This is a genomic window from Gemmatimonadaceae bacterium, assembly GCA_035533755.1.
In the GTDB taxonomy this organism is placed as follows: Bacteria; Gemmatimonadota; Gemmatimonadetes; order Gemmatimonadales; family Gemmatimonadaceae; genus JAGWRI01.
In genome coordinates this window covers 1-115,077 of the sequence record DATLTC010000009.1, presented here as the reverse complement: position 1 = coordinate 115,077, position 115,077 = coordinate 1, and the positions used below count along the sequence as shown (strand labels likewise).

General features: G+C 69.9%; 108 protein-coding genes, 2 tRNA genes and 1 other RNA gene (1 of these 111 only partly in view). 19 read left to right on the top strand and 92 right to left on the bottom strand.

The window, feature by feature from the left end:
• From purL to VNE60_01100, 5 genes are all read left to right on the top strand, one after another.
• Window positions 1-1,890 carry the 3' portion of a phosphoribosylformylglycinamidine synthase subunit PurL gene (gene purL / locus VNE60_01120; protein ID HVB30106.1) on the top strand. 405 nt of this gene lie to the left of the window's left edge, so 1,890 of the gene's 2,295 nt are visible here — the last part of the coding sequence; its start codon lies off the left edge, out of view; it ends in the stop codon at window positions 1,888-1,890.
• Between the two features lie 4 nt (window positions 1,891-1,894).
• On the top strand, window positions 1,895-3,256 hold the full coding sequence (purF, locus tag VNE60_01115) for an amidophosphoribosyltransferase (protein ID HVB30105.1): 1,362 nt from the start codon (window positions 1,895-1,897) through the stop codon (window positions 3,254-3,256).
• A gap of 195 nt (window positions 3,257-3,451) precedes the next feature.
• Window positions 3,452-4,606 (top strand): glycosyltransferase family 4 protein, encoded by a 1,155-nt coding sequence (locus VNE60_01110; GenBank protein ID HVB30104.1) that lies wholly within the window; start codon window positions 3,452-3,454, stop codon window positions 4,604-4,606.
• Window positions 4,603-5,298 (top strand): polysaccharide deacetylase family protein, encoded by a 696-nt coding sequence (locus VNE60_01105; protein ID HVB30103.1) that lies wholly within the window; start codon window positions 4,603-4,605, stop codon window positions 5,296-5,298. The genes VNE60_01110 and VNE60_01105 overlap by 4 nt, the downstream gene beginning before the upstream one ends.
• Window positions 5,295-6,314, top strand: a complete 1,020-nt coding sequence (locus VNE60_01100; GenBank protein ID HVB30102.1) for a lysylphosphatidylglycerol synthase transmembrane domain-containing protein — start codon at window positions 5,295-5,297, stop codon at window positions 6,312-6,314. Before VNE60_01105 ends, VNE60_01100 begins: the two co-directional genes overlap by 4 nt.
• Before the next feature lie 55 nt (window positions 6,315-6,369).
• On the opposite strand, the gene ssrA is transcribed toward VNE60_01100, so the two are convergent.
• From ssrA to dusB, 4 genes are all read right to left on the bottom strand, one after another.
• Window positions 6,370-6,725, bottom strand: a transfer-messenger RNA (tmRNA) gene (gene ssrA / locus VNE60_01095).
• A gap of 84 nt (window positions 6,726-6,809) precedes the next feature.
• A complete protein-coding gene (locus VNE60_01090; GenBank protein HVB30101.1) occupies window positions 6,810-8,489 on the bottom strand; it encodes a sensor domain-containing diguanylate cyclase in 1,680 nt (559 codons plus the stop codon).
• Window positions 8,490-8,517: 28 nt separating this feature from the next.
• A complete protein-coding gene (gene larB / locus VNE60_01085) occupies window positions 8,518-9,267 on the bottom strand; it encodes a nickel pincer cofactor biosynthesis protein LarB (protein ID HVB30100.1) in 750 nt (249 codons plus the stop codon).
• Window positions 9,264-10,295, bottom strand: a complete 1,032-nt coding sequence (dusB, locus tag VNE60_01080) for a tRNA dihydrouridine synthase DusB (protein ID HVB30099.1) — start codon at window positions 10,293-10,295, stop codon at window positions 9,264-9,266. The genes larB and dusB overlap by 4 nt, the downstream gene beginning before the upstream one ends.
• 150 nt (window positions 10,296-10,445) lie before the next feature.
• Between dusB and VNE60_01075 the strand changes: the two genes are divergently transcribed.
• Window positions 10,446-10,898 carry a PTS sugar transporter subunit IIA gene (locus VNE60_01075; GenBank protein HVB30098.1) on the top strand — a complete coding sequence of 151 codons (453 nt, stop codon included), beginning with the start codon at window positions 10,446-10,448 and terminating at the stop codon, window positions 10,896-10,898.
• 24 nt (window positions 10,899-10,922) lie between these two features.
• Here VNE60_01075 and VNE60_01070 read toward each other — a convergent pair whose 3' ends face one another.
• The 28 genes from VNE60_01070 to VNE60_00935 form a co-directional block, all read right to left on the bottom strand.
• The gene (locus VNE60_01070; protein ID HVB30097.1) at window positions 10,923-11,666 is read right to left on the bottom strand and encodes a hypothetical protein; all 744 of its coding nucleotides are present in this window, start codon (window positions 11,664-11,666) and stop codon (window positions 10,923-10,925) included.
• A 13-nt stretch (window positions 11,667-11,679) separates the two neighbouring features.
• Window positions 11,680-13,224, bottom strand: a complete 1,545-nt coding sequence (guaA, locus tag VNE60_01065; protein HVB30096.1) for a glutamine-hydrolyzing GMP synthase — start codon at window positions 13,222-13,224, stop codon at window positions 11,680-11,682.
• Between the two features lie 37 nt (window positions 13,225-13,261).
• Window positions 13,262-13,771 carry a metallophosphoesterase gene (locus tag VNE60_01060; GenBank protein ID HVB30095.1) on the bottom strand — a complete coding sequence of 170 codons (510 nt, stop codon included), beginning with the start codon at window positions 13,769-13,771 and terminating at the stop codon, window positions 13,262-13,264.
• Entirely contained in the window at window positions 13,771-15,051 is a 1,281-nt protein-coding gene (lysA, locus tag VNE60_01055; protein ID HVB30094.1) for a diaminopimelate decarboxylase, read from the bottom strand. The genes VNE60_01060 and lysA overlap by 1 nt, the downstream gene beginning before the upstream one ends.
• On the bottom strand, window positions 15,033-16,502 hold the full coding sequence (proS, locus tag VNE60_01050) for a proline--tRNA ligase (protein HVB30093.1): 1,470 nt from the start codon (window positions 16,500-16,502) through the stop codon (window positions 15,033-15,035). Before proS ends, lysA begins: the two co-directional genes overlap by 19 nt.
• A 27-nt stretch (window positions 16,503-16,529) precedes the next feature.
• Window positions 16,530-17,795, bottom strand: coding sequence for a histidine--tRNA ligase (gene hisS / locus VNE60_01045; protein HVB30092.1), 1,266 nt, complete (start codon window positions 17,793-17,795; stop codon window positions 16,530-16,532).
• An 8-nt stretch (window positions 17,796-17,803) separates the two neighbouring features.
• Window positions 17,804-19,093, bottom strand: a complete 1,290-nt coding sequence (locus VNE60_01040) for a folylpolyglutamate synthase/dihydrofolate synthase family protein (protein ID HVB30091.1) — start codon at window positions 19,091-19,093, stop codon at window positions 17,804-17,806.
• Complete coding sequence (accD, locus tag VNE60_01035) at window positions 19,078-19,941, bottom strand: acetyl-CoA carboxylase, carboxyltransferase subunit beta (protein ID HVB30090.1); 864 nt, start codon at window positions 19,939-19,941, stop codon at window positions 19,078-19,080. The genes VNE60_01040 and accD overlap by 16 nt, the downstream gene beginning before the upstream one ends.
• A 45-nt stretch (window positions 19,942-19,986) precedes the next feature.
• Window positions 19,987-21,243, bottom strand: coding sequence for a rod shape-determining protein RodA (gene rodA / locus VNE60_01030; protein ID HVB30089.1), 1,257 nt, complete (start codon window positions 21,241-21,243; stop codon window positions 19,987-19,989).
• Window positions 21,240-23,024, bottom strand: a complete 1,785-nt coding sequence (gene mrdA, locus VNE60_01025; protein HVB30088.1) for a penicillin-binding protein 2 — start codon at window positions 23,022-23,024, stop codon at window positions 21,240-21,242. Before mrdA ends, rodA begins: the two co-directional genes overlap by 4 nt.
• On the bottom strand, window positions 23,021-23,509 hold the full coding sequence (gene mreD / locus VNE60_01020) for a rod shape-determining protein MreD (GenBank protein ID HVB30087.1): 489 nt from the start codon (window positions 23,507-23,509) through the stop codon (window positions 23,021-23,023). Before mreD ends, mrdA begins: the two co-directional genes overlap by 4 nt.
• A complete protein-coding gene (gene mreC, locus VNE60_01015) occupies window positions 23,506-24,498 on the bottom strand; it encodes a rod shape-determining protein MreC (GenBank protein ID HVB30086.1) in 993 nt (330 codons plus the stop codon). Before mreC ends, mreD begins: the two co-directional genes overlap by 4 nt.
• 8 nt (window positions 24,499-24,506) lie before the next feature.
• Window positions 24,507-25,544 carry a rod shape-determining protein gene (locus VNE60_01010; GenBank protein ID HVB30085.1) on the bottom strand — a complete coding sequence of 346 codons (1,038 nt, stop codon included), beginning with the start codon at window positions 25,542-25,544 and terminating at the stop codon, window positions 24,507-24,509.
• Window positions 25,545-25,769: 225 nt separating this feature from the next.
• Window positions 25,770-26,885, bottom strand: a complete 1,116-nt coding sequence (ald, locus tag VNE60_01005; protein HVB30084.1) for an alanine dehydrogenase — start codon at window positions 26,883-26,885, stop codon at window positions 25,770-25,772.
• Between the two features lie 118 nt (window positions 26,886-27,003).
• Complete coding sequence (locus tag VNE60_01000; GenBank protein HVB30083.1) at window positions 27,004-28,272, bottom strand: pitrilysin family protein; 1,269 nt, start codon at window positions 28,270-28,272, stop codon at window positions 27,004-27,006.
• Window positions 28,272-30,494: a polyribonucleotide nucleotidyltransferase gene (locus VNE60_00995; protein ID HVB30082.1), complete on the bottom strand. Its 2,223-nt coding sequence runs from the start codon at window positions 30,492-30,494 to the stop codon at window positions 28,272-28,274. Before VNE60_00995 ends, VNE60_01000 begins: the two co-directional genes overlap by 1 nt.
• A gap of 78 nt (window positions 30,495-30,572) precedes the next feature.
• Window positions 30,573-30,833 carry a 30S ribosomal protein S15 gene (gene rpsO / locus VNE60_00990; protein HVB30081.1) on the bottom strand — a complete coding sequence of 87 codons (261 nt, stop codon included), beginning with the start codon at window positions 30,831-30,833 and terminating at the stop codon, window positions 30,573-30,575.
• Window positions 30,834-30,974: 141 nt separating this feature from the next.
• Entirely contained in the window at window positions 30,975-32,381 is a 1,407-nt protein-coding gene (gene rseP, locus VNE60_00985; GenBank protein ID HVB30080.1) for an RIP metalloprotease RseP, read from the bottom strand.
• On the bottom strand, window positions 32,375-33,508 hold the full coding sequence (gene dxr / locus VNE60_00980; protein ID HVB30079.1) for a 1-deoxy-D-xylulose-5-phosphate reductoisomerase: 1,134 nt from the start codon (window positions 33,506-33,508) through the stop codon (window positions 32,375-32,377). The genes rseP and dxr overlap by 7 nt, the downstream gene beginning before the upstream one ends.
• Window positions 33,505-34,398, bottom strand: coding sequence for a phosphatidate cytidylyltransferase (locus VNE60_00975; protein ID HVB30078.1), 894 nt, complete (start codon window positions 34,396-34,398; stop codon window positions 33,505-33,507). The genes dxr and VNE60_00975 overlap by 4 nt, the downstream gene beginning before the upstream one ends.
• The gene (locus VNE60_00970) at window positions 34,398-35,150 is read right to left on the bottom strand and encodes an isoprenyl transferase (protein ID HVB30077.1); all 753 of its coding nucleotides are present in this window, start codon (window positions 35,148-35,150) and stop codon (window positions 34,398-34,400) included. The genes VNE60_00975 and VNE60_00970 overlap by 1 nt, the downstream gene beginning before the upstream one ends.
• Before the next feature lie 16 nt (window positions 35,151-35,166).
• The gene (frr, locus tag VNE60_00965; GenBank protein ID HVB30076.1) at window positions 35,167-35,721 is read right to left on the bottom strand and encodes a ribosome recycling factor; all 555 of its coding nucleotides are present in this window, start codon (window positions 35,719-35,721) and stop codon (window positions 35,167-35,169) included.
• Complete coding sequence (gene pyrH, locus VNE60_00960; GenBank protein ID HVB30075.1) at window positions 35,718-36,431, bottom strand: UMP kinase; 714 nt, start codon at window positions 36,429-36,431, stop codon at window positions 35,718-35,720. The genes frr and pyrH overlap by 4 nt, the downstream gene beginning before the upstream one ends.
• 5 nt (window positions 36,432-36,436) lie before the next feature.
• On the bottom strand, window positions 36,437-37,036 hold the full coding sequence (gene tsf / locus VNE60_00955) for a translation elongation factor Ts (protein ID HVB30074.1): 600 nt from the start codon (window positions 37,034-37,036) through the stop codon (window positions 36,437-36,439).
• Window positions 37,037-37,159: 123 nt separating this feature from the next.
• Window positions 37,160-38,095 carry a 30S ribosomal protein S2 gene (rpsB, locus tag VNE60_00950; protein HVB30073.1) on the bottom strand — a complete coding sequence of 312 codons (936 nt, stop codon included), beginning with the start codon at window positions 38,093-38,095 and terminating at the stop codon, window positions 37,160-37,162.
• Between the two features lie 166 nt (window positions 38,096-38,261).
• Entirely contained in the window at window positions 38,262-38,657 is a 396-nt protein-coding gene (gene rpsI, locus VNE60_00945; GenBank protein HVB30072.1) for a 30S ribosomal protein S9, read from the bottom strand.
• A complete protein-coding gene (rplM, locus tag VNE60_00940) occupies window positions 38,657-39,106 on the bottom strand; it encodes a 50S ribosomal protein L13 (GenBank protein ID HVB30071.1) in 450 nt (149 codons plus the stop codon). Before rplM ends, rpsI begins: the two co-directional genes overlap by 1 nt.
• Window positions 39,107-39,236: 130 nt before the next feature.
• Window positions 39,237-40,475: an MFS transporter gene (locus tag VNE60_00935; GenBank protein HVB30070.1), complete on the bottom strand. Its 1,239-nt coding sequence runs from the start codon at window positions 40,473-40,475 to the stop codon at window positions 39,237-39,239.
• 238 nt (window positions 40,476-40,713) lie between these two features.
• Here VNE60_00935 and VNE60_00930 point away from each other — a divergent pair, with 238 nt between their 5' ends.
• The 7 genes from VNE60_00930 (at window position 40,714) to phoU (ending at window position 47,167) form a co-directional block, all read left to right on the top strand.
• Window positions 40,714-41,820 carry a hypothetical protein gene (locus VNE60_00930; GenBank protein HVB30069.1) on the top strand — a complete coding sequence of 369 codons (1,107 nt, stop codon included), beginning with the start codon at window positions 40,714-40,716 and terminating at the stop codon, window positions 41,818-41,820.
• Window positions 41,821-41,851: 31 nt separating this feature from the next.
• Window positions 41,852-42,877, top strand: coding sequence for a phosphate ABC transporter substrate-binding protein PstS (pstS, locus tag VNE60_00925; protein HVB30068.1), 1,026 nt, complete (start codon window positions 41,852-41,854; stop codon window positions 42,875-42,877).
• 96 nt (window positions 42,878-42,973) lie between these two features.
• Entirely contained in the window at window positions 42,974-43,966 is a 993-nt protein-coding gene (gene pstC / locus VNE60_00920; GenBank protein HVB30067.1) for a phosphate ABC transporter permease subunit PstC, read from the top strand.
• Window positions 43,966-44,805 carry a phosphate ABC transporter permease PstA gene (gene pstA, locus VNE60_00915; GenBank protein ID HVB30066.1) on the top strand — a complete coding sequence of 280 codons (840 nt, stop codon included), beginning with the start codon at window positions 43,966-43,968 and terminating at the stop codon, window positions 44,803-44,805. The genes pstC and pstA overlap by 1 nt, the downstream gene beginning before the upstream one ends.
• 6 nt (window positions 44,806-44,811) lie before the next feature.
• Window positions 44,812-45,651: a phosphate ABC transporter ATP-binding protein PstB gene (gene pstB / locus VNE60_00910; protein HVB30065.1), complete on the top strand. Its 840-nt coding sequence runs from the start codon at window positions 44,812-44,814 to the stop codon at window positions 45,649-45,651.
• Complete coding sequence (gene pstB / locus VNE60_00905; protein ID HVB30064.1) at window positions 45,648-46,403, top strand: phosphate ABC transporter ATP-binding protein PstB; 756 nt, start codon at window positions 45,648-45,650, stop codon at window positions 46,401-46,403. The genes pstB (VNE60_00910) and pstB (VNE60_00905) overlap by 4 nt, the downstream gene beginning before the upstream one ends.
• Window positions 46,400-47,167 (top strand): phosphate signaling complex protein PhoU, encoded by a 768-nt coding sequence (phoU, locus tag VNE60_00900; GenBank protein ID HVB30063.1) that lies wholly within the window; start codon window positions 46,400-46,402, stop codon window positions 47,165-47,167. Before pstB (VNE60_00905) ends, phoU begins: the two co-directional genes overlap by 4 nt.
• A 6-nt stretch (window positions 47,168-47,173) precedes the next feature.
• Here phoU and VNE60_00895 read toward each other — a convergent pair whose 3' ends face one another.
• The 18 genes from VNE60_00895 to VNE60_00810 all read right to left on the bottom strand — a co-directional run bounded on the left by VNE60_00895 (window position 47,174) and on the right by VNE60_00810 (window position 66,038).
• A complete protein-coding gene (locus VNE60_00895; GenBank protein HVB30062.1) occupies window positions 47,174-48,073 on the bottom strand; it encodes a hypothetical protein in 900 nt (299 codons plus the stop codon).
• A 29-nt stretch (window positions 48,074-48,102) separates the two neighbouring features.
• Window positions 48,103-48,603: a biotin/lipoyl-containing protein gene (locus VNE60_00890; protein ID HVB30061.1), complete on the bottom strand. Its 501-nt coding sequence runs from the start codon at window positions 48,601-48,603 to the stop codon at window positions 48,103-48,105.
• A complete protein-coding gene (locus VNE60_00885; GenBank protein ID HVB30060.1) occupies window positions 48,600-49,841 on the bottom strand; it encodes a hypothetical protein in 1,242 nt (413 codons plus the stop codon). Before VNE60_00885 ends, VNE60_00890 begins: the two co-directional genes overlap by 4 nt.
• Complete coding sequence (locus VNE60_00880; protein HVB30059.1) at window positions 49,838-51,352, bottom strand: acetyl-CoA carboxylase biotin carboxylase subunit; 1,515 nt, start codon at window positions 51,350-51,352, stop codon at window positions 49,838-49,840. Before VNE60_00880 ends, VNE60_00885 begins: the two co-directional genes overlap by 4 nt.
• 58 nt (window positions 51,353-51,410) lie before the next feature.
• Complete coding sequence (locus tag VNE60_00875) at window positions 51,411-52,955, bottom strand: acyl-CoA carboxylase subunit beta (GenBank protein HVB30058.1); 1,545 nt, start codon at window positions 52,953-52,955, stop codon at window positions 51,411-51,413.
• Window positions 52,956-53,122: 167 nt separating this feature from the next.
• Window positions 53,123-54,919, bottom strand: a complete 1,797-nt coding sequence (locus tag VNE60_00870; GenBank protein ID HVB30057.1) for a 30S ribosomal protein S1 — start codon at window positions 54,917-54,919, stop codon at window positions 53,123-53,125.
• A gap of 195 nt (window positions 54,920-55,114) precedes the next feature.
• On the bottom strand, window positions 55,115-55,807 hold the full coding sequence (gene cmk / locus VNE60_00865; protein HVB30056.1) for a (d)CMP kinase: 693 nt from the start codon (window positions 55,805-55,807) through the stop codon (window positions 55,115-55,117).
• On the bottom strand, window positions 55,804-57,063 hold the full coding sequence (gene aroA / locus VNE60_00860) for a 3-phosphoshikimate 1-carboxyvinyltransferase (GenBank protein ID HVB30055.1): 1,260 nt from the start codon (window positions 57,061-57,063) through the stop codon (window positions 55,804-55,806). Before aroA ends, cmk begins: the two co-directional genes overlap by 4 nt.
• 16 nt (window positions 57,064-57,079) lie before the next feature.
• Window positions 57,080-57,934: a 2,3,4,5-tetrahydropyridine-2,6-dicarboxylate N-succinyltransferase gene (locus tag VNE60_00855; GenBank protein ID HVB30054.1), complete on the bottom strand. Its 855-nt coding sequence runs from the start codon at window positions 57,932-57,934 to the stop codon at window positions 57,080-57,082.
• On the bottom strand, window positions 57,931-58,821 hold the full coding sequence (gene dapA, locus VNE60_00850) for a 4-hydroxy-tetrahydrodipicolinate synthase (GenBank protein HVB30053.1): 891 nt from the start codon (window positions 58,819-58,821) through the stop codon (window positions 57,931-57,933). Before dapA ends, VNE60_00855 begins: the two co-directional genes overlap by 4 nt.
• Window positions 58,818-59,522 (bottom strand): dihydrodipicolinate reductase C-terminal domain-containing protein, encoded by a 705-nt coding sequence (locus tag VNE60_00845; GenBank protein HVB30052.1) that lies wholly within the window; start codon window positions 59,520-59,522, stop codon window positions 58,818-58,820. The genes dapA and VNE60_00845 overlap by 4 nt, the downstream gene beginning before the upstream one ends.
• Entirely contained in the window at window positions 59,519-60,883 is a 1,365-nt protein-coding gene (gene lysC / locus VNE60_00840; GenBank protein HVB30051.1) for a lysine-sensitive aspartokinase 3, read from the bottom strand. The genes VNE60_00845 and lysC overlap by 4 nt, the downstream gene beginning before the upstream one ends.
• Window positions 60,880-61,956: an aspartate-semialdehyde dehydrogenase gene (gene asd, locus VNE60_00835; GenBank protein ID HVB30050.1), complete on the bottom strand. Its 1,077-nt coding sequence runs from the start codon at window positions 61,954-61,956 to the stop codon at window positions 60,880-60,882. Before asd ends, lysC begins: the two co-directional genes overlap by 4 nt.
• A 10-nt stretch (window positions 61,957-61,966) precedes the next feature.
• The gene (locus VNE60_00830; protein HVB30049.1) at window positions 61,967-62,962 is read right to left on the bottom strand and encodes a M20/M25/M40 family metallo-hydrolase; all 996 of its coding nucleotides are present in this window, start codon (window positions 62,960-62,962) and stop codon (window positions 61,967-61,969) included.
• A gap of 93 nt (window positions 62,963-63,055) precedes the next feature.
• Complete coding sequence (locus VNE60_00825) at window positions 63,056-63,856, bottom strand: DUF481 domain-containing protein (GenBank protein HVB30048.1); 801 nt, start codon at window positions 63,854-63,856, stop codon at window positions 63,056-63,058.
• A gap of 135 nt (window positions 63,857-63,991) precedes the next feature.
• Window positions 63,992-64,075: transfer RNA gene (locus tag VNE60_00820), tRNA-Leu, on the bottom strand.
• A 59-nt stretch (window positions 64,076-64,134) separates the two neighbouring features.
• Window positions 64,135-64,207 (bottom strand) — tRNA-Gly (locus tag VNE60_00815).
• A gap of 43 nt (window positions 64,208-64,250) precedes the next feature.
• Window positions 64,251-66,038 (bottom strand): hypothetical protein, encoded by a 1,788-nt coding sequence (locus tag VNE60_00810; GenBank protein HVB30047.1) that lies wholly within the window; start codon window positions 66,036-66,038, stop codon window positions 64,251-64,253.
• Window positions 66,039-66,116: 78 nt separating this feature from the next.
• Between VNE60_00810 and VNE60_00805 the strand changes: the two genes are divergently transcribed.
• Window positions 66,117-67,778: a hypothetical protein gene (locus VNE60_00805; protein ID HVB30046.1), complete on the top strand. Its 1,662-nt coding sequence runs from the start codon at window positions 66,117-66,119 to the stop codon at window positions 67,776-67,778.
• 6 nt (window positions 67,779-67,784) lie between these two features.
• Here VNE60_00805 and recN read toward each other — a convergent pair whose 3' ends face one another.
• Genes recN through rny form a run of 8 tightly spaced genes read right to left on the bottom strand, consistent with a single transcriptional unit; the run spans window position 67,785 to window position 77,110 of the window.
• Complete coding sequence (recN, locus tag VNE60_00800) at window positions 67,785-69,491, bottom strand: DNA repair protein RecN (GenBank protein ID HVB30045.1); 1,707 nt, start codon at window positions 69,489-69,491, stop codon at window positions 67,785-67,787.
• Window positions 69,485-70,366 (bottom strand): NAD(+)/NADH kinase, encoded by an 882-nt coding sequence (locus VNE60_00795; GenBank protein ID HVB30044.1) that lies wholly within the window; start codon window positions 70,364-70,366, stop codon window positions 69,485-69,487. The genes recN and VNE60_00795 overlap by 7 nt, the downstream gene beginning before the upstream one ends.
• Window positions 70,363-72,261, bottom strand: coding sequence for a 1-deoxy-D-xylulose-5-phosphate synthase (gene dxs, locus VNE60_00790; GenBank protein ID HVB30043.1), 1,899 nt, complete (start codon window positions 72,259-72,261; stop codon window positions 70,363-70,365). Before dxs ends, VNE60_00795 begins: the two co-directional genes overlap by 4 nt.
• 37 nt (window positions 72,262-72,298) lie before the next feature.
• Window positions 72,299-73,192: a farnesyl diphosphate synthase gene (locus VNE60_00785; protein ID HVB30042.1), complete on the bottom strand. Its 894-nt coding sequence runs from the start codon at window positions 73,190-73,192 to the stop codon at window positions 72,299-72,301.
• Complete coding sequence (gene xseB, locus VNE60_00780; protein ID HVB30041.1) at window positions 73,185-73,397, bottom strand: exodeoxyribonuclease VII small subunit; 213 nt, start codon at window positions 73,395-73,397, stop codon at window positions 73,185-73,187. The genes VNE60_00785 and xseB overlap by 8 nt, the downstream gene beginning before the upstream one ends.
• Window positions 73,394-74,635, bottom strand: a complete 1,242-nt coding sequence (gene xseA, locus VNE60_00775) for an exodeoxyribonuclease VII large subunit (protein ID HVB30040.1) — start codon at window positions 74,633-74,635, stop codon at window positions 73,394-73,396. Before xseA ends, xseB begins: the two co-directional genes overlap by 4 nt.
• Window positions 74,635-75,537, bottom strand: a complete 903-nt coding sequence (gene folD, locus VNE60_00770; GenBank protein ID HVB30039.1) for a bifunctional methylenetetrahydrofolate dehydrogenase/methenyltetrahydrofolate cyclohydrolase FolD — start codon at window positions 75,535-75,537, stop codon at window positions 74,635-74,637. The genes xseA and folD overlap by 1 nt, the downstream gene beginning before the upstream one ends.
• Complete coding sequence (gene rny, locus VNE60_00765) at window positions 75,527-77,110, bottom strand: ribonuclease Y (protein HVB30038.1); 1,584 nt, start codon at window positions 77,108-77,110, stop codon at window positions 75,527-75,529. The genes folD and rny overlap by 11 nt, the downstream gene beginning before the upstream one ends.
• A gap of 284 nt (window positions 77,111-77,394) precedes the next feature.
• On the opposite strand from rny, the gene VNE60_00760 reads away from it, so the two are divergent.
• Genes VNE60_00760 through VNE60_00750 form a run of 3 tightly spaced genes read left to right on the top strand, consistent with a single transcriptional unit; the run spans window position 77,395 to window position 82,021 of the window.
• The gene (locus tag VNE60_00760; GenBank protein HVB30037.1) at window positions 77,395-79,173 is read left to right on the top strand and encodes an FAD-dependent oxidoreductase; all 1,779 of its coding nucleotides are present in this window, start codon (window positions 77,395-77,397) and stop codon (window positions 79,171-79,173) included.
• A complete protein-coding gene (locus VNE60_00755; protein HVB30036.1) occupies window positions 79,170-80,969 on the top strand; it encodes a 2-oxoacid:acceptor oxidoreductase subunit alpha in 1,800 nt (599 codons plus the stop codon). Before VNE60_00760 ends, VNE60_00755 begins: the two co-directional genes overlap by 4 nt.
• On the top strand, window positions 80,966-82,021 hold the full coding sequence (locus VNE60_00750; protein ID HVB30035.1) for a 2-oxoacid:ferredoxin oxidoreductase subunit beta: 1,056 nt from the start codon (window positions 80,966-80,968) through the stop codon (window positions 82,019-82,021). Before VNE60_00755 ends, VNE60_00750 begins: the two co-directional genes overlap by 4 nt.
• A 6-nt stretch (window positions 82,022-82,027) precedes the next feature.
• On the opposite strand, the gene VNE60_00745 is transcribed toward VNE60_00750, so the two are convergent.
• The 12 genes from VNE60_00745 to VNE60_00690 form a co-directional block, all read right to left on the bottom strand.
• Window positions 82,028-82,927, bottom strand: a complete 900-nt coding sequence (locus tag VNE60_00745; GenBank protein HVB30034.1) for a hypothetical protein — start codon at window positions 82,925-82,927, stop codon at window positions 82,028-82,030.
• Window positions 82,928-82,929: 2 nt separating this feature from the next.
• Window positions 82,930-83,706, bottom strand: a complete 777-nt coding sequence (locus VNE60_00740) for a hypothetical protein (GenBank protein HVB30033.1) — start codon at window positions 83,704-83,706, stop codon at window positions 82,930-82,932.
• A 73-nt stretch (window positions 83,707-83,779) separates the two neighbouring features.
• Complete coding sequence (locus tag VNE60_00735) at window positions 83,780-84,076, bottom strand: cell division protein ZapA (protein HVB30032.1); 297 nt, start codon at window positions 84,074-84,076, stop codon at window positions 83,780-83,782.
• Window positions 84,073-84,378, bottom strand: coding sequence for a hypothetical protein (locus VNE60_00730; GenBank protein HVB30031.1), 306 nt, complete (start codon window positions 84,376-84,378; stop codon window positions 84,073-84,075). Before VNE60_00730 ends, VNE60_00735 begins: the two co-directional genes overlap by 4 nt.
• On the bottom strand, window positions 84,356-86,791 hold the full coding sequence (gene pheT / locus VNE60_00725; GenBank protein HVB30030.1) for a phenylalanine--tRNA ligase subunit beta: 2,436 nt from the start codon (window positions 86,789-86,791) through the stop codon (window positions 84,356-84,358). The genes VNE60_00730 and pheT overlap by 23 nt, the downstream gene beginning before the upstream one ends.
• Window positions 86,788-87,783, bottom strand: coding sequence for a phenylalanine--tRNA ligase subunit alpha (gene pheS, locus VNE60_00720; GenBank protein HVB30029.1), 996 nt, complete (start codon window positions 87,781-87,783; stop codon window positions 86,788-86,790). Before pheS ends, pheT begins: the two co-directional genes overlap by 4 nt.
• A gap of 138 nt (window positions 87,784-87,921) precedes the next feature.
• Complete coding sequence (gene rplT, locus VNE60_00715; GenBank protein HVB30028.1) at window positions 87,922-88,284, bottom strand: 50S ribosomal protein L20; 363 nt, start codon at window positions 88,282-88,284, stop codon at window positions 87,922-87,924.
• A gap of 12 nt (window positions 88,285-88,296) precedes the next feature.
• Window positions 88,297-88,494, bottom strand: coding sequence for a 50S ribosomal protein L35 (gene rpmI / locus VNE60_00710; protein ID HVB30027.1), 198 nt, complete (start codon window positions 88,492-88,494; stop codon window positions 88,297-88,299).
• Between the two features lie 11 nt (window positions 88,495-88,505).
• Window positions 88,506-89,000: a translation initiation factor IF-3 gene (gene infC, locus VNE60_00705; GenBank protein HVB30026.1), complete on the bottom strand. Its 495-nt coding sequence runs from the start codon at window positions 88,998-89,000 to the stop codon at window positions 88,506-88,508.
• Window positions 89,001-89,265: 265 nt separating this feature from the next.
• On the bottom strand, window positions 89,266-90,141 hold the full coding sequence (locus VNE60_00700) for an MBL fold metallo-hydrolase (GenBank protein ID HVB30025.1): 876 nt from the start codon (window positions 90,139-90,141) through the stop codon (window positions 89,266-89,268).
• A complete protein-coding gene (locus VNE60_00695) occupies window positions 90,138-90,782 on the bottom strand; it encodes an exonuclease domain-containing protein (protein ID HVB30024.1) in 645 nt (214 codons plus the stop codon). Before VNE60_00695 ends, VNE60_00700 begins: the two co-directional genes overlap by 4 nt.
• Window positions 90,782-92,005, bottom strand: coding sequence for an arginine deiminase family protein (locus VNE60_00690; protein ID HVB30023.1), 1,224 nt, complete (start codon window positions 92,003-92,005; stop codon window positions 90,782-90,784). The genes VNE60_00695 and VNE60_00690 overlap by 1 nt, the downstream gene beginning before the upstream one ends.
• A gap of 98 nt (window positions 92,006-92,103) precedes the next feature.
• Between VNE60_00690 and VNE60_00685 the strand changes: the two genes are divergently transcribed.
• On the top strand, window positions 92,104-92,727 hold the full coding sequence (locus VNE60_00685; GenBank protein ID HVB30022.1) for a redox-sensing transcriptional repressor Rex: 624 nt from the start codon (window positions 92,104-92,106) through the stop codon (window positions 92,725-92,727).
• On the opposite strand, the gene rsmA is transcribed toward VNE60_00685, so the two are convergent.
• The 13 genes from rsmA to rpsU form a co-directional block, all read right to left on the bottom strand.
• Window positions 92,724-93,497: a 16S rRNA (adenine(1518)-N(6)/adenine(1519)-N(6))-dimethyltransferase RsmA gene (rsmA, locus tag VNE60_00680; GenBank protein HVB30021.1), complete on the bottom strand. Its 774-nt coding sequence runs from the start codon at window positions 93,495-93,497 to the stop codon at window positions 92,724-92,726. The genes VNE60_00685 and rsmA overlap by 4 nt on opposite strands.
• Before the next feature lie 53 nt (window positions 93,498-93,550).
• Complete coding sequence (locus tag VNE60_00675; protein ID HVB30020.1) at window positions 93,551-95,140, bottom strand: GAF domain-containing SpoIIE family protein phosphatase; 1,590 nt, start codon at window positions 95,138-95,140, stop codon at window positions 93,551-93,553.
• Window positions 95,140-95,520 carry an ATP-binding protein gene (locus VNE60_00670; protein ID HVB30019.1) on the bottom strand — a complete coding sequence of 127 codons (381 nt, stop codon included), beginning with the start codon at window positions 95,518-95,520 and terminating at the stop codon, window positions 95,140-95,142. The genes VNE60_00675 and VNE60_00670 overlap by 1 nt, the downstream gene beginning before the upstream one ends.
• A gap of 103 nt (window positions 95,521-95,623) precedes the next feature.
• The gene (locus tag VNE60_00665) at window positions 95,624-95,956 is read right to left on the bottom strand and encodes an STAS domain-containing protein (protein ID HVB30018.1); all 333 of its coding nucleotides are present in this window, start codon (window positions 95,954-95,956) and stop codon (window positions 95,624-95,626) included.
• Window positions 95,953-96,984, bottom strand: coding sequence for a phosphate acetyltransferase (gene pta / locus VNE60_00660; protein ID HVB30017.1), 1,032 nt, complete (start codon window positions 96,982-96,984; stop codon window positions 95,953-95,955). The genes VNE60_00665 and pta overlap by 4 nt, the downstream gene beginning before the upstream one ends.
• Window positions 96,981-97,466 carry a pantetheine-phosphate adenylyltransferase gene (gene coaD / locus VNE60_00655; protein ID HVB30016.1) on the bottom strand — a complete coding sequence of 162 codons (486 nt, stop codon included), beginning with the start codon at window positions 97,464-97,466 and terminating at the stop codon, window positions 96,981-96,983. The genes pta and coaD overlap by 4 nt, the downstream gene beginning before the upstream one ends.
• 106 nt (window positions 97,467-97,572) lie before the next feature.
• A complete protein-coding gene (gene rsmD / locus VNE60_00650; protein HVB30015.1) occupies window positions 97,573-98,091 on the bottom strand; it encodes a 16S rRNA (guanine(966)-N(2))-methyltransferase RsmD in 519 nt (172 codons plus the stop codon).
• Window positions 98,092-98,093: 2 nt separating this feature from the next.
• Window positions 98,094-99,815, bottom strand: coding sequence for a single-stranded-DNA-specific exonuclease RecJ (recJ, locus tag VNE60_00645; GenBank protein ID HVB30014.1), 1,722 nt, complete (start codon window positions 99,813-99,815; stop codon window positions 98,094-98,096).
• A 37-nt stretch (window positions 99,816-99,852) separates the two neighbouring features.
• A complete protein-coding gene (locus tag VNE60_00640; protein HVB30013.1) occupies window positions 99,853-100,557 on the bottom strand; it encodes a hypothetical protein in 705 nt (234 codons plus the stop codon).
• Window positions 100,558-100,573: 16 nt separating this feature from the next.
• Window positions 100,574-102,400, bottom strand: a complete 1,827-nt coding sequence (gene dnaG / locus VNE60_00635) for a DNA primase (protein HVB30012.1) — start codon at window positions 102,398-102,400, stop codon at window positions 100,574-100,576.
• Complete coding sequence (locus VNE60_00630) at window positions 102,397-104,793, bottom strand: Smr/MutS family protein (GenBank protein HVB30011.1); 2,397 nt, start codon at window positions 104,791-104,793, stop codon at window positions 102,397-102,399. The genes dnaG and VNE60_00630 overlap by 4 nt, the downstream gene beginning before the upstream one ends.
• 86 nt (window positions 104,794-104,879) lie before the next feature.
• The gene (locus tag VNE60_00625; GenBank protein HVB30010.1) at window positions 104,880-105,323 is read right to left on the bottom strand and encodes a GatB/YqeY domain-containing protein; all 444 of its coding nucleotides are present in this window, start codon (window positions 105,321-105,323) and stop codon (window positions 104,880-104,882) included.
• Window positions 105,323-105,511 (bottom strand): 30S ribosomal protein S21, encoded by a 189-nt coding sequence (gene rpsU, locus VNE60_00620; protein ID HVB30009.1) that lies wholly within the window; start codon window positions 105,509-105,511, stop codon window positions 105,323-105,325. The genes VNE60_00625 and rpsU overlap by 1 nt, the downstream gene beginning before the upstream one ends.
• A gap of 112 nt (window positions 105,512-105,623) precedes the next feature.
• On the opposite strand from rpsU, the gene VNE60_00615 reads away from it, so the two are divergent.
• On the top strand, window positions 105,624-107,528 hold the full coding sequence (locus VNE60_00615) for a serine/threonine-protein kinase (GenBank protein HVB30008.1): 1,905 nt from the start codon (window positions 105,624-105,626) through the stop codon (window positions 107,526-107,528).
• A gap of 4 nt (window positions 107,529-107,532) precedes the next feature.
• Here VNE60_00615 and VNE60_00610 read toward each other — a convergent pair whose 3' ends face one another.
• The 9 genes from VNE60_00610 to VNE60_00570 all read right to left on the bottom strand — a co-directional run.
• Window positions 107,533-107,874 (bottom strand): histidine triad nucleotide-binding protein, encoded by a 342-nt coding sequence (locus tag VNE60_00610; GenBank protein HVB30007.1) that lies wholly within the window; start codon window positions 107,872-107,874, stop codon window positions 107,533-107,535.
• 17 nt (window positions 107,875-107,891) lie between these two features.
• Window positions 107,892-108,623: an RsmE family RNA methyltransferase gene (locus VNE60_00605; GenBank protein HVB30006.1), complete on the bottom strand. Its 732-nt coding sequence runs from the start codon at window positions 108,621-108,623 to the stop codon at window positions 107,892-107,894.
• Window positions 108,593-109,414 (bottom strand): 50S ribosomal protein L11 methyltransferase, encoded by an 822-nt coding sequence (locus tag VNE60_00600; GenBank protein ID HVB30005.1) that lies wholly within the window; start codon window positions 109,412-109,414, stop codon window positions 108,593-108,595. Before VNE60_00600 ends, VNE60_00605 begins: the two co-directional genes overlap by 31 nt.
• Window positions 109,411-110,550, bottom strand: a complete 1,140-nt coding sequence (gene dnaJ / locus VNE60_00595; protein ID HVB30004.1) for a molecular chaperone DnaJ — start codon at window positions 110,548-110,550, stop codon at window positions 109,411-109,413. Before dnaJ ends, VNE60_00600 begins: the two co-directional genes overlap by 4 nt.
• Window positions 110,551-110,559: 9 nt before the next feature.
• On the bottom strand, window positions 110,560-111,603 hold the full coding sequence (gene hrcA / locus VNE60_00590) for a heat-inducible transcriptional repressor HrcA (GenBank protein HVB30003.1): 1,044 nt from the start codon (window positions 111,601-111,603) through the stop codon (window positions 110,560-110,562).
• A gap of 4 nt (window positions 111,604-111,607) precedes the next feature.
• On the bottom strand, window positions 111,608-112,735 hold the full coding sequence (gene hemW, locus VNE60_00585) for a radical SAM family heme chaperone HemW (GenBank protein HVB30002.1): 1,128 nt from the start codon (window positions 112,733-112,735) through the stop codon (window positions 111,608-111,610).
• A gap of 53 nt (window positions 112,736-112,788) precedes the next feature.
• A complete protein-coding gene (gene dprA / locus VNE60_00580) occupies window positions 112,789-113,853 on the bottom strand; it encodes a DNA-processing protein DprA (GenBank protein HVB30001.1) in 1,065 nt (354 codons plus the stop codon).
• The gene (gene obgE / locus VNE60_00575) at window positions 113,819-114,838 is read right to left on the bottom strand and encodes a GTPase ObgE (GenBank protein HVB30000.1); all 1,020 of its coding nucleotides are present in this window, start codon (window positions 114,836-114,838) and stop codon (window positions 113,819-113,821) included. Before obgE ends, dprA begins: the two co-directional genes overlap by 35 nt.
• Before the next feature lie 2 nt (window positions 114,839-114,840).
• A partial coding sequence (locus VNE60_00570) for a carboxymuconolactone decarboxylase family protein (GenBank protein ID HVB29999.1) occupies window positions 114,841-115,077 on the bottom strand: 237 nt, incomplete at its 5' end.

Sequence of the window (115,077 nt, the reverse complement as noted above, 5' to 3'; positions counted from 1 at the left end):
CTGCGGTTCGGCAGCCTCGACTCGGCACGCGTGCGCTACCTGTTCTCGGGCGTGGTCAAGGGCATCGGCGATTACGGCAACTGCGTGGGCGTGCCCACGGTGGCCGGCGAAGTGGTGTTCGACCCCGCCTACGACGGCAATCCGCTCGTCAACGCGATGTGCGTGGGACTGCTCAAGGAAACGGAGCTGATGCTCGCTGTGGCGCAGGGCGTGGGCAACCCGATCATCGCCGTGGGCGCGCGCACGGGCCGCGACGGCATCCACGGCGCGTCGTTCGCGTCGGAAGACCTGTCGGCGGCCACCGAAGCCAAGCGCCCGCGCGTCCAGGTGGGCGACCCGTTCACGGAGAAGCTGCTCCTCGAGGCAAGCCTCGAACTCATCCACAGCGGCCACATCGTGGCCATCCAGGACATGGGCGCGGCCGGACTCACCTCGTCATCCGCCGAGATGGCGGCGCGCGGCGACGTTGGCGTGACGATCGACGTCTCCAAAGTGCCGGTGCGCGAGCCCAACATGACTCCCTACGAGATCCTGCTCAGCGAGTCGCAGGAACGCATGCTCGTGGTGGCCATCCGCGGCCATGAGGACGCGGTGCGCGAGATCCTCGAGAAGTGGGACCTCACCGCCGCCGTCATCGGCGAGGTCATCGCCGAACCCGTGTATCGCGTGACCGAGGGCGACCGCGTGGTGGCGGAGTTCCCGGGCATCCGCCTCGTCACCGACTGCCCCACGTACACCCCCGACGCCGCGGAGAGTCCGGAGATCGTCGCCCTCCGCGCGCGCGATGTGGATGCGATTCCCGAGCGGGCCGAGGAGCGGGATCCGGCGTGGACGCTGCGCCAGTTGCTCTCCAGCCCCACCCTCGCCAGCAAGGAGTGGGTCTATCGCCAGTACGACTCCACGGTGCGCACCAACACCGTCGTCGGACCGGGCGGCGATGCGGCCGTGCTGCGCATTCGCGGCACCGACCGCGCCATCGCCGCCAAGACGGACTGCAACGGGCGGTACACCTACCTCGATCCCCGCCTCGGCGCCCGCATCGCGGTGGCCGAAGCCGCGCGCAACGTGGCCTGCACCGGCGCCCGCCCGATGGCCATCACCAACAATCTCAACTTCGGCAATCCGCGCCGCCCCGAGATCTACTTCCAGTTGCGCGAGGCCGTGGCCGGCATGGGTGAGGCGTGCCGCGCCCTGGGTACGCCGGTCACCGGCGGCAACGTGTCGCTGTACAACGAGAGCCCGCGCGGCGCCGTGTATCCCACGCCCGTCATCGGGATGATCGGCCTCATCGACGCCATGGACCACGTCACCCGGGCTTCGTTCCAGCACGCCGGCGACCACATCGTGTTGCTCGGCGAACCCACGGCCTCGATCGGCGCCAGCGAGTACCTGCAGCGGATCCACGGCGTCGTCGCCGGCGCGCCGCCGGCCTGCGACCTCGACGCCGAACGGGCGCTCGTCGCTGCGCTGCTCGACGCCATCCGCGCCGGCGCGGTGCGATCGGCCCACGATTGCAGCGACGGCGGGCTGGCCGTGGCCCTCGCCGAATGCACGATCATGGATCGCGGCCGGCCGATGGCGGCCCGGGTGGATCTCTCCCCGTGGAACGCCCTGCCCCTCCGCGCGTTGCTCTTCGGCGAGGCCCAGAGCCGCGTCGTGGTTTCCACCCCCGACGCCGAGCGCGTGCTCGCCGTTGCCCAGGCGCACGGCGTCCCCGCGCGCGACATCGGGTTCGTCCACGACGGCGTCCAACTCGAGATGATCGTCGACGACCGCGAGATCTGCATCGGCCTCGCCCAACTCGACGACGCGTACTTCGAGACCATTCCTCGCATCATGTCGCGGGCGGCCTCGGCCGTCTCCGATTCCCCGGTCACCACGGCGGTCTGATTCCATGTGCGGCATCTTCGGCATTCGCGGGCGTCCCGACGCGGCTCGACTCACCCAGCTCGGGCTCTATTCTCTCCAGCATCGCGGCCAGGAATCGGCGGGCGTGGTGGTGCTCGACGAGCACGACCACGGGCACGCCGTCCGGTCCATGGGCACGATCAACGAGGCCATGGGGAGAGAGATCGAGGCGCTGGAGGGGAACCTCGCGATCGGGCACACGCGCTACAGCACCGCCGGTTCGTCCACGATCGAGAACGCCCAGCCGATCTTCGTGCGCTCCCGGAGCGGCCACATCGCGCTCGCCCACAACGGCAACCTCGTGAACGCGGTGCAGATCCGGGCCGAGCTCGAAGCCACGGGGTCGATCTTCTCCACGAGCTCCGACTCCGAGGTGATCGTGCACCGGCTGGCCAAGTCTCGCGCCGGCTCTCCGGGTGAGCGCATGGCCGAGGCGCTCACGGGCGTGGAAGGCGCGTACAGCCTCGTGGCCGCGATCGGCGACACGCTGATCGCGGCCCGCGATCCGCGCGGCTGGCGCCCGCTCGTGATGGGGCGCCTTGACGGCGCCGTCGTGTTCGCCTCGGAGACCTGCGCGCTCGACATCGTGGGCGCGGCGGTCGAACGCGAAGTGGGCCCGGGCGAGATCATCGTCGTGAACGACGCCGGCGTGCAGTTCATCCAGGCGTTGGCTCCGCTGCCCCAGCGGCGCTGCGTGTTCGAGTACGTGTACTTCGCGCGGCCCGACAGCCGGGTGTTCGGCGGATCGGTGGACCGCGCCCGCCGCGCCCTGGGCCGGCAGCTCGCCAAGGAACATCCCGCTCCCACCGCCGATCTCGTGTTCAGCGTTCCCGATTCGTCGAACTCCGCCGCCCTCGGCTTTGCGGAAGAGAGCGGGCTGCCCTACGAACTGGCGCTCATTCGCAACCATTACGTGGGGCGCACCTTCATCCAGCCTACCCAGGCGGGCCGCGATGCCAAGGTGAAGGTCAAGTACAACCCCGTGCGCGAGGTGATCGAGGGAAAGAGCGTCGTGATGGTGGACGACTCGATCGTGAGGGGAACCACCACGCGCGGCCTCGTGGCGATGATCCGGGCCGCGGGCGCGCGCGAGGTGCATCTCCGCGTCAGCTCGGCGCCGATCACCGGCCCGTGCTACTACGGCATCGACACCCCCACGCGTAGTGAACTCATCGCCGCCAACATGTCGCAGGCCGAGATCGCCAAACACCTCGGCGTGGACTCGCTGGGCTACCTGTCGCGCGACGGGATGCTCGGCTCCGTGCCCGGGGGCCCGGACGGGTTCTGCGACGCGTGCTTCTCCGGCGACTATCCCACCGCGCCGCCGCTCGACGCCGCCCGCGACTAGGCCGGCGGGCGGGCCCCCTGAACGGGTCTGAAACGGGTCGCCCCCCCATCCGTCCTCTGACTACACGCGTGTATCCAGTTCCGCGGGCTGAACGGGCAGTTCCTACTCGCGGGTGGTCCCAAATGGTATATTCCAGGCTTCATGCCGTTCCTCACGCTTCCCGGCAGAACGCTCCGCGCCTCCCGGCATCCGTCAATGCCACAGCTGCCCGCCCTCCCCGAGCTTAGGGACGAGCGGACTTTTCGCATCGCTCTGGTCACGGAGTACTACTATCCCCACCTGGGCGGCGTCTGTGAGCACGTGCACTTCTTCGCCCGGGAAGCGCGGCGTCGAGGGCACCATGTGGACATCATCACCTCCCACATCCCCGGCGCCGAAGAGCAGCCGAATGTCATCCGCATCGGGCGCAGCCAGCCCGTGCAGGCCAACGGGTCCCAGGCCCGCATCACGCTGGGATGGGGCCTGCGCCGGCAGATGCGCCGCGTGCTCCGCGAAGGGCACTACGACATCGTCCACGTGCATTCGCCGCTCACGCCGGTGCTCCCGCTCCTCGCCATTGACGAGGCGGACTGCCCGGTGGTCGGCACGTTCCACACCTACTTCGACCGCTCCACCGGGTACGCGCTGTTCAATCGCTATTTCCAGCGGCGCCTGGACAAGCTGAGCGCCGCGATCGCCGTGTCGCATTCCACGACCGTCGCGCTCAACCGGTATTTCACCGCCAATTGGACGATCATTCCCAACGGCATCGACGTGGACGTGTTCAATCCGCACGCCCCGCGTCCGCCCGAAGTGCGCGCCGACGTGCCGTCGATCCTGTTTCTCGGTCGCTTCGACCCCCGCAACGGTCTCGACACGCTCATCGACGCCTTCCGGCGCGTGAAACGGCGCGGCTACCGTGCGCAGCTCGTCGTGGTCGGCGACGGCCCGTTGCGCGACCACTATTATGCGCTGGCCGGCGGCGACCCCGACATCACCTTCGTGGGCGCCGTCCTCGAAGGGCGCCCGAGCTACTACGCCAACTGCTCGATCTACGCCTGCCCCACCACCAAGGCGTCGTTCGGGATCACGCTGCTCGAGTCCATGGCCTGCGAGACGCCGATCGTCTGCTCCGACATCCTGGGCTTCCGCGACGTCGTGGAGAACGACCGCGAGGCGCTGATGGTCCCCTGCGGCGACCGCGATGCCCTGGCTGACGCCCTGGTGCGTCTCATCGACGACGAGACCCTCCGCGCCCGCCTCGGCAAGCGCGGACGCCAGGAAGCCCTGCAGTATGGGTGGGACCGAGTCACCGACCAGGTGCTCGACGTCTACCACGCCATTCTCGGACGCCTCGCCGTCGTCCCATGATGGTTCAGGCCGTGATCGGCGGGGCCGCGGCCGCGGCTGGAATCGCCGCTCACGGAGCGTTCTATCGCAACAGCGCCGTCTTCGGCACCGCCCTCGGCCGGCTCCCCACGCGCGAGCGCGTGGTCGCGCTGACCTTCGACGACGGCCCCAATCCCGACGCTACGCCGCCGATCCTCGACGCGCTCGCGGACGCGGGCATCCACGCCACGTTCTTCATCCTCGGCCGGCACGCCGAGCGCTGGCCCCAGCTGGTCCGACGCGTGCACGCCGAGGGCCATGCAATCGGCAACCACGGCTTCTACCATCGCAAGCTGCACTTCAAGAGTCCGGCCTACGTGCGCGATGATCTAGCGCGGGGCGCCGACGCCATCGCCCATGCCTGCGGCGCCCGGCCGGCGCTGTTCCGCGCGCCGCACGGATTCCGCAGCCCGTGGGTCAATCGCATCGCGCGTTCGATGGGCGAGCGCGTCGTCGGCTGGTCGCTCGGCGTGTGGGATTCCGATCGCCCGGGCGCGGACGTGATCGCCCGGCGCACGGTGGACGGCGCCAGGCCGGGCTCGATCCTCCTGCTGCACGACGGCGACGGCTACGACCCGTCGGGCGACCGGCGGCAGACCGCCGAGGCCGTGCCCGCCGTGCTCGCGACGCTCACCGCCCGCGGCTATCGCTTCGTCACGGTCCCCGTGGCATGAAGCGACAGTTCGTCCGCGTGATGCGCGTGTCCATGTGGGTGGCCGTGCTCGCATTCCTGATCCTGTTCGCACGGCGGGTCCAGTGGGCCGAAACCTGGCAAGCATTCCGATCGGCCTCGCCCAGCCTGCTGCTCGCGGCCGCCCTCGTCAACCTGGTGTCGCTGGCCCTCAAGGGCGTGCGCTGGTGGATCTTCCTGCGCCCCGTGGGCGCCGACTCCCTGTGGCTGGCCATGCGGGCCACGTTCGCCGGCGCCGGGCTCAACAACGTGCTGGTGGCCAATGGCGGCGAGGCCGCGCGAGTGATCTTCGTGTCGCGCGCCACGCGGGTGCCCAGCGCGAAGATCCTGGCCACGTTCGCGCTCGAGCGGCTGTTCGAGCTCAGCGGATACGTCCTCATGCTGGTGCTCGGGATCTGGCTCCTGCCGCTCCCCGATCATATCTCGGCGCTTCGCCCGTTCGCGATCACCGCGCTCGCGACGCTCGGATTCTTCGTGCTCTTCCTGCTCAGCCGCGAGAAGACCGAGGAGCCCGTGACCGATGCCACCGACTGGCACGGCAAGCTGCGGGCCTACTCCCGCCGGTTCACGCACACGCTGGCCAGCGTATCCACCGTGCCGCGGTTCACCGCTGCGATGCTGCTCTCCGTGGGCGCCTGGGGGCTGCAGATCGCCACGTATCAGATGACGGCGCGAGCGGTGCACTTCCCGATCACGTTCACCGGCACCGTGGCAGCCGTGCTCGCTGTGAACGTGGGGTTCCTGTTCCGGTTGACGCCGGGCAACGTGGGCGTGTTCCAGGTGGTGTACGCGCTGACGGCCTCAGCGCTCGGGTTCGACCCCAACGCCGCCGTGGCCGTCGCGTTCCTGATCCAGGCCCAGCAGATCCTTCCGGTCACGGCAATCGGCGTGGCCCTGGCCCCGGAGTTCATCCGGCGGCGCAAGCACCCGGCTTCCAGCGGCGGCGAAAGCTTGCCCCCCCTGGATTCCCCGCTGCCTTCCCCCGCCGACACGAAGTGACTGCGCAGTGGCCAAACGCGGACGGGCCGGCTGGAGAGCCGGCCCGTCCGTTCGAGCATGGAGGCGCGGGGAATCGAACCCCGGTCCGAGAATAGATCCACCACAGCGTCTACGTGCGTAGTCCACCGATTGATGTTTCCGACGGCTGGCCGGTGGACCGCCCACCGCCGGATGAGCCCTCTAGAATCTCGTCAGCGTGCCGAGGACGTACCCGCTGACCATCCCGGATTTGCGATACTCCGGAAGCCGCCCCGGGAGGGCTTCCTCAGGAGCACTCGGCATAACCGAAGTTACGCAGCGAGGGCCAAGTTGGTGTTGGCAGTTAAAAGTTTCCCGAGTGTTTTACCAGGAGCCCGAGGACCTGGGCACGCGGCCACAGCTTCACTTACCCCGTCGAAGCCTGTCGCCCCCCTACACCTGCAAAGCTAAGTCATGCCGCTACCGGCGAGAAGCCCGTATCTAAACCATAACTTTACGTCATACGCTCTAAATATATCACACAGTTGGCGATATGCCAACTGCCCTGACGCAGTTTCTGCCCGCCTCCTTGGCCTCGTAGAGCGACCGGTCGGCCGCCCGGAACAGCCCTTCACGCAGCGCTACGGCGTCGGGATAGGACGCCACGCCGAACGATAGCGTGACCGGGATCTCCTCCCCTTTGAACTTGATCGGCTTGGCACCCACGGCGTGCCGCAGCCTATCGGCCAGGTCTGCCGCCCCGGCCACCGAGGTCTGAGGGAGCAGGATGGCGATCTCCTCCCCGCCATACCGGGCGCAGACGTCCACGTTCCGCACCCCCTCGGTGAGCTTCCTGGCCACCCGGCGCAGGACCTCGTCTCCCGCCTCGTGCCCCCAGGTGTCGTTGATCCGCTTGAAATGATCGATATCGGCCAGGATCAGGGCCAGGGGCTGCCCGAAGCGGTCGGTCTCGTTGAGCAGCCGCTTCAGGTGTTCGTCGAATGCCCGACGGTTCACCAGACCGGTGAGGGCGTCGGTGCTGGCCCGCTTGGTCACCTCGTCGATCTCCCAGACGATCTCCAGCGAGCCCGCCGCCACGGCGCCCAGCACGCCCAGGTTGCGCACCTCGTCCTGGGTGATGCGGCCCGACTCGAGGGAGGCCACGACGATCGCCCCGATCACGCGATCGTCGCGCGACAGGGGAACGATGCCCAGCGAGCCCTTGTGCCACCCATGATCGCCGGCGGTGAACAGCGACACACCCGCATCCATCCGCTCGGTGTCTTCGACGAACAGGGTCAGCCCGTTGTGGCACGCATTGGCCACGAGCGTGCCGGGGTCGAGGGCGAACGGGGCGCTCTGCCGGAATCCCGGGGTGGTATGGCGGACGGCGCCCTTCTCCTTTTCGGGCCTCCACCGGACCAGGGCGGCCGCGCTCGCCGACGACACCTCGAGGGCGGTCTCGCAGATCGAGGCGGCCAGCGAATCGTGGGTCTTGTTGGTCTGGATCTGGCGCACGGCGGCGAGCAGGGCGCGGCTCTGGCGCATCTGGCGCGCGTACTCCCGCCGCGCCTCGCTCAGCGACAGCACCCGCACCACCTGGCTCGCGTAGCGTGGCAGCCACTGCTTCACCCGCTGCCTCGAGATGGCCATCCCGCCGGCATGGCCAACCGTGAGCACGCCTGCGAGGAGCGTGTCCTCGAGCACCGGAGCCGCCGCGAACTTCGGCGGCGTGATCTCGTCGTCCGCGCTATCCATGACCACCATGCGCCCTTCGGCCGCCCACCGCGCGAGCGGGCCCCACTCCTCCTTCAGAAAATGCTGGGGGCGGCTGCTGCCGGAGGTGGACCACGCGGCGGGCGTCAGCCGGTCCCGGGATTCATCCCATCGCCAGAGCACGGCCTCTTCGGCGCCGCAGGCATCGCGGATGTCCACCAGCTGCTCCACCAGGTGCGCGGCGTCGGCCACGAATTCCTGCTCGTCGTGGCTCGCCTCCACCCCGCTCCGGAGATCCGAGATGGGCGCGGTGGGCGACGTCTGGCGGCGGTGGCGGGCCGCCGCGTTGAGCAGCGATCCCACCTGCATGGGCGCGACCGGAGGAGCGGGCGGCTCCGACGAACTCCGCACGGACCTGCGGCGGCCGCGCGCGTACTGCGTGGCGCTCAGTGCGAGCGCCACGCCAGCCCCAGCCAGCGCGATCCATTCCGCAGTCGTCATGTCCGGACCGGACAGAAGAAGGACGAATTCAGTCGTGGGTGATCCGGCTGGCCGCCACGGCCGCGCCGAACCCGTTGTCGATGTTAACTACCGTCACGCCCGCTGCACAGCTGTTGAGCATAGTTAGAAGGGGCGCGATGCCGCCGAACGCCGCTCCGTACCCGATGCTCGTCGGGACGGCGATCACCGGACCGCTCACCATGCCGCCCACCACGGACGGCAGCGCGCCGTCCATCCCGGCGACGACGATGATGACCGCGGCCGAGAGCAGCTCGTCGCGCCGGGCAAGCAGACGGTGCAACCCCGCCACGCCCACGTCGGTGACGCGGACCACGGCGTTCCCGAGGGCCGCCGCCGTCACGGCTGCTTCTTCGGCCACCGGGAGGTCGCTCGTGCCCGCGGTCACGATGCAGACCGGGCCGCGTCCCGCGGGCGGCGGTTCGTTGCCGGCCAGGTAGGCCGTTCGCGCCACCGGGTGGCAGACGAGCGACGGGAACCGCCGGGTGAGCGCTTCGGCGGCGTCGGCGCTCACCCGCGTCACCAGCAGCCCGTCGCCGTGGCTGGCGATCCGCTCGGCGATCTCGACGATCTGTTCCGGCGTCTTGCCGGCTCCGAAGATCACCTCGGGGTAGCCCTGCCGCAGGGAGCGGTGGTGGTCGATGGTGGTGTGTCCGAGACTCTCGAACGGCTCGAACGAAAGCGCGTCGATGACCTGGTCCACATCGAGCGTGCCGTCCGCGACCCGGGCGAGCAGATCCCGGACACGCTCGCGTCTCATGCGCCGACGCTCTCCATCGACTCCGGATCCGGCGCTGAATCGACGATCAGTCCGCGTTCGCGGGCCAACAGGTACTCGGCGAAGATGCCCTCGACCTCGTGGAGCGACGTGACCGCATGGAGCGCGCGTCGCAGATCGGCCGATCCGGGCAGCCCGCGCACGTACCAGCCCAGGTGTTTGCGGAACTCGATGGCGGCGCCGCGCCGGTCGGGCTCGTAGTCCGCGGCCATGCGCGCGTGCTCCGCTGCCACGCGGAACCGGGCCTCCACCGACGGCGCCGGACGCATCGGGCGCCCGTCGAGCAGGTCGCGCGCCTGGTCGAAGATCCACGGCTGCCCGAACGAGCCGCGCGCGATCATGACGCCGGCGCATCCCGTCTGGTGGTGCATGCGCGCCGCGTCGTCGGCCGTCTTGATGTCGCCATTGCCGAGCACCGGAATGTCCAGCGCCTCGACCACCGCGGCGATCTCGTCCCAGTGCGCGGCGCCGGAGTACATCTGCGTCCGGGTGCGCGGATGGATGGCGAGCACGCGGGCCCCGGCGTCCTGGCACCGCAGCGCGATCTCCACCGGGTTGCGCATCTCCTCGTTCCAGCCGCTGCGGATCTTGCAGGTCACCGGCAGGTGCGTGCTGGCTGCCACCGCGCGGATCACCGCCTCGACCAGGCTCAGGTCCTTGAGGCACCCGGAACCGCCGTTGCGCCGCACGACCTTCTTGACCGGGCATCCGAAGTTGATGTCCACGAAGTCGGGCTGGAACACGTCGGTCACGAGCCCGGCGGCCTCGGCCATCGCGGCCGGATCGGCGCCGAAGATCTGGACGCCGATGGGGCGCTCGTCAGGGCCGAATCGCAGCTTGTTGATGGTGGCGGGGTTCTCGCGCCGGATCCCTTCGGCGGACAGGAATTCCGTGACCACGACGTCCGCGCCAAACCGCCGGCAGAGGCGCCGGAAGGGCGATTCCGAGACCCCGGCCATGGGGGCCAGGTACAGGGGAACGGAGGCGCGGAGCGGGAACGGGAAGGGCATCCGAAGCAAGCTAACGGCGGCCGGAAAAGCCTGCAACGCCACAATTTGACACGACTTGGCCGACTTCGTTAACTTCGCCAGTTCACGTCTTGCGTCAACAATCGGCGCCACCAGGCGCCGCGGCATCTACATGTTTGGGGATGGGATTCGATGGAACTGCGCGAATTTTTCAGCGAAGACGCGGTCAAGCTCGAGATCGAGGGCACGACGAAGGACGATGTCCTCAAGGAGCTGATCGGTTTGCTCAAGCTCGACGAGAAGTCCGAGGGCATGCTGTTCAAGATGCTCAAGCGGCGCGAGAACCTGGGGTCCACCGGCATCGGACGCGGGATCGCCATTCCGCACTGCCGGTCGCTGGTGGTCAGCAAGCTCCGCGTGGCGTTCGGCCGCAAGAAGGGCGGCGTCGACTTCAAGGCGATCGACGAGAAGCCGGTGAACTTCTTCTTCCTGATCGTCGCACCGCCGCTCGAGGTGTCCAATCAGTACCTGCCCGTGCTCGGCAAGATCGCGCAGTTCAGCAAGGAGCCCGACGTGCCGGGCCGCCTGCTCGAACTCACCGAGCCCAAGCAGTTCCTCGCGCTGTTGGAAGAGAAAGGCGTCTAGACTGGGCGGCGTCCCGCGGAACGCCTAGAGCAGGATCCACAGGGTCACGCCAACGGCGGCGACGAGCAGCAGCGCGTAGGCCACGCCCACCAGCGTCGTCCTCCACGTGGCGGTCCGCGAGGTCACGCGGTACGTCGTCTGCACGCCCGCGTGCAGATTCCAGGTGGTGTACACCAGTCCGCCCAGCGACGCGAAGAAGCTGAGGAACGACGAGCCCAACGCGCTCACCACCGCGAGCGCGGAGAGCACCAGGAAGAGCGCGGCGTGCGATTCCACCGCGTACGTCCAGTGACCGGCGTAGCCGGGCAGCTCGCGCCGGAAAGCGAGGTGCATGAGCCCGGCGAACGCGGGGATCAGCACCAGGAATGCGATCGGCACGGCCAGGCCGAGGGCATACGTGAACCGCTGGGGATCGCAGAGCAGCTGCTCGACGGCGTGCAGGAGCCAGAACTCGGCCGGCGAGGCGGGCGCGGCGGCCGGTTGATCCGCGGCGAGTCCGAGCAACGGGCCCAGTGCTGAGTCCAGACCGCCGTCGCCCCCGGGCGCCGTCGCGCAGGACTTGGCAGCGGCGTCGTTCGTGGGCCGATGCGACAGCACCGTGGTGAGGACGAAGAATGCGGCCGCGCACGACACCAGCAACGTGGTGAGCGGCACGTAGCGCTGGCTCCGGCCATCCAACCGGGACCGGGTGAGCGCCCCGGGATGCGCCACCAGCGCGCGCAGGGTGGCGACAAGGCGGGGCCGGCCGGCCGCCTCCGCCGCGCTCATCGCCCCCGCCCTCTCACTCCCATTCGATGGTGGCCGGCGGCTTGGAGCTGACGTCGTACGTCACGCGATTCACGCCGCGCACTTCGTTGATGATGCGGTTGGAGATGCGCCCCATCACGTCGTGCGGGAAGGGAAACCAGTCGGCGGTCATCCCGTCGGTGCTGGTTACGGCGCGCAGCGCCACCACGTTCTCGTAGGTACGGAAGTCGCCCATCACGCCCACGCTGCGAATGGGCAGCAGCACGGCGAATGCCTGCCAGATCTCGTCGTAGAGTCCCGCGGCGCGGATCTCTTCCAGGTAGATCGTATCGGCTTTGCGCAGGACCTCGAGCGCCGGGTCGGTGACGGCGCCGAGCACGCGGATGGCGAGGCCGGGCCCGGGGAACGGGTGACGCCCCACCATCTCCTCCGGCAGCCCGAGCTCGCGGCCCACATTGCGCACCTCGTCCTTGAACAGTTCGCGCAGCGGCTCGATGAGCTTGAATTTCATGTCGGGCCGGAGCCCGCCCACGTTGTGGTGGGTCTTGATCGTGACCGACGCACCGCCGGTGGGCGACGACGACTCGATGACGTCCGGGTACAGCGTGCCCTGGACCAGGAATTCGGCGCCGCGCGCGCTGGCCTCGGTGGCGTCCTCGAACACGTCGATGAACGTGTGTCCGATGATCGTCCGCTTGCGCTCGGGGTCTTCCACGTCGCGGAGGGCGTCGAGGAACCGGCGGGCCGCGTCGACGGTCACGAGCTGGATGCCGAGGTGGGCGCGGAAGGTGCGCTCCACCTGGTCGCGCTCGTGCGCGCGGAGCAGGCCGGTATCCACGAAGACGCAGGTGAGCTGGTCCCCGATGGCGCGATGCACCAGCGTCGCGGCGACGGCGGAATCGACGCCGCCCGAGAGCCCGCAGATGACGCGCTTGTCGCCCACGAGCGCCCGGATCTTCGCCACTTCCTCGTCGATGAACGCGCCCGGCGTCCACGACGGATCAGCATGGCACACCTGGAACAGGAAGTTGGCGATGATCTCGGTGCCACGGGTGGTGTGAGCCACCTCGGGGTGAAACTGGACGCCGAACAGCGGCCGCGTCTCGTGCCGATAGGCGGCGATCGGCGAGTTGGACGTGTGGGCAATGGCCCGGAACCCGACCGGCAGCGTGCGGACCTGATCGCCGTGGCTCATCCAGGCGGCGAAGGATTCGTCGGGAGCGAAACCCCGGAACAGGGTGTCGTCGGCCGACACCGACACTTCGGCCCGGCCGTACTCGCGGTGGGCGGCGCGGGAGACGTCGCCCCCCAACCGGTGGACGATCAGGTTCATGCCGTAGCAGACGCCGAGCACGGGGGCGATGTCGAGCACGGCGGGGTCCACCGTCGGCGCTCCCTCGTCGTACACCGAGTTGGGGCCGCCGCTGAGGATGATCCCCGTGGGGCGCCAGTCGCGGATCCACTGCACGCTGCGCGTGGGCGGGTGAATCTCCGAATAGACGCGGGCCTCGCGCACGCGGCGCGCGATGAGTTGCGTGTATTGCGACCCGTAATCGATGATCAGGATGCGAGAGGGCACGGCAGCGGGTGGTGAGACGATGGAGGCGGTGGCGCGGTCAGCGATTCCACTGCGCCGGATCGAGGGTGAGAAATTCTACGTTCTTGCTATCGAGGTCGAGGATCGCGGCCTGCGGCGTGCCGTGCAGCCAGCCGCACGCCTCGCCGGGGTTGAGGATCAGGGTGCTGCCCCTGGTCTTCATCTCCTGCTGGTGGGTGGCGCCATGGATCACGATCGTATGCGCCTCCAGCGACCGCTTCTGTACGTCGCCGATGTCGTGGACGATGAGGATCCGCTCGCCGCCGACGTCGAAACTGTGCGGCGACTCGAACAGTTCGAGGCCGATGCCGGCGCCGGCCCGCGTGCTCAGGCCTTCGGGGTCACCGTCGTTGCGGCCGAACACGCCGGCCAGCGTCATGTGGGCGTCCTCGAACGGCTTGAGCACGAACGGCGAGCAGAAGTCGCCGGCGTGGAAGACCATCGTCACTCCGGCCTCGGCCATCTGGCGCAGCAACTCGGCCACGGCGGGCACCCGGTCATGCGAGTCCGACATCACGCCCACGCGCATCACTGCCTCCAGTCGGGTTGGTCAACCTCGCGTCGCACCATATCGTCGTACGTCTCGCGCTCCGTCACCACCGCGTAGCGATCGCCGTCCACCAGGACCTCGGCGGCGCGGCGGCGGCTGTTGTAGTTGGACGCCATCACATAGCCGTAGGCCCCGGCGTCGAACACCGCCAGCAGGTCGCCGGCCGCCGGATCGTCCATCGCGCGATCGAGCGCCAGGAAGTCGCCCGATTCGCACACCGGCCCCACCACGTTCAGCACCGCCTGCCCTGCCGGCTGGTGCACGGCCTCGACCCGATGATATGCGTTATAATATGACGGCCGCAGCAGCTCGGTCATCCCGGCGTCGGCGATCGCGTACTCCTTGCCGCCGCTGTGCTTGCGATAGAGCACGCGGGTGAGCAGCACCCCGGCATTGCCGACGATGAACCGGCCGGGCTCGATGAGCAGATCGAGGCCGGCGGCCTGCGCCACCGGCAGCACGGCGTCGGCGAACTCGTCGAGATCGAGCGGCGTCTCGTCGGCATAGCGGACGCTCAAGCCGCCGCCCACGTCGAGGTGGCGGAGCGTGGCGATGCCGGCGGCCCGGATCTCCCCGCACAGTTGGGCCAGGCGCTCGGCGCCGCGGCGATACGGTTCCACGCGGGCCAGCATCGAGCCCAGGTGCATGTCGAGGCCGAGCAGGGTCACGCGGGGCAGTCCGGCCGCGACGCGGGCCACGTGCAGCGCGTCATCGAACGGAATGCCGAACTTGTGGCCCCGCTCCCCGGTCTTGATGTAGGCGTGGGCCGCGTCCACCGTTACCTCGGGGTTCACGCGCAGCGACACCCGCGCGTCGACCCCCAGCTGGACGGCGATGCGGCTGATCGAGCGCACCTCGGCTTCGGACTCGACGTTGAGCAGCAGCACGTCGGCGAGCAGCGCCTCGCGCAGCTCGTCGTCGGTCTTGCCCACGCCGCCGAAGATGATGTCGCGTCCCGCGAACCCGGCCAGCCGGGCGCGGTGCAGTTCGCCGCCCGAGACCACGTCCACGCCGCACCCCAACTCGCGCAGTAGCCGGAGCACGGCACGATTGGAGTTGGCCTTGAGCGTGTAGTGCACCCGGTGCGCCACCGGGGACAGCACGGCGTCGAGGGCGCGGTAGCGCTCGCGAATGAGCGCCGCGCTATAGACGAAGGCCGGGGTGCCCGCGGTCGCGGCGATCTGCGCCAGGGGTACGCCCTCGCAGTGGAGCGCCCCCTCGACGCGCGGGAAGGCCGACGTCAGTACGCCTTGGCCCATACCGCCTCGGCGCTGGCCGGACGACCGCACCGCAGACAGGCCGTCGGCGCCTCCGCCGACCGAAATTCCTCGTCGGGGAGCACGCGGATCGTGGCCTTGGTATCGGCCTTGATCGCCGCCTCGCACTCGGCGTCACCGCACCAGCCCGCGTACACGAACCCGCCCTCGCCGTCCATGACTTGCCGGAACGCGTCATATGTGAGCGGACCGCGGATGCTGTGCTGCTCGCGGCGCTCGCGGGCCGCGATCAGCATGTCGGCCTGGATGCGCGACAGCAGTTCGGCCACGTCCTCCCCGAGCGTGTCGAGCGACGCCGGCCGCTTCTCCCGCGTATCGCGGCGCACCAGCACCACCTGGTTCTTGTCGAGGTCGCGCGGGCCGACCTCCATGCGCAACGGCACGCCGCGCAACTCCCACTCGAAGTACTTGGCGCCGGGCTTGATGCCGTCGCGCGCGTCGATATGCACGCGCAGGCGTCCGGGCTCGCGACGCTCCCAGGCGCCCAGGCCCGCGACGATCCGGTCCGCGGCCTCGAGCACTCGCGCCCGCTCCTCATCGGTCTTGTAGATCGGAACGATCACGATCTCGATCGGCGCCAACAGCGGCGGCACGCGCAGGCCGACGTCGTCGCCGTGCGTCATCACGAGCCCGCCGACGAGCCGCGTGGACACGCCCCAACTGGTGTTCCACGCGTACTCCATCCCGCCCGACTCGGTCTGGAACTTGAGGTCGAACACCTTGGCGAAGTTCTGTCCCAGATTGTGCGTCGTGCCCGCCTGCAAGGCCTTGTTGTCCTGCATCATCGCTTCGCACGAGTACGTGCGCAGCGCGCCGGCGAATCGCTCGGAATCGGATTTGCGGCCCGTCACCACCGGCATCGCCATCCAGCCTTCCATGAAATCGCGATACACGCCCAGCATCTTGCGCGTCTCCACCTCGGCCTCATCATGCGTGGCGTGCGCCGTGTGGCCTTCCTGCCACAGGAACTCGAGCGTGCGCAGGAAGAGCCGCGTGCGCAGTTCCCAGCGCACCACGTTCGCCCATTGGTTGATGAGCAGGGGGAGATCGCGGTAGCTGTGCACCCACTTGGCGAACATCGCGTAGATGATCGTCTCCGACGTGGGCCGCACGACCAGGGGCTCCTCGAGCTTCTTGCCGCCGCCATGGGTCACGACCGCGGTCTCGGGGGCGAACCCTTCCACGTGCGCCGCCTCCCGCTCCAGATAGCTCTGCGGAATGAACAGCGGGAAGTACGCGTTCTGATGCCCCGTGGCCTTGAACTTGTCGTCCAGCGCCCGCTGCATCCGCTCCCAGATCCCGTAGCCGGAAGGCCGGATCACCATGCAGCCGCGCACCGGCGAGTAGTCCGCCAGTTCGGCCTTGAGCACCACCTCGTTGTACCACGCGCTGAAGTCCGCGGCGCGGGTCGTGAGCTTCTTGTCGTCAGCCATGCGTGGGGTGTCGTGGAAGGGACCGGCTCACAGGAGCCGGCCGTCCTGCAATGTAACGGTTCGTTCCTCGCCCGACGCGAGGGACTTGAGGAGCAGCGATCCATCGTCGCGAACAATCACGGCCTGCGGCGCGCCCGCCGCTGCCGCCGCCTTGAACTGGCGCCCCAACTGCTGCGCCCGCAGCGCGTATTCGACGCTCGCCCCGCCGCGGCGCAGCGCCTGCGCCACCTGCATCGCCCGCCCGAGCTGCCTCGGTTCCGCGTACGCCACCCAATAGTCCGGCGTCGTCTGTTCGGCTCGCATGAGCCCGCGGGCCCGCAGGAGTTCGCCCAGCACGACGTCGCCCATGCCGAAGCCGAGCGCCGGCAGGTCGACGCCGCCGAGCGACTGGAGCAGTGTGTCGTAACGGCCGCCGCCGCATACCGCGCGGAACTCGCCATGCGCGTCGAACAGCTCGAACACGATGCCCGTGTAGTAGGCCAGTCCGCGCACGATCTTCAGATCGAGATCCACCCATTCGCCCACCCCGAGCGCGTCGAGGTAGCCGAAGTACCGATCGAGTTCGGCCATCCGCTCGCCGAGCACGCCGCCGGTGCCGTATTCGGCGCGCAGCCCGTCGAGCGAGATCCGTCCGGTGAGCCCGACCACGCGATCCACCGCGCCGTCGCCCAACCCCAACCCCGCGAGCTTCTCCCGCGAGACGTCCATCGGTTGCCGATCGATCTTGTCGATCACCGCGAACACCCCGGGCGCCTGCTCATCCGACACGCCGAGCGTGTCGAGCAACGCGCGCAGCAGCCGCCGGTCGGACACCCGCGCCCGCACGTCGTTCTGCGTGAGGCCGAGCACGCGGACGATCTCGATGGCCACCGCGAGCAGCTCGGCATCGGCGGTCACGTCGGGTTCGCCGACGATGTCCACGTTGAGCTGGAAGTGCTCGCGGAGCCGGCCCTTCTGCTGTCGCTCGTAGCGGAACAGCTGCGGCACGGTGAACCAGCGCACTGGCTTGCGCAGCGCGTTCGCCTTGGCGGCCACCATGCGCGCGAACGTCGGCGTCATCTCGGGGCGCAGCGAAACTTCGCGTCCGCCCTTGTCGATGAAGTTGTACAGCTGCCCCACGATCTCCTCGCCGCTCTTCTTGGTGTACAGCTCCAGCGGCTCGAGCGGCGGACCGTCGTACTCGACGAACGCGAACCGGCGCGCCACGTCCCGCCACGCGCGCAGGATGTAGGCGCGCTCGGCGAACTCGTGGGGGTAGAAATCTCGGAATCCTGGGAGCGCGCCTTTGGTCATGCCTAAAGCTATTGGGGAAACGGAGATAGGTGCAAGCGCGACATGGCGTCTCCCACCGTGTGGAATGAGCCCGTCACGAGCACGGTGGCCCCCCGCTCCCCCGCCGCACGCAGCGCCGCGTCGAAGTCCGGCTCCGCCGAGCCGGGCAGCCCCCTGTCGCGCGCAAAGGCGGCCACCTCGTCCAGATCCCAGGCGCGGCTCTCCGGCGCCGTGGGCGCGTTCGTGAAGACGAACGCGGCCACGTGGGGGCGCAGGGCCAACAGCATGGCGCGCCAGTCCTTGTCGCGGAGGGCGCACACCACGGCCACGACCGGCGCCGGCGGCCTCACCCGCTGCAGCGTCTGCGCGAGCACGCGGGCGCCGTCGGGGTTGTGCGCCACGTCGAACAAATAGTGCCCCAGGCGCTGGAATCGCCCGGGCATGGAGGTCGCGGACAAGTGCGCCGCGGCCTCGGCGAGCGGAGTGGCGTACGGTGGCCCGGCCGCGTCCAGCCATTCGAGCGTGAACGCGAGGTTGGCCGCCTGGTGCGCCCCGACGAGCGGGGTCCGCAGGCGCCGCGTGTGGCCGAGCGCGGTGAGCGTGCACTCGGTGCCTCGCTCGTCCACGGTGATGTCTTCGATGCGCGTGCGCTCGGCCACCACCCGGACGTCCGAGGCGCCGGCGGCGCGCGCCTGCTCGGCCAGGAACTCGCGGATGTGCGCGTCGGGCTCGCCGATCACCGCCGGGCGGCCGGGCTTGAAGATTCCCGCCTTCTCGGACGCGATCGCCTCGAGCGTGTCGCCCAGGTACTCGGTGTGGTCGAACCCGATCGAGATCACGCCCGCCGAGACCGGGTCCACGACGTTCGTGGTATCGAGACGTCCGCCGAGGCCCGTCTCGATGAGCGCGACGTCCACGCGGCAAGCGCGGAAGTGTTCGAATGCGAGGACGGTGGTGGCCTCGAAGAACGTGGCGCCGATGCGCTCGACCAGCGGCGTCCACCGCTCCACGAACGCCACGACGTCCGCCCCGGATATCTCCTCGCCGTCGACCACGATCCGCTCGCGGAAGTCGACGAGATGCGGCGAGGTGTACTTGCCCACGCGCAGGCCTTTGCCGCGCAGCAGCGCCTCGGCCGTGGCCACCGCGCTGCCCTTGCCGTTCGTCCCGGCCACATGGAGCACGGGGATCCGGCGGTGCGGATTGCCCAGGGCCTCGAGGAGCACTTCGGTGCGTTCGAGGCCGAACTTCCATCCGCCGGTTGTGCGCGCGAAGAGATACTGCAGCGCGTCCTGGTACCGGATCAGGTCGACGTCCACCCCGAGGCCGCCGGTTTCCCGGTCATGTGACGGAGCAACTGGCTCACCGTCTGCTTGAGGTCCTTGCGGTGGACGACGGTATCCAGCATGCCGTGGTCGAGGAGAAATTCGGACGTCTGGAAGCCCTGCGGCAGGTCCTGACCGAGCGTCTGCTTGATCACGCGTGGTCCCGCGAACCCGATCACGGCCCCCGGCTCGGCGATGATCGCGTCGCCGAGCATGGCGTAGCTGGCGCTCACGCCGCCGGTGGTGGGATTGGTGAGGATCGAGACGTACGGGATGCGCCGCTCGGCGAGCTGGGCGAGCATCGCCGCCGCCTTGGCCATCTGCATGAGCGACAGGACCCCCTCCTGCATCCGCGCGCCGCCCGACGCCGAGACGATGATCAGGGGGTATTTCCGCTCGAGCGACCGCTGGCCTAGACGGGCGATCTTCTCGCCGACCACGGAACCCATGGAGCCGCCCATGAACGCGAAGTCCATCACCCCGAGATTCACCGGGGCGCCGTCGAGCATGCCGCTCGCCGCGAGGAGCGCGTCGCCCTCGCCGGCGTTGGCGGTGGCCTTCTTGATGCGCTGCGGATATTCGGGGAACCCGAGCGGGTCGGTGGACCGCATGTCGATGTCCAGTTCCTCCAGAGACCCATCATCCAGGAGGATCGCCGCGTACTCGCTGGCCCGGATGCGCCGGTGATGGTCGCAGTTGGGACACACGTTGAGGTTGCGCACGAACTTCTCGCGAATGTCCGTGTGCCCGCACGCCTCGCACTTCTCCCAGACATCGGCGGGGATCTCGAGTCTCTCGCTCCGCGGCTGGCGGAGCTTCTTTTCCTTCCGGAACCAAGCCATTCGTGAAATGTGGAGGGGGCGGCATATGGGGGGAAGAGGCGCGGCCTACAGCGCCAACCGCCCCGTCGCCCCACCCCGCCCCTCGCTGGAGATGCGCGCCAGGATGCCCACGGCCAGCCAGCTCGAGAACATCGCCGATCCGCCGTAGCTGAAGAACGGCAGGGGAATGCCCGTGATCGGGGTGAGATTCAGCGTCATCCCCACGTTCTCGAACACGTGCGTGGCCCAGTAGCCCAGCAGGCCGAACGCCACGAGGCTGCTGTACGAATCGCTGGCCCGAGCCGCCACGCGCACGACGCGGAAGAACAGGTAGCCGAACAGGGCCAACGCCACCGTGACCCCGATGAACCCGAGTTCCTCGCCGACCACCGAGAAGATGAAGTCCGTGTGCTGCTCGGGGAGGAACGCGAGCCGCTTCTGCGTGCCCATCGTGAACCCCTTGCCCAGCCAGCCGCCGGACCCGATCGCCACCTGGGACTGGATCACGTGATACCCCGTTCGCAGGGGATCGCTGGCCGGGTTGAGGAACACCCGCAACCGTGCCTGCCGGTACGGCTCCAGGTGATCCCAGAGGAGCGGAGCGACCACCCCGGAGACCAGATTGGCCGAGACGATGAACACGCCCTCCCAGAGATACGGCTTGTACCAGAGCACCAGCGCCAGCAGGAGCAGAAACCAGGCGCCCCAGATGCTGGTGTTGAACGCCAGGACGAGGCTGACTACGGGACTCGCGATCAGCACCAGCAGCCGCCACGAGATGCCGGTCCAGAACAGCATCGCGAAGAAGATGCCCACGAACACGATGCCGGTGCCGAGGTCCGGTTGGAGCATGATCAGCAGCCAGGGAATGCCCACGATCAGCGCCGGCTTCCAGAGTTCGAGGAGCGATTTGGGCGCCTCGCGATTCCCGGCCAGCACCTTGGCGAGCATCAGCACCACGGTGATCTTGGCGAGCTCCGACGGCTGGCCCAGGCGCACCCCGCCGATGGCCAGCCAGCTGCGCGAACTCGCCGCGGTGCCCGAGCCCTTCCCGACGAACAGCAGCAGCAGGAGGACGACGATCGTGCCGATGTACGCCGGCATGGTGGCCCACTCGATGAGGCGCACCGATGCCCGGCTCACGCCGTAGGCGCCGAGCAGCCCGAGGAAGAACCACAGGATCTGCTGCCGGTACAGGATCGCCACGCGCGTGGGCACGTCGGTCTGTCCGGCGGAGTACACGATCGCGATCCCGTACAACGAGAGGACGATCGCGACTCCGATCAGGGGCCAGTCCAGGGAGATGCGCCGGTCCGCGCTCATCCGCCGGTCTCGAGGAGCGCGGTGGGGGTGGTCTTGAGGTAGTGGCCGATGATTTTGGACGCGATCTGCGCCGCCCGCGGTCCGTGACCACCGAACTCGAGCATCACGACGACCACGATCTGCGGATCGTCGGCGGGCGCGAATCCGGCGAACCAGGCGTGGTTGAGCTCGACGCCGTTCCGCCGCACGCCGCTCTGGGCCGTGCCCGTCTTGCCCGCCATGACGACGCCCTTGATCTGCGCGCTGGCCGCCGTCCCGCCCGCCTGCACCACGCCCATCAGCGCCGCCCTCAGGTTGTCCGCCTGCGTGGAGTCCAGCGTGAAGATCCGCCGGCGCTCGGGCGCGCGCATCGCGATCTCGGGCGTGGCCTCCATGCCGTTCTCGGCAACCGCGGTATAGAACTTGGCCATCCCCAGCACCGTCTGCGCATTCTCTCCCTGCCCGATGGACATGTTCATCACCGTGGCGCCCTGCGTCCAGCCACGCGGCCCGTACTTCTCGTCGAAGTACTTCTGGCGGTCGGGGAATCTCGGCCGGCTGTCTTCCGGGATGTCGATGCCGGCCGGCGCCGTGAACCCCAGCTGCACGCCGCCGGCGATCAGCCGGCTGAGCCCGATGCGCAGTCCGAGCTGGTAGAAGTACACGTCGCACGACTTCTCGATGGCCTGCTGCAGCGTGAGATCGCCGTGCCCCTTGGCGTCCCAGCACGCCCAGGTTCGATCCCCGTAGCGAATGGACCCCGTGCACGGTTGCGGCATGTGATCGGACATCGTCACCAGCCCGTCTTCCAACCCGATCACGGCCGTGGCCAGCTTCCACGTGGAGCCCGGTGGGTACTCGCCCTGGGTGGCCTTGTTGTAGAGCGGGTGGCGGGGATCGTCGCGCAGCGAATCGTAGTAGGCCGTCGACACGCCGCCCACGAACCGGTTGGGATCCCAGCTCGGCGCGCTGTAGAGCGCGATCACGCCGCCGGTGCGTGGGTCGATGGCCACCGCTCCGCCGGTAAGCGAATCGCCGAACAGTTGCGCCACGTACTCCTGCAGATCGAGATCGATGTAGGTGTTGAGCGGCGCTCCCTGCTGGGGCGCGAGATCCTCGCGCGCGCCGACCTCGCGCACCACGCGGCCGCGCGCGTCCACCTCCACGAACCGGCTGCCCTCCCGTCCGCGCAGCGTGGACTCGTACTCGCGCTCCAGGCCCTGCTTGCCCACCTCCTGGCCGGGCTTGTAGCCGGCAAAGGCGGCCGAGGCGAGTTCCGAGTCGCTCACTTCGCCGATCGTCCCCACGAACGCGGCCACGGCCGCGCCGGCGGGATAGTACCGCTTGGGCGCCGACTGGATGATCAGGTTGGGCAGGTCGATGCGATGCTCTTCGAGCACCGAGATCTCGTCGAACGATGGATCCGGCAGGATGACGGTGGGCCGCACGGGATTGCGGCGGTAGCGACGGAGCGCGGCATCCATCTCGCCGCGGCTGAGCGGCACCATCTGCGCGACGCGTTGGAGCGTGGCCCGGAGGGAGTCCATCGACTGCGGAAGGATCGACACGGTGTACCCGACGACGTTCTCGGCGATGACCTTCCCGGTGCGATCGAGGATGGTGCCGCGCGGCGCCGGCAGCGGCACCTCGCGCAGCCGGTTCTCCTCGGAGCGCAGCGACCATTCCTGGTTCCGGATGACCTGCGTCCGGAAGAACGCCATGAGCAGGAACGCGAGCCCTCCGCCGACCAGCGCCAGGGCCACGCGGGCCCGCCGCGCGACTTCGTTGGGATGGAAGCTCACGCGCGGCGGGCCGCGTCCAGCGGCCGCAGAATCGCCATCAACACCACGCCCGCCACCGCGGTCACCGCGGCCGAGAGCACCGACCAGATGAACAGCTGCGCGAGCATTGCCCCCAACGACAGGTTGTGCATGGCCAACACGTACACCAGATCGAACGCCCACTTGCCGAGGAAGAGGAAGAAGGCATTGAGCGCGAGATTGTCGGCGAAGAACAACGCCTTGAGCCACGACGCCGAGAATCCGACCACCGTCAGGGCCAGCGCGCCGGCGCCGAACCCGCCGAGCGTGAGCGAATCGGTCACCAGGCCGAGCGAGAACCCGAGCACGGCCGCCGCTCCGGGGCGCATGCGCACCGCGCCGTACAGCAGCGCGATGACCATGAAGTCGGCCGACACGCGCCAGGGCATGAGCGGCTCGAGCGCGAACTGGAGCACCACCAGCGCGCCGACGACGATCGTGGTTCGCACCACGCGGGCGGCGCTCACCGGCCGCCTCGCCCGCTGTCGGGGCGCGCCGGGTGGCCCGCCGCGCTGTCGGCCGCGGCCTGGCGCCGCGCCGCTTCGAGCCGCGCCACCGCTCGGGCCAGCGAATCGGACACCGTGGTGATCCGGGCCTGCGCCGAATCGGCGCCGGCCGCGGTGGCCCACACGTTCCCCACGCCCTGCGAGGCACGCTGTGGGGTGAGCACCATCACCGAGGTCACGTCGGCGGGATTCACCGCCGGGCGCACGAGATACGTGCGCGACCAGCCCTCCGTGTTCCGGATCTCGGCGATCACGGTGCCTACCGGAATGCCCCGCGGGAACGTGCCGCCGAGTCCCGAGGTGATGATCTCCGCGCCGGGCTTGAGCAGGGTCCGGAAGACCACGTTCCGCAGTTCCAGCAGATATCCGGCCGATCCGGCGCCGATGTGCGGATACACGATGCCGAACACGCTGCCGTCGGCGGTCATGGCGCTCACCCGAAAATCGGGATGCGAGAAGAGCATGACGATGCTCGTCGCGGGGTCGGCGGTCTGCACCAGGCCGACGACGCCCTCGGGCGCCACCACGGGGCTGTACGTCGTGATGCCGGCGCGACTGCCGGCGCTCAACACGAGCGACGTGATGACGTCGCCCGGGCGCCCGTTCTCCTGCAGGGCCTCGGCCGGCACGAACCCCCACCGCAGCCTGCTCCCCATGCCCAGGAGTCCGCGCAACCGGTCGTTCTCGAGTCGCAGGGCATGGGCATCGGCGGCGTCGATGGCCAGCGAATCGCGGCCGATGGCGAGGCGCTCCGACTCCATCCATGCCACGCGCCACTGCGCCGCCCCGCGCTGCACGGTCACGAGCGGCGACATGAGGGTGCGGCGCAGCGCCGCCGCGACGGGCGCGCGCATGGGCTGCGGCAGGGCCAACGTGAGCAGCGACAGCACGACGCACACCACGAGGACGCCGACGTCGACGCGGGTGCCGGAGCGGGCAGCGCGGGCCACGACCGGCCTCAGCTACTGAGGACGGACCAGTACTTCTCTTCGTCGTCGAGGATGCGCCCCGTCCCCCGCACGACGCAGGTCAGCGGATCCTCGTCCACGTGGATCGGCAGGCTCGTCTCCTGGCTGAGCAGCAGATCGAGGCCGCGGATCAGCGCGCCGCCGCCGGTCATCACGATGCCGCGATCGACGATGTCGCTGGCCAGTTCCGGCGGCGTGATCTCGAGCGCCCGCCGCACGGCATCGACGATCTGCTGGATCGGCTCCTGGATCGCCTCGCGGATTTCACTGGAATGGACCCGCACCGTCTTCGGGATGCCCGACACGAGGTCGCGTCCCTTCACGTCCATCTCGCGCTCGTCGCCCACCGGCGCCGCCGAGCCGATCTGGATCTTCACCTGCTCGGCCGTGGGCTCGCCGATCAGCAGGTTGTAGTTCTTGCGCAGGAACTGGACGATGGCGATGTCCAGTTCGTCGCCCCCGGTGCGGATCGAGGTGTCGCTGACGATGCCGGAGAGCGCGATCACGGCGATCTCCGTGGTGCCGCCGCCGATGTCGATGACCATGTTGCCGGTGGGCGTCTCCACGGGAAGGCCGACGCCGATCGCCGCCGCCATCGGCTCGGCCACCATGAATACTTCCTTCGCGCCGGCGCCCATCGCCGAATCACGGACGGCGCGTTTTTCTACTTCTGTAATACCGGACGGCACGCACACGATCACGCGCGGCTTCACCTTGAACACGTGGTTCTCGATGATCAGCGTGAGGAAGTAGCGCAGCATCTTCTCCGTCACGTCGAAGTCGGCGATCACGCCGTCCTTCATCGGGCGCACGGCGATCACGCCGTCCGGCGTGCGGCCGAGCATGCGTTTGGCTTCGAGCCCCACACCCTTGATCTTCTTCGTCTCGCGATCGATCGCGACGACGGAAGGCTCGTTGAGTACGATGCCCTCACCCTTGACGTAGATCAGGGTATTGGCCGTGCCGAGATCGACACCGATCGCATTTGCGGGAAAGAGAGAGCCCGCTTTGAAGAAAGGCCAGCGCATCAACCTGGAATCATGACCCGTGGTGTGGGAACGGAGCGTGGCGCATCGAGGTCAGCCGGCGGCGGCCGGACGTGAACGTATCGCCGCACGGATGTGCCAGCAAGATATTGATTCGCCGTAACCTACGCCACTCCGCACACTGCCCGGTTGCCCAGAAAATCTGGGGGGTGGGGGCCGGTTCGGTCCCCACCCCCCATGTGTTTCCCACCGCACCCCGGCGGGTGCTCAGCCGAGGAACTTGGCGGCCTCGACGTATGGCAGCCCGAACGCCTCCGCCACCGCCTGGTACGTCACGTGCCCATCCGCCACGTTCAGACCCTTGAGCAGGGCGGCATTGTCCGTGAGGGCCTGTTTCCAGCCCTTGTTGGCCAGCTGCGCCGCGTAGGGCAGCGTCGCGTTGGTCAGCGCCAGGGTGGACGTGCGCGGCACGCCGCCCGGCATGTTGGCCACGCCGTAGTGGATGACCCCGTCCACCACGTAGGTGGGATTCTCGTGCGTGGTCGCATGGATCGTCTCCACGCACCCGCCCTGATCGATCGCCACATCCACGATCACGGAGCCGGGGCGCATCCGCTTCAGATCCTCGCGACGGACCAGTTTGGGCGCCTTGGCGCCCGCGATGAGCACGCCGCCCACCACGAGGTCGGCCGTCTCGATGGCTTCGAGGATGTTGTGCCGGTTGGAGTGGATGAGCTGCACGTTGGCCGGCATGACGTCGCTGAGATAGCGGAGCCGATCCAACGACAGGTCGAGGATGATCACCTTGGCGCCCATCCCGGCGGCCATCTTGGCGGCATTGGTGCCCACCACGCCACCGCCCAGGATCACGACCTTGGCCGGCGCCACGCCCGGCACGCCGCCGAGCAGCACCCCGCGCCCTCCGTAGAGCTTCTCGAGGTACTTGGCGCCCTCCTGCACCGCCATCCGGCCCGCCACCTCGGACATCGGGATGAGCAGCGGCAGGTCGTGGTTGGGCAGCTCCACGGTCTCGTAGGCCACGCACACGGCGCCACTGTCCATGTGGGCTCTGGTCAGGCGCTCGTCGGCGGCGAAGTGGAAGTACGTGAAGATGAGCTGGCCGCGCCGCATGTGCTTCCACTCCGGCTCGATCGGCTCCTTGACCTTCATGATCATGTCGCTGTCGCGCCACACCGTGGCGGCGTCGGGGGCGAGCTTCGCGCCCACCGTCGTGTACATATCGTCGGGGAACCCGCTGCCAAGCCCGGCGCCGGCCTCGACCAGCACGGAATGGCCCGCGCTCACGAGCGCTTCGGCGCCCGCCGGAACCAGCGCGATGCGGTTCTCGTTCGTTTTGATTTCCTTCGGAACGCCAATTTTCATGGCTCGAATTGGGTGCGAGATTTGGTGACCGGCCGTGACCGCCCTGATGCGAGTCCCGGCTTGGGGTCACTGGGAAACCTAAGGACCGGGAACATCCGGTGCACCCCGCCCTGCGGGCTCAATCCGCCCGCGTGGGCCCCAGCGAGAGCACCGTCTGCGCCGCCGGGTCGAAGAACTCCCGGGCCACCTGGGCCACCGTCGCCGGCTCCACCGCGTCCACCTGGGCGAGCAGCTCGTCCAGCGTGCGGTACGGCTCGTCGTAGAGCTCCACCGACGCCGCCCGGTACATCCGCGCCCCCGGGCTCTCCAGGGACAGCACCAACTGCCCCTTGAGCTGCTCCTTGCCCATGGCCAGCTCCGCCTCGGGGATGCCTTCCGCGGCCACGCGCCCGAGCTCGGCGGTTATCGCCTCCAGGGCCGGTCCGGCCGTCTCGGGCCCCGTCCCCACGTACACCCCGTGGATGCCGGCCAGCTCATGCAGCGACTGGAAGGTGTACACCGCGTAGGCGAGGCCCAGTTCCTCGCGCACTCGCTGGAACAGGCGCGAGCTCATCCCGCCACCCATCAGCATGCTCACCAGCACCAGCGCGTGACGGCGCGGGTCGTGGTGCGCCATGGCGCGGGATCCCACCACGAGGTGCGTCTGGGCGCCCTCGCGATCCACGTGGCGCGACGCCGGAGCGACGATGGACACCGGGGGCGCCACCGGACGCGGCGTGCCGCCTCTGGGCCTCGCCGTCCATCCCGTGGCATCGAGCGCCGCGAGCAGCTGGTCGTGATCCACGCTTCCGGCGGCCGATACGACGATGTGCTCCGGGTGATACGCGCGCTCGTGGAGGGCCCGGAGCTCGCGCGTGCCGAGCCCGGACACGGTCTCGCGCGTGCCGAGGATGGAATACCCGAACGGGTGCGCGCCCCAGAGGGCCTCGTTGTGCAGCTCGAACACGAGATCGTCCGGGGTGTCGTCGACCATCGCGATCTCCTCGAGCACCACCCGCCGCTCGAGCGCCAGATCTTCCTCGCGCAGCGCCGGCTGGAACATCATGTCGGCGATCACGTCGGCCGCGAGGTCCAGGTGCGCGTCGAGGACGCGGGCCTGGAACACGGTGTGTTCGCGCGACGTGTACGCATCGAGCCCGCCCCCGACGGCTTCCAGGGACAGCGCGATCTCGGCGGCGCTCCGGCGCGCCGTGCCCTTGAACACCATGTGCTCGAGGAGGTGCGACACCCCCATCTCGTCGGCCCGCTCGTGGACCGAGGCCGACCGCACCCAGGCCCCGAACGACACCGACCGTACTCCCGGCATCTGCTCCGAGAGTACGGTCAGTCCATTCGAGAGTACGGTGCGCCGGAACTGCGTGTCGCCGTGACGCTCGGGTGCAGTCACTAGCGCCGCGAACGCTCGCCGCCGCGGCGCCCGCCGTGACGTTCGCCCCCGCGATCGCCGCGATCCCCGCGCTCCGAGGATTCGGCACGCGCTTCGCCGCCCTGACCCTCGGCCGCCGGCTCGTCCGGTGTGCCTTCGGGCTTGGGCTGCAGCGCCTTCATCGACAGGCGCAGGCGTCCGCGCTCATCGCGTTCGATGAGCTTGACCTTCACGCGGTCGCCCTTCTTGACCACGTCCTCGGTCTTGTCCGTGCGGCCGTGGCGCATCTCGGAGATGTGCAGGAGGCCTTCGGTGCCCGGCATGATCTCGATGAACGCGCCGAACGCCGTCGTGGACTTGACGGGGCCCTCGTAGATCTCGCCCACCACCGGCTCGGCGGTGATCGCCTGCACCATCTGGCGCGCCCGTTCCATGGCCTCGCCGCCGACGGCGGCGATCGTGACCAGGCCGGAGTCGTCCACCGTGAGTTCGGCGCCCGTCTCGTCCTGGATGCCGCGGATGGTCTTGCCCTTGGGGCCGATGAGGTCGCCGATCTTCTCGGGGTTGATCGTCATCGTGACGATGCGGGGCGCGTACGGCGACAGGTCGGCCCGCGGGGCCGCCAGCGCCTTCTGCATCTCGCCGAGGATATGGAGGCGGCCTTCACGCGCCTGCGCGAGGGCTTCCTTCATGATCTTGAGGTCGAGGCCCTGGACCTTGATGTCCATCTGGATGGACGTGATCCCCTGGGCGGTGCCGGCCACCTTGAAGTCCATGTCGCCGAGGTGGTCCTCGGTGCCCAGGATATCGGTGAGGACGGCGTACTTCTTGCCTTCCTTGATCAGGCCCATCGCCACGCCGGCCAGCGGCGCGCCCATCGGGACGCCGGCGTCGAACAGGGCCAGCGAGCCGCCGCAGATCGACGCCATGGACGACGACCCGTTGGACTCGAGCACGTCGGACACGACGCGGATGGTATACGGGAACTCTTCAAACGGCGGGAGCATCGCCTGGAGGGCGCGCTCGGCCAGATTCCCGTGGCCGATCTCGCGGCGCGACGTGCCGCGCATGGGCCGGACCTCGCCCGTGGAGAACGGCGGGAAGTTGTAGTGGAGCATGAACGACTTGGTGGACTCGGACGGCTCGTCGATCGTGTCGAGCCGCTGCACGTCGTTGGCCGTGCCGAGCGTGACGCTCACCAGGGCCTGGGTCTGGCCGCGCGTGAACAGGGCCGAGCCGTGAGCCCGCGGCAGCACCGCGGTGTCGATCGTGATCGTCCGCACCTCGGTGGCCTTGCGGCCGTCGACGCGGAGCTTGGTGTCGAGGACCTGCGAGCGCAGCGCGTCGTACTCGACGTCGTCGAGCACGCCCTTGATGTCGCCGACGTTGTCGGGGAATTCGGGCGTGAGTTCCTCGGCCACCGCGTCCTTGACGCGTTCCACGGCCTGGACGCGGGTGTGCTTGTCCTTCTGGTTGATCGCGTCGGCGATGCGCGGCTCGGCCACCTTCTTGACGCGGGCCTCGAGGCCGGCGGGAAGTTCGGGCTTGACCCACGCCATCTTGGCCGGGCGGTCGATCTTGGCGAGCAGCTCTTCCTGGGCCGCGATCAGCTCCTTGATGCCGCCATGGGCGACCTGGAGCGCGTCGACGACGTCATCCTCGGACACCTGCAGCGCGCCGCCTTCGACCATGACGATCGAGTCGTCCGAGCCGGCGACGACGAGATCCAGGTCGCTGTACTCGAGCTGCTGGAAGGTGGGGTTGAGGATCCACTTGTCCTCCATGCGACCCACGCGGACCCCGGCGATGGGGCCCATGAACGGGATGCGGGAGGCGTTGATCGCGAACGAGGCGGCGACGAGCGCGAGCACGTCGGCGTCGTTCTCCTGGTCGGCCGACACCACGTAGATGTAGACCTGGACCTCGTTCTTGAACCCGTCCGGGAACAGCGGACGGATCGAGCGATCGATCACGCGCGCCGCGAGGATCTCGTGGTCGTGCGGGCGTCCTTCGCGCTTGATGAACCCGCCCGGGATCTTGCCCGCGGCGTAGGTCTTCTCGCGATACTCGACGAGGAGCGGGAAGAACGGGAGCGTGCTGCGCTTGTCGCTCACCGTGACGGCGGCGATGACCATGGTATCGCCGAACTGCACGACGGCCGATCCGGCCGCCTGCTTCGCCATGCGCCCCGTCTCGATGACGAGTTTGCGACCGGCGAAGATCTTTTCGATGCGTTGCATCATTGCGTTGTGGCCTCGTGGAATGCAAAAAGCGCGCGGGCCACGACGTGGCGCTCCGCGCGCGTGCTCATCACGCTCACCCTAGTACCGGAGACCGAGATCCTGAACCAGCTGGCGATAGCTCTCGACGTCGGTCCGTCGCAGGTAGCTCAGCAACCGCTTCCGCTGGCCCACCATCTTCAGCAGGCCGCGCCGGCTGTGGTGGTCCTTCTTGTGCGCGCGGAAGTGCTCGGTCAGGTAGTTGATGCGCTCCGTGAGGACGGCCACCTGCACCTTGGTGGAGCCGGTGTCGCTCTCGTGGGCTCTGTACTTCGCGATCTCGGGTGACTTCAGAAAGGACATGTCGTGATGATCCCCGCCCCAATGGCGGTATGACGATTGAACCGAATTAGTTACAGCTTATGAAGTTAACGGGGGCACCTGCGCCTGTAAAGGGAGGCACGTGGCGCGGGTTTTCCTCGCCCCTCCCCCACCGGTCCGCGCTCAGGAGAAGAACCGGCCCAGCCACGCCTTCGTATCGTTGAACATCACGATCGCGAACAGCAGCGCGATCGCCAGCAATCCTACGCGCAGAATGTTCTCCCGCGTGCGCGCGCTGAACGGGCTGCCCTTGGCCGTCTCGATCACGTTCATGACGATCTGCCCCCCATCCAGAATCGGAATGGGCAGCAGGTTCAGCACGGCGACGTTGATGCTGAGAAGCGCGATGAGATAGAACAGGCTCTCCATCCCGCTCCGCGCCGCCTGCACCGACGCCCGCGTGATGGCGATCGGCCCGCCGAGCTCCGTGACCGATACCTTGCGCGTCATCAGATCGTGGACCGTTCCCACCACGGCGCCGCCCATGGCCCAGGTGGCGCGGGTCCCGTTGCTCACGGCCTGGGCCGCGCTCAGCGGCACGCGCCGCACCAGCTCGCGCTGCGCCACGCCGATGCGCCCCACCGTATCCACCGCGCCCGTGACCGGGTCGGTGACGGGCGTAGGGCGCGGCGTGATGCGCAGGTCCAGGAGACGGCCCCCGCGACTCACCTGGACGACGAGCGGCACGTTGGCCGCCGCCGAGACCCGGGCGACCAGTTCCGCGAACCCGGGCATCGCCTCGCCGTCGATGGCGACGATGCTGTCGCCGGGTTGCATGCCCCCGCGTGCCGCCGGACCGCCCGCGATGATCGAATCCATGACCGGCGCCACGCGGTAGTCGATGGCATTGGCCACCGTCGCCGGCGTGACCTGATCGGTCAATGGAACGACCACGTCGCCGTGCTGGGTGGTGAACGTCACCTGGCGCTGGCTCTTGCCGATGTCGCCGATGATGTCGCTCCAGTCGGCGACGGTGTCTCCGTTGACCCGGAGGATGGTGTCGCCGGGGAGGAGCGCCTTGAGCGACGGCGCTTCGACCGGCACGCGCACCGCGCCGACGACGCGCGTGGGCACGACGACGCGCCCGAAATGCAGGGACAGCCCGATCGCCACGACCAGCGCCAGGATCGCGTTCATCGACACCCCGGCGAGCAGGATGAAGAGCCGGGCCGGCAGCGGCTTGGACTCGAACCACCGATGCTCGGGCACGGGGCGCGGGCCGAACGGGATCATCGCCCCGGGATCGTAGCCGGGATCTCCCGCCTTGAGGCCGCTCTGCTCCTCGCTGCCCCCCTCGAGAAACGCCGCCGTCTCGTCGTGCCGCGACGCCATCCGCACGTAACCGCCCAGCGGAAGGAGCGCGAGCACGTACTCCGTCTCGCCGCGCCGGCGGCGCCAGAGGGCCGGCCCGAACCCGATGGAGAAGCGCGGGGCATACACCCCCACGGCCTTCGCGGCCAGGAAGTGGCCCAGCTCGTGGACGAAGATCACGAGGCCGAACACGAGCAGGGGGGCAAGAATCGCTAGCATCCGAAACGGTCTCTCACGAATTGACGGGCCGCGGCGTCGGCCGCTTCGAGCGCGTCCCGGGTGTCGCCCGGCCACGCGCCCAGCGCATCGAGGGCCCCGCCGATCGCGTTCGCGATCTCGGTGAACCCGATACGTCCGTCCAGGAATATGGCGACCGCCTGCTCATTGGCGGCATTGAACACCGCCGGCGCGGCCCCGCCCGCCCGGCCCGCCGCGATGCCAAGACGCAGGGCCGGGAAATCGTCCACGCGGACGGGCTCGAAGGTGAGCGGCGACGCCGCCACGGGGTCGAATGGCGCGATGCCGACGTCGGGCACCCGCGCCGGATGGGTGAGCGCGTACAGCACCGGCAGCTCCATGCTCGGCACGCCCAGCTGCGCGAGCACGCTCCCATCCACGAACTCCACGAACGAATGGACGATGCTCTGCGGATGCACGACGACGTCGATGCGGTCGTAGGGCAGTCCGAACAGGTAGTGCGCCTCGATCACTTCGAGCGCCTTGTTGGCCAGCGTGGCGCTGTCCACCGTGATCTTGCGGCCCATCCGCCAGGTGGGATGCTGGAGCGCGTCGGCCAGCGTCGCCCGCTGGAGTTGGTCCGGCGACCACGTTCGGAACGGGCCGCCCGAGGCCGTGAGGACGACGCGGCGCACCTCGACGCCGGGCCGACCGGCGATGCACTGCAGCACGGCGCTGTGCTCGCTGTCCACGGGCACGATTTCGCCGCCGCCGCGCACGCGGGCCGCTTCCACGAGGTGCCCGCCCATGACGAGCGTCTCCTTGTTGGCCAGCGCCACCCGCTTGCCGCATTCGAGCGCCGCCAGCGTCGCGTCGAGGCCGATCGAGCCCACCACGGCGTTGAGCACGATGTCCACGTCGTCCCGCACGGCGGCCTCGGTGAGGCACGCCGGGCCGGTGCGCCAATCGTCGCCCACGGCGGCGCCAGCCCGCACGATGCCCACGAACGACGGCCGGTGCGCCGCCACCTGCTCGCGCAGCAGCGTGGCGTTCTCGAACGCCGTGAGCGCCGCCACGCGAAACCGCTCGGGTTGGCGGGACAACACCCGGAGCGCGGTCGTGCCGATCGATCCGGTCGACCCGAGAATGGCCACGCCCCTTCTGGTCATAGCGGCGCCGGGACGAGCAGCAGGCCGAGGAGCAGATACGCCACCGGCAATACGAAGAACAGGCTGTCGAGCCGATCCAGGATGCCGCCATGGCCCGGAATCAGGGTCGAGCTGTCCTTGACGCCGGCCTCGCGCTTGAGCAGCGACTCGAACAGGTCGCCCGCCTGCGCCGCGATGCTCACCACCACCGCGAACACGGCAATCCCGACGGGAGTGAGCCCGAGCTGGGCCACCGGACGGAGCACGTATTCCGCGAACGCGTAGGTGACGAGGCCGCTGGCGATGATCCCGCCGACGGCGCCGGCCACGGTCTTTCCGGGGCTCACCGAGGGCATCAGCTTGCGCTTGCCCAGGGTGCGCCCCACGGCATAGGCCCCGATGTCGGTGGCCCAGGTGACGAGGACGGGGAGCATGACGATCACTCCGCCGGCGGCGATGAGCACCTGGTGGCCGCCGATGTCCACGTCGCGTCCGCCCAGAGCGTACGGGTGATAGCGCAACGCATACGCGAACGACAGCGTGCAGCCGCTGTACAGCGCGCCGAACAGGGTCACGCCGAGCGACGCCATGGGCTGCCCGCGCGATCCCCGCATCCAGAGCGACAGGGTGCACACGGCGAGGACGACGACGATGATGTCGACCGGGCGCACGACGTAGATGCCCAGATAGCGGGCGTGCACGGCGAGCGGGGTGAGGCCGGCCAGTCCGATGCCGATGTCGTCCAGGGGTTGGTTGCCGGCGGCGCGCGCGAGGCGGAAGAACTCCCACGCCGCGAGCGCGGAGGCCACGGCGAGGAGGGCCGCCAGCGCCGCGCCGCCCCACAGGAGGATGGCGACGACGATCGGCGCGGCGACGACCGCGAACAGGACCCGGCGCGACAGCTCGCCCATCAGACGGTCACGCGGCCGAACCGGCGATCGCGCGCCTGGAAGGCGAGAATGGCTTCGTAGAATTGCGGCCGGCGGAAGTCGGGCCAGAGGACGGGTGACACGTAGAGCTCCGTGTAGGCGAGTTGCCAGAGCATGAAGTTGGAGATGCGCTGCTCGCCCGACGTGCGGATGAGCAGATCGGGATCCACCATGCCGGCGGTATACAGGCGGCCCTCGAACGCGGCCTCGTCGATCTGGCCGGGCGACAGCCGCCCCGCCGCGACGTCCTCGGCCAGGGACCGCGCGGCGCGGACGAGCTCGGCGCGCGCGCCGTAGGAGATGAACAGATTGAGCGCGAGGCGGTCGTTGGCGGCGGTCTGGGCCGTGACGCGGGCCACGGCGGCGGCGGCGGGCGGCGTCAGCCGCTCGATCTCGCCGAGCACGCGCACGCGCACGCCGTGCTCGTCCAGCGCATCGGCCTCGCGCTGGATGTACTCCTCGAGCAGCGACATGAGGGCCGAGACCTCGCGCTTGGGCCGCTGCCAGTTCTCCTTGGAGAAGGCGAACAGGGAGAGCGATTCGAGGCCGACCTCGATCGCCGCCTCGACGACCTCGCGCACCGACTGCATGCCGGCGCGGTGGCCGTACGTGCGCGGCATGACGCGGTCGCGCGCCCACCGGCCGTTGCCATCCATGATGATGGCCACGTGGCGCGGAATGCGCCCGTGCAGGCGGATGCGCCCCAGCAGCTCCTCGCCTGTCAGGTCCGGCACACCACGAGGCCTCGCGTCAGACTTCCATGATCTCGGCTTCCTTCACCTTGATCAACTCGTCGACCTTGTGAATGAAGTCGTCGTGGAGCTTCTGGATGTCCTTCTCGCCGTGCTTCACGTCATCCTCGGACACGCCCTGCAGCTTCTTGGCCGACTCGCGGGCGTGGGTGCGGGCGTGGCGAATGGCGATCTTCCCTTCCTCGGCCATCTTGTGCATGACCTTGACCAGCTCCTTTCGCCGCTCCTCGTTCATCATCGGCAGCGGCACGCGGATCACGGCGCCCTGGCTGGACGGTTCGAGCCCGAGGTTGGCGTCGCGAATCGCCTTCTCGATCACCTTGCTCTGGCTCTTGTCGAACGGGGTGACGATCAGCGTGCGCGGTTCGGGCGACGACACGGTGGCCACCTGGTTCATCCCGAGCAGCGAGCCGTACACCTCGACGCGCACGGTATCGAGCATGTTGGGCGAGGCTTTGCCCGAGCGGAGCGTGGAGAATTCGCGCTTCGTGCTCTCGAGGCCCTTCTCCATGGTGCCGCGGCATTCCTTCAGGATGTCTTGGATTGTGCTCATCGGACGAGAGTTCCTTCGCGCTCCCCGCGGACCGCGCGGGCGATGGCGCCAGGTCGATGGATGTTGAGAACGATCAAGGGCAGGTCGTTTTCCTTGCAGAGCGTGACAGCCGTCTGGTCCATCACCTTCAACTCCTCGATCATGACGTCGCGGTAGCTGATCTCCTCGTACCGCGTGGCGGTGGGGTCCTGCTTGGGATCCGCCGAATACACGCCGTCCACGCTCGTGGCCTTGATGATCACGTCGGCCTTGATCTGGATGGCGCGCAGGACCGCCGCGGTGTCGGTGGAAAAATAGGGATTGCCGGTACCGGCGGCAAAGATCACGCTCCGCCCCTTCTCGAAGTGGCGGAGGGCGCGGCGCCGGATGTAGGGCTCGGCGAGTTCCTCCATCCGGATGGCCGTCATGACGCGGGTGACGATGCCTTTGCGCTCGAGAATGTCCTGCACCGCGAGCGCATTGATGACGGTGCCGAGCATGCCCATGTAGTCGGCGGTGACGCGGTCCATCCCCATCTTCGAGAGGATGGTGCCGCGCACGATGTTGCCGCCGCCGATCACCATGCCCACCGTGGCGCCCAGGCGGACCACGGAGACCACCTCGTCGGCCAGGCGGTCGATGGTTTCGAAATCGAAGCCGAACCCCATCTTTCCGGCCAGGGCTTCACCGGAGAGCTTGATCAGCACGCGCGGATAGCGGAGCTCGGCCATGGGGCTCAGCCCTCGCCGAGCTGCAGGCGCGCGAAGCGCTTGACCTGGATGTTCTCGCCGGTCTTGGCCGAGACTTCCTTGACGAGGTCGGAGATCGTCTTCTTGGGGTCGCGCACCCAGGGCTGGCTGAGCAGCGTCACGTCCTTGAAGAACGCCTCGATCTTGCCGTCCACGATCTTCTGGAGCATGGCCTCGGGCTTGCCACTCTGGCGCGTCTGCTCCTCGGCGATCCGGCGCTCCGAATCCACCACCGCGGCGGGGATCCCGTCCTTGTCCACGGCCAGCGGCGCGGTGGCCGCGATGTGTTCGGCGATGAAGCGGGCGAGGTCCTTGAAATCATCGGTGCGGGCCACGAAGTCGGTTTCGCAGTTGATCTCGACCAGCGCCGCCACCTTGCCGTTGTGGTGGATGTAGTGTCCGATGATGCCCTCGCTGGTCGTGCGGCCGGCGCGTTTCTCGGCCTTGGCCACGCCGCGCGAGCGCAGGTTCTCCACGGCCTTGTCGATATCGCCCCCGGTCTCGTCGAGGGCCTTCTTGCAGTCCATCATGCCGGCGCCGGTACGCTGGCGCAGCTCCTGGACGTCTTTCGCGGAAAATGGTGCCATGTATTGATCCGTCCTACGGTCTGAGTCGTGGAAACGCCGCCAGCGGGAGCCGGCGGCGTCTGTCGGTGCTGCAGCGGCAGGCGCCGCGACCAGCGGCCCGCCGGGCGGGCCGTCGATCCGGAGCTATTCGGCGGGGGTCGATTCGCCGCCGTCGGCGGCACCCTCGGATTCTCCGGCGTCGCCGGCTTCAACCGCTTCGCCGGGCTCGCCGGTGGTCTTGAGGCGCGCCGCGATCGCTTCGGGCTTGGCACGGCGGCGCCGCGGACGGCGGCGACGCTTGCGTTCGGCTTCGCCCTCGGCCGGTTCGGCGCCGCGATCGGAGCTGTAGGTGTAGCTCTCGCCTTCCTCGGTCTCCTCGCGCACCGGCGCTTCGCGCCGCGCTTCGGAGATGGCAGCCGCGATCGCCTTGGTCATCAACTCCACCGAGCGGATCGCGTCGTCGTTGCCGGCGATCGGCACCGTGATGAGATCGGGATCGGCGTTGGTGTCGACCACGGCGATGATCGGGAGCTTGAGCTTGTTGGCCTCGCTGACGGCGATGCGCTCCTTCTTGGAGTCGACCACGAACAGCAGGCCCGGGAGCCGCGTCATGTTGCGGATGCCGCCCAGGTACTTGGTGAGCTTGTCCCGCTCCCGCCCCATCATCAGCTGCTCTTTCTTGGTGTAGTTCTCGAACTCGCCGCCCGACTCGGAGCCGGCTTCCAGCTCCTTCATGCGGCGCAGCTGCTTCTTGGCCGTCTGGAAGTTGGTGAGCAGGCCGCCCAGCCAGCGCTCGGTGATGAAGAGCGCGCCGCAGCTTTCGGCGGCTTCCTTGACGATGCCAGCCAACTGCGTCTTGGTGCAGACGAACAGCACGTTCTCGCCGCGCAGGATGACCTCGCGGGCCAGCTTCTGGGCGAGGTCGAGCTGCCGGATGGTTTTCTGGAGATCGATGATGTGGATCCCGTTGCGCTCGGCGAAAATGAACCGGCGCATCTTGGGATTCCAGCGCCGCGTCTGGTGCCCGAAATGGACACCGGCGGCGAGCAACTGCTCGAGCGTGAGCTGCGAATCGGACATGGTGCGAGACTACCCTCGGTTTGGTTTGATCGTCCCCCGCCGTCAGCGCCCGTCGCGAACCGATGAATCGGCACCCGCGAGGGCTCGGGAAGGGTGAGAGATGAACGGCCCGCGCCGGTGAGTGGCGGACGGGAGACCAAGCCCCCGCCCACCCCCACCCACGCGACTAGCGCTTACTGAACTGGAACCGCTTGCGGGCCTTGGGACGGCCCGGCTTCTTGCGCTCGACCGCCCTGGCGTCGCGCGTCAGGAGGCCGAGGTCACGCAGTTTGCGGCGGTGCTCCTCGTCGATCATGACGAGGGCGCGGGCCACCGCGAGGCGAAGCGCGCCGGCCTGGCCGTTCTGGCCGCCGCCTTCGCATTTCGCCTTGACATCGTAACGGCCGAGCGTGTCGGTCGCCGTGAACGGCTGCTGGATGGCCGACACCAGCGTGGGCCGCGGGAAGAAGTCGCCGAGCGTGCGCCCGTTGACGTCCCACTTGCCGGAGCCCGGCTTGATGTAGACGCGGCACACCGCCTCTTTGCGGCGGCCGATCGCGTGGATCGTGGTCGTGTCGGCCATTACTTGGTCTCGCTCTTCTTGATGGGAAGCGGCGTGGGCTGCTGTGCCGCGTGCGGATGCTCGGCGCCTGCGTACACGCGCAGCTTGCCGCGCAGGACCTGGCGGCCGAGGGCCGTCTTGGGAAGCATGCCGTGCACCGCCTTCTCGATCACGCGCTCGGGGTGCTTGGCCAGCATGGTGGCGAACGGCGTGTGCCGCTCGTGGCCCATGTACCCGGTGTACGTGAAGTAGCGCTTCTGCTCCGCCTTCCGCCCGGTGACCCTGACCTTGGCCGCATTGATCACGATGACGTTGTCACCGGTGTCCATGTGCGGGGTGAAGATGGGCTTGTGCTTGCCGCGAATGACCTTCGCGATTTCGGATGCGAGGCGGCCGAGCACCATGCCGTCTGCGTCCACGATGAACCACCGCTGCTCGATGTCGCGCGGGGTGGCGCTGAACGTCTTCATTGACTGCCCTGACGAACGATGTGGGTGCTGCGCCTCACCGGTGCTGGCTGCAACCCGGGTCTCGGCCGCCGAAGACGGCGTTTTAGACAGACCTCTAAGCTACGCAAGCACTTAGCGCCTGTCAACGCGGTCACTCTCCCGCGATATCGTCCCCCGTCCCCCCGAACGTCACGCCGCGCGCCTCGGGCCCTGCCGCCGTGAGGAAGGCGATCACGACGGCCACCAGGGCCGCGACCACCGCCAGCGCGAACCCATAGTTGCCCCCCCGCTTGTCGGCGATCCAGGCCTGGATCGTGGCGTTGGCGGAGGCGAGGAAGTTGCCGAGCTGGTAGGCGAACCCGGGAAAGGTGCCGCGCACCTCATCCGGGGAAAGCTCGTTGAGGTGGGCCGGGATCACCCCCCAGGCCCCCTGCACCGCCACCTGCATCAGGAAGGCGCCGAGCCCCAGCACCACGGCACCGGATGCCAGCGACCAGAGCGGGATCATCAGCAGCCCGAACAGCGCGGCGATCACGATCGCCGTGCGGCGTCCGATGCGCTGGGAGAGCGTGCCGAAGAAGACGCCGCCCGTGATCGCGCCGATGTTGGCGACGATCGTGATCAGGCTCACCGTACCGGTGGAGAAGTGGTGTTGCGCCTGGAGGAACGTGGGATAGAGATCCTGGGTGCCGTGACTGAAGAAGTTGAACGCGGTCATCAGCACCACGACGTACGCGAACAGCTTCCAGTGCCCGCGGATGGAGGCCAGGAAGCTGGGGCGCGGCTTTCCCCGCATTCGCTCCCACGCCGGCGACTCCTCCACCCCCTGCCGGATGTAGAGGACGAGCAGCGCCGGGACGATCCCCACCGCGAACATGCCGCGCCACCCGATGGTGTTGAACAGGAGGCCGTAGACGACGGCAGCCAGCAGGTAGCCGAAGGCATACCCCTCCTGCAGAATCCCCGATGCGAGGCCGCGCGTGCGCGCGGGGATCGATTCCATCACCAACGAGGCGCCGATTCCCCATTCGCCCCCCATCGCGAATCCGAACGCCGCGCGGAGGACGAGGAGCACGACGAGCGACGGCGCGAACGCCGAGGCGAGCTCCAGCACCGAGAACAGGAGGATGTCGATCATCAATACGGGCCGGCGCCCGTAGCGATCGGCGAGCAGGCCGAACGCCAGCGCCCCCAATGGCCGCATGGCCAGCGTGAGCGTGATGGCGAAGGCGACGGTCTTGACGTCGGTGCCGAACTCCTTGGCCACGGCCCCGAGGACGAAGACCATGAGAAAGAAGTCGAACGCATCGAGCGTCCAGCCGAGGAAGCTGGCGATGCACGCGCTGCGCTGCCGTCGATCGAGCTGCTGCCACTCGGCGAGCAAGCCCATGCGCGCCTCCCGCGGGTCTGGGGAATGGAAACCGGAACGCCACTGCGGGCGCGAGAGTAGCGCCGCGCGGGCCCGGCGTCAACGCGGACGCGCGACCGGGACGCGGCGGCCGCCTTTACCCGGCTGTTACGAACCCGGGCGAGCGTCGTGACAGGGTCCGCCTAGCCTTGAACTCGCTGGGGCGGACCCGCCGCCTACCCTCACGCCAAACCACTGCTCACCCTCTCAGCGAGCCCACATGCGATCTCTCCCTCGTCTGGCCACCGCCGCCGCGTTCGTCGCCGTCGCGGCGACCGGCGTCGCAGCGCAAACCCCGGTCGGCACTCCGCTCAAGTTCTCGGGCGTGGTGTACTTTGATTGGCAGAACGGCGGCACCAAGGCGCAGCGCGCCATCAACAAGTTCGACCTCACGCGCGCGTATCTGAACTTCATCATGCCCGCAGGGGACAACGTCACCGTGCGCGTGACCACGGACGTGTACCAGAACACGAACACGACGACCAGCGGCGCGTATTATGCGGGATGGACGTCCCGCCTGAAGTACGCGTTCATGGAGTGGTCGGCGTGGAAGGACCAGGGCAAGGATCCGGCGGCGCTCACCTTCCGGTTCGGGCTCACGCAGACGCCCGAGATCGACATGATGGAGGGCTTCTGGCAGCGCGGCATCACGAACACGCCGATCGACTACCTCTCGTTCGTGCCGTCGTCGGACCTCGGCGCGGTGGCGCTCCTGACGCTTCCCGGAAAGCAGGGCCAGTTGATGGCCGGCGTATACAACGGCAACGGCTACGGCCATTACGAGACGGACCGGTTCAAGGATGTGAGTGCCCGGCTGAGCTGGACGCCGCTGGGCAACCAGGACGGCGCGGGGATGTTCAAGACGCTGCAGATCAGCCCGTACTTCTGGAAGGGCTACAATCCGAGCAACTTCAACGTCAACGGCCCGGGACTGCAGAAGGATCGCTGGGGTCTGCACGTGGCGGTGGTCCACGATCCTCGGCTGACGGTGGTGGGCGAATACGACAGCCGGACCGACGGCAACGACTCGGCCACGAACCCGACGGTGAGCACCGTCACCGGGGCCGTGACGTCGGCGTTCACGATCGTCCGCCCGCTGGCGTTCCTCAATCACACGAAGAACGATCCGTGGTCGGTGGTGCTCCGCGCCGATCAGTACAAGCCGGACAACAGCCTGGACCCGTATCAGCGGTATCTCATCGGCGGCATCGGCTACGACATCAGCCAGAAGTCCACCGTGTACGCCGATTTCCAGGACATCGAAGGGCACAACGGCAGCACCGCGGATCTGAAGGCCTTCTACTTCCATTTCATCATCGGCTTCTAGTCTCACAACGCACACCGAGGATCATCGACACATGAAGCGTTACCTCCTGGCAGCAGCGGTTCTCCTCGTCGGCGCCACCGCCGGCGCGCAGGGCGTGGATCTCACCGGCGCCGGCTCGACGTTCGCCCAGCCGATCTATTCCAAGTGGGCGGACGCCTACGCGAAGCAGACGGGGATCAAGATCAACTATCAGTCGATCGGGTCCGGCGGCGGCATCCAGCAGCTCTCGCAGCTGACGGTCGATTTCGGCGCCACGGACGCGCCGATGACCAATGAGCAGTTGGCGGGGGCGAAGGGTGGCCCGATCTTCCACATCCCGACCGTGATCGGGGCGGTGGCGATCAGCTACAACCTTCCGACCGTGCACGTGCCCCTCAAGATGGATGGACCGCTGCTCGCCGATATCTATCTCGGCAAGATCACGAAATGGAACGACCCGCGGATCGCCAAGCTGAATCCCGGCGTGCAACTCCCGGACATCGACATCCTGGTCGTCCATCGTTCCGAGGGCAGCGGCACGACGTACATCGTGACCGACTACCTGTCGCACGTGAGCCCGGAATGGGCCAAGGGCCCGGGCAAGAGCATCTCGGTGGAGTGGCCCGTCGGCATCGGGGCCAAGGGCACCGAAGGCGTGGCCGGTCAGATCAAGCAGGTCGTGGGGGCGGTGGGCTACGTTGAACTCGCCTACGCTCTCCTCAATCACCTGCCCTATGCGCTGATGAAGAACGCCGATGGCACCGCCTACCTGGCTCCGTCGCTCGAAGGCGCCACGTTTGCCGCGGCCGGTACGGCGGCGCGGCTGCCCAAGTCCACCGACTTCCGGATCTCGATCGTGAACGCGCCCGGCGCCAAGTCGTACCCGATCTCCTCGTTCACGTGGATCGTGCTCTACAAGAACCAGGCGAACGCGGAGAAGGGCAAGAAGTTGCTGGCCTTCCTCCGGTGGGCGATCAAGGACGGCGAGGGGATGGCCGAGTCGCTGCAATACGCGCCGATGCCGAAGAACATGCAGACGATGGTGCTGGCGCGCCTGAACGAAGTGAAAGTGAAGTAAGCTGGCGTTGGATGTTACGCGGCCGTTACAAAGCGGTCAGCGTGGTGTGGTTCCGGAAGGCGATCCTTCACGTTCACTTGGATAGCTGCATCCGAGATGAACGTGGAGGATTTGCCGTTGGAAGCATCCGAAGGGCCGGAGGACGTCACGACGCCTCGCGCCGCGCCGCACATGGCCGGGGCCGCCGTCGGGGACCGCGTCTACCGGTGGCTGACGACGATCGCGGCGCTGGTCATCCCGGCGCTGCTGGCGTACGTCGGCATCGAGATCTTCGTCGCCGGCTGGCCGGCGTTCCAACGCGCGGGATTCTCGTTCTTCACGTCCAGCCGGTGGGACCCGGTGGCCAGCGTGTTCGGCGCCGCGCCGGCGATCTACGGAACCCTCGTGTCGTCGGCGATCGCGCTGGTGATCGCCACGCCGCTGGCGGTGGGCACGGCGATCTTCCTGTCCGAGTTGGCGCCGCGATGGCTGCGCCAGCCGGTGTCCTTCCTGGTGGACCTGCTGGCTGCGATTCCGAGCGTGGTGTACGGACTGTGGGGGATCTTCGTGCTCGCCCCCATGATGCGCGGCACGATCGCGCCGTTCGTCAAGCACACCCTGCACCTGGGCGGGCTGCCGATCTTCAGCGGTCCGGTGTACGGCCCCGGCATGCTGACTGCCGGGATCATCCTGTCGATCATGATCCTGCCCTACATCTCCGCCGTAACGCGGGAAGTGCTGCTGGCGGTGCCGCGTTCGCAGCGCGAAGCGGCGCTCGCCCTCGGCGCGACGCGGTGGGAGGTGATCCGGGACGCGGTGATTCCTGGGGCGCGTTCCGGCATCGTGGGCGGCATCGTGCTCGGTCTGGGCCGCGCGCTGGGCGAGACGATGGCCGTGACGATGGTGATCGGCAACACGCCGAAGATCTCGACGTCGCTGTTCGCCACCGGCTACACGATGGCGTCGATCATCGCCAATGAGTTCAGCGAGGCGGTGAGCAACGCCCACCTCTCGGCCCTCATGGCGGTGGGGGCGTCGCTGCTGGCGATCACGTTCCTGGTGAACGTCATCGCGCGGTGGCTGATCGCTCGCGTCGGGGCGCGCGTCTGATGCTGCGGCGCAAGATCGCCAACGTGGTGATGCTCGGCCTGATGTGGCTGGCGGCGGGCGTCGTGCTGCTGCCCCTGGTGCTCATCCTCTGGCGTCTGGTGTCGCAGGGCGCGTCGGCGCTGAACTGGGACTTCTTCACGAAGATGCCGGCGCCGCCCGGCGGCACCGGCGGCGGGATGGCCAACGCGATCGTGGGCACGCTCTACCTGCTGGCCATCGCCTCGGTGGTTGGGCTGCCGGTGGGGATCGGCGCCGGCATCTTCCTGGCCGAGCACCGCGGCGCACGGCTGGCCAACGCGGTGCGCTTTCTCTCCGACGTCCTGAACGGACTCCCGTCGATCGTCGTGGGGATCTTTGCCTGGCAGATCCTGGTGCGGCCGATGCACCATTTCTCGGCGTTGGCCGGCGGCATCGCGCTGGGATCGATGATGATTCCGCTCACGGCGCGCACCACCGAGGAGATGATCCGGACCGTGCCCAATTCCCTGCGGGAAGCGGCGCTGGCGCTCGGCTACCCCAACTGGCGGACGTCGTTGAGCATCGTGGCGCGCACGGCGCTTCCCGGCATCGTGACCGGCGCGCTGGTGGCGCTGGCCCGGGTGGCCGGCGAGACGGCGCCGCTCCTGTTCACGGCGTTGGGCAACAACTTCTGGTCGGTCCAGGCCACGCAGCCCATCGACGCCCTGCCGTTGCGGCTGTACCTGTACGCCACGAGCCCGTACGACGACTGGAACCGGCAGGCCTGGGCGGGCGCGCTGGTGCTGATCGGGCTCGTGCTCGTGATCAGCCTCCTCGCCCGCCACGTGACGCGGGCCAAGTTCGGCAAGGCGGTGGACTAGATGACGATGCCGCCGACGACCGCCGTGCCCGCCCGGCCGATGACGCCGGTGCCGGCCTCGCACGCCGCGGGGGAACCGGGCCAGGTGCTGCTCGACATCACGGGGCTCAACGCGTACTTCGGCGCGGCGCACGTGGTGCGCAACGTGTCGCTGGCCTTCCGCGAGCGCGAGGTGACGGCGATCATCGGCCCATCCGGATGCGGCAAATCCACGCTCCTGCGCTGCCTCAATCGCATGCATGAGACGGTGCCGCTGGCGCGCGCCACGGGCCGGATCGTCTTCGCGGGCCAGGACCTGTACGCCCCCGAGGTGAATCCGATCGAAGTCCGGCGCCACATCGGGATGGTGTTCCAGCGTCCGACCCCCTTCCCCACGCTGTCGATCCGGGACAACGTCGCGGCGGGGCTCCGCGTGCTGAAGCGCGGCCAGCGTCCGAACCGGGCGGAGGTGGACCGCATCGTCGAGACCGCGCTGCGGAACACGGCGCTCTGGGACGAGGTGAAGGACCGCCTCCACACCAGCGCCGTGGCGCTGTCGGGCGGCCAGCAGCAACGGTTGTGCATCGCCCGCGCGCTGGCCAACTCGCCCCGCGTGCTCCTGCTCGACGAGCCCACGGCGTCGCTCGATCCGCTGAGCACGCAGAAGGTGGAGGAGCTGGTCTACGACCTGCGCCAGCGATTCACGGTCGTCATCGTCACCCACAACATGCAGCAGGCGGCGCGGGTCTCCGATCGCACCGCGTTCATGCTCGATGGAGAACTCGTGGAGGTGGCGCCCACGCACAAGCTGTTCACGACGCCGTCCGATCCGCGCACCGAGGCCTACGTGACCGGGCGGTTCGGATGAGCGGGGAACTCCGGGCCGAGGACTTCTCGTTCTGGTACGGCCAGAACCAGGCGCTCAAGAACATCACGCTGACCATCCCGCCGCAGGCGATCACGGCGCTGATCGGTCCGTCGGGATGCGGCAAGTCCACCTTCCTGCGGTCGTTGAACCGGCTGCAGGACATCATTCCCGGCACGCGGCACGAAGGGAAGATCCTGCTCGACGGCACGGAGATCCACGACCGCTTCCTGGACGTCGTGTCGTTGCGGCGGCGCGTGGGCATGGTGTTCCAGCGCTGGAACCCGTTTCCCCGTTCGATCTACGCGAACGTGGCGTACGGCCCGCGCGTGAACGGCGTCCGCGGCAGCGCGCGGCTCGACGAGATCGTCGAGACGTCGCTGAAGCGGGCCGCGCTGTGGGATGAGGTGAAGGATCGCCTGCGCCAGAGCGCCCTGGGCCTGTCGGGCGGCCAACAGCAGCGGTTGTGCATCGCCCGGGCGCTGGCCAACGATCCCGAAGTCCTGCTGCTCGACGAACCGGCGAGCGCCCTCGATCCCCTCTCGACGCAAAAGATCGAAGAGCTACTATTCGAACTGCGCGGCTCGCTCACCGTGGTGATCGTCACGCACAACCTGCAGCAGGCGGCGCGCGCCTCCGATCACACGGCCTTCTTCTTCCTGGGCCAGTTGATCGAAGCCGCGCCCACGCAGACCATCTTTACGGCGCCCTCGGACGAACGCACCGAGGCGTACATCACCGGGAGGTTCGGATGAGCCCAGTCGATACGTCGGGCAAGTATCGCCACTTTCACGAACAGCTCGCCGAGCTCACGCAGCGGCTGCTGGACATGTCGGATCGCGCCACGTCGCTCATCGACCTCGCGGTGGACGGGCTGCTGTCGCGCGATCCGAACGCCGCCGAAGCCGTGCTGGCGGGCGACCGCGAACTCGACGCCATGGAGCTCGACATCGAGGACCGCGCCGTGGCCCTGCTCGCGTTGCAGCAGCCCATGGCCCGCGACCTGCGGTTCCTGATCAGCACGATCAAGGTGTCGAGCGACCTCGAGCGCGTGGGCGATCATGCGGTCAACATCGCGCAGAGCACGCTCCGCCTGGCGGCGATGCGCACGCGCATCACGCCCGACCCGGAGATCGCCGACATGGCGCGCCGGGCCCGCCGGATGCTGGGTGACGCGCTGACCGCGTTCGTGCGCGCCGACGGCGCGCTCGGCCGCGCCGTGTGCCAGGCCGACGACGCCGTGGATTCGCTGCACGACTCGATGTTCCGGATCCTGCTCACCCACATGATGGCCGATCCGCACACGATCAACGCGTCACTCGAGTTGCTGCTGGTGAGCCGGAACCTGGAACGGGTGGCGGACCTGGCCACGAATATCGGTGAGGACGCCGTGTTCCTGGCCGAGGGCAAGCAGATCAAGCACCACGCGGAACACCGTGGCGCCGCGGCGGCGTCCGCCGTCGAGACGGCCGAGGCCGCGCCGCCGGCGACGACCGGAGAGCGGCCGGCCGACGGGTGATCTCGCCTAGGGCGCGGTGGGCTCGGCCACGAACGCGAGCCACGCGCCGTCGGGACTGAGGGCCAGGCGCGACATGTCCCGGAGCCCTTCCTCCCCGAAGTCGGCGATCGGAGTCCACTTGGCCGCCGCGCCGCGCGAGACGTCCATCCGATAGAGAATCGTGCCGGCGGCGGTCAGCACCGACGTGGGCGACTCCCACACCACGTAGCCGGCCCCGGCCGGCATGCGGGCCACGCGCCGTAACGCGCCGTCGGGCACCGCGGGATCGGCGGTCTCGAGATCCCACGCCGAATCGGCGCGCAGCAGGAACGAGAACCGGGTGCCGCCCGGCACCCGCTGCAACGAGCGGCCGATGTCGTGGGCGATCGGGCGCGCGTCGCCGGTCTGGGTGTCGGCGATCTCGAGGGCATCGGGATGGCCGAGCACGAACAGGGCGAGCGTGTGGTCGTCGAGCCACACGTGATAGCCCACCGGGGCGATCTCGGGCAGCAACAGCACCGGCGCGCTTCCATTGGCGGCGAACGCCCACAGCCGCTGCGCCGAGTCGCTCTCCACGCGCACCACCGAGAATCCGGTTCCCGTGGGCAGCGGCGTGGGGGAGTATTCGCTTTCCCGCGTGTGGGTGAGCTGCGTGATGGCGCGCGTGGCGAGGTCCAGCCGATAGATATCGGCCTGGCCGTCGTCATGGATGGACGTGAACAGCAGCGCGGCGCCGTCGGGCGTGAACGCGGGCTGGTTATCGTATCCGGGGCGATGCGTGAGGTTCACCGGCGGATCGGCGACCTCGCCCCCGGCGGGCCCACGCAGTCGCACGAGATAGATGTCGGTGCCGGGCGGCGCGCTCTGCGCCGACGCCGCTCCCGCCGCGAGGACCGCCACCAGGGCCGCCACGATCGTCCGCTTCATGGTCATCCTCCAGGGCGCGAGCCCGTTGGCTATTCCATTTCCAGCAGCACCGCTCCCTTCTCGACGGCCATGCCGGGGCTGACGAGCACCGCCTTCACGGTACCGGTGGCGGTGGCGCGGAGTTCATTCTCCATCTTCATCGCCTCCATCACCACCAGACCCTGCCCGGCCTGCACCTGATCGCCGGCCCGCACGCTCACGCGCACGATCAGGCCGGGCATCGGCGCCACGAGCGGCGCCGGCCCGGCGGCGGCCGCCGCCGCGCCGGACAACTCGCGGATCGTGCGGGCGCGCTCGTCCAGGGCGTTCACCTCGTACCGGTGGCCATCGAGCGACAGCGTGTACTGTCCGCGCCGGGCCCCGGGCCGCACCAGCACGCGATGCACCGCGTCGCCGATCGTGATCAGACGGAGCGGCGTGCCTTCGACGTCGGCCACGTGCGCCGCGACATCGGCGCCGTCCACGTGGACCCCGTCGCCGTCGAGCAGCACCTCGTGGTCCTCGCCATTCACCGTCACGAAGTACTTCACGGCGTCTCCAGCTGCAGGGCGCACACCGTCTCGATGTGCGCGGTTTGCGGAAACATGTCGAAGCCGATCAACGACGCCACGCGATACGACGGCAGGCGGGCCACGTCGCGGGCCAGCGTGGCCGGATCGCAACTCACATAGATGAGCGCGGCCGGCCTGGGCGACGACGCCTCGAGCGCGCGGGTGACCTGCGCCGACAGCCCGGCCCGCGGCGGATTGAGCAGCACGAGATCGGCCGGCAGCGCGCCGGGCAGCGCCCGCTCCACGGTGTCGGCCACGGCCCGCGACCCCGACGGCAGGCGGGCCGCACAGACGCGGCTGGCACTGCGGTCCCACTCGATGGCGACCACCGCCGCGCCCGCTCTCGCGATCGGCTCCGCCGTGTCGCCGGCGCCCGCGTACGCGTCGATGACGCGCTGGGGCGCATGGGCCCGCACCAGCGACAGCACATGCGACCGCATCAGTTCCGCCACCTCGGCGTTGACCTGCGCGAACGACGCCCCGTGCTCCTGTCCCGCGCCGCGCTCGGCCACGAGCCGCCGGCGGCCGCGGGCGCTGTCGGGAATCCACCAGATTGCGGCGAGCGCGCTCACCGCGTCGAGGAGTTCCCGCGCCCGCGTCCAGGCGTGACCGCCCTCCACGACCAGCGCCGCCCCATCGCCGAGCAGGCGCACCGACGCGCGCAGGGCATCGGCATCGGGGAGCAGATCCATCCGCTCGCGCACCGCGCGCCACACGTCGAGCACCCGGCGGTCGGTGATGAAGCAGTCGTCGAGCGGGAACACCTCGTCGGCGCGGTCGTACCGGTGCAGGCCCACCGTCCAGACGCCGGCCGCGCGGCGCAAGGCGAGCGTGAGCTTGGTGCGGTAGCGCCACGCCGACTGCCCGTGCACCACGGGCGGGAGGTCCACGCGGCGCTTGGCGATGCGCTCGAACGCATCCCGGATGATGCCCGCCTTGGCGCGCCGCTGCGCGTCGTCGGAGAGGTGCTGCAACTGACAGCCCCCGCATCCGTCGCCCTCGTAGTGCGGGCATACGGGCGTGACGCGATCGCCGGAGGGTCGCAGGACGGCCACCCGTCCGGCATGGGCGAACCGCTTGCCGCGCTCGACGGTGGCACGCACGTGGTCGCCGGGCGCGGTGCGCGCGGCGAACACGACGAGGCCGTCGTCCGTGCGCCCCACGCCATCGCCGCCGGCGGCGATCGCGTGGACGTCGAACTCCACGATCTCGCTCATCGGTCGATCCCGTCGAGACGCGCAGCGCGCGTCCACGCCGGCTCGGCGCCTGGCGAGGACGACGCGACGCTCCGGTTGGGCCGCCGCGCCACCCGCTCGCGCTCGGCCAGAAGCGCGGCCGCGATGGCGGCCACCCGCATGCCTGCGGCCGGCGCCGCGGCGCCGGTGAGCGACGCGAGGCGGCGTTCGAGCCACTGGATCTCGATCGCGCCGCGGCGGAATTCGTCGTCCTCCATCACGCGCAGATGGAAGTCGCGCGACGTCTCGACGCCGTCCACGGCGAGTTCGAGCAGGGCGCGGTGCATGCGGGCCACGGCCGACTCGCGATCGGCGGCCCACACGATGAGCTTGGCGAGCATCGGGTCGTAGAACAGGCCGATCTCGCTCCCCACCTCGATGCCGCCGTCCCAGCGCACGCCCGGCCCCGTGGGCACACGGAGGTAGGAGATGCGGCCGGTGGAGGGAAGGAATCCGTTGGCCGGATCCTCGCTCGTGATGCGGCACTCGATGGCCCAGCCGCGCGGGCTGAGGTCGTCGAACGCCGCGGGGAGCGCCTCGCCGGCGGCCACGCGCAGCTGCCACTGCACGAGATCGATCCCGGTGACGTATTCGGTGACCGGGTGCTCCACCTGGAGCCGCGTGTTCATCTCCAGGAAGTAGAACGACCCGTCGCGGTCGAGGAGGAACTCGCAGGTTCCCGCATTCACGTAGCCCGCGGCCCGGGCCATGCGGACCGCGGTGTCGCCCATCGCGCGCCGCAGTGCGGGCGTGACGGCCACGCTCGGCGCCTCCTCGATCATCTTCTGGTGGCGGCGCTGGACGGAGCATTCGCGCTCGCCGAGCGAGACCATGCGGCCGTGGCTGTCGCCGAGCACCTGAATCTCCACGTGCCGCGGGCCCACGATGTACTTCTCGACGTACACGCTCTCGTCACCGAACGCATTCTTCGCCTCCCGGCGCGCCGCCTCGAGCGCGGCGCCCATGTCGGCCGGGGCGTGCACGACGCGCATCCCCTTGCCGCCCCCGCCCGCCGCCGCCTTGAGCAGCACCGGATAGCCGAACCGGTCGGCGATCGCCCGCGCCTCGCGCTCATCGGCCAGCGGCTCGGTGGTGCCGGGCACGATCGGGACGTTGGCGGCGATGGCGAGCTGGCGGGCCGCGGTCTTGCTGCCCACGGCGGCGATGGCTTCGGGGGACGGCCCGATGAAGACGAGGCCCGCGTCGCGTACCGCCCGCGCGAACCACTCGCGTTCGGACAGGAAGCCGTAGCCCGGGTGGATGGCCTGGGCGCCGGTGCGATGGGCGGCCGCGATGATGCGCTCGCCCACGAGGTAACTCTCCGACGCCGCGGCGCCGCCGATGTGGACGGCCTCGTCGGCCTCGCGCACGTGCGGGGCCCGGGCGTCGGGATCGCTGTACACGGCCACGGAGCGCACCCCCAGCTCACGGCACGCGCGAACGATGCGGACGGCGATCTCGCCGCGGTTGGCGATCAGGACTTTGGAGAACATCAGCGGGGGCGCGGGAGGATGCAGCGCGCCACGGCCGCGGCACCCACGGCGGGGCGCGTCACAGCGGGATGTTTCCGTGCTTCTTGGGCGGATTCCGATCGCGCTTGGTCTGCAGGGTCTCGAGCGCGTCGATCAGGCGACCGCGGGTGTCGCGCGGATCGATGATGTCGTCCACGTAGCCGCGCGAGGCGGCCACGTATGGGTTGGCGAACTTGTCGCCGTACTCGGACACCTTGGCGTCCATCGCCGCCGCGGGATCGGCACTCTCGCCGATCTCCTTGCGGAACAGGATCTCGACGGCGCCTTTGGGCCCCATGACGGCGATCTCGGCGGTGGGCCATGCCACATTGAAGTCGCCGCGAATGTGCTTGGAGCTCATGACGTCGTACGCCCCACCGTACGCCTTGCGCGTGATGACGGTGAGTTTGGGCACGGTGGCCTCGCAGTACGCGAACAGCAGCTTGGCCCCGTGCTTGATGATGCCGCCGTGCTCCTGCGCCAGGCCGGGGAGGAATCCCGGCACGTCCTCGAACGTCACGATCGGGATGTTGAAGGCGTCGCAGAAGCGGATGAACCGCGCCGCCTTGACCGAGGCGTTGATGTCGAGCACGCCGGCGAGGACGGCCGGCTGATTGGCCACGATGCCGACGCTGAAGCCGCCCATGTGCGCGAAGCCGCAGATGATGTTGGCCGCGAAGTCGCGCTGCACCTCGTAGAATTCGCCGTCATCGACCACGCGCCGCAGCACGTCGTGCATGTCGTACGGCTTGTTGGCGTTGTCGGGCACGATGTCGAGCAGCGCCTCGTCGCGGCGGTCGCGCGGGTCGGTGGCCGGACCGCGGGGCGGCGATTCGAGATTGTTGGACGGGACGAACCGGAACAGGTCGCGGATCGCCTGCAGGCAGGCGGGCTCGGAATCGAACGCGAAGTGGGCCACGCCCGACGTGCCGGCGTGCGTATCGGCGCCGCCCAGCTGCTCCATGGTCACGTCTTCGTGCGTCACCGTCTTCACCACGTTGGGGCCGGTGACGAACATGTACGACGTGCCGCGCACCATGTACGTGAAGTCGGTGATCGCCGGCGAGTACACGGCGCCGCCGGCGCAGGGGCCGAGGATCGCCGAGATCTGCGGCACGACGCCCGAGGCGAGCGTGTTGCGCAGGAAGATGTCGGCGTAGCCGCCGAGCGAGACGACGCCCTCCTGGATGCGGGCGCCCCCCGAATCGTTGAGCCCGATCACCGGCGCGCCGTTGCGCACGGCGAGGTCCATGATCTTGCAGATCTTCTCGGCGTGGGTCTCGGACAGCGACCCGCCGAACACGGTGAAGTCCTGCGAGAAGACGTACACGAGACGGCCGTCGATGCGCCCGTAGCCGGTGACCACGCCGTCGCCGTACACCACCTGCTGGTCGAGCCCGAAGTCGGTGGACCGGTGGGTGACGAACCGATCGAACTCCACGAACGAGCCGTCGTCGAGGAGGAGGTCGAGCCGCTCGCGGGCGGAGAGCTTGCCCTTCTCGTGCTGGGCCGCGAGGCGCTTGGCGCCGCCGCCCTGCTCCGATTCGGCCCGGCGTTTGGCCAGGAGGTCGAGTTTGTCGCGCATCGTCATAGAGGGCAGAAGCTAGCCTCCCGGCCCACCAGCTTCCAGACTGGACAACCATGCGGCCGCGGGAGGGTAGCGGCGGCGCACCCGTGCCGGCCGGCCCAAAAACGACAACCCCGGTCGGGAACGTCCCGACCGGGGTTGCCATGCGATGCAGCGACGGAGGGTCAGCCTTCGGCTGCCGGCTCCTGCTCGGCCACCGGCGCCGCCTCCTCGTCCTCGATATCGACGATCTCGGCCGGCACCACCACCTCTTCCTCGCCCTCGGTGTGCACCTTGGACGGGGTTTCCGGACGCGGCGGCTGCTCCGCCGGGATGTCGGTCACGCCGAGCACGATGCGGCGGTGGATCGGATCCACCTCGAGCACGCGCATGTCGAGATTCATCGTCTCGTAGACGATGTCGGCGGGACTGTTCACCTGCGCCTCGGTGGGCGACAGCTGGGAGATCGGGACGAAGCCTTCGATATCGTTGCCGATGTCGACGACCACGCCCTTGTCCATCAGCCGCACGACCGTGCCCCGCAGCTGCGTGCCCACGGGGTAGGTCTCGCCGATGCGGAGCCACGGATCCTCTTCGGCCTGCTTGAGGCCGAGCGAGATCCGCTTGTTCTCGCTGTCGATGTTGAGAATCACGACGTCGACCGCGTCGCCCTTCTTGACCACTTCCGACGGATGCTGGACGCGCTTGGTCCAACTCATGTCGGAGATGTGGATCAGGCCGTCGATGCCCGGCTCGATCTCGACGAACGCGCCGAAGCTGGTGAGGTTGCGGACCTTGCCGTTGATGCGCGTGCCCACGGGGTAGCGCAGCGGCAGCACCATCCACGGATCCTGCTCGGTCTGCTTCATGCCGAGCGAGATCTTCTCCTCGTTCGGATCGACCTTGAGGACCACCGCCTCGATCGTCTCGCCGATGGACACGAGCTTGGACGGATGGCGGACGTTGCGCGTCCAGCTCATCTCGCTGATGTGCACCAGGCCTTCGATGCCCGGCTCGAGTTCGATGAAGGCGCCGTAGTTGGTGATGCTGACCACCTTGCCCGTGACGCGGGTGCCCACCGGATACTTCTCGGCGACATCCTTCCACGGGTAGCTCTGGAGCTGCTTGAGGCCGAGCGAGATGCGCTCGCGCGTCCAGTCGATGTCGAGCACCTTGACCTCGAGCTCCTGCCCGATCTGCACCATCTCCGACGGATGCGAGATGCGGCCCCACGACATGTCGGTGATGTGGAGCAGGCCGTCCACGCCGCCGAGGTCGATGAAGGCCCCGAAGTCGGTGATGTTCTTGACCACGCCCTTCCGCACCTGGTCCTTCTGCAGCTCCTTCATGAGCTTCTCGCGCTTGCCGGCGCGCTCGGTTTCCAGGATCACGCGGCGCGAGACCACGATGTTGCGGCGGCGCTTGTTGAGCTTGATGATCTTGAACTCGAACTTCTGGCCGAGCAGCTCGTCGATGTTGGGCACGCGACGGAGCGCGATCTGCGATCCCGGCAGGAACGCGTCCACGCCCATGAGGTCGACGACCACGCCGCCCTTGATCTTCTTGATGAGCGTGCCTTCCACCGGCTGATCGGTCTCGTAGGCGACGCGGATGCGTTCCCACACCCGCATGAAGTCGGCCTTCTTCTTGGAGAGGACGACCGAGCCTTCCTGGTCCTCGAGGTGCTCGAGGAGGACCTCGACCTCGTCGCCGGGCTTGAGGTCGGGATAGTCCTTGAACTCCTCGAGGGGCACGCTGCCTTCGGACTTGAAGCCGATGTCGAGGACCACGAGGTTGTCGCGGATCTCGAGCACCTTGCTCTTCACGATCTCCCCTTCCTCGATCGAGGCCAGGGTGCCGTTGTACATATCCATCATCCGCTCGTAGTCGGCGGACGTATACTCGTCTTCCTCGTACAGCTCAGGGCGCCGGTTGGCAAGCGGACGCAACTGCGCCTTCTGCGCATCACGCTTCTCGCGCAAGGTTGTCGCCGTGCCGGTTGTAGTGGTTTCGAGCTCAGTCATAAGGGTCAAGAAGTCTCCTCAACGCTCCGCGGATTGATCACTCGCCGCGGCGAGGTGCAGGGTGGTGAACGGCCCGACGGCGCGGCTTCCGGAGACCCCGGAAGACACCCAGGCGGGTAGAACCTATAAAGCTAGTTTGGATAGTACGTGACGTCAACCGCCGGAAGTGACGTCGTCGCGGTGGGTTACGGCGCGGGCCAGCGCCACGATTCGCTCCACCTGCTCTTCCTGTGTGAGGTACGTGGTGTCCACCACCACCGCGTCGCGCGCCGGTACCGATTGCGTCGCATCCCGCGCGTCGCGCTGCACCAGGCGGTCGGTCTCCTCGGCGATCTCGGCCTCGGCCGGCATCCGCTGCAGCCGCTGGAGCAGCCGCCGGCGGGCTCGCTCCCAGGGATCGGCCACCAGGAACACCTTGAGCGGCGCGTCGGGGAACACGGCCGTCCCGATGTCCCGGCCATCCACCACCACGTCGTGGTCGCGGGCGGCGGCGCGCACGCGGTCGTTCACCCAGGCCCGCACGCCCGGCATGCCGGCCACGAGCGAGACGTGCCGGGTGACCTCCGGGGTCCGGATCTCCTCGCCCACCGGCGCGCCGTCGATCACCGCGTCGAACGACCGGTCCGTGGGCGCCAACGCCACGCGCCCCGCATGGCGGAGCACATCGGCCTCGGTCCACGCGTCGGGGTCGCCGGCCGCGCGCAGCGCCGCCGCGGTGAGCGCCCGATAGAGCGCGCCCGAGTCCACGTGGCGCACGCCCAGGCGTTCGGCCACCCACTGCGCCGTGGACGATTTGCCGGACGCCGCGGGCCCGTCGATCGCGATCACCACGCGGGCCGCGCTCACGCCGACGCGACCTGGCGCAGCAGGTCCCAGAACCCGGGAAACGACACGTCGACGCACGACGGGTCGTCGATCTGCACCGCCGCCCCCTCGGTGACGCCGAGCACGCCGAACGCCATCGCGATGCGATGGTCGCCGTGCGTGGTCACCGACCCGCGCAGCGGCGCCCGCGTGCCGTGCACGACGAGCCCGTCGGGCAGCTCCTCCGCCTGCACGCCCAGGGCACGCAGGTTCTCGACCACGGTGCGGATGCGGTCGCTCTCCTTCACGCGCAGTTCGCTGGCGCCGGTGATGCGCGTCACGCCGTCGGCACGCGCGCCCAGGCAGGCGACGAGCGGCAGCTCATCGATCATGCTCGGCACCTCGTCGCCACCGACGTCGGTGCCGTGCAGGACGCCCCCGGAGACGCGCAGCGTGGCCACCGATTCGCCGCCGCGGGAGACCTCCTCGAGGATCTCGACGCGCGCCCCCATCCGGCGCAGCACCTGCAGGAACCCGGTGCGCGTGGGATTCACGCAGACGTCGTCGAGCACGAGGTCGCCGGCGTCGGCGACGGCGGCGAGGCCTGCGAAGAAGGCGGCGGACGATGGGTCGGCCGGCACGTCCACCTCCGCCGCCGGCAGCGCCGATACGGGCTCGAGCGTCACCGTACCGTCGCGGGTGCGGACGTTCACGCCGCGCGCCGAGAGCATGCGCTCGGTGTGGTCGCGCGACGGGAACGGCTCGGTGACCGACACGCGGACGCCGCTCACGAGTCCGGCCAGCAGAATGGCGCTCTTCACCTGGGCGCTGGCCACCTCGCTGCGCCAGTCCACGGGCCGCAGGGCCGCGCCGTACACCACCATGGGCAGTCCGTCGCCGCGTTCGCAGTGGACGCGCGCGCCCATGGCTTCGAGCGGGCGGATGATGCGGCGCATGGGCCGGCGGCTCAGGCTCTCGTCGCCGACGAAGCGCGAGGTGAACGGCCGCGCCGCGGCCACGCCCGCGAGGAGGCGGGTGGTGGTGCCGCTGTTGCCGCAGTCGAGATCGCGCGCTGCGGCGCGCAGCCCGGCCAGGCCCACGCCGTTCACGGCCATCGTCGGGGCGAGCGCCGGCACGTCCACGCCCATGGCGCGGAGCACCGAGGCGGTGGACCGGACGTCGTGGGAATCGAGGATGCCGCGTACCAGCGACTGCCCGGATCCCAACGCCGCGAGGATGAGCGCGCGATGGGAGATGGACTTGTCGCCCGGTACGCGCACGCGGCCGCCGACCTTCATGGGCACGCCCGGCCGGTCATCGCAGCCACGCTTCGAGCGCCGTGGCGAGGTCGGTCCTGTCGTCGCGGTACTTCACGATCACCGGCGCCTGGAGCGACAACCCCTGGCCGGCACCCCATCCGCCGCTCACCGCGCGGGCGCCCGGCACGACGACGGCGCCGGCGGGGATCTCGAGCGGCGCATCGGGCGCGGCGCGGTACACGCGCTCGTGCACGAGATCGAACACCGGCGTCCCGCGCGTGAGAACGACGCCGGCGGCGAGCACGGCGCGCGCGCGCACGACCGTGCCTTCGTACACGCCGCAGTTGCCTCCCACGAGCACGTCGTCCTCGATCACCACGGGGCTGGCGTTCACGGGCTCGAGGACACCGCCGATCTGGGCCGCCGCGCTCAGGTGCACGCGCTCGCCGATCTGCGCGCACGAGCCGACCAGCGCGTGGGAGTCGATCATCGTGCCGCTGCCCACCCAGGCGCCGACGTTGACGAACATCGGGGGCATGCACACGACGCCGGGCGCGAGGTAGCTGCCGCGGCGCACGGTGGACCCGCCCGGCACCAGGCGTACGCCGTCGGCGACGTCGAAGGCGCGGGCCGGAAAGGTGTCCTTGTCCACGAAGCTGAATCGCGCACCCGGACCCGACGGGATGGACATGTCGGCCATCTTCCCGGCCCGGAAGCCGAGCAGGATGCCGCGCTTGACCCACGGCACGGCCTGCCAGCGGCCGCCGGCGTCGCGCGCGGCGGCGCGCACGGCGCCGATCTCGAGCGCGTCGAGCAGCTCGCGCACCACGGCGTCGGCGCCGGCCGCGAGCGGCAGATCGCGCGGCGTGGCGGCCAGGGCGTCGATGCGTTCGGCGAGCGTGGCCGTCACGCGAGCGCCCCGGCATGCTGGAGCGCGGCGCGCACGGTCGCGTCGTGCTTGGGATCGAGCGGCACGAGCGGCAGCCGCAGCACGTTCTGAATGCGACCCATCATCGCGAGGCCGGCCTTGGCCGCGAGGGGATTGGACTCGACGAACGCGGCGCGCATCCACGGCAGCAGCGTGAAGTGCAGCTCGCGCGCCGCGGCGAAATCGCCGGCCAGCGCGCGTTCGCAGAGCTGCGCCATGAGGCGGGGCGTGGCGTTGGAGATCACGGAGATGATGCCGTCGGCGCCGGCGACCATCATCGCCAGCGTCAACTCGTCGTCGCCCGAGAGCACGCTGAACGACCGGGCGCGGCCGGCGAGGATGTCGGTGACCTGGGCGAGGTTGCCCGACGCCTCCTTCACGGCGGCGATGTGCGGCACCCGGGACAGGGCGAGGGTGGTCCTGGCCTCGATGTTGCTGCCCGTGCGCCCCGGCACGTTGTAGACGACGATCGGCAAGTTGGTCGCGCGCGCGATCGCCTCGAAGTGGGCGATGATGCCGCGCTGCGGCGGCTTGTTGTACATCGGCGAGGCGTGCAGCAGGTGCGTGGCCCCCACCGCCTCCATCTCCCGGGATAGCGCGATGGCCTTGACGGTATCGTTGGACGCGGCGCCGGCAACGACCGGGACGCGCCCGTTGGCCTCCTGCACCACGATCTCGACCACGCGCCGGTGCTCGGCCACGGTCATCGTGGCCGCCTCGCCCGTGGATCCGCAGGGGACGAGGAAGTGGATGCCCTCGGCGATCTGCCACTCCACCAACTGGCGGAGGGCATCCTCGTCCACCGCGCCGGATGCCGTGAACGGGGTGACGAGCGCGGTGCCGCACCCGGTGAGTTTGCCTGCGGTCATGAGCGCGAATCCCCCGGGGAAGTGAGCACGTCGCGGAGCGTGAAGATGCCGCGCCGGCCCACCAGCCATTGGGCGGCGCGGAGCGCGCCGTCCGCGAACACGCGACGATCGCGCGCCGTGTGGACCAGCCGGATCTGCTCGAATGGCGCGTCGAATACGAGTTCGTGGATGCCGGGCACGGAGCCGGTGCGCACGCTGGTGATCGGCACGTCGCGTCCGAGTTGCGCGGCCGCCACGCGCGCCAGGGCGAGCGCGGTGCCGGACGGCGCATCCTTCTTCTGCGCGTGGTGGGTCTCGATGAGATGGGCGTCGAACCCCGGCGCCTGGCGCATGGCGGCGGCCGCCGCCTCGACGGTGAGCGTGAACGCGGCCACGCCGAGCGAGAAGTTGGGCGCCGCGAGGAGGGCGCCGCCCACCTCGGTCACGAACCGCTCGACGTCGGCGCGCTGCGCGTCCCACCCGGTGGTGCCGACGACGATCGGACAGCGCGCCGCCGCGGCCACGCGGATGTTGCCGGGCGCCGCCTCGGGGCTGGTGAATTCCACCGCCACTTCGGCGCCGTTGAGCGTCTCGGAGGTCACCTCGTGCGCGTCGCCGCCCACGCGGTCGATGCGGGCCACGACGTCGAATCCGTGCTCGGGCGCGAGCTGCTCCACCGCGCGTCCCATCTTGCCCATGCCGATGATCGCCAGGCGCGTCATGACGCGTGTCCTCCTTCGAAGAACTCGGCGTGCAGGCGTTGGATCACCGGATTCACCTGCTCGTCGTCGACGACGATCGTGAGGTTGATGCCGGTGGCGCTCAACGACAGCATGTGGACGCGCACGTCGCCCAGCGCCAGCAGGGCGCGCGACATCGAGACGCCGCCGTCGCTCAGGCCGGCGCCGACCACGGCGACGATGCCGCGGTTGCGCTCGATGGCCACGTCGCCCAACGATCGCAGGTCGACGATCAGCGCGTCGAGGTGCGACGCGTCGTCCACGGTGAGCGACACCGAGACCTCGGAGGTGGCGACGACGTCGACCGAGGTCTTGTGCCGTTCGAAGATGTCGAACAGGGTGCGCAGGAACCCCTCGGTGAGCAGCATGCGGGGCGAACGCACCTTGACCAGGCTCACGCCGCTCTTGCCGGCGATCGCGGTCACGGGCCGGCGCGGCGCGTCGAACGTGATCATCGTGCCCGCGGACGCCGGGTTGCGCGAGTTGAGCACGTACACGGGGATCCCGAGCCGCACGGCGGGCGCGATCGTGCTGGGGTGCAGCACCTTGGCGCCGAACGAGGCCAGCTCCGACGCTTCATCGAATCCCACGCGCTCGATGAGCCGCGCGCGGCGCACGACGCGTGGGTCGGCGGTGAGCATGCCGTCGACGTCGGTCCAGATCTCGATCGCCTCGGAGTGGAGGGCGGCCCCGAACAGCGACGCGCTGTAGTCGCCGCCGCCACGTCCCAGCGTGGTCGTCACGCCGACGTTGCGGCTGGAGCCGATGAAGCCGCCGAGCACCGGGATCTCGCCGGCGTGCACCACGGGCGCGATGTGGCGCAGCGCCGCGTTGGCGATCGCGTCGGGTTCGGGCTCGGCCTTGGTGAAGTGATCGTCGGTGATCATCACCTGGCGGGCGTCGACGTGCGTGGCGGCGAGCCCAGCGTGGCGGAAGGCCGCGGTGCACAGCAGCGACGACAGCTGCTCGCCGATCGACGCGATGGCGTCCTGACTGCGCGGCGTGAGATCGCCCAGCACCGAGAGGGCGCCGGCGAGGCTGGCCAGCTCGTCGAACATGGCGCTCATCTCGGCCATCACGTCGGCCGCTTCGCGCCCCGCCCCGAGGAGCGCCTCGGCCACATCCAGGTGGCGCTGGCGGAGCGCTTCGACGCTGCGCAGCGCGAGGATGAGTTGCCCGCGCGACGATTGCTCGGCGATCTCGAGCAGCAGATTGGTGGCGCCGGCCAGCGCCGAGACGACGACGATCGGCGCCCGGCCGCGTCGCGATTCGACGATGGCGGCCGCGCGCCGGATGGCGGCGGCGTCGGCCACGGAGGTGCCGCCGAACTTGAGGACGATCACGGGCGATCCAGCAGGCCGCGCGCGACCATCAGTTCGGCGTTGAGCACCGAGGCCCCCGCGGCCCCGCGCACGATGTTGTGCGCCATCGCCACCAGCTTGATGTGGAAGACGGGATCGGGCCGCACGCGTCCCACGACGAGGGCCATGCCGTTGCCGGCCATCCGGTCGCGGCGCGGCTGCGGGCGGTCGGGTTCGTCGCGCATGATGAGGGGACGCTCCGGCGCCGTGGGCAGGCCACGCGCCGCGTCGGCGCCGCGCCACTCGCGCAGCACGGCGGTGACCTCGTCGGCGGTGGGCTTGCGGTCGAATTCCACGGACAGGCACACCGTGTGCCCGTGTTCCACGGGCACGCGGTTGGTGTGCGCGCTGAGCCCGAACGACGCCGGGGCGATCACGCCGCCGCGGACGGTCCCGAGCATCTTGTTCACTTCCACTTCGACCTTGGGCTCCTCGTCGCGGATGAACGGGATCACGTTGCCGAGGATGTCGAGGCTGGGCACGCCGGGATAGCCCGCCCCGGACACGGCCTGCATGGTCATCAGGATCACGCGCCGCACGCCGAACGCCTCGTGTAGCGGCGCCAGCACCATCGCCGCGGGGATGGCCGAGCAGTTGCCGTTGGTCACGATGGCGCCCGTCCAGCCGCGGTTCTTGCGCTGCGCCGCGAGCACGTCGAGGTGTCCGGGGTTGACCTCAGGAATCACCAGCGGGACGTCGGGTTCCATGCGGTAGTTCTTGGCGTTGCTGAGCACGAACCGTCCGGCGCGAGCGAACGCCGGCTCCACGTCGCCGGCGGCCGCGGCGTCGAGCGCCGAGAACACGAGGTCAGCCTTGACCGCCGCGGGATCACACGCAAGCACCGGCAGCGTGGCGATGTGGGGCGGGATCGCGTCGTCGCCCACCCAGGTGGCGGCGTCGGCGTACGACTTGCCCACCGAGCGCTCGGACGCCGCGACGGCGCCGATCTCGAACCACGGGTGATCGGCGAGCAGCCGGATGAACGCCTGGCCCACGGCGCCGGTGGCACCGAGGATGGCGACGGAACGCTTGGACGAGGGGGCGGCGGGGGGCATGCGGGTGGGTTCAGGTCTCGAGCAGGGCGCGCACCATCCGCGCGTAGGTATCCACGGCGCCGCGCAGCTCGGCGACGTCGACGTATTCATCGGGGGTATGGGCCACCGTGATCGAACCGGGACCGAACAGGAGCGGCGTGCCCCAGCGATCGAGCAGTGGTATGTCGGAGGTGTACGCCACGGGCGCGGTGTCGAACCCGGGCAGCGTATGGAACCGCTGCGGCGGGATGTGGGAACCCCAGTCGAGTTCCGCCCGCCCCTTGGCCCAGCGCTCGACCGCTTTGCGTAGCGGCGCGACATCGTTCACCAGCCGGAACATCACCTCGCTCTCGCACAGGGCGGGCACGATGTTGGCTTCGGTGCCGCCGTGGATGGTGCCGATATTGAGCGTGGTGTCGCCGAGCACGGGATCGGACGGCAGCGGGATCTCGTGGATCGTGGGCAGCAGGGCCAGCATCGGCACGATGGCCGACTCGCCCAGGTGGGCGTACGCCGAGTGCGCGGCGCGACCGCGCGTGCGAATGACCACGCGCTGCGACCCCTTGGCGCCGCTGGCGAGCTTGCTCTCGGTGGGTTCGCCGTTGATCAGGAACCGGCTGGTGGCGGGCAGATGGTTGGCGGCGCGCGCGCCGTCGGAATTCTTCTCCTCGCCGACGACGAACAGCAGATCCACGCGGAGCTCGCCGTCGGCGGCCAGCTGCTCGGCGGCCACCATCATCGCCGCCGCGATCCCCTTGGCGTCGCAGGCGCCGCGTCCATAGAGGCGATTGCCTTCGAGGCGCGGCGAGACGTACGGGGGCACGGTGTCGAGGTGCGTGGACAGCGTGACGCCGTGTCCCGCGCGGCGCGCCCAGACGTTGGCGCGGCCGGGCGCCACCTCCTGCAATTCCACGTCCCACCCGCCGGCGACCAGCCAGCGGGACACGAAATCAACGGCGCTGGATTCGGCGCCGCTGGTGGATTGCAGGGCGAGCAACTCGGCGGCGAGCGCGACGACGTCTGTCATGCGCCAAAGTTATCAGGTTGGGCGCGCGGCGGGAGATGCCATCGCGTCCCGGAAACACGACGACCGCTTCGACGGCCGCCGCCCCCGCCGTGTCTACCAGCCCGCGGTCACGCCGAACAGCATCTGCCCGTCGTTGTATGACCTGGCGCCGCGCGTGAGGGCCCCGCTGTCGTAGTTGTCGGTCAAGCTCATGGACAGGCCGACCGTGCCGTTCATCTTGTAGCGGAGCTGCGTATTGGACGACACGAGGAACTGCGCCGCCCCGCTCGCGCTCGGCTGCCACGACGTGGAGTGAGAGATATCCACCCGGTCGTCGAAAGCGTGGTGCAGCTTGGCGAGCCAGGACCAGCGGGCCAGCCGCTCGTCGGGTAGGTGCACCGTGCTGTCCTGGGCCTTGGTCCGCTCCGCCGACAGCGAGAGGCTCAGGCTGGCGTCCGTGTCGTGGCGGCGCACCACGTTCCACTTGGCGCCGGCGCCAAAGCTGTACCGGGCCGCGATGCGCTTCTCGAGGCTCGATTCGAAGGTCGTAGTGACGAAGGTGGACACCGGCGCCAGCGGCTGCGCATTCGCGGTGAGCGTGCCCATCCATGTGCGCTTGGTGACGGTGCGCGGGCCGGTGCCCAGCGACGCCTCGCCGTAGAGCGTCTGGAGCTCGGCGGCCACCGCCAGGGCCGAATCCACGCGCGCCAGCTTGCCATCGGCGCCCAGCACCTGCTGCGACGTATTGCCGAAGAAGATGCTGGCGTTGGCGAGGGCGCTCCCCCGCCAGAGCTTGGGCGGGTGGGGCGGCTGCTTGGGCACAGGAGAGGCCGAGAGCGACATCGGCACGCACGTCGCGAGCAGCGCAGCCGCTGCCAGCGCGCGGGAGATGGGATGACGAAGGAGCCAAGGCATGACGAAAAATAGGAAGGGAACGCTGCGGATCCACCCGTTGTACACAATTTCTTGGCGGCGGTTCGAGCGGAGGGACCAGGCAACGTCGCGACGCGGCGGTTACCTGCCGAGCGTGGGCTCACGCGGTGCCATCAATGCCGGGGCCGGGTCTCGAACCCGGATGGGATTGCTCCCAAGGGATTTTAAGTCCCTCGCGTCTACCAGTTTCGCCACCCCGGCGGGGGAAATGAAAAGGGAGCGGCCGAAGCCGCTCCCCATTCTACATCATCCCGGTACAGAGCGGGAAACGGGACTCGAACCCGCGACCCCAACCTTGGCAAGGTTGTGCTCTACCAACTGAGCTATTCCCGCGTGCCCCCAATATAGCCGCCGCCCGTGGCGGGCGACAAGAAGATCAGGGCTGCTCGCCGAGGGCGTGCACGGCGTACCAGATGCTCCACGCCACGAGACCCGAGAGCGACGCGTCACCGCCGTTCGCCGTGGCCCGGCCGTCGTCGTCCACCAGGGCGGCGGCGAACCCGCCGTCGAGCGGCGCCCGGCGGAACCACCGCAGTGCCGCCTGCGCGTCGGGGCCGATCAGCCGCGCGCAGCGCTGCGCCAGTTCGGCGGCCGGGACGCCCATCGCCTTGGCGGTGCGCCGGTAGTCGGAGTCGTGCCGCTCCACGAATTCATACAGCGGCAGCCAGAGTGCCGACCCCGCCGGATCGTCGAGCAGAGAGGCCTCGCCGGCCATGTCGATGGACGACGCGAACACCTGCGCGCCCTCGCTCGACTTGAGAAAGTGGCGGCGCAGCGCGGCGCGCACGGCCGCGGGATCCTGCACGTCATGCGCCGTCGTTTCGTCGAGCGTACGGCGGAGGACGTCGAGCGCCATCGCGACCACCGCGTTGCCGTGGAGCGGATACGGGTAGGCGATGGGCGCGCCCGACGGCCCGACTTCGGTGGAATACAGCGGCCGGTCGTGGTCGCGCCGGCCCGCCAGTTCGTCGTGCGCGAGATAGAGCGTATCGGCGAGCACCGGCTCGTCGACGATGCGTTCGTCATTCGTGTCGCGGATGTAGCGCTCCACGGCGAGCGGGTACGACGCCGCCCCTTCGAGCGAGAAGCCGGGTTCGAACAGCGTCCCGTCCAGATAGTGCACGCCGCGGCCGGGCGCATACCCGTGCAGCTCGCACATGCGGAGGATGAGCTCGCGGGCCAGGGTGGGATCGGCGAGCTGGACGGCGGGGATCGTCCAGGTGAGCGCCTCCCAGTCGCGCACCGTCACCCCTGCCCCGTGCCACGGGGCGCGCGTTCGCATCAAATAGTAGTGCGCGTCGTCGAGGGCCCGGCCCACGCCGTAGAAGTACGCGAACAGCAGGTTCCGGTTGATCAGGCGGTCCGTGGCCTCGCTGCCGGTGGACTGTTCGAGCGACTGGATGGCGTCGCGCGTCTCGGCCAGGAGGGCGCGCCAGCCGCGGCGCCTGAGGACGGACACCGAGGCCTGGGCGCCGTCGCGCTCCGGACCGGCCGCGAGGTAGAACGCGACCTGCTCCTGGCCCCCCGGCGCGAGCTCCAGGGTGCGGACGAGCGAGAACCGGGGGTGGTCGCCCTCCTGCACCTCCAGGGCGGCGTCCCCGTCGGCGCCCACCGCCATCGCCACGAGCCCGGGCTCGGCGCGGCCATCGAGCAGTACGACGTCCCCGGCGATCGTGGCGCGATGCCCGTCGGCGAACGGACGCGGCGTGCGCACGCGCAACTGGCGGTGACCCAGCACCCCATCGAGTCCGATGCGCACGCTGCACGCGCGATCGGAGCGATTCTCCAGCGACACCGCGTACACGGCGCCGGCCACGTCGGCGTCGCGCCCGAACGGCGCGAACGCCGTGCCGCGCAGGAGCAGCGGCCCCGCCTGGCAGGTGAACGTGGGCAGCCAGCCCAGGGCGCGTTCCCACGCGATCGGCGCCGCCGACAGGTCCTGCGCCACGCCATCGATCACCAACGTCGGCCGGAGCAGCGGCGGGCCGTCGCCGTCCACGAAGCCGGCGTCCCCCGCGAACTCGACGGCCGCGCGAGCACCGCGGTGCAGGACGCCCACGGCATGGATGGCTCCGGTGGCCGGATGGATGCACGGCAAGGCGAGCCAATGGTTGCCGGTGATCTGCCACGGCACGCGCGGAATGGGGAGCGAAGACAGGGGCACGGTGTAGAGGTTAGCTTTGATGGGTTGTCCGGTAGGATAATAAGCTCGCGCCTTCACCCCAGCGACTCGCCTCACCGCATGCATCGCACGCGCGCCGTTTCCGCCTGCTTCCTGTTCGTGCTCCTGGCCGCCGCCCCGAGCCCCGCCCGAGCCCAGGCCGGGCTCGGGCACCTCGACGACGCGACGGTCGTTCCCAAGGGCGTCTTCCGGTTCCGCGCCATCACCGCGTGGACACGCTTCGACTCCCGGTTCGCCCCCGCGGGCAGCGCCAAGCCCACGATCCCGCTGGGCGCCGAGTTCAGCTTCGATTCCCTTGGCGTGGCCCAACTGCCCGCGCTGACCGGTGCCCAGAATGCCATCCAGTCGCTCACCGGCGCCCCGTTCCGGCTGTCGCTGGGCCTGACCCGGGGCGTGGCCGACGCGCGCATCGTGGTCACGCCGATCCAGGTGGAATACGGCCTCACGCACCGCATCACGCTCGGCGTCATGCTGCCGCTGGTCCGCACGCGCACGGATTTCCTGCTGCGCGTGAACCCGTTGGGCACCGAGGGCAACGTGGGGCTGAATCCGGCCGCGGTGAACCTCGGCGCCCTGGCCAGGGACAGCGCCGTCGTGGCGCAGCTGCTCACCGCCGCGACCAGTCTCGAGGCCACCCTCCAGAGCTGCCAGGCCAATCCCGCCGCCAATCCGAACTGCGGGGTGATCCTCTCCCGTTCGCAGGACGTGACGACGCTGCTCCAGAGCGCGACGCAGTTCGGGTCCACCTTCGGCGCGGTGTACGGCGCCAGCACGCAGCAGCGCGGCGCGGCGGTGGTGCCGGTGACGGGCAGCACCGCGGACCTGGCCATCCGCACGCGCCTCACGCAACTCGATTCCTCGTTCCGCGCCTTCCTCGGCGCGGGGCCGCTGATCACCTCCACGCCGGCCGCCGCCGGCGCCGTGGTGGGCTCCGGCGACCTGCAATCCCTGCTGCACCAGCCGGGCGTGGCCGGCATCGACTCGCTCAGCAGCGTGATTCGCATCGGGATGGGCGATCTGGAATTGAGCTCCACGGTGATGCTGCTGGACGGATTCGCGGACTCGAGCGCGGCCGCGCGGGCCAGGACATGGCACGCGCGGGCCACGATCACCGGCACCTACCGCCTGCCCACGGGCCAACTGGCGAGCGCGAGCAACCCGCTCGACATCGCCACCGGGCGCGGCACGTCGGCGGTCGCGGCGCGGCTGGCCACCTACGTGCAGCACGGGCCGCGCCTCGGGCTCGCGGTGAACGCCGAGTTCACGCAGCCGCTCGGCCAGACCAAGACCGGCGCATTCCCGCTGGCGTACGGGGCGCCGTTCCCCCCGTCCACCTCGGACGCCTATCCGTACAAGCCCGGCGCGGTGCTGGCCGTCGAAGTGGCACCGCGGTGGCAGGTGACCGACCTGTTCGGTGTGTACGGCACGTACGACTATCGCCACGTGGCGGCCAACGACTACGGCAGCCTGTTGGCGGGGGCGGCAGGCGACGCGGCCACGCCGGTCGCGGTGTTCGATGGCGTCACGAGCGCCCCGGGGACGATGCACGCTGCCGGGTTCGGCGTCACCTTCTCCACGGTCACGGAGTATGAGCGCGGAAAGTCCAAGCTGCCGATCGACATCTCGTTCACACACGTGGAAGCGTTGGGCGGCGCCCAGCGCATGCCCAAGACGTTCCGCGATCAGATCCAGATCCGCCTGTACTACCGGCGCGGCGAGTAGCCGCGCTCAGGAGCGGCGCGTCGTCCGCTTGCGATCGGCCAGCGGCGGCGCGGCGGCCGCCGCATCGAGCAACTCGGCGGCATGGGCGCGGCTCACCGCGCTCTCGGGATCGCCGCCGAGCATGCGCGCGATCTCGGCCACGCGCGCTTCGCCGTCCAGCACCGCGATGCCGGCCGTGGTCACGCCCCCTCTGGCGTCCTTGCTGACGCGGATGTGGTGGTGGGCCCGCGCGGCGATCTGGGGCAGGTGCGTGATCGCGAACACCTGATGGGTGCCGGCCACGCGGCGCATCGTGTCGCCCACCTGGAGGCCGACGCGGCCTCCGATGCCCGCGTCCACTTCGTCGAACACGAGCGTGGGCACGTGATCGAGGCCGGCGAGGATGGTCTTGAGCGCCAGCATCACGCGACTCAATTCGCCGCCCGACGCCACGCGTGACAGCGGCCGCGCCTCGTGGCCCACGTTCAGCGACACGCGGAACTCCACGTCCTCCGCTCCCTCGGCGCCCACGGCGGCGCGCGGGGCGAGGCGCACTTCCAGGTGGCCGTCGGCCATGCCGAGCGCGGGGAGCACCGCGTCCACGGCGGTCGCCAGACGCGACGCCGCCGCGGCGCGCTTCCGGGACAGCGCGCCGGCGGCCTGGTCGAGGCGCTTCACGGCGGCGCCCTCGCGCTCCCGCAGGGCGCGCAGGTCGATGCCCGACGAATCGACGAGATCCAATTCGCGACGCGCGTCACGTCCCTGCCGCACGGCGTCGGCGAGCGTGGGGCCGTACTTCTTGACCAGGCGGAACAGCAGATCCCGGCGGCGGCGCACCTCGTCGAGGCGCTGCGGGTCGAGGTCCACCGCCTCCTGGTACTGCTCGAGCTCGCGCGCCACCGCCTCGAGCGCGTAATACGCACTATCGTATGATTCCTGCAGGCGGCCGAGCGACGGATCCACACGCTGCAGTTGGTGCAGCACGCGTTCGAGCGCGCCGAGTTGGCCGAGCAGGCCCTGCTCATCGCCGGTGAGCGCCCCGAGTGCCGACGCGCCGAGGGCCCGCAGTTCGTCGGCGTTCTCCAGCCGGTTGGCCTCCTCCTCCAGCCGCGCGTCCTCGCCGTCGACGAGCCGGGCGTCGTCGATCTCCTGGGCCACGTGCCGCAGATAGTCGGCACGCTTCTGCGCCGCCGCCGTCCGCTGTTCGAGGTCGGCGATTTCGTGGCGCACGTCACGCACCGCGGCGAACGCATCACGCGCGGCCGCCGCGTCGCCGGCGGCTCCCCCGAACGCGTCGAGGATGGCGCGCTGCGCTTCGGCGTCGAGTAGCGCCTGCGCCTCGTGCTGCCCGTGGAGGTTCACGAGCAGCCGGCCGATCTCGGCCAATACCCCCGTCGTGACGGTGGAGCCGTTCACCCAGGCGCGGGCCCGGCCCGCCGCCACCTCGCGCTTGAGCACGACCAGGGTATCGTCCATCTCGATGCCGTGGGCGTCGAGCAGCGCGCGGATGCCGGGTTGGTCGGCCACGTCGAACACCCCCTCCACCGTCGCGCGCTCGGCGCCCGTGCGAATGAGATCGGCGCTGGCGCGCTCCCCGAGCAACAGCCCCAGCGCGCCGACGATGATCGACTTGCCGGCGCCCGTCTCGCCGGACAACACGTTGAACCCGGGCGACAGCGGCAGCGACAGCGACTCGATGATGGCGAAGTTGCGGATGCGCAGTTCGATCAGCATGCCGGCGACTGATCCCGCTCGGGAAGCCCGCCCCAGCCCAGCTTCTGCCGAAGCGTGGAGAAGAAGCTGCTCCCGGGGAACCGCACGATCCCGATGCCGTGCGCCGCGCGGCGCACGCGCAACGTCTCGCCCGGAGCGAACGACGTGCCCGCCTGGCCGTCCACCGTGACCAGCAACTCCTCGGGACCACCTTCCGACTGCACCGTGACCACGGAGTCGGCGGGCAGCACCACCGGCCGGATGGCCAGCGCGTGCGCCGACACCGGCGTGACGAGCAGCGTCTCGAGCGTCGGGAAGAGAATCGGGCCGCCCGCCGACAGCGAATACGCCGTGGAACCGGTGGGCGTGCAGATCACGACGCCGTCGGCGGCGTAGCTGGCCACGGTCTCTTCGTTGGCCGACACGCGCAGCGTGACGACGCGCGCGAACCCGCCCTTGTGGAGCACGATGTCGTTGAGCGCGAACCACTCCTGCCGCGACCGGCCGAACGTGTCGAGCACCGCGCCGTGCAGGGCGATGCGCGTCTCCACGGTGTAGTCGCCGCGCGCGAATCGCATGAGCGCGGTCTCGAACTGGTCGGACGGGCACCCGGTGAGGAACCCGAGCCGCCCCAGGTTCACCCCGAGGATCGGGACCTGGTGGCCCTCGAGCAGCCGGGCGCCGCGGAGCAGCGTGCCGTCGCCGCCCAGCGTCACCAGCGCATCGAGCTGCGACGGATCCTCGAGCACGGCGCCCAACGCGCCGTCGTCGCGCAGATCGGATTCGACATACAGGTCGAGCCCCAAGCCCGGCGCGATCTGGCCCAGCGTGCGCAGGACCGCGCCGAGGCCCGCCTCGGCGTACCCGCGATGCCCGATCACGCCGAGGCGAATCACCGGGCCATCGCCTCGCTCCCGTGCAGGGCCCGCACGCGTTCGGCGATGCCCTCCGGCGTCAGCCCGCAGATCTCGAGTTGCTTGTTCCGCGGCGCCGCGTAGATGATGCGGTCCGGCACGCCCAGCGTGTCCACCCGCACCGCCGGATCGTGCCGCTCGATGATCGCGGTCATGTAGGCGCCGAATCCGTTGACCACCGTGCCCTCCTCCACCACGAGCACCTGCTTGTGGTCGGCGAGCACCGCGGCCAGCGTCACTTCATCGTACGGCTTGAGGAAGCGGCAGTTGACGACCGTCACGTGGAGCCCTTCGGCGGCCAGCACGTCGGCCGCGTCGAGCGACGACTGCACCATGGTGCCGACGGCGAGGATCGCCACGTCGGCGCCGTGCCGCCGCACTTCCCAGGTGCCATAGGGCACGGACGCGATGTCCTGCACGGGCGGCGTGTCGTCGGGCACGGCGGCGCGCGGGTACCGCAAACAGAACGGCCCCCCATCGTGCTCCAACCCGGCGCGGAGCAGGCCGAGCATCTCGCGCCCGTCCTGCGGCGCGGTGACGGTCATGTTCGGCACGGTGAGCATATACGCGATGTCGTACAGGCCCATGTGCGTCTCGCCGTCCTCGCCGACCAGGCCGGCGCGGTCCATGCAGAAGACCACGGGGAGCGACTGGATGGCCACGTCGTGGATGATGTTGTCGAATCCGCGCTGCAGGAACGTGGAGTAGATCGCCACCACCGGGCGCAGGCCGCGCGTGGCGAGCCCCGCCGCGAACGTCACGGCGTGGCCCTCGGCGATGCCGACATCGAAGAACCGGCTGGGCACGGCGCTGGCCACGAACGACGTCCCGGTGCCGCTCGGCATCGCCGCCGTGATCGTCACCACGCGCGGATCCGCTTCGGCGATCGCGGCCAACCCCTTGCCGAACACCGTGGTGTACGCCGGATTGCCGGTGGATGCCTTGAGCGGCTTGCCCGTGGACGGATCGTGCCCGGGCGGAAGCGCGTGCCACTTCTCGCCCGCCGAGTGCTCGCCGGCCGGGTAGCCTTTGCCCTTCTGCGTGATCACGTGGACGAGCCGCGGACCGGACATGTTGCGGACCGCCGTGAACGTGTCGAGCAGGGTTCCGATGTCGTGTCCGTCGATGGGGCCGAAGTAGCGGAACCCCAACTCCTCGAACAGCACGCCGGGCGTGAGGAACGACTTGACGCTCTCCTCCCACTTCTTGACCCACGCGCCCATGCCGGCCAGCGGTCCCGGCGCCTTGTCCACGATGTCGCCGATCGCCGTGCGTAGCCGGTTGTACAGCGGATTGCGCTGCACCGAATTCAGGTATTTGGACATCGCGCCCACGTTGGGGGCGATGGACATCTCGTTGGCGTTGAGCACGACCACGATGTCGCGGTCGGAATGGCCGGCATTGTTCAGCCCTTCGTAGGCCAGGCCGCTCGTGAGCGCGCCGTCGCCGAGGACCGCGACGACCTTGTAGTCGTCCCCACGGATGTCGCGGCCCGCGGCCACGCCGAGCGCGGCGGAGATGGCCGTGGCCGCATGCCCCGCGCCGAACACATCGTACTCGCTCTCGCTGCGCTTGAGGAATCCCGAGATCCCGCCTTCCTTGCGCAGGGTCTCCATCCGATCGTTGCGCCCGGTGAGCAGCTTGTGCGGATACCCCTGGTGGCCCACGTCCCACACGAGCTGGTCGCGCGGCGTCTCGAACACCGCGTGCAGCGCGATCGTGAGTTCCACCACGCCGAGGCCGGCGCCGATGTGGCCTCCCGTGCGGGAGCACACGTCGATGAGGCGGGCGCGCATCTCGTCGGCCAGCGTATTCAGGTCGGCACGACTGAGGGCGCGGACGTCGGCGGGCGATTGGATGCGATCGAGAATGGTCATGAGGCTCGGATTCTGGCCTGGCTATTGTACAAAGGTACTACGATCGGCGGGCGATGATGAACCGCGCCAGGCCGTCCAGTTCCGCCGTGAGCAGACCGGCCCGGGCCAGCGCCGCGCACCCCTCGCCGACCAGCGCGTCCGCTCTGGCCACCGCTCCCTCCACGCCCAGCAGCGCCGGGTAGGTGCTCTTGCCGAACGCCACGTCCTTGCCCGCCGTCTTGCCCAGTTCGTCGGTGGTCGCCGTCACGTCGAGCACGTCGTCGGCGATCTGGAACGCCAGCCCCACGCTCGAGCCGAACCGATCGAGGGCCGCCATGGCGTCTGGCGCGGCGCCCGCGGCCAGCCCGCCGAGCTTGACCGACGCCGCGATCAGCGCGCCCGTCTTGGCCCGGTGGATGCGCTCCAGATCGGCCACGGTCAGGGAGCGCCCCTCCCCTTCGAGATCGAGCAACTGCCCGCCAATCATCCCCCCCGCCCCGGACGCGCGCATGAGTTCCTGGACGATGCGTTGCCCCAGGGCCGGAGCGAGCCCCATGTCGCGAGCCGCCTGGGCCGCAGCCCGGGCCGCGAGCGGCACCATGGCCACGCCCGCTGCCGTTGCCGCGGCCACGCCGAAGACGCGATGCACCGTGGGCCGGCCGCGCCGCATGTCGTCGTCGTCCATGCACGGGAGGTCGTCGTGCACGAGCGAGTACGCATGCACCACTTCGATGGCCGCCGCGAGGCCGGCGGCGTCCCCGCGTCCGCCCGCCGCCCGGTAGCCGGCCAGGAACAGCACCCCGCGCAGCCGCTTCCCGCCCCCTTCGAGGCTGTAGCGAATGGCGTCGCCCACCGGGCCGGCCAGCGGACGGGTCTCGCGGTCGGTGAGCACCCCGAGCGCCGCATCCACCGCCGCTCGATCAGCGGCGAATTCCGGCCGGGTGTCAGTCACGCAGGTCGGTGACCTCGAACGTGCCGTCGGCGCGCTCGACCAGCCGCTGGACCTGGGCTTCGGCCTTGCTGAGCTCGGCCGTGGCGTCGCGCAGACAGGCGATGCCTTCCTCGAACAGGGCGAGGGCGCGCGCGAGGTCGAGCGTATCGCCCTCCAGTTCGGCCACGATGTCCTCCAGCCGTTGCAGCCGCGTCTCGAAACTCATGCGCGCTCCTGGATGTCGATCGCGCGGGCGCCGACCCGGCCGTCGCGCAACGTGAGATCGAACGTCGATCCCGGGGTGAACTGCGCCGCCGACGACAGCACGCGCCCCGACGGGTCGCGGGCCACGGCATAGCCGCGCTCCAGCGTGGCCAGTGGGCTCAGCGCATCGAGCCGGCCGGCCAGGGCCTGCATCCGGGCGCGCCGACGCTCGACGGCGCGCGACGCGCGCCCGTGCATCGCGCGCCCCGCGCGCTGCAGCCGGAGCGCCGACACATCCAGTCGCGACCCCACGGCGCGCCGGAGGCGCGCGCCGAGCAGCCGCACCTCCGTGGCCAACTCGCTCACCGCGCGCACGGCGGCCTCGGCCGCCGCGCTCGGCGTGGGCGCGCGCAGATCGGCCACGAGGTCGCAGATCGTCACGTCCACCTCGTGGCCCACCGCCGAGATCGTGGGCAGCGGACAGGCGGCCAGGGCGCGGGCCACGGCCTCGTCGTTGAACGCCCAGAGGTCCTCGCGCGCGCCGCCGCCGCGTCCGATGATCAGCAGGTCGGCGTCGCCCCACCGCGCCAGCCGGTCGAGCGCGGCGCACAATTCGGCGGGCGCCGTCTCGCCCTGCACGGCGGCGGGGATGACGACCACCTCCACGCCCGGGGCGCGCCGCCGGATCACGGCCGTGATGTCGTGCAGCGCGGCGCCGGTGGGACTCGTGATCACGGCGATACGGCGCGGATAGCGCGGGATGGGGCGCTTGCGTTCCGGGGCCAGCAGTCCGTCGGCTTCGAGCCGGGCGCGCGTCTGCTCGAACGCCTTGCGCCAGAGCCCGTCGCCCGCCGCTTCGAGGCGGCGGATCCCGAACTGCATCTCGCCGCGCGCAGCGTACACCGTGAGCTGGCCCAGCGCCGAGACCAGCATCCCGTCGTCCGGGGCCGCCGGAATGCCGCGCTGGTCGCGCGCCCAGACCACGCAGCGGATCTGCGCCGACGCGTCGCGCAGCGAGAAGTACCAGTGGCCGTTGCGGTGCGCCTTGAAATCGCTGACCTCGCCGCGCACCCAGAGCGGCGAGAAGGCTCCGTCGATCACGGCCTTGGCCGTCTGGGTGAGGAGGGCGACCGGGATCGCCGTCTCGGCGCGCTCACCCGGCGCCGCATCGGGCGCGATCATCCCCGCGGCGTCGGCCGGCGCCTCGAACAGGTCAAAGCCGCCCGCGCCCGATCCGCGCGGCTCGCGCCCGCGGGGCATCAGCCGAGCGCGCGGAACGCGGCTCGCACCGTGTTCTGGAGCAACATCGCGATCGTCATCGGCCCCACACCGCCCGGCACCGGAGTGATCAACGCCGCCACCTGCTTCACGCCCTCGAAATCCACGTCCCCCACCAGGCGGTAGCCCTTGGGCGCCGTCTCATCGGCCAGGCGATTCATGCCGACGTCGATCACCACGGCGCCCGGCTTCACCATGTCGGCGGTGATGAGGTGGGCGCGTCCGACGGCGGCGATGATGATGTCGGCCCGGCGGGTGTGCTCGGCCAGATCGCGCGTGCGTGAATGGCACACCGTGACCGTCGCGTCGGCGTCGGCGCCCGCCTGGACGAGGAGCGCCGCCATCGGCTTGCCCACGATGTTGCTGCGGCCCACGACCACCACGTTGGCGCCCCGCGTCTCCACGCCGTAGGCGCGCAGCATGGCCATCACGCCGGCCGGCGTGCAGGGAGCGTAGCCCTCCTTGGAGCCGGTGAGCAGCAGTCCCACGTTGTACGGGTGGAACCCGTCCACGTCCTTCTCGGGGTCAATGCGGCGGATCACGACGTCGGGGTCGATGTGCTTGGGCAGCGGCATCTGCACGAGGATGCCGTGCACGGTGCGATCGGCGTTCAGCCGGTCCACGAGCGCGAGCAGATCGCGTTCCGAGGTCGTGGCCGGCAGCCGGATGGTGTCGGACGCGATGCCCGCCTCCTCCGACGCGCGTCCCTTGGAACGCACGTACACGGCGCTCGCCGGATCGTCGCCCACGAGCACCACCGTCAGGCCCGGCGTGAGGCCGCGGGCCGTCAGCGCGGCCGCTTCCTCGGCCACGCGTTCCCGGATCTTCTTGGCGAGGGCGACGCCGTCGATCAGCACGCCCCGCGCCAGCGTGTTATCTGGCAAAGTCCACCGCCCTCGTCTCGCGAATGAGCACGACCTTGATCTGCCCGGGGTACTGCAACTCGGCCTCGATCCGGCGCGCGATCTCCTCCGACAACGTGGCCATGCGCGGATCGTCCACCTGGTCGGGGGCCACGATGACGCGCACCTCCCGCCCGGCCTGGATGGCGAACACGCGCTCCACGCCCTTGTAGCTGGACGCGATCCGCTCCAGCCCCTCCAGCCGCTTCACGTAGGTCTCGAACGCCTCGCGCCGGGCCCCCGGCCGCGATCCCGAGATCGCGTCGGCGGCCTGCACGAGCACCGAGATCTCGGTCTCGTGCGGCACGTCGTCGTGGTGGGCGGCAATGCAGTTCACGACCAGCGGATTCTCACCGTACTTCGTGGCCACCTCCACGCCCAGCTGCACGTGCGTGCCCTCGTGCTCGTGCGTGAGCACCTTGCCGATGTCGTGGAGCAGCGCGCCGCGCTTGGCCATTGCCACGTCCAGCCCCAACTCGGCGGCCATGATGCCGGCCAGCCACGCCACTTCCTTGGAATGCTGCAGGATGTTCTGCCCATAGCTGGTGCGCCAGTGCATGCGGCCCACGAGTTTGATCAGCTCCGGGTGCAGTCCGTGGACCCCCGCCTCGTACGCGCCCTCCTCGCCGAACTCGATGATCTGCGTGTCCACTTCCTTGCGCGACTTGTTGACCACTTCCTCGATGCGCCCGGGGTGGATGCGCCCGTCGGCGACGAGCTTCTCGAGCGCGAGCCGCGCGATCTCGCGGCGGATCGGGTCGAAGCACGAGACGACCACCGTGTCGGGCGTGTCGTCGATGATCACGTCCACGCCCGTGGCCAGCTCGAAGGCGCGGATGTTGCGCCCTTCGCGCCCGATGATGCGGCCCTTCATCTCGTCGTTGGGCAACGCCACCGCCGACACCGTGCTCTCGGCCGTGTGATCGGCGGCGATGCGCTGGATGGCGAGGGCCACGATCTTCTTGGCTTCGCGCTCGGCGTTGCGCCGCGCCGTCTCGCGAATCTCGCGGATGCGGTTGGCGGCGTCGGCGTGGGCCTCCTCTTCCATGCGGCGGATGAGTTCGCCCTTGGCGTCCTGCGCCGACATGCCGGCCAACTGCTCGAGCCGGCGGCGTTCCTCGCCGATCAGCTTCTCGAGGTCCTGCTCGCGCTGGATCACGCCCTTCTCGCGGCGGCCGAATTCACTCAGCCGCCGACTCAGATCCTTGTCGCGCTGATCGAGGGCGTCGAACTTGCGATCGAGCACGGCCTCCCGCTCCTCGATGCGCCGTTCCTCGCGCTCCACTTCCTCGCGGCGCCCGCGCGCTTCCAGTTCGAAGGTCTCGCGCAGCTTGATCATCTCTTCCTTGCCGGAGACGATCGCGCTCTTGCGGAGATTTTCGGCTTCGCGCTCGGCGTCGTCCACCACGCGCTTGGCCAACTCCTGGGCGGTGGCCTTGGCCTCCGCCTGGCGCCGCAGCTCCGCCGCACGCCCCTGCCGCCGACCTACAATGAAAAACGCCGGCGACGCAAGCAACAATGCGCCAAGCGCGGCGAGGATCGCGGGAACGTTCATCTGGAATCTATGCTCCACCGCGGACAGGGGGCCCGCGGAACCAGGGACGACCAGGACTCGCAGGGTGCGCTCGCCGCTGCAGTTCCGGCGACACGCCGACGAAGGGCATGACGCGGGGCGAGCTAACTCCTAAGCGCACTTGGACCTACGGGTCGGATGACTACTGAACGGTAAGCTACGGCCGCGCGAAGGAAAAGGCAATGTGACTTCCGCACGCACCGGCTTGCAATCACCTTCCTGTGCCGCGAAACTCCAGCCAACCTGTGTGCGAGGAAAAGAGCTGCATGCACCCGACGGACGTCGCCAACCCGCGTTACTACCATAAAGTCGTCGACTGTCAGTGGGGCTGCCCCGCCCACACGAACGTACCCGAATACATCCGATTGATCGCGCAGGGCCGGTACACGGACTCGTACATGCTCAACCGCGAGTCGAACGTGTTTCCCGGCATCCTCGGTCGCACCTGCGACCGGCCCTGCGAACCCGCGTGCCGCCGCGGCCGCGTGGACGGCAAGCCGGTGGCCATCTGCCGCCTCAAACGCGTGGCCGCTGATCTCCGCGACGACATCCACGACCGTCTGCCGGCAATCCCCGAACAGAAGAACGGCAAGCGCGTGGCGCTCGTGGGTGCCGGTCCGGCGTCGCTCACCGTGGCCAACGATCTCATGCCGCTGGGCTACGAGTGCGTGATCTACGAGAAGCTCACGCAGGCCGGCGGGTTGATGCGTTTCAACATTCCGGCGTTCCGGCTGCCCGCCCACGTGCTCGACGACGAGGTGGGCAACATCCTGGACATGGGCGTGGACATCCGGTACGGCACGCCGGTCGAGAGCATGAAGGCGCTCCTCGACGAACGCTACGACGCCGTGTTCGTAGGCAGCGGCGCGCCCAGAGGCAAGGAACTGGACATCCCGGGACGCTGGGACACCGGCAGCGTGCACATCGGCATCGAGTGGCTGGGGTCCGTGCACTTCGGTCACATCGAGAAGATCGAACCCCGCGTGCTCATCATCGGCGTCGGCAACACGGCGATGGACTGTTGCCGCACGTCCCGGCGACTGGGCGGCACGGACATCAAGGTCGTGGCCCGCCGCTCCCGCCGTTATTTCAAAGCGTCGCCCTGGGAACTCGAGGATGCCGAAGAGGAAGGCATCGAGATCATCGAGAACCATGCCCCCAAGCGCTTCGTGGTCGAGCAGGGCCGGCTCGTGGGGATGGAGTTCGAGCGCCTGCAGTGGACCGAAGAGAACGGCCGTCAGACGAGCACGCTGCTCGACACCGTGATCATCCCCTGCGACGCCGTGATTCTCGCCATCGGCCAGGACAATGCGTTTCCCTGGATCGAACGCGACCTCGGCATCGACTTCGATGCCAAGTGGGACATGCCGATCGTGGACCGGAAGACCTTCCAGTCCACGCGCGCCGGCGTGTTCTTTGGCGGCGACGCGGCGTGGGGCCCCGAGAACATCATCTGGGCCGTGGAGCATGGCCACCAGGCGGCGATCTCGATCCACAACCACTGCCAGAGCGTGCCGGTTGCCGAGCGGCCGGCCGACGGCATGAACCTCGTCAGCTCCAAGATGGGGATGCACGCCTGGAGCTACCACAACGATTACAATCCGTCGCCGCGCGCCGCCATGCAGCACGAGGAGCTCGTGAAGCGCTTTGCCGACGTGTCGGTGGAGGTCGAGCTCGGGTTCACGCCGGAGCAGACGGCGCGCGAGGTGCAACGCTGTCTCAACTGCGACATCGAGACGCAGTTCTCCGCCGCGCTGTGCATCGAGTGCGACGCCTGCGTTGACGTGTGCCCCGTGAACTGTCTCACGATCACCCCCGACGGCGGCACCGAGGCGGATCTGCGCACCCGCCTCTCGGCGCCGGCCGTCAACCTGCAGCAGGACCTGTACGTCTCTGCCCCGCTGCCACAGACCAGCCGTCTCATGGTGAAGGACGAGGACGTGTGCCTGCACTGCGGCCTGTGCGCCGAACGCTGCCCCACGGCGGCCTGGGACATGCAGCGGTTCGACCTCATCACGGCGTACGCCGGCCGGAGCGCGTCATGAGCGGCGTCAACGATTTCGCCTTCAAGATGGCCACCGTCAACGGCACGGGCTCGGCGAGCGCCAACAGCCTCCTCATGCAGGCCATCTTCCGGATGGGGATCCCGGTCACCGGCAAGAACATCTTCCCGTCCAACATCCAGGGACTTCCCACCTGGTACGAAATCCGGGTGAGCAAGGACGGCTACACCGCGCGCCCCGAGCAGATCGACCTGATGGTGGCGCTCAACACGTCCACCTACGCCCGGGACGTGGCGTCGGTGCGGCCGGGCGGATACCTGGTGTACGACGCCACCTGGCCGCTGGACCCCGAGTTGCGGCGCGACGACATCACCATCCTCGGCGTGCCGTTCGGCGAGCTGTGCGTGCAGAACTTCGAAGGCGACCGCAACCGCACGCTACTGCGGAACATCGCATACGCCGGCACGCTCGCCGCGCTGCTCGACATCGACATGGACGTGATCGGCGAGATGCTGCGCGAGAAGTTCTCCAAGAAGCGCTCGCTGCTCGACGCGAACTTCCGGGCCATCGCGCTCGGCCACGACTACGCCACCGCGCATTTTGCGCACCCGCTTCCGTTCCGGCTCGAGCGGATGCACGAAACCGCCGGCGCGATCGTCATCGACGGCAATACGGCCGCCGCGCTCGGCTGCGTCTACGCCGGCGCCACGGTCGGGGCCTGGTATCCGATCACCCCGTCCACGTCGCTCATGGAAGGCTTCAAGGGGTTCTGCGAGCAGTACCGCGTGGACGCGGCCACCGGCGAACGTCGATACGCCATGATCCAGGCCGAGGACGAGTTGGCCGCCGCCGGCATGGTGATCGGCGCCGGCTGGGCGGGCGCCCGCGCCTTCACCTCCACCTCCGGCCCGGGCATCTCGCTGATGGAGGAGTTCATCGGGCTGGCGTACTACGCCGAGGTCCCGTCGGTCTTCTTCGACATCCAGCGCACGGGGCCGTCCACCGGCATGCCCACGCGCACGCAGCAGGGCGATCTGATGGCCATCGCCTACGCTTCGCACGGCGACACCAAGCACATCGCGCTCTACCCGTCCGATCCGGCGGAGTGCTTCTACATGGCGCGCGATGCCTTCGACCTCGCCGAGCGCTATCAGACGCCGGTGTTCGTGGTCTCCGACCTCGACATCGGGATGAACGACTGGATGGTGCCGCGCCTCACGTGGGACGATGCCTATGTGCCCGACCGCGGCAAGGTGCTGTCGGCCGACGACCTGGAACGGATCACCAAGTTCTCCCGCTATGTCGACGTGGACGGCGACGGGATCACCGCCCGGACGCTGCCCGGCGTGCACCCGAAGGGCGCGTACTTCACCCGCGGATCGGGACACGACAAGCACGGCGTGTACACCGAGGATTCCGCCGAGTACCTGGAGGTGGTGGACCGGCTGGCGCGCAAGATCAACGGGGCCGCCAGCGCCGTGCCGGCGCCGGAATTCCGGCGCCAGGCCAACGCCGAGATCGGCATCGTCTCGATCGGCGGCTGCCACGCCGCCGTGCTCGAAGCCGTGGACCGCCTCCGGGCCCAGGGCATCGCGACCGACTACATGCGCATCCGCGGGTTCCCGTTCGATGCACCGGTCGCGGAGTTCCTCAATGCGCACGAACTCGTGTTCGTGGTGGAGCAGAACCGCGATGCGCAGCTCCGCTCGCTGCTCACCCTCGAGACCGGCGTGCCGCGCGACCACATGATTCCCATTCTCGATTACGGCGGGCTGCCGCTCACCGCGCGGACAGTGGTGAACGGCGTGACGCAACACCTGCAGGGAGCCGCGGTATGACGTCGATCACCAAACCTCCGGTCACCCATCCCTCGCTGCCCAAGAACGCGCTGGGTCTCACGCGGCGCGACTACGAGGGATCGATGTCCACGCTGTGCGCCGGATGCGGGCACGATTCGGTGACCGCCGCGCTCATCCAGGCGTTCTGGGAGCTGGATGTTCCGCCCCATCGCGCCGCCAAGATGAGCGGCATCGGGTGTTCATCCAAGACGACCGCGTACATGATGCGCCAGTCGCACGGCTTCAACGGCGTGCACGGCCGCATGCCCGCGTTGGCCACGGGCGCCAACGCGGCCAACCGCGGCCTCACGTACATCGGCATCTCGGGCGACGGCGACTCGCTGTCGATCGGCCTGGGCCAGTTGAGCCACGCCATCCGCCGCAACGTCAATCTGCTCTACGTGCTGGAGAACAACGGCGTGTATGGGCTCACCAAGGGGCAGTTCTCGGCGTCGGCCGACGTCGGCTCCACGTCCAAGAAGGGCGAATCCAACGACCAGCGGCCCATCGATCCGGTGCTCCTGGCGCTCAGTCTCGGCGCCACCTTCGTGGCCCGGGGATTCTCGGGCGACAAGGCCCACCTGGTGCCGATGCTCAAGGCGGGCCTGCGGCACAATGGATTCGCCCTCATCGACGTCATCTCGCCGTGCGTGAGCTTCAACGATCATGTGGGCTCCACCAAGAGCTACCGGTACACGCGCGAGCACTACGAGGATCTGGCCCCCGTGGACTTCGTGCCGATGCGCAAGGAGATCAGGACGCCGGACGGCGCCGGCGCCGCGATGTCGGTGACGATGCACGACGGCAGCGTGGTGCGGTTCCGGAAAACCGACGAGGCGTACGATCCCACGAACCGCGATGCCGCGTACGCGCACGTGCGCGCGCATCAGGAACGCGGCGAAGTGGTCACCGGGCTGCTCTACCTGGACGAGGGCGCCAAGGACATGCACGCGCTGAGCCGCACCGTGCAGCAACCGCTGGTGGAACTGCCCTACTCGACGCTCTGCCCCGGCAACGCCGCGCTCCAGGAACTGCAGAACGAGTATCGGTAGCCGCCCTCAGCCGCCGGCCGCCAACGGCCGCGCCGCGATCGCGCGACTGGGCGTGCCGCGAATGGGAATCGCGGTCACCTCCGGCAGCCCATGCGCCGGCAGGCCCCGCGCAGCGACGGATGCCGCGACGGGAATCCAGAAGAAGGCAGCCGCGGCGGCCGCGGACTCGATGCCCGCCCAGTAGTCGCTGTGCGCGTACAGGTTCCCGCCGTGCGCCATCTGCTGCGTGACCATCCAGGTGGCCCCAGGGCCGCCGTGACGCCCCACCGCGGTCGGGAAGAACCCATCGCCGCCCACCGTCTCGCCGATCGGGAATGCGAGGCGCAGCACCGGGTCACCCTCGGAATACAGGGCGCAGATCCCGCCGGCCCAATCGACGCCCCCGCGCAGTTCCTGGCCGCGATCCACGCGGTCGGTGGGCACCGCTGCCGCCATGAACACCACGCGATCCACGACCACGGAATGCGCCGGGGGCTGCGCGAGACATTCGAGCAGCTCCGCGGCCAGGCGGCAACCCAGCGAGTGCGCAACGACGGACAGCGTGAGCGGTGCGCCGCCCGGTCCGGCCATCGCGCGCAGGTAGACGTCCATCCGCCGCGCGGCGTCGCGTGACACGCCGATCTTGAGCGGATATGACGCCTGGTTGAGCCCGGCGATCGGCTCGTCGCCCGGCCACTGCACGCCCGTGGGATTGCGCGGCATCCAGCCGCCGATCTGGACGGCCGCGATGCCGTCCAGAAACGCGCGCCACGAGTCGCGGGCCGCGGCGGCCGAGTTGGCGTACCCGTGCACGAGCAGCAACACGGCGCCGCCGGCGGGCGGCAGCGTGCCGTGCACGTCCACCACCGGCCCGCCCGAGTCGCACGCGGGCTGGCGCACGCTCAGTTCCGGCAGCGCGGCCGTCACGGCTACTTCCGCAGCCCCTGCACGGCCGCCGTCAGATCCCTGGCCACGGGCGCCAGGAATCCCGCCAGCACCGCGCCGATCACCACCGCCCCCACGCCGCCCACGTAACTCGTGCCTACGTGGAAGCGCAGTAGCAACGCCGCGTAGGTGAGCAGGCCGCACAGCACCAACGAGGCGATCTGCAACGACATCTTCCACCGGTAGCTCACGGCGATCTGGAACGCGTCGATGGCCCGCTGGAACTGGTGCATCACGCGGGCCTTGGCGGCGCTCACCTCCGGCGTGCGCGCGGTCGCGGAATTCATGGCCCCGTTGGCCACGCCGATCAGCATCGCCAGATCGGCGGCGCTGGCGCGCGAACCGACGATCGCCACGAGATTCGGATCGTCCGCGGGATACTCCAGCACCACCTGGAGCGCGGCATTGATCTGGCCGCACATCTGCTCGATGGGCAGATCGTACAGGGCGTGGGCGTCGCCGTCGGTGGCCAGCGACACGAGCCGCGCTTCGGCGGCCGCGGCATCAGGCTGTTGGCGACCGGCGGGCTGCCCGAACAGGACCGCCGACCGATCGGGCACGGCCGCTTCGCGCACCCCGTCCGCCAGCCAGGCGCGGAACCGCCGGCGCTGGTACCAGCGGCGAATGGGGAGCATGTCCTTGGCCGTCTGGATGAGCGCCATCGTGATCACGCCGATGGCGCTGATGGTCGTCAGGTAATCGACGAAGCCAAACGACAGGGACGACGTCCCTGCCTGCAGAACCGCATACACCGGATCCATGCACGACCTCCGGGGGGAACGGTGGAGGTATCGCGATTTGACGCCGGACGGCCGCGGGGCAACTCGGCTTGGATCAGGCCCCGCGCTTGGCCGGCGGCAACCACCGGCGGACGTCGGCGCTGAGAGCCGTCATCGACTCTGCGAGGTCCTGCGCGCTCTGGCGCGCCTCGAACAATTCGTTGGTGATCTGCAGCGCGGCGAGAATCGCCCCGCGTTGCGCGTCGAGCACCTTGCCGCTGTGCATCACGTCGCGAATCGCCGTGTCGAGATGCTTGGCGATCGCCCGCGTCGTCTCGGGCGACACGTCGCTGCGGATCGTGTACTCCTCGCCCACGATCGTCACCTTGACCGACTGCTTGGCGCCGCTCATCGCTCACCCCGCGTCTGCGCCTGCTGGCGCAGGAAGTGCACCCGGTCGAGCATCACCTTGGACCGTTCCTTGGCCTGGTCGAGACGCTCGCGCAACCGGGCGTTCTCGCGCTCGAGCGTGGCGATGCGGTCGGCCAGCCGCGGCTGCACCGGGCCGTCACTCGCCGTCGACTCCAATTCCTTGAGCCGCGCTTCGGCGAGCAGCGCGCGGCGGCGCATCGACGCCAGTTCGTCGCCCAGGCTGCGCACCAGCGCGTCGAGCTCCTGGAAGGCGGCGGTGTCAGGACGTTCGCGGTCGGACATTGAGTTCGCTCTCGAGTGCGCTGAGGATCTTGGCGCGACGGCCTTCGATTTCCTTATCGCGTAGGGTGCGCTCCGGATGGCGGAACGTCAAGCGCCAGGCCAGACTGCGCGTGCCGTCGGGCAGCCCCGTGCCCATGTATTCGTCGAACAGGTGCAGCCGCTCCAACAGCTCGCCGGCGGTCCCCCGGATCACCTGCTCGATCTGCGCCGCCGACACGCCGGCCGGCACGACCAGCGCCAGATCGAATTCGGCAGCCGGCGTGGTGGGCAGCGGCTCGTACCTTGGCCACCGGCGCACCTCGGCGCCGGGCGCCTCGCCGTGGGCGTTGCGCCCCTCCGGCGCCACCGGCGCGTTGGGCATCTCGGCGAGCGCGATCTCCACGCCGAACGCGGGCGCGGCCCACACCGGCGCGTCCAGTGCCACGCGGCGCACGCCGCCCACGTCCGCCCCATCGGCCGTCACCCGCCAGAGCCATTCACCCTCGGCGGGCACCATCGCCACCGGCACACCGGGGTACGCGTCGCGCGCCAGTTGCTCGGCGAGGCCCTTGGCATCCCACTCGTCGAATCGCTGCGCGCGCGGCGCATCGAAGTGGGCGGGATGGCGGTCGCCCATCACCAACGCGCCGGCACGGACGATCTCGCGCGGCAGCGCCCCGCCGGACGGCTCGAACACCGAGCCGATCTCGAACAGGCGGACGTTGCCCTGCATGTGCGCCAGGTTCGACTCGGCGCGCCGCGCCAGCGAATCCAGCACGTCGCGGCGCAGGTAGGGCTCATCCTCGGCCAACGGATTCTGCACGCGCACGAATCCCTCGGACGCGCCCTTGGTGAACGGCATCGGCCGCGCCTCGAGCAGTCCGCGCGCCACGAGCCCCTGCCGCACGCGGCCCGCCTGCACCCAGACCGGATCATCCGGCGACGTGCCCGGCCGGAACGGCCGGATCTCCGCCGGGAACCAGTCATAGCCGCGCAGCCGCGCCACCTCTTCGATGAGGTCGATCTCGGCCACGAGGTCCCGCCGCCACGACGGCGGCACGACGTGCAGTTCCCCGCCGCCGGCGTCGAGTTCCACCGTGCACCCGATGCCCGACAGCAGGCCGCCAGCCTCGCTGCCCGGCACGCGCGCGCCGAGCACCTTGGCCAGGCGCGACGAGCGCAGCGTGATCGCCCGGGGCTGCGGAACGGCATCGAGCACGTCCACCGGCGGACCGGCCACCTGCCCGCCCGCCACGGCCAGAATGATCTGCGCCAGGCGCTCGATTGCCATCGGCGGCAGCGCGGAGTCCACTCCGCGCTCGAACCGATAGCTGGCATCGGTGCTGAGGCCGAGCGCGCGCCGCGTGCGGCGGGTGCCGGCCGGATCGAACACCGCCACCTCGAGGAACAGGTCCGTGGTGCTGTCGGTGACCTCGCTGTCGCGGCCCCCCATCACACCGGCCACGGCCTGCGCCCGCTCGGCGTCGGCGATCACGGTCATCGTCCCGTCGAGCGTGCGGGTCACGCCGTCGAGCGTCACGAGCGTCTCTCCGGGGCGTGCCGCGCGCACGATCACGGTGCCGCCGGCGAGCTTGGCGAGATCGAACGCGTGCGTGGGCTGCCCCAACTCGTGCAGGATGTAGTTGCTGGCGTCCACCACATTGTTGATCGACCGGCTGCCCACGCTCGCCAGGCGCTCCACCAACCACGCGGGACTCGGCCCCACGGTCACGCCGCGGATGACCAACCCCATGTAGCGCGGCGCCAGCGCGGGGTCCTGCACGCGGACGGCCACGTGGCCCGTCACGCCCTCATGGGCCACGCGCGGCACGGCGTCCCACACCGGCGCCGCGCCGCCGACGGCGGGCAACGACAGCGCGCGCGCGGTGACCGCCGCCACCTCTCGCGCCACGCCCAGATGCGAGAGCAGATCGGGCCGGTTGGGCAGCACGTCGATCACCAGTTGGGTGTCGCCCAGCGGGAGCGCCTGCAGGAGCGGGGTGCCCGGCGGTACGTCGAGATCCAGTTCCATGATGCCGTCGTGATCGTCCCCGAGCTTCAATTCGCGGGCCGAGCAGAGCATGCCATCCGACACGGCGCCGCGGATCTTGCGCTTCTCGAGCTTGAGCCCGGTGGGGATCACGGTGCCCGTGCGCGCGAACGGGTACAGCTTGCCCGCGGTCACGTTGGCGGCGCCGCAGACCACATCGAGCAGCACGCCGCTTCCGTCGTCCACCCGCGTGACGTGCAGGTGGTCGGAATCGGGATGCGGCGCCTCTTCGACCACGCGCGCCACGACGATCGCCGCGAGATCCTGGCGCAGGGGCACCAGTTCGTCCACCGTGGCCACGTGCGCCGTGATCAGATCCCGGAGCTGCGCCGGCGTCTGATCGAAGGGGACGAAGGCCCGCAGCCATGCGTACGAGACGTTCATTCGGCGATCTGCTCCAGAAAGCGGACGTCGGAATCGTAGAAGACGCGGATGTCGCCCACGCCGTAGCGCTGCTGGGCGATACGCGCCGGCCCCATGCCGAACGCCCACCCGGTGTACTTCTCGCTGTCGATCCCCGCGCCCTCGAGCACCGCGGGGTGCACCATGCCCGAGCCGAGGATCTCCATCCATCCGGTGCCCTTGCAGGCGGCGCAGCCGGCGCCGCGGCAGAGCTGGCACTCGATGTCCATCTCGGCCGAGGGCTCGGTGAACGGGAAGAAGCTGGGCCGGAAGCGCACGTTGGCGGCGCCGAAGAAGCGGCGCGCGAAATGCCCGAGCGTGGCCTTGAGATCCACGAAGCTGATCCCCTCGTCCACGCACAGGCCTTCGATCTGCGCGAACATCGGCGCATGGGAGGCGTCGAAGAAGTCGCGACGATACACGTTGCCGGGCGCGAGGATGCGGATGGGCGGCGCGTAGCGCTGGAGGGTGCGGACCTGCACCGGCGACGTGTGCGTGCGCAGCAGCACGTCGCCCTCCACGTACAGCGTGTCGTGCATGTCCATTGCCGGGTGGTCGGGCGGGAAGTTGAGCGCGCCGAAGTTGTACCACTCCGATTCGACCTCGGGCCCGAGGGCGATGGTGAAGCCGAGCTCGCGGAAGATGCCGGCGATCTCGTCGATGACGCGCGTGACCGGATGGGCGGCGCCGCGCCACTCGTGGCGGGCGGGCATGGTGAGGTCGCGCGGCCGCTGGTAAGCGGCGGACGCCAGGGAGAGTTCGGTCCGCCGTTCGTCCAGCGCCTGCTCGAGCTGGCGCTTGACGGTGTTGAACAGCTTGCCCGCCTCGGGCTTCTCGTCCCGCGGCAGCGCCCCGAGGGCGCGCTGGAATTCGAGGATCTCGCCGCGGCGGTCGCCGAGGACCTGCACGCGCGCGGCCTCGAGCGCGTCGAGGTCGGCCGCGTCGCCGATGGCGGCGAGGCCGGCGGACGCCATCCGGCCGATCTGGTCGGCGTAGTCGCGGAGGGTGGGCGGATCGGGAAGAGGCATCGGGAGCGCGGGATGGGGCCAAAGCGGACGGCGGCAGCGGCGACCGAGGTCGCGCTGCCGCCGTGGAGTCGCAGGACTACAAACCTACGCTGCGTTCAACGCGGAGCGCGCCTTGTCGGCCAGCGCCGCGAACGCCGCGGGGTCGTGCACGGCGAGATCGGCGAGGATCTTCCGGTTGACTTCGATGCCGGCCTTCTTGAGGCCGTTGATGAACGTGGCGTACGTCAGCTCGTGCTGATGCGCGCCGGCGTTGATGCGCGTGATCCACAGGCGCCGGAAGTCGCGCTTCTTGTTCTTGCGATCCCGGTACGCATACTTCCAGCCGCGCTCGACATTTTCCTTGGCGGCCTTCCACAGCTTGCTGCGGGCGCCAAAGCCGCCGCGGGCGGCCTTCATGATCTGCTTCTTGCGCTTGAGGCGCGGTACGTTCGATACGGCGCGAGGCATGGGTCTCTCTCCTTACGCCTGCAGCAGGCGCTTGATGTTCTTCACCTCGCCATTCGTGGCAATGAGCCCCGACTGGCGCAGGCGGCGCTTCCGCTTGGACGTCTTCTTCGTGAGAATGTGGCTCTTGTTGGCCTTGTTGCGCTTCACCTTGCCGGTTCCGGTGAGGCTGAAGCGCTTCGCGGCACCCTTGTGGGTCTTCATCTTTGGCATGGACTGCTGACCTATTTCGGTGTGAGGATCATCGTCATCGACTTCCCTTCCAGTCGCCCCGCGCTCTCGATCTTGCCGATGTCGGCGAGGGACGTCGCCACGCGTTCCAGCACGGCCTGGCCGAGCTCGGGATGCGTGACCTGGCGACCACGGAACATCATGGTCACCTTGACCTTGTTCTTCTCTTCCAGGAACCGGCGCGCGTGTCGCGTCTTGGTGTCGAAATCGTGATCGTCGATGCCCGGGCGGTACTTGACCTCCTTGAGCTCGATCACGTGCTGCTTCTTCTTCGCCACCCGCGCCTGCTTGGCCATCTCGAACTTGTACTTCCCGTAGTCCATGATCCGGACCACCGGGGGCCGCGCCGTCGGGGCGACTTCGACCAGATCCAACCCCAACTCTTCGGCCATGCGGAGCGCGGCGTCCACTTCGAGGATCCCGAGTTGTGAACCGTCGGCGCCGATGACGCGTAGCGGGCTGATGCGGATCTGGCGGTTGACCCGCACGCGCTTCGTCGTGTCCTGGATGGCAAAGCCCTCGTTCTGAAGAAAAAAAATGCGGACCCACCGAGAGTCCGCACGACGGCGCCCGCACTCGATACTCGAGTGACGCGGCAAACCGGCCTGGACTCCTGTAGCGCACCAACGCCGAGGCGAAGGGCCAGAGGGTGGAAACGACAGCCCGTCGTTTCACTTACCAAGTTGTAATGCCTGAAGTTAGGCCTCGCCACCTCAGGCGTCAAGTGCGCCGCGGGTCACACGCCGCCCGTCGCTACGGGGCCTCGAAGGCGTAGCCCTTCCCGTCGTGGACCACCCGGCCCCACGCGTTGACGGCGTCGTGCACGAACACCAGCAGCCACCGCTGCTCGGCGGCCGTCTTGAGCAGCCGCCGCTTGGTTTCCAACGTCACCAACGGCTCCACGTCATAGCCCATGATCCAGGGCAGCGGCAGGTGCGCCGCCGTCGGCACCAGATCCGACAGGAAGATCGCCGTCTCGCCGCCCGACGCGAGCCGCACGGCCTGGTGCCCCGGCGTATGGCCCGGCGTGGGCATCAGGTGCACGCCGGGGATGATCTCGACCTCCCCCTGCACCAACTCCAGGCGGCCGGCCTCCATCACCGGCGCGAAGTTGTGCGCGAAGTAGCTGGCCGCCGTGCGCTCGTTGGTGTGCGTGGCCCACTGGTACTCGGCACGCTGCACCACGTAGCGCGCCCGCGGAAAGCTCAGCCGCACCTGCCCTTCGGCGTCCACGTACGTGTTGCCGCCGGCATGATCGAAGTGCAGGTGCGAGTCGATCATCATCGTGATGTCCGACGGCGCCACCTTCAGCTGCGCCAGCGCGTCGTCCAGCCAGGTGCGCCCTCCGGCGCCGGCGTTCTCCACGCCGTAGATCTCGTGGAACTTGGCCGACTCCTTGTTGCCCAGCCCGTTGTCGATCAGCACCAACCCGCGCTCGTGCTCCACGAGCAGGCACCGCATGCCGAGTTGGATGCGGTTGCGCTCGTCGGCCGGAATCCGGCGTTCCCAGAGCGGTTTGGGCACGACGCCGAACATCGCGCCGCCGTCCAGCCGCTGTCCGCCCGCCTGGATGGCGTGGACCTTCCATTTGCCCACGGTGCGGGTCTCGATCCGCGGTTCCACGGTCATGCCGAACGGTCGTCGTTGGCGGAGCGCGGAAACGCCGACCACCGGCGCCCGGTCCTCGTGGCGGGGTGCAGCAGCCCCTCGAGGTCATCCCACGTGTCGCATCCGCGGGCGAACGCGTCGTCGAGCAGCCGGATGAGCACGTGCGCCGTGGCGACGGCGTCCCCCAACGCGCGGTGGCGGTCGTCGATCGCGATGCCGTAGTGCGCCGTGACGTGATCCAGCGACCGCCGCGGCAGGTGCGCGAGCAGGCGCCGCGCCAGACGGACCGTGCACAGCTGCGCGTTGTCGAGCGGCGCCTCGCCGGCGCGCTCCATCTCCATGCCCACGAATCCCCAGTCGAACGGCGCGTTGTGGGCCACGAATACGTGATCGGCCATGAACGCCCGCACCTCGGCGCTCACGTCGCGAAACCGCGGCGCGTCCTTGACCATGCCCCACGAGATGCCGGTGAGGCGGGTGATGTACTGGGGGATGGAGCGCTCCGGGTTGAGCAGCGTCTGGAACGTCTCCTGCACCTGCCCGTCGCGCACGACGACGGCGGCGAATTCGGTGACCCGATCGTCGGCGCGCGGCGAGGTGCCCGTGGTCTCCACGTCCACGACCACGTACGACAGCCGCGCCAACCGGCTCGTGCCGCGCATCACGCCCACGGGTCGTCCCGGAGCACCGGGCAGGTCATGCACCGGGCCCCGCCGCCGGCCCGCACCAGCTCCGAACCCTCGAAGGTGATCACGGCGCGTCGTCCGTCGGTGAGCGGCGACTGCCCGGTGAGAAACGACACGCCGGGGATGATCTCGAACCCCATGCGCTCCATCTCGCGCAGCGTGGCGTCGTTGCGCTGGTACGACAGCACCACGCCCGGGCTCACCGCCACGAAGTTGCACCCCGAGGCCCACTGCTCCCGTTCCTGCGACGTGCGCCGGTCGCCGCCGCAGAAGATCGGCTCCATGGGCATCTCGCACGCCTCGAGCGCGGCGAACATGTTCGGCATCTCGCGCAGGTGGCTGTGGCCCTTGTGCCAGTGCAACACGCTCAGCCGCTCCGATCCGATGAACTGCGGCGGAAACACCGCGCACAGTTCGCGGTCCACCTGGGTGAAGATCATGTCGAGGTGGATGGCGGTGTCCTGCTTGGGCATCACGACCACGATGATGTCCGTGACCGGCGTCTGCGCGAAGAACAGCGACGCCAGTTGATCGATCGCCGCCGGACTCGACCGCTCGCTGAACCCGATCACCACGAGATCGCGGCGCAGCGGATGGACGTCGCCGCCCTCGAGGGTGTGGTTGGTGCGGCGCTCGGCGGCGCCGTCGAACAGGATCCCCGCGTTGGCCAGCGCGGGATGATGCGTGAACAGCGACTTCATGATCAGCTCTTCGGGCCACCGGATGCCGTAGCGCATCGAGCCCACGAGCGCGTGGTCGCCCACCACCATCGCGCTGTCGCGCGTGAAGAACAGGTTGGGCAGCGGCGGCAGGGTGTAGCCGGGCTCGTTGAGCGCCTTGGCCAGCGGCCCCGGTTCGTCCTCGCGCCCTTCCACCAGCATGCGCGTGAGCGCGTCCGGCGCGAGGGCGGTGATGTCGCGGGCCAGCGGCTCCGACGGCACGACGTCCATGGCGGCGCGCATGAGCAGGTCGCGCGACGCGGCGTTGCCGAGCACGTCCTGCAGCAGGTCGCGCACCTGATAGACGGGGGTGAACCGTTCCAGGAGGGCGATGAACCGGCGGTGCTCGCGCTGGGCGGCCTCGGCGTCGATGATGTCGTCGTAGAGGTAGTCTTCGCGCGTACTGGGGGTGACGGCGAGCAATTCACGGCCCGGCGTATGGACCAGAACGCCGCGCAACCGACCGATTTCGGAGGACACGTGGACGGGCATGCCCTAACCTAACCAGCGCCCCGATGGCTGGTGCAGCCGTGGGCCGGCGCTTATCTTGTGAATGAATTCACAAGCGCCCCAGCACAGTGAAACGCATTGCCGATTCTACGGTTCGGCGGCTGTCCGCCTATCTCAGGTTCCTCGAAGACTTCGAGGCGCGGGGCTTGTTGACGATCTCCAGTCAGGAGCTGGCCAAACGCGGGGGGACCACCTCCGCCCAGGTCCGCAAAGACCTGTCGTTCTTCGGCTCGTTCGGCAAGCGCGGCCTGGGCTATTCGGTTCCGGAGCTGGCCGGACGCCTGCGCCAGATTCTCGGCCTCCTGCGCGAATGGCGCGTGATCATCGTCGGCGCCGGCAAGATCGGCGCCGCCCTGGCCCGGCATCACGGGTTCCGGCAGCGGGGGTTCGTGATCATCGCCGCCTACGACAACGACCCCGGCATCGTCGGCACAGATCTCGAGGGCGTGGTGGTGCGCGACATCGCGCATCTGGAGCGCGACGTGCATCGCGACCACCCCGACATCGCCGTGCTCGCCGTGCCCGAGGAGCATGCGCAGCGGGTGGCCGACCGGGTGGTCCGCACCGGGATCAAGGCGATCCTCAACTTCGCGCCCACCCAGATCCAGGTGCCGGCCGACATCACCGTGAAGACGGTGAACATGGCGATGGAGCTCGAAGGGCTCTCGTTCGCGCTGACCAACCGCGACTAGGACAGCGCGCGCATCAGCGCCGCGAAGGCGCCGGGCGCGAGGGTCTCGGGGCGCGCTTCTGGATCGATGCCCGCGGCGGCGAGCGCCGCGTCGGCATGGGCGACGTCGAGCGACGCCACCGACCGCACGCCGCGCCGCAGTTGCTTGCGCCGCATGCCGAACAGTTGCTGCACCAGCGCCCGGAACCGCGGTTCGTCGCCCGGTCCGATCACCGGATCGGGGCGCGGCACGATCCGGATGATGGCGCTGTCCACCTTGGGCGCGGGGCGGAACGCCCCCGCGGGCACCCGGGCCACGATCTCCGGCGTGGCCACCGCCTGGATGTTCACCGACAGCGCGCCGTAGATGCGCGAACCGGGCGCCGCCACGATCCGCTCGGCCACCTCCCGCTGCACCAGGTACACGGCGCGATCCGGCCGAGGACGCTCCAGCGCCTGGAAGAGGATCGGCGTCGTGATGTAGTACGGCACGTTGCCCACGAGGACGTACGGTCCGCCGGCGAGCGCGCCGAAGTCGGTGGCCAACACGTCGGCCTCCACCACCTCCACCGACGGCACGGCGGCGTACCGCTGGCGCAGCAAGTTGGCCAACGCGCGATCGTATTCGATCAGCACCAGGCGCCGGGCCAACGGCACGAGCCGATCGGTGAGCGCGCCGCGTCCCGGTCCGATCTCGAGCACCGTCTCGGCCCCCGTCAGTTCGAGGGCGGCGACGATGCGATCGAGCGCGCGGGCGTCGTGCAGGAAGTGCTGGCCCAGGCTCTTCCGCACCGGCGGGAGCGCCCCGGGTGCGCGGCGCGGCCGGTCGCCGGGCACGCGGCCGCTCAACTGCGCAGCACGACGACGGTCAGGTCGTCGCGGGCCCGCACGCCGCGCAGGAACCGATCCACCGCCTTGAACACCCGCTCGACGATGGCGCCCGACGCCTCGGTGCGGTAGCGACGCGCGATCTCGATCACCCGCTCCTCCCCGAACCGCTCGCCGTCGCGGTTGCGCGCGTCGCTCACCCCGTCGGTGAACAGGAGCAGCACGTCGCCGGCCGCGTCCCACTTGCGCCGCGCGGAGCTGGGCGAGTCCGCCGTGAGGCCCAGCGGCGGATCGAGCGCCGGCAGCCGGTCCACGGTGCCGTCGGCGTGGACCACGAACGAGGAGGCGTGCCCGGCGTTGGCGTAGCGCAACGTCCCGCCGTTGCGATCGATCACGGCGTAGAACGCCGACACGAACATCTCGGTGGCGATCAACTCGTCGCGCAGCGAGGCGAGCAGCGCGTTGAGCATCTCCCCCGGATCGGCCGTCGTCTTGGAGTGGATGGCCGACGCGCTCATCACCAGCGCCATGATCAGCGCCGCCTGGTAGCCGTGCCCCGACACGTCGCCGAGCAGCACGCCCACGCGCCCGCGCCCCAGCCGGAACAGATTGTACAGATCGCCGCCCACGCTCTCGGCCGGCGCCACGCGCGCCGCGGCGTCGGCGTCGGCCCCCAGCGCCGCGCCGCCCGGCAGCAGCTTCATCTGCAGGTCGTGCGCCAGCTGCATCTCGTGCGACAGCCGCTGCTGGGCCACGGACGCCCGCACGAGCCGGGTGTTCTGGATGGCGGTGCCGATCTGCGTGGCGATGGCGGCGATCAACTTCTGGTCGCCGGCGGAGAACGGTTGCCCGCCGCGCCGCCCCGAGAGGTTGACCACGCCCAGCGGCTCGGCGCCGCGCGGGGTGCTCCACATGATCGGCACCGAGAGGAGCGCGCCCTCACGATGCTCCACCTCCTGCGGGCACGGCGAGTCGCCGGCCTCGACGATCTCCGGGTGCATGGTCCGGAAGACCCGCGCCGTGACGCTGCACGCATCGTCCACGGCGATCGACGGCAGCGCGGCCGGCCGGGCGCCGAGGGCGGCGACGACGCGCAGTTCCCGACCCGCGGCATCGTACACCAGCACCGTGGCCCGGCGCGCGCCCACCGTCTCGCTGATCTCGGTGAGGATGGTGTGCGCCGCCTCTTCGAGCGCCACCGTGCGGCCGAGGATCTCGCCGATCGTGTAGAGGAGGTTGATCTCCTCGTAGCGCTCGGCGAGTTCGCTGGCGGCGTGTTCGACTTCGAGGGAGGCCTGGAGAAAGTGCGAGACGACGGGCAGCAGGAAGCGGAGGTGCGTCTCGAGGGCGGCGCGGCTGGAGGGCGAGGGCCCGACGAGGATCCACGCGTGGCGCGGTCCGGGCACGGCGGCGATGAGCGCCTGGCCGCCGGGGGTCCTCACGGACTGCGCGCCCTCCACCGGCCCCGGCCATCGATCGAGCGGCGGGGCGCGGTACGTGGCCGCTTCGCATTCCGGCGCCCCGCCCGCCCGGGGCTCCACCCACACCGCGGCGTCGCAGCGCGTGGCCTCCTTGAACGCGGTGAGTACCGAGGTGAGGTCGGACATCAGGCGCGGTGCAGGGTCATGCGGACCACGTTGCCGCGCTGGGCCTCGACGCGCTCCACGTGGTCCATGAGCTTCTGCATGAGAAAGAGGCCGCGCCCGTCCTCGTGCTCCAGGCGATCGGGCGTGGTGGGATCCACGGCGCACGCAGCGAGATCGAAGCCGAGGCCCTCGTCGGTGACCTCGATGACGAGCCGGGTGCTCCCCACGTGGGCCCGCACGCGCACCGACTTTTCCGGGTCGTCGCCGTTGCCGCACAGGATGGCATTGGCCAGCGCCTCGGTCAGGGCCACGGGCACGTTGAGCGTGATATGGCGTTCGGCGTAGCGCATGACCTTGCACTCCGCGCGCACGGCCTCGACGACGCGCTCGATGAATCGCACGTCGCTGGGAAACTCGAACTCGAGGACATGCGCCTCCGGGCGTGGATCCCGGCCACCAGACATCTGCCGCAACGTCACTTCGGCGTCGAAGGGAACCGGCGGCTCAGAAGCTCGCGAGGGCCAGGGCGCGCGTCTCGGCGATCTGGAACAGCGTATCCAGCTTGGTGAGCTCGAACAGCGTCCGCAGATCGTCGTTGAGCGCGGCCAGGCGCAGTTCCCCGCCCTGCTCGCGAATCCGCTTGGACAGGGACACCAGCACCCCGAGTCCGGAGCTGTCGATGTATCCCGTCTTGGAGAAGTCCACGAGCAGCTTGCGGGCGCCGCCCTCGAGCTCCTCGAGCATCTTCTGCTTCAGTTCCTGGCGGTTGCCGACGATCAACTGGCCGTCGATCTCGACGATGGAGACATCGCCCTGCTTCGTGATCGTGAAGCTCATGCCGTCCTCTCCTCGGGGTCCGGCGCCGGATCCGGGGCGCCGTCGTGTGCCTGCAGGGCCGTCACGGCCGCTACATGGAAGATGTCATCACTCGTCGCGCCGCGCGAGAGATCGCTGCACGGTCGTTTGAGGCCCTGCACGATCGGCCCCACGGCCTCGGCGCCGGCCAGGCGTTGCACCAGCTTATAGGCAATATTACCCGCATCGAGCGATGGGAACACCAGCACGTTGGCGCGGCCGCCGACGGCGCTCCCGGGCAGCTTCCCCGCCGCCACCGCGGCGACGAGGGCGGCGTCGCCCTGCATCTCCCCGTCGATGGCCATCCCGGGGGCGCGGCGGCGCGCCAGCTGCACCGCGCTGCGCACCAGATCCACGCTCGGGCCTCCGGCGCTTCCCCGGGTGCTGAACGAGAGGAACGCCACCACGGGCTCGTCGCCCACGATCCGGCGCCGGTCGCCGGCCGCCGCCATTGCGATGTCGGCCAGCTGCTCCGCGTTGGGGTACGGCACCACGGCGCAGTCCGTGAACGTGAGCACTTCCTCGGCCCCCGGGCCGCGGAAGGGCGGCACCACCATGTAGAACGCGCTGGACACCGTCCGCACGCCCCGGGCGGGCCCGACGAGCGCCAGCGACGCCCGCAGCACGTCGGCGGTGGTGTGGCAGGCGCCGGCCACGCAACCGTCGGCATGGCCCAGCCGCACGATCCCATCGGCGAAGTACAGTGGCGTGCGGGCCAGACGCGCCGCTTCGGCCTCGGTCATCCCCTTTTCGTGCCGGGCCGCGTACAACAGCTGCGCGATCTGGTCGGCCCGCGGGTCCCGCGCCGGATCCAGCACCTCGCCTCCCACGCCGCGGACCGCGGCGTGCGACGCCGGCGCGTCGGGGTCGAGCACCAGCAGCGGCTCCACCACTCGTTGCGCGGCGAGCGCCCGTACCGCGTCCAGCGTCCGGGGGTCGGCGGTCTCGGGAAAGACGATCCGCTTGCGCACCGCCGTCGCGCGGGCCTGGACGCCCGCCAGAAAGCTCATCGCCCCGCGAACTTCCGGCGCAGGGCCGCGGCCGCCGACGGGTGCACGAGGCCGCTCACGTCGCCGCCGAACCGCGCGATCTCGCGCACCAGGCTGGCGCTGATGTACGTCGTGTCGAGCGACGGGACCATGAACACCGTCTCGAGATTCGGCGAGAGATGCCGGTTCATGAGCGCCATCTGGTACTCGTATTCGAAATCACTCACGGCGCGCAGGCCGCGAATGAACAGCGTGGCGCCGGCGTCCCGCGCGAAGTCCACGAGGAGCCCCGAGAATTCGCGCACGTCGATGCGCGGCTCGTCGCCCACCGACTCGCGGATGAGCGCCATGCGTTCGGCCACGGAGAACAGCGGCTCCTTGGCCACGTTCGTGGCCACGGCCACGATCAGCCGGTCCACGAACCCGAGGCTGCGCAGCATCAGGTCTTCGTGGCCCCGCGTGACCGGGTCGAAACTGCCGGCGTAGATGGCGATGCGCGTCATGGAGTCCAGGGCGTGAAGGTCACCGCCGCCCGCACCGGCCGGGTCCTGCGGGCCGCCGGGCGCGATCCGCCGTAATGATAGCACGCCGTGCGCGCGCCGCCCACCGTCACTCGGCCCGGAAGATCGTGATCACGGTGTCGCCGTACACGCGCCGCGTTCCCTCGCCCGGCAGCACCTCGTCCCGGCGGTGCTCCACGCCGAGCAGGTCGGCGAACGGGACGGCGAGCCAGGCCTCGGCCACGCGCGAGGCCAGCCCCTGGCCGTACGGCGGATCCGCGAACGCGACGTCGAAGGCGTGCGGCTCCAGCCCGGCCGCGAATTGCAGGGCATCGGCCCGGTGGATCACCGCCGCATCGCCCGCTCCCAGCGCATCGGCGTTCTCCCGGATGGCCCGCAGGCAGGGCGCCGCACTCTCCACCAGGTGGGCCTCGGCCGCCCCGCGCGAGAGCGCCTCGAGCCCCAACGCGCCCGAGCCGGCGAACAGGTCGAGCACGCGCGCATCGGGAAGCCACGGGCTCATGATGCTCATCCACGCTTCGCGCACGCGGTCGGCCGTGGGGCGCACCCGCTCGTCATCCGCCGCCTTGATGCGGCGCCCGCGCCACTTGCCGGCCACGATGCGCACGATCAGCCCTGGAAGTCCGCGAGGCGTGCCTGCAGGCGCGACTCCCCGTTCCACTCGTCGCGATCGAGGCGGAACGCCACGTCCACCGGACGTCCCACGTCCAGCTCGCCCCGCCGCGGGCCCATGCCCCATCCGATCGCCGTCAGTGAGTGGCCGCCGCTCTTGAGCAGGAGCCGAAGCCCGTCCTTGCCCACCGTGCGCGGCGGCCCCGCCAGCGTCACGCCGCGCGACACGAGCACCGGCGCGGGATTGCCGGCGCCGAACGGCTCCAGGTGGCGCAGCAGCGCCTCCAGATCCTCGGTGGCCGCATCGAACGGCAGCTCGAGATCGGCGCGGATCTCCGGCACCAGGTCGTCGGCCGACAACGACCGCCGCGCCACGGCGTTGAAGCGCTCGGCGAACGCCGGCACCTGGTCGCGAGCGATCGTCACGCCGGCCGCGGCGCGGTGGCCGCCAAACCGGATGAGCAGGTCGCGGCACTCGCCGATTCCGGCATGGAGGTCGAACGGCGAGATGGACCGCCCCGATCCCTTGCCTTCGTCCCCGTCGAGCGCGATCAGGATCGTGGGACGCCCGAACTCCTCGACCAGGCGCGACGCCACGATGCCGATCACGCCGGCGTGCCATCCCTCACCCGCCAGCACGAGGCCGTACGTCGCGTCGAGGTCCAGGCGCTCGACCATGCGCCGCGCCTCGTCGAGCGTCCGGCGATCGATCTCCTGGCGCCGCGCGTTCAGTTCCTCGAAGTCCCGCGCCAGCCGGTTGGCGTCGGCCTCGCTCTCGGTCATGAGCAGTTCGACGCCGCGCAGCGCCCGGTCGAGGCGTCCGACGGCGTTGAGCCGCGGCGCGAGGATGTACCCCACGCGGCCGGCGGTGAGGGGCTTGTGGTCGAGGCCCGCCGCGCGGATGAGGGCGCGCAGGCCAACGTTGCGGGTGTCCGAGAGCAACCGCAGTCCGTAGCGCACGAGCACCCGGTTCTCGCCCCGCAGCGGCGCGATGTCGGCCACCGTGGCCAGGGCCACGAGGTCGAGCAGCTCGAGCACGCGGTTCTCGCTGGCGCCGAACGCGCGCACGAGGGCGAGCGCGAGCTTGAACGCCACGCCGACGGCGGCCAGGTCCTTGTCCACCGAGGGGCAGCCGGCCCGCTTGGGATTGATCACGGCGAAGGCCGGCGGCAGTGGGCCGCCGGGCAGGTGGTGGTCCGTGATGATCACGTCCACGCCGGCGTCCTGCAGCGCGGTCACCGGCCCCACGGCGCTGGTGCCGCAGTCGCAGGTGACCACGACCCGCGCGCCGATGTCCAGGGCGGCGCGCACGCCGACGTCGGTGAGATCGTAGCCGTCCTTGAGCCGCTGCGGGATGAAGGGCTCGGCGCGGCCGCCGAGCGAGCGCAGGGTCTTGACCATGATCGTCGTGGAGCACATCCCGTCCACGTCGTAGTCCCCATGGACGAGGATGGTCTCGCCGGCCCGGATGGCCTGGACCAGGCGTTCGACCGCTCGATCGAGGTCGAGGAGGGTGGACGGCTCGTGCAGGTGTTCCAGCCGTGGCCGGAGGAACCGCTTGGCAAGCTCCGGATCGGCGTAGCCGCGGCCCACGACCAGCCGGCACACGGCGTCCGGAAGGCGCAGCGCTTCCGCGAGCGCCGCCACGGCATCGGGATCAGGGTCGGGCGGCATCACCCAGCGGCTGCGAGGGCGCAGCCGGGTGTCAGGAGGAGTCACGCCGGAAAGTTAGGCCTGGTCCGGCGCCCCAACAACATCAATCGCCCGCGTAGAGGAGCACGCCGCACCCCTCGCAGACCTCGGGCGCGCCCGTGCCCAGCATCACGTTGCGCCGCTGCATGGGGATCATGGTGTCGCAGTTGCCGCACGATGGGCCATGGAGCGCGAACAGGGCCACCGAGCGCTGCCGTCTCTGGATGCGATCGTAGCGCGCCATGAGCGACCGCGAGATCCGGGCCGCCTTCTGGTCGCGTTGGCCGCGCGCCCCCTCGAGTTCGCCCGTCAACGCCTTGCGATCGGACGCCAGCGTCTCGCGGGCCTCGGCCTGCGCCGCGCGCGTGGCCTCGACGCCCTTGGCGCGGTCGGCGGCGTGCGCCCGCAGTTCGACGAGCCGGGTGTTGATGGCCCCGATCTCGCGTTCGTCGTCGGCGAGCATGCGGCGCGCCTGCTCGGTCTGGGCCACCGCCGCGGCGGCTTCGCGCGGGGAGGTGACCGTGTTCAGCACCTGTTCGTGGCGCTTGAGCAACTCCCGGTGCTGCTCGATGCGGAACTGGATGTCCCGCTGGCGCTTCTCCTCTCCCTCGGTGGCGGCGGTGGCCTCGGCCAGCGCCTGCTCGGCCCGCTGCGTGTCGGCCTCCAGGGCCGCCAATCGCGGCGCCAGGGCGGCGAGCTTGTCCTCGAGCGCGAAGATCACCGCGTCTTCTTGCTGCACCTCCAACAGAATCACGACGTCCTGATGCACGAGCCGGTCTCCCCGATCATGAGCGTGTCCCGCCGAACGACTTCCAGCCGCGCCCGCCCAGTGAGCGCCACTCGTCCGACAGTTGTTTCTTGCGCAGCATCAGCTCGTCCTGCTCCGAGCCTGCCGCCAGCGGAAGCTGGCGGTCGATTTCCCGCATCGCTTCATGCAGCTGCTGGATCTGCAGCGTGGCCAAGCAATCCTGGATGGTACGTCCGACATCCTCCAACCCTCCCACCTCGGCGAGAAGCGATTCGAGCATCGCGCTCGCATCCTCATCGAGTCCCGCCGCGAGGTCGTCCACCGTGGCATCGGCCGAGGTGGAGACGAGCCTGGCGTAGATCGCGCGCAGCGCGGGTTCCCGGAATTCCTCGGGTCCGATGCGCTCCGCCACCGATTCAACATACGTCCGTTGATGCAACATCACATGCACGAGTTCCCACTCTGTCCTAACCCCTGGGGTCCGCCGGACGTCACGGCGCGGCATGCGCCGCGGCGGTTCGGGCTGGCGGGACGTGTCGAAATCATCCGGCGGCGGCGGCTCCGGCGGCGACCCACGGGACGTGTCGGCGGCATGCCCGATCTCCCGCTCCAGCAGTTCGCGGCTCACGCCCGCCACCTCGGCCGTGCGGGCCACGTACAGGTCCCGCGTGATCGGATCGGACACGGCGCGCAGCGTGGGCAGCAGCTTGTCCAGCGCCTGGCGCTTGCGCCGAAGATCGGCGAACGACCCGTGCCGTTCGAGAATCTGGATCTTCCGTTCGAAGACGTCGATCGCGTGGGTGATGTGTTCCTCGAGCCGGTCCTTGCCGTGCGCCTTGACGAACGTGTCGGGGTCCTCGCCGTCGGGCAGGGTCACGACCTGCACCGCCATCCCCAGGCGCAGCAGTTCGTCGCCGGCGCGGAAGGTGGCCTTGAGCCCGGCGCTGTCGCTGTCGTAGAGCAGGAAGACGTTCTTGGTGTACCGGCGCAGGAGATCCGCCTGCGGCTCGGTGAGGGCCGTGCCCAGCGGGGCGACGACCTCGTCCAGTCCGGCCATCATCAGGCGCACGCAGTCGAAGTAGCCCTCGACGAGGATCACGCGGTCGGTACGACGGATCGCATTCTTGGCCCATGACAGGCCGTAGAGCGTGCGGCCCTTCACGAACGTGGGAGACTCGGCCGAGTTCAGATACTTGGGCTCGCCCTGGCCGATGATCCGGCCGCCGAACGCGATCACCCGCCCCTGCACGTCGAGGATCGGGAACATCAGCCGCCCCCGGAACCGCGGACGCGGTTCCTCGACGTCCTCCTTCTTCACGAGCAATCCGGCTTCGAGCTGGCGCGCGTCGTCGAAGCCCAGCGTCTGCAGGTGGGCACGCATGAGCCCGATCTCGCGCGGCGCGAAGCCCAGGGAGAACGGGTCGGCCTGCTCCTGGTTCACGTCGCGCTGCGCCAGATACTCGCGGGCGGCGGCGCCCATCTCGTTCTCCCACAGCATGCGGCGGAAATAGTCGGCCGCCGCCGCATTCACCTCCCACAGGGGCTCGCGGGGGTCCGGCCCTTCGCGCCGCCGCGCCATCTCGCGCACCTCGACCCCCGACTTCTCGCCCACGTACTTCACCGCCTCGGCAAAGTCGAGCCCCAGCCGCTTCTGCACGAACGTGAACACGCTGCCCGTCTCGCCGCACGAGAAGCACCGGTAGCCGCCGCCCGGCGTGACCGAGAAGTTCGGGTGCGTGCCCTGGTGGAACGGACAGGGCCCGCGCCATCGCGTGCCCACGCGCTTGAGCTTCACGTGCTCGCCGATGATCTGCACGATGTCGGCCGCCTCGGCCACGCGCTCCACGACGTCGTCGGGGATCATGCGAGATCGGCCATCGTGACGCCCGCCCCGCCCTCGTTCCAGGCGCCCAGGCGGAAGCTCCGCACGCGCGGATCCTTCTTCAGCATCTCGGCCACGCGCTCGCGCAGCACGCCCGTGCCCTTGCCGTGGATGATGCGGAGCATCCGCAGGTCGGCGCGCACCGCCGCATCGATCGCTTGCATGACCAGGCTCTCCGCTTCATCGGCTCGCATCCCTCGCAGATCAATCTCGCTCGGCGCATGCGCTTCGGGGAGGTCACCGTGCCAGCCCACCCCCACCTCCGGCGGCTCCTGGTCCCCCAACGGGGCCAGCGAGGTCACGGGGACGGTGAGCTTCAGCGACCCCACCGCCACCACCGCCATGGCGTCGCGGAGATCGATGATCCGGCCCGGCTTCCCGTCCAGCGTGCCCACCGCCACACGCGCCCCGGCGATGAGCGGCGCCGCGCCGGCGCCTGCCCCCGCCCGCCGCGCGCGCGACTCCCGCGCCTCGGCCGCATCGAGTGCCTGCAGCGCCTGCGCCTGGTCGGTGGCCAGGCGCTCGGCGCGCTGCCGCGCCTCGCGTCCCGCCTCCTCCACCGCCTCGGCGCCCGACTGCTTGAGATCGCGGATCGCGCGCTCGATCTCCTGGCGCGCATCGAGCAGATAGCGCCGCGCCTCCTGGCGCGACGCGCGCTCGAGTTGGCGTTCGCGATCGTGCACCGCGTGCTCCCGACGGGCCAGCTCCGCCACGCGACGCCGCGCGTCGTCGAGCACGGCCGTGGTCTCCGCTTCGCGCGCCTCGAGGTCCGTCTCGCGCGCTTCGAGGCGTTCGAGCAGGTCCCACGTGTCGCGCTCGTTCTGCGGGATGCGTTCCTCGGCGCGCGCCACGATGGCTTCGGGCATCGCGAGACGGCGCGCGATGCTGATGCCGTACGAGCGCCCGGGGATGCCCTTCACGAGACGGTAGGTGGGCGCGAGCGCCACGGCGTCGAACTGCAGCGACGCGTTGATGACGCCGCGTTCCTGGCCCGCCAACTCCTTGAGCGTCCCCAGATGGGTGGTGGCCAGCGTCGTGGTGCCGCGGCGCGTGAGCGCCTCGAGAATCGCCCAGCCGAGCGCCGCGCCCTCCTGCGGATCGGTGCCCGAGCCCAGTTCGTCGATCAGCACCAGCGAGTCGGGCGTGGCGTGGCGCACGATCTCGGCCAGGTTCTTCATGTGGGCGCTGAACGTGGACAGGCTGGCCTCGATGGACTGCTCGTCGCCCACGTCGGCGAAGAAGTCGTCCACCACGGCGATGCGCGATGCCGGCCCCACGGGCGCCGGGATGCCGCTCTGGGCGAGCGCCGAGATGAGCCCCAGCGCCTTGAGCAACACCGTCTTGCCGCCCGTGTTGGGGCCGGATACGAGCAGCGTGCGCTCCCCGGGCCCCATGGCCAGATCGAACGCGACCACCGGGATGCCCTGCGCCACGAGCAGCGGGTGGCGGCCCCGCACGACGTCGAATCCCTCGCCGGCGGGCACGAGCGTGGCGCTCGCGCAGTCGAATTCGTCGGCGAAGCGCGCCCGCGCGTAGAGCGCATCGAGCTCGGTGAGGGCGGCGAGGGCCTCGATCATGGCGTCGGCGAACGGGCGCACGCGCTCGGTGAGCGCGGCGAGGATCCGCTCCACTTCCTCCTGCGCGTCGGCTTCGAGTTCGCGCAGGCGGTTGCCGAACTCCACCGCCGCCGGCGGCTCCACGAACAGCGTGGCGCCGCTGGCCGACGCATCGTGGACGATGCCGCCCACCGCGCCGCGTCCCTCGCGCCGCACCGGAATCACATAGCGGCCGTTGCGCACGGTGATCGAGAGATCCACGGGCCGCAGGTGCGGCGCCAGTTGCGCCATCGCGCGTTCGAGGATCCGCACCAGCTCGCCTTCGGACTTGCGAAGTTCGCGCCGCAGGCGGTGGAGCTCCGGCGACGCGTCGTCGCGGACCTCGCCGTCCTCGTCGAAGGTGCGCTCGATGGCGTCCTCCACGGCGCGCTGGTCCACCAGGCGGGGCACGAACGGCGCCAGCACGGCGCGGGCCACGGCGGGACGCCTCGGTTCCTGCAGTGCGTCGCGGGTGCGCCGCGACGAACGCAGCAGCAGCGCGCCATCGCGCAGTTCGGCGGCCGACCACCGGCTGCCGGCCACGCGCAGGCGGGTGAGCGCGGCCGCGGCATCGGGCACCGGCTCCGGGTACCAGGGCTGCTCGCCCTCGCGCAGGCCACGCACCGCCGCCACGCGCGCGTGCTCCGCGTCGAGCCAGGGGCGGTCGGTCACGGGGGTGAGCGCGCGCACGCGCGCGGCGCCCAGCGCCGACGTCGCCCGATCGGCCACCAGATCGAGGACGCGGGGAAATTCGAGGACCCCCAGGGCGTGCGCGTTCACGCCGCCCTACCGGGCCCGGACACGAAACCCGAACGGGCGGGGAGAGCCGCCCATTCGGGTTCCGGAACCTGCGTTGGCTAGCACCGTCACTCCTTCGGGGCGAGTTCCTCGCGTACGATCGCATTGATCGTGCTGCCCTCGGCCCGACCCTTGAACTGCGGCATGACCTTCGCCATCACGGCGCCCACGTTGGCGGCACCGGCCGCAATCGCGGCCCGCACCGCGGTGCGGATCTCTTCGGGATCGATCGACGCCGGGAGGTACAGTTCCAGCAGTGCCACCTCGGCGCGTTCCTTGTCCGCCAACTCGTCGCGCTTGCCGGCGGTGAACATCTCGATCGACTCGCGCCGCCGCTTGATGCCTCGCCGGAGGACCTCGATGACGTCGTCGTCCGTGAGGTCGCGGCGCAGCTCGATGGAGCGATTTTTGACGTCGGAGATGATCGTTCCGAGCAACAACGTCGCCGGCTTGTTCAATGCCTTGCGCGACGCGTTGAGATCGCTCTGCAATCGAGCCATCAGGGCGGACATTACGAGGAACGGCTCCTGCGGTTCTTGCGGATCGCCGCGTTCATCTTGCGCTTGCGGCGCTCGCTCGGCTTCTCATAGTGACGATGCTTGCGCAGATCCGACAGAATACCCGCCTTCTCACACTTCTTCTTGAAGCGCTTGAGCGCGCGCTCGAAGTTTTCATCGTCGTGGATGATGACTTCCGACAAAAGGTCTCTCCCCCCTTCATGGCGTTTGCGGCGCCGGATAAGTGTGCGTAGCCCTTAAGCTTAGCGGCATAGTTGGTCTGGTGTCAATGGAGGGGGGATGGTATACTGGCGCATGAGCACGCCCGGCTCCCCCGCCGATCCGCTGTTCGTTGCGTTCCAGTTCGCGCTGGCCGGCCGCTATTCGATCGACCACGAACTGGGCCGCGGCGGCATGGGGATCGTCTACCTGGCCCGCGAGGTGCACCTCGACCGGCCGGTGGCCATCAAACTCCTGCCGCCGGACAAGGCCAGCGACCCCGCCCTCCGCGACCGCTTCCTGCGCGAGGCCCGACTCGCGGCCAAGCTGTCGCACCCGAACATCATCCCGATCCACGCCGTGGACGACAGTGGCGGCTTCGTGTTCTACGCCATGGCCTACGTGGACGGCGAGACGCTGGCCGAGCGCGTGCGCACCCACGGCCCCCTGTCGAGCTCCGACGCGGCCCGCATCATGCGCGACGCGGCCTGGGCACTCGCCCACGCGCATTCCCACGGACTCGTGCATCGCGATGTGAAGCCCGACAACATCCTGCTCGAGTCGGGCACGGGCCGGGTGCTGGTGGCAGACTTCGGCATCGCCGCCGTGGGCGCCGACGCCGCGGGCGACGGCATCTCGGGCACGCCGGAATTCATGAGCCCGGAGCAGGTGCTGGGCCAGGAGTTGGACGGCCGGAGCGATCTCTACGGGCTCGGCGCGACGACGTTCTACGCGCTCACCGGACGACTGCCGTTCGAGGGCAAGACCCCCACCGAGGTGCTGGCCCGGCAGGTGACAGAGCCGGCACCGGCCCTGTCGTCCATGGGTATTCCCGTATCACGAAAGATCGCCGCGCTCGTGGACCGTTGCCTGGCCAAGGACCCGGCGCACCGCCCGCCCACCGGCGAGGCGCTGGCCGAGCAGTTGGACGCGGCGCTGGAGCAACGGCGCGAGCTGCCGGTGGCGATGCGCGCCTTTGCCAAGGACTGGGGCCGCCTGAACGGGCCGGGCACGATTCTCTTTCCGTTCGCGCTGCTCGGCGCGACGGTGGGCGTGTCGTATCTGTTCGGGCCCACGGCGGCGTACACGACCATGGCCGTGGTCGGCATCGGCACGCCCATCGCGTATCTCGTGAACGCGGCGCGGCGCATGCTGCGGCTGGGGTTCGCGCAGTCCGACATCGGTCCGGCATTTCAGGCGGAACTGGACCAGGCGCGCGAGGAGCGCGCGGGCCAATATGGGCTGGGGCTGGCGCGGTACGAGAAACTCCTCCGCCGGGCGGCGCAGGCATTCGGCATCACCGCGGGGGCGTCGGCGGCGGGTATCTTGGCCTCCGCGTTTCGGCCGTTCGAGTTCCCCTACTTGGGGATCCCGGTGTTCTCCATTTCGAGCATCGGCACCTTCTTCGCGACCATCGGGTACCTGGCCGCCGTCCAGGAACGCGACGACGCCGACAGCGCCTTCTGGAAACGCGTATGGACGGGTCGCATCGGACGCCTGCTGTTCGGCGTCGCCCGGCGGTTCACGGGCCGGCAGCAGGTGACGTCGGTGATGACGCACCGCGCCACCGAACTCGCGCTCGGCCTGGCCGCCGAGCACCTGTTCGAGACCCTGCCCCGGGAGACGCGCGCGGCGCTGGGCAACCTGCCCCGCGTGCTCACGCGCCTCCAGGACGACGCGCAGCGCCTGCGCGCGCAGTACAACGAGTTGCAGGAAGCGCTGGCCGCCGCGCCCGACGGCGGCGCCGCCGAGGCCTACGCCGACATCCGCGCCATGCGCGACACCATCCACGACAAACTCACCGAGGCCGTGGGCGCGCTCGAGACCATCCGGCTCAATCTCCTGCGCCTGCACGCCGGGTCGGCCACGGTCGAGGGGCTCACCACGCACCTCAACATCGCCGCCGAGGTGTCGCGCGAGGTCGAGCGGCTGCTCGCGGCGCGCGACGAGATCGAACGGCACCTGGCGTTCCCGCGCGAGATCGCGAGCACGCCGGCCTAGCACCTCACCCCGGCGGCCATCCCAGCGACCGGCCGCCCAGCAGGTGCAGATGGAGGTGGAACACCGACTGCCCCCCGTCGGCGTTGGTGTTCATCACCACGCGGTACCCCCGCTCGGCGATGCCTTCCCGCTCCGCGATCTCGGTGGCCAGCTGCGTCATCTTGCCGACGATCGCGAAATCGCCGACCGCGTTGAGCGATTCGACGTGGGCCTTGGGAATGACCAGGATGTGCACCGGCGCCTGCGGGTGCACGTCGCGGAACGCCAGGTACTGCTCGTTCTCCACCACGACCGCGGACGGAATCTCGTGCCGCGCGATGCGGCAGAACAGACAGTTGTCGGACATCCGGCCTCCCGGTTCGATCAGCGACCCTGCGTGGCGCGGACGATCGCCGCCGCGGCGACGCCCGCGGTCTCGAATCGCAAAGTAGTATTCCCCAGCGACGCGGCGCGCCAGCCGCGCGCCTCCAGCAGCGCGAGCTCTTCGGCCTCCAGGCCGCCCTCCGGCCCCACCGCCACCGCCGTGTCGGTGAACGGGCCCAGCGCGGTGAGCGCGGCGCCACCCGCATGGAGCACGAATCGCTGCGCGGAACCGCAGGCATCGATCGCCGCATCGAGCCCGCAGGCCGCATGGATCCGGGGCAGCCATGCCCCGCCCGACTGCTCCAGCGCGCCGATCATTCGCGCCATGACCTTGGCGTCGAACCCGGCGCCCTCTCCGCGCGGCGAGACGCTCCGCGAGCGCGCATATACCACGGGCCGCCATGCCGTGACGCCGAATTCGGCGGCCTTCTCGGCCAGCCACAGCATCCGGTCGCGATCGGCCACGGGCACGAGCAGGGTCAACGGCGCCGCCCGCTCCACCATCGCGCACGCCGTCACCGACACCTCCACGGCCCGGTGGTCCATCCGCGTGATGGATCCCGCGGCGATCGTGCCCGCCCCATCCGCCAGACGCACCGGGTCGCCGGCCTCGAGCCGCCGCACGCGCGCGTGCCGCGCCGCCGCTTCGGCCAGCACCAAGACCGCACCGATCACCGGCGCGGTCTCGACAAAGAAGGTCGCTACGGTCGCGCCACCGCCACGCTCCACCATGCGTCCTCCACGAGTTCGGCGGTCACCCGCCAGCCCGACGCCCCGAGCGCCGCCAACAGTTCGTCGCGCTCCGTGAGGAGAATGCCGCTGAAGATGGCGTGCCCCCCGGGCGCCAGCGCAGCGCCGATCGCCGGCAGCAGCGGGCGGATCACCGACGAGAGAATGTTCGCGAGCACCAGCTGCACCGGCGCGACGAGCGGCAGGAGCTGCCCCGCGTCGCCGAGGATCACGCGCACGCGATCACCCACCGCATTGCGAGCCACGTTCGCCTCCGCGTTCCCGATCGCGTCGGGGTCCATCTCGATGGCGGCCACGCCCCGCGCGCCGAGCTTGGCGGCGGCGATCGCGAGCACGGCGCTCCCCGACCCCAGATCGGCCACCAGGTCCCCGGCCCGCACCACGCCCTGCATCAGCGCCAGCACCCCGCGCGTGGTGGCGTGCTCGCCGGTGCCGAACGCCATCTCGGGTTCGATCACGATCGTGCGCGCGCCGTCGGAAGCCGCGGCCAGCCACGGCGGCGCCACCGTGAGCGCGCCCACCGTATGCGCCCGCACACCGCGCTTCCACTCCTCCGCCCAGTCCACGTTGTCGAGCGGCGCCAGTTCGATCGTCGCGGCGGGATCGGCCGCGCGGACCGCGGCCGTGAGCGCGACGGCATCGAGCGTGTGGTCCACCTGGGTGACGAAGCTGTCGCCGTCCTCGTGCACGCCGCCCACGCCGGCTCCGAACAGCGCCGCCAGCACGGCGTCGCGGCGCGAGCGGGAGCGCACCCGCACGGTGGTCCAGCTCACGCGCCCAGCGCTTCTTTCATCTTCTTCCAGAAGCCTTTCTCCCGACCACCCATCGGCACGCTCTTCTGCACGGTGCCGAGTTCCGTGATGATCCGCTCCTCGTCGTCGGTGAGCCGATCGGGCGTCCAGAGTTGCACGCGCACGTGCAGGTCGCCGGTGCCGCCGGCATTCACCCGCGGGAGGCCGCGCCCCTTGAGGTGGAACACCTGACCGCTCTGCGTGCCGGCCGGCACGCGCAGCGAGACGCTCGACGCGACGGTGGGCACCAGGATGTCGGCGCCGAGCACGAGTTGCGGATAGGTGACCAGCACCTCGGTGTAGAGATCCTCGCCGTCGCGCTCGAAGCGAGGATCCTCCGCCACCTCGAACACCACGTGCACGTCGCCGCGCGTGCCGCCGCGCGCCCCGGCATTCCCCATGCCGCGCATGGTCATGTACTGGCCGGTGGCCACGCCGGCGGGAATCTGGATGGCCAGCTCACGCTCGCCGCGCACGCGTCCTTCGCCGCGGCACTTCTTGCACGGCGACTGGATGATCGTGCCTTCGCCCTTGCAGGTGGGACACGGCACCACGGTCAGGAACTGGCCGAAGAACGAGCGCTGCGCGCGCCGCACTTCGCCGGCGCCGCCGCAGCTCGCGCAGGTCTCCACGCGCGTGCCCGGTTCGGCACCGGTGCCGCTGCACTGATCGCAGGTATCGAGCAGCTTGGCCACCACCTTCTTATCGACGCCGCCGGCCACTTCTTCGAGCGTGAGCGGAATCTCGATGCGCACGTCGGCGCCGGTGCGAACGCTGCCCCCCGAGCGGCCGCCGCCGCCGAACAGCTCCTCGAACCCGCCCAGCCCGAAGTCGCGCATGAAGATGCCCAGCGCTTCGGAGAGGTCCACGTGATGGAAGCCGGCCCCGCCACCGCCGCCGCGCAGTCCCGCCTCGCCGTACCGGTCGTACGCGGCGCGCTTCTGCGGATCGCGCAGCACGTCGTACGCTTCGGTGATCTCCTTGAACTTCTCCTCGGCGTCCTTGGCCCCCGCGTTGCGGTCGGGGTGGTACGTCATCGCCAACTTGCGATATGCCTTCTTGATGTCGTCGTCCGACGCGGTGCGCGGCACGCCGAGCACGGAATAGAAATCAGCCATGAAAGGATCTCAGTCGAGCAGGTCGGTGAGCAGTTGCGAGGTATGCGACACCAGCGCGATCACCTTGTCGTACGACATGCGCGTGGGGCCGATCACGCCGATCACGCCGGCGAGCGAGCCGGCGTGGTACTCCGCCGTGATCACGGTGAACTCCTCGAGTCGCGGATCGGCATGCTCGGTTCCGATCGTGATCGAGATGCCGGGGGCGTGCGGCCGCGCGCGGATCGCGTCGGCGAGCGACTGCGGACTCTGCGTGAGGTCGAGCAGGCGCCGCATGCGATCGGCCGCCGAGAACTCCGGCTGCTCGGCGAGCACCGAGGCCTGCCCGAGCACCACCGCGCCCTCGGTGAGCGGCAGCGCGGCGTCGAACAGCAGTTCCGCGTCCTGCACGAAGATGTTGAGCAGCACGCGCGCGTCGGCGCCGGCCGACGAGTCGCGCAGCCGCGAACCCACCGACGCGCTGATCTGATCGAGGGACAGGCCGGCCAGCCGCTCGTTGAGCACCGCCGTGACCTCGGCGAGCACGCCGTCGGCAATCTCGCCCGGAACCTCCACGAACACCGTGCGCGCCACCCCGCCTTCAAGCTGCAGCACCATCAGCAACCGCTCGCTGTTCACGCGCACCAGGTCGAGACTGCGCAGCAGCGTCTTGGCCAGACTCGGCCCGAGCGCCACGCCCAGCTCCTGCGCCAGCACGCCCAGGCTCTGCGCCGCGCGGCGGAGGATCGTCTCGATGGGCGAGTCGGCGCGCCCGATCTGTTCGGCCAGACGGCCTTGCTCGATGACCGCCACGGGGCTCCGCACGAGCAGCGAATCCACGAACGCGCGGTAGGCCTTGTTCGTGGGAACCCGGCCCGCCGATGTGTGCGGGTGAGCGAGGAACCCCTTGTCTTCGAGGTCGCTCATCGTGTTCCGGATGGTGGCCGGAGACACACCCAGCCCGAAGCGCCGCGAGAGCGTGCGCGAGCCCGCCGGTTCGGCAGTCTCGACGTACGTCCGGATCACGGCTTCAAGCACGCTCCGTTCTCTGGGACTCAGTTGCTCGACGGCCATAAGTTCAAATATAGTAACGACTTCGAAGGTTGGTCAAGTGTTCGGTGAGGGCGTCCAAGCGCATCCATCCAACCGCGGTCAGCCGCAGCACTCCCGCCGAATCCACGGTGGCCCACCCGGACTCCAGCCATGGCTGCAGTCGGCCGGCCTCGCCCTCCATCAATTGCAATCCCCGTGCCGTCCGCAACCCCAGATACACCGCTTCAACCGCTCGATTGTCCGCCGTGAGCAGTTCGTCGGCGTCGATGGGGTCAGCCCGATCGGCGATCCGCGCCATCCAGGCCGCGTAGGGGGACAGGTTCCACCGCCGGCGGTCGCCGTCGAACGCGTGGGCCGACGGGCCGACGCCTGCGTACGGCACGCCCGTCCAGTAGGCGGAATTGTGGCGCGATTCTCGACCCGGACGGGCGAAGTTGGACACCTCGTAGTGCGTGAATCCGCGCGCCGCCAGGGTGTCGTGCGCGGTGAGGAAATCGCGCTCGTATCGCTCTTCCGGCGCCTCGCGGAGCTGGCCACGGTCGCGCCACCGCGCCACCGGCGTGGCGGGCTCCACGGTGAGTCCGTAGAGTGAGAGGTGCGTGGGCTCCAGTGCCAGGGCGCTCGCGAGATCGCGCGTCCAATGGCGCTCCACCGATTCGGGCAGCGCGAAGATCAGATCGAGCGACAGGTTCTCGATGCCGGCCGCGCGCGCGGCGTCCACGGCGCGGCCGATGGCCTGCGCGTCGTGCGTGCGGTGCATCCAGGCGAGCGCGCGATCGTCGAACGACTGCGCGCCCAGCGAGATCCGCGTGACGCCGGCGCCGGCCCAGTCCCGCGCCGCGTCGGGCGAGACGTCTTCGGGGTTGGCCTCGAGCGTGACCTCAGCAGCCGGCGCGAGCGCCACCCGTTGGCGGACGGCGTCGAGCAGGCGCGCCACGCCGGTGCCGCCCAGCTTGGACGGCGTGCCTCCGCCAAAATAGAGCGAGTCGAGCGACCACTCGGGCGCATCGGGGTGCCGCAACGCCAACTCCTCGGCCACCGCGCGCACGTAGTCGTCCACCGGCACGCGGGACCGCACGGCGATGGCAAAGTCGCAGTACGAGCAGCGCCTGGCGCAGAAGGGCACGTGGACGTAGAGATGGCGCGGCGGCACACCGGAATATACCGGAGGCCGGGATCGCATCGGGCGGCCGCACGTTTGCCCCACTAGCCGATGCGCCGGCGCACCTCGCCCGTGATGGCGCACTCCACGGCGCCGCCGAGTTCCAGCGCCGTCACGGCCGCGAGGCAGCGATCGGCCGGGAGGGCGACGCGGGCGCAGAGCGCGTCGAGCGCGATCTCGCCATCGGCCAGGGCATCCCACACACGGGCCGCGTCCCCGCCAGGAACGACCTGTGGCAGCCGCACCGCCCGGGTGAGGCCGAGGAGCGCCAGCGCGTCCTCCACCGACGTGATGGGGTGCGCGCCGTCGCGGAAGAGGAGGTTGGTGCCCTCGCTCTGCGGTTGATCGATGGGACCGGGCACCGCGCCCACGGCGCGGCCGAGATTGGTGGCGTCGCTGGCGGTGATGAGCGCGCCGCTGCGCCGCCCGGCCTCGACCACGATCGTGAGCGCCGCCAGCGCGGCGATCACGCGATTGCGCCGTGGAAACGACCCCCCGTTGGCCCGTTCGCCGGGCGGATACTCGGAGAGCAGCAGTCCCTTGCTGGCGATCTCGGCGTGCAGCATCTGGTTGGACACCGGATAGGCGATGTCGGCGCCGGTGCCGAGGACGGCGATCGTGCAGCCGCCGGCCTCGAGGGCGGCGCGATGCGCCGCGGCGTCGATGCCGCGCGCCATCCCGCTCACCACGCACGCCCCGGCGCGCGCGAACGCGCCCGCGAGCGCGCGCGTGATCCGCTCGCCGTACGCCGTGGCGCGCCGCGTGCCCACGATGGCCACGCGCGGCATCTCGCGCAGCAGCGCGCGCTCGCCCATGGCCCAGAGCACCGGCGGCGGATTGGGGAGATCGCGAAGGCCCACCGGCAGCGCCGGGTCGCCGTGCACGTACAGCGTCATGCCGAAACGAGCCGCATCGACGAGCGCCGCGTCGGCGGATGCGAAGGCCTCGGCGGCGCGTCCGCGCAGCGCCGCGTCATCCAACGCCCGCGCCGCGGAGCCAAATCGCTCGATCAATTCGTGGAACGTGGCGCACCCGATGCCGTCGATCATCGAGAGCGCGAGCGCGGCGCGCGCTTCAGGGGAGGTCGGACAGCTCCGGGCGTCGCTCACCGAGCTTCTTGAGATCGAGAATCTGGGTCCACCAGCCCGCGAGCAGGGACTCGAGCCCCGTGCGCGCGGCCGCGCTGATGGCGTACACGCCGAATGCCTCCGGCGCGTCGAGGTCCGGCGTCGGGTCGTCGCCCCAGAGGTCCATCTTGGTGAACACCACGCAGTGGGGCTTCCGCGCCAGCGCCGGGGAATACGCCGCCACCTCGCCGCGCAACTGGTCGTACTCCGCCTGCCAATCCATGGAATCGATGGGCACGAGGAACGCGAGCAGGCGGGTGCGCTCGATGTGGCGCAGGAACTGCAGCCCCAGCCCCTTGCCCTCGTGCGCGCCCTCGATGATGCCCGGAATGTCGGCCACCACGAACGTGCGCTGCCCGCTCAGCGGCACCACGCCGAGGTTGGGCGCGAGGGTGGTGAACGGATAGTCGGCGATCTTTGGACGGGCAGCCGAGATGACCGACAACAGCGTGGACTTGCCGGCATTCGGCTGGCCCACGAGCCCCACGTCGGCGATGAGCTTGAGTTCGAGTTCCAGCGTGCGCGCCTGGCCCTCCTCGCCCGGCTGCCATTCGCGCGGCGACTGGTGCGTGGCGGTGACGAAGAACGCATTGCCCTTGCCGCCGCGGCCGCCCTTGGCCACGATGAGCGTGTCGCCGTCGGCCAGCACCTCGCCGAGCAGCTCGCCGCTGCCCAGATCCCGGATCACCGTGCCAGGCGGCACCGGCATGACCACGTCGGCGCCCGACCGCCCCGTGCGGTTGGAGCCCTCGCCGTGCGCGCCGCGCTCGGCTCTCCAGAAGTCGCGGTACGTGTAGTCCAGCAGCGTGGACAGGTTGGAGTCGGCCTGGACGATGACGTCGCCGCCGCGTCCGCCGTCGCCGCCGTCGGGCCCACCCATGGGGACGAACTTCTCGCGGCGGAACGACGTCTGGCCGGAGCCGCCGGTGCCCGCTTCGACTTTCACCACTGCGCGATCGATGAACATGCCTATTTCCCCTGCACGCGCGCCCAGAGTAGCCGCGCTGTTTCCAGGCGCCCGGGCGGAATGAGACCATCCAGCGCGTCGAGCGCCGCGGTGACCGCGGGAGCCGCCACGCCGGCGTTGAGCGCACCGTGCAGGTGCGAGTGCAACTGGCGGTCCTGGCCCGCCGCCGCGCACGCCGCCACGATGCAGACCTCGCGGCGCGCGAGATCGAGGCCGGGACGACTGAGCACCTTGCCGTA

Excerpts from the sequence above, each read along its gene's own strand:
- pyrH (HVB30075.1), bottom strand. The coding sequence starts at position 36,431 with ATGGCCGAGCTCCGCTATCCGCGCGTGCTGATCAAGCTCTCCGGTGAA.
- VNE60_00695 (HVB30024.1), bottom strand. The coding sequence starts at position 90,782 with ATGCGCGGCACGAGCCGGTTGGCGCGGCTGTCGTACGTGGTCGTGGAC.
- rpsI (HVB30072.1), bottom strand. The coding sequence starts at position 38,657 with ATGGCCGACACGACCACGATCCACGCGATCGGCCGCCGCAAAGAGGCG.
- rplT (HVB30028.1), bottom strand. The coding sequence starts at position 88,284 with ATGCCTCGCGCCGTATCGAACGTACCGCGCCTCAAGCGCAAGAAGCAG.
- VNE60_00995 (HVB30082.1), bottom strand. The coding sequence starts at position 30,494 with ATGATGCAACGCATCGAAAAGATCTTCGCCGGTCGCAAACTCGTCATC.
- rplM (HVB30071.1), bottom strand. The coding sequence starts at position 39,106 with ATGAAGACGTTCAGCGCCACCCCGCGCGACATCGAGCAGCGGTGGTTC.
- VNE60_00760 (HVB30037.1), top strand. The coding sequence starts at position 77,395 with ATGCACCCGACGGACGTCGCCAACCCGCGTTACTACCATAAAGTCGTC.
- pheS (HVB30029.1), bottom strand. The coding sequence starts at position 87,783 with ATGGCGTCCGCCGGCCTCGCCGCCATCGGCGACGCGGCCGACCTCGAC.
- VNE60_00610 (HVB30007.1), bottom strand. The coding sequence starts at position 107,874 with ATGTCCGACAACTGTCTGTTCTGCCGCATCGCGCGGCACGAGATTCCG.
- hrcA (HVB30003.1), bottom strand. The coding sequence starts at position 111,603 with ATGGCCGTCGAGCAACTGAGTCCCAGAGAACGGAGCGTGCTTGAAGCC.
- VNE60_00735 (HVB30032.1), bottom strand. The coding sequence starts at position 84,076 with ATGAGCGGCGCCAAGCAGTCGGTCAAGGTGACGATCGTGGGCGAGGAG.
- dnaJ (HVB30004.1), bottom strand. The coding sequence starts at position 110,550 with ATGGCTGATTTCTATTCCGTGCTCGGCGTGCCGCGCACCGCGTCGGAC.
- purF (HVB30105.1), top strand. The coding sequence starts at position 1,895 with ATGTGCGGCATCTTCGGCATTCGCGGGCGTCCCGACGCGGCTCGACTC.
- aroA (HVB30055.1), bottom strand. The coding sequence starts at position 57,063 with ATGAAGGTCGGCGGCCGCGTGCGCGTACCGGGCGACAAGTCCATCTCC.
- VNE60_00700 (HVB30025.1), bottom strand. The coding sequence starts at position 90,141 with ATGACCGTGGAACCGCGGATCGAGACCCGCACCGTGGGCAAATGGAAG.
- xseB (HVB30041.1), bottom strand. The coding sequence starts at position 73,397 with ATGAGTTTCGAGACGCGGCTGCAACGGCTGGAGGACATCGTGGCCGAA.
- rpsB (HVB30073.1), bottom strand. The coding sequence starts at position 38,095 with ATGTCCGATTCGCAGCTCACGCTCGAGCAGTTGCTCGCCGCCGGTGTC.
- VNE60_01010 (HVB30085.1), bottom strand. The coding sequence starts at position 25,544 with ATGCGCTGGCCTTTCTTCAAAGCGGGCTCTCTCTTTCCCGCAAATGCG.
- asd (HVB30050.1), bottom strand. The coding sequence starts at position 61,956 with ATGCCCCCCGCCGCCCCCTCGTCCAAGCGTTCCGTCGCCATCCTCGGT.
- VNE60_00750 (HVB30035.1), top strand. The coding sequence starts at position 80,966 with ATGACGTCGATCACCAAACCTCCGGTCACCCATCCCTCGCTGCCCAAG.
- VNE60_00730 (HVB30031.1), bottom strand. The coding sequence starts at position 84,378 with ATGTCCGACCGCGAACGTCCTGACACCGCCGCCTTCCAGGAGCTCGAC.
- pstB (HVB30064.1), top strand. The coding sequence starts at position 45,648 with ATGAGCGGGGAACTCCGGGCCGAGGACTTCTCGTTCTGGTACGGCCAG.
- xseA (HVB30040.1), bottom strand. The coding sequence starts at position 74,635 with ATGCCCCGCGGGCGCGAGCCGCGCGGATCGGGCGCGGGCGGCTTTGAC.
- pstB (HVB30065.1), top strand. The coding sequence starts at position 44,812 with ATGCCGCCGACGACCGCCGTGCCCGCCCGGCCGATGACGCCGGTGCCG.
- VNE60_00675 (HVB30020.1), bottom strand. The coding sequence starts at position 95,140 with ATGTCCGACCTCACCTCGGTACTCACCGCGTTCAAGGAGGCCACGCGC.
- VNE60_00895 (HVB30062.1), bottom strand. The coding sequence starts at position 48,073 with ATGAAGCGGACGATCGTGGCGGCCCTGGTGGCGGTCCTCGCGGCGGGA.
- dnaG (HVB30012.1), bottom strand. The coding sequence starts at position 102,400 with ATGATCCCCGACGACGTCGTGGAGCGCGTGGCCGAGGCGGCCGACATC.
- pstC (HVB30067.1), top strand. The coding sequence starts at position 42,974 with ATGAACGTGGAGGATTTGCCGTTGGAAGCATCCGAAGGGCCGGAGGAC.
- lysA (HVB30094.1), bottom strand. The coding sequence starts at position 15,051 with ATGGGCCAAGGCGTACTGACGTCGGCCTTCCCGCGCGTCGAGGGGGCG.
- VNE60_00665 (HVB30018.1), bottom strand. The coding sequence starts at position 95,956 with ATGAGCTTCACGATCACGAAGCAGGGCGATGTCTCCATCGTCGAGATC.
- ald (HVB30084.1), bottom strand. The coding sequence starts at position 26,885 with ATGAAAATTGGCGTTCCGAAGGAAATCAAAACGAACGAGAACCGCATC.
- VNE60_01105 (HVB30103.1), top strand. The coding sequence starts at position 4,603 with ATGATGGTTCAGGCCGTGATCGGCGGGGCCGCGGCCGCGGCTGGAATC.
- rny (HVB30038.1), bottom strand. The coding sequence starts at position 77,110 with ATGAACGTTCCCGCGATCCTCGCCGCGCTTGGCGCATTGTTGCTTGCG.
- VNE60_00880 (HVB30059.1), bottom strand. The coding sequence starts at position 51,352 with ATGTTCTCCAAAGTCCTGATCGCCAACCGCGGCGAGATCGCCGTCCGC.
- recN (HVB30045.1), bottom strand. The coding sequence starts at position 69,491 with ATGCTGATCGAACTGCGCATCCGCAACTTCGCCATCATCGAGTCGCTG.
- coaD (HVB30016.1), bottom strand. The coding sequence starts at position 97,466 with ATGACGCGCATCGCCATCTACGCCGGCAGTTTCGACCCGGTCACGCGG.
- VNE60_00605 (HVB30006.1), bottom strand. The coding sequence starts at position 108,623 with ATGGTGGAGCGTGGCGGTGGCGCGACCGTAGCGACCTTCTTTGTCGAG.
- VNE60_00885 (HVB30060.1), bottom strand. The coding sequence starts at position 49,841 with ATGAGCGAGATCGTGGAGTTCGACGTCCACGCGATCGCCGCCGGCGGC.
- dxs (HVB30043.1), bottom strand. The coding sequence starts at position 72,261 with ATGACCATTCTCGATCGCATCCAATCGCCCGCCGACGTCCGCGCCCTC.
- dusB (HVB30099.1), bottom strand. The coding sequence starts at position 10,295 with ATGCCCTTCCCGTTCCCGCTCCGCGCCTCCGTTCCCCTGTACCTGGCC.
- frr (HVB30076.1), bottom strand. The coding sequence starts at position 35,721 with ATGAGCACAATCCAAGACATCCTGAAGGAATGCCGCGGCACCATGGAG.
- VNE60_01060 (HVB30095.1), bottom strand. The coding sequence starts at position 13,771 with ATGCGCGTGGGCGTGATGTCGGACTCGCATGACCGGGTGCCCGCCGTG.
- VNE60_00845 (HVB30052.1), bottom strand. The coding sequence starts at position 59,522 with ATGACGCGCCTGGCGATCATCGGCATGGGCAAGATGGGACGCGCGGTG.
- accD (HVB30090.1), bottom strand. The coding sequence starts at position 19,941 with ATGGCTTGGTTCCGGAAGGAAAAGAAGCTCCGCCAGCCGCGGAGCGAG.
- rpmI (HVB30027.1), bottom strand. The coding sequence starts at position 88,494 with ATGCCAAAGATGAAGACCCACAAGGGTGCCGCGAAGCGCTTCAGCCTC.
- VNE60_01075 (HVB30098.1), top strand. The coding sequence starts at position 10,446 with ATGGAACTGCGCGAATTTTTCAGCGAAGACGCGGTCAAGCTCGAGATC.
- hisS (HVB30092.1), bottom strand. The coding sequence starts at position 17,795 with ATGACCAAAGGCGCGCTCCCAGGATTCCGAGATTTCTACCCCCACGAG.
- VNE60_00615 (HVB30008.1), top strand. The coding sequence starts at position 105,624 with ATGAGCACGCCCGGCTCCCCCGCCGATCCGCTGTTCGTTGCGTTCCAG.
- VNE60_00805 (HVB30046.1), top strand. The coding sequence starts at position 66,117 with ATGCATCGCACGCGCGCCGTTTCCGCCTGCTTCCTGTTCGTGCTCCTG.
- larB (HVB30100.1), bottom strand. The coding sequence starts at position 9,267 with ATGAGACGCGAGCGTGTCCGGGATCTGCTCGCCCGGGTCGCGGACGGC.
- pheT (HVB30030.1), bottom strand. The coding sequence starts at position 86,791 with ATGAACGTCTCGTACGCATGGCTGCGGGCCTTCGTCCCCTTCGATCAG.
- phoU (HVB30063.1), top strand. The coding sequence starts at position 46,400 with ATGAGCCCAGTCGATACGTCGGGCAAGTATCGCCACTTTCACGAACAG.
- VNE60_01090 (HVB30101.1), bottom strand. The coding sequence starts at position 8,489 with ATGACGACTGCGGAATGGATCGCGCTGGCTGGGGCTGGCGTGGCGCTC.
- VNE60_01100 (HVB30102.1), top strand. The coding sequence starts at position 5,295 with ATGAAGCGACAGTTCGTCCGCGTGATGCGCGTGTCCATGTGGGTGGCC.
- pstA (HVB30066.1), top strand. The coding sequence starts at position 43,966 with ATGCTGCGGCGCAAGATCGCCAACGTGGTGATGCTCGGCCTGATGTGG.
- VNE60_00830 (HVB30049.1), bottom strand. The coding sequence starts at position 62,962 with ATGACAGACGTCGTCGCGCTCGCCGCCGAGTTGCTCGCCCTGCAATCC.
- proS (HVB30093.1), bottom strand. The coding sequence starts at position 16,502 with ATGGCTGACGACAAGAAGCTCACGACCCGCGCCGCGGACTTCAGCGCG.
- VNE60_01070 (HVB30097.1), bottom strand. The coding sequence starts at position 11,666 with ATGAGCGCGGCGGAGGCGGCCGGCCGGCCCCGCCTTGTCGCCACCCTG.
- VNE60_01110 (HVB30104.1), top strand. The coding sequence starts at position 3,452 with ATGCCACAGCTGCCCGCCCTCCCCGAGCTTAGGGACGAGCGGACTTTT.
- VNE60_00935 (HVB30070.1), bottom strand. The coding sequence starts at position 40,475 with ATGGGCTTGCTCGCCGAGTGGCAGCAGCTCGATCGACGGCAGCGCAGC.
- dapA (HVB30053.1), bottom strand. The coding sequence starts at position 58,821 with ATGACCGCAGGCAAACTCACCGGGTGCGGCACCGCGCTCGTCACCCCG.
- VNE60_00740 (HVB30033.1), bottom strand. The coding sequence starts at position 83,706 with ATGGATCCGGTGTATGCGGTTCTGCAGGCAGGGACGTCGTCCCTGTCG.
- dxr (HVB30079.1), bottom strand. The coding sequence starts at position 33,508 with ATGACCAGAAGGGGCGTGGCCATTCTCGGGTCGACCGGATCGATCGGC.
- VNE60_00930 (HVB30069.1), top strand. The coding sequence starts at position 40,714 with ATGCGATCTCTCCCTCGTCTGGCCACCGCCGCCGCGTTCGTCGCCGTC.
- VNE60_00875 (HVB30058.1), bottom strand. The coding sequence starts at position 52,955 with ATGCGCGACAAACTCGACCTCCTGGCCAAACGCCGGGCCGAATCGGAG.
- VNE60_00825 (HVB30048.1), bottom strand. The coding sequence starts at position 63,856 with ATGCCTTGGCTCCTTCGTCATCCCATCTCCCGCGCGCTGGCAGCGGCT.
- VNE60_00755 (HVB30036.1), top strand. The coding sequence starts at position 79,170 with ATGAGCGGCGTCAACGATTTCGCCTTCAAGATGGCCACCGTCAACGGC.
- pta (HVB30017.1), bottom strand. The coding sequence starts at position 96,984 with ATGAGCTTTCTGGCGGGCGTCCAGGCCCGCGCGACGGCGGTGCGCAAG.
- VNE60_00975 (HVB30078.1), bottom strand. The coding sequence starts at position 34,398 with ATGGGCGAGCTGTCGCGCCGGGTCCTGTTCGCGGTCGTCGCCGCGCCG.
- tsf (HVB30074.1), bottom strand. The coding sequence starts at position 37,036 with ATGGCACCATTTTCCGCGAAAGACGTCCAGGAGCTGCGCCAGCGTACC.
- pstS (HVB30068.1), top strand. The coding sequence starts at position 41,852 with ATGAAGCGTTACCTCCTGGCAGCAGCGGTTCTCCTCGTCGGCGCCACC.
- rseP (HVB30080.1), bottom strand. The coding sequence starts at position 32,381 with ATGCTAGCGATTCTTGCCCCCCTGCTCGTGTTCGGCCTCGTGATCTTC.
- obgE (HVB30000.1), bottom strand. The coding sequence starts at position 114,838 with ATGTTCATCGATCGCGCAGTGGTGAAAGTCGAAGCGGGCACCGGCGGC.
- rpsO (HVB30081.1), bottom strand. The coding sequence starts at position 30,833 with ATGTCCTTTCTGAAGTCACCCGAGATCGCGAAGTACAGAGCCCACGAG.
- VNE60_00625 (HVB30010.1), bottom strand. The coding sequence starts at position 105,323 with ATGTCCGCCCTGATGGCTCGATTGCAGAGCGATCTCAACGCGTCGCGC.
- rodA (HVB30089.1), bottom strand. The coding sequence starts at position 21,243 with ATGAGCGCGGACCGGCGCATCTCCCTGGACTGGCCCCTGATCGGAGTC.